The sequence below is a fragment of the Bacillus sp. FSL R5-0286 genome (genome assembly GCF_038593245.1).
Classification (GTDB): domain Bacteria; phylum Bacillota; class Bacilli; order Bacillales; family Bacillaceae; genus Bacillus; species Bacillus altitudinis.
Genome location: NZ_CP151977.1, coordinates 2,353,302 through 2,468,644 on the forward strand (window position 1 = coordinate 2,353,302; position 115,343 = coordinate 2,468,644).

122 protein-coding genes, 1 other RNA gene, 2 pseudogenes and 3 other annotated features (1 of these 128 only partly in view) are annotated in these 115,343 nt (G+C 40.9%); of the genes and pseudogenes, 28 read left to right on the forward strand and 97 right to left on the reverse strand.

The features are described from left to right. Window positions 1-187, forward strand: partial view of a late competence protein ComER gene (gene comER, locus NST24_RS12080; RefSeq protein WP_008342498.1) — the final stretch only. The gene continues 662 nt to the left of window position 1, outside the view; the window shows 187 of its 849 coding nt (coding positions 663-849); its start codon lies beyond the left edge, outside the window; it ends in the stop codon at window positions 185-187. Window positions 188-235: 48 nt separating this feature from the next. On the opposite strand, the gene NST24_RS12085 is transcribed toward comER, so the two are convergent. The 8 genes from NST24_RS12085 to NST24_RS12120 are packed head-to-tail and all read right to left on the reverse strand — an operon-like array spanning window position 236 to window position 5,253. Further along, window positions 236-979 (reverse strand): class I SAM-dependent methyltransferase, encoded by a 744-nt coding sequence (locus tag NST24_RS12085; RefSeq protein WP_342461814.1) that lies wholly within the window; start codon window positions 977-979, stop codon window positions 236-238. Beyond that, window positions 976-1,332 (reverse strand): ribosome silencing factor, encoded by a 357-nt coding sequence (gene rsfS, locus NST24_RS12090; RefSeq protein WP_008342502.1) that lies wholly within the window; start codon window positions 1,330-1,332, stop codon window positions 976-978. Before rsfS ends, NST24_RS12085 begins: the two co-directional genes overlap by 4 nt. 12 nt (window positions 1,333-1,344) lie before the next feature. Beyond that, window positions 1,345-1,908: a bis(5'-nucleosyl)-tetraphosphatase (symmetrical) YqeK gene (gene yqeK / locus NST24_RS12095; RefSeq protein WP_342461815.1), complete on the reverse strand. Its 564-nt coding sequence runs from the start codon at window positions 1,906-1,908 to the stop codon at window positions 1,345-1,347. Continuing rightward, window positions 1,898-2,467 carry a nicotinate-nucleotide adenylyltransferase gene (locus NST24_RS12100; protein ID WP_050827446.1) on the reverse strand — a complete coding sequence of 190 codons (570 nt, stop codon included), beginning with the start codon at window positions 2,465-2,467 and terminating at the stop codon, window positions 1,898-1,900. The genes yqeK and NST24_RS12100 overlap by 11 nt, the downstream gene beginning before the upstream one ends. A gap of 13 nt (window positions 2,468-2,480) precedes the next feature. After that, window positions 2,481-2,771, reverse strand: coding sequence for a ribosome assembly RNA-binding protein YhbY (gene yhbY, locus NST24_RS12105; protein ID WP_008342507.1), 291 nt, complete (start codon window positions 2,769-2,771; stop codon window positions 2,481-2,483). Then, on the reverse strand, window positions 2,765-3,607 hold the full coding sequence (aroE, locus tag NST24_RS12110; RefSeq protein WP_058336620.1) for a shikimate dehydrogenase: 843 nt from the start codon (window positions 3,605-3,607) through the stop codon (window positions 2,765-2,767). The genes yhbY and aroE overlap by 7 nt, the downstream gene beginning before the upstream one ends. 21 nt (window positions 3,608-3,628) lie before the next feature. After that, window positions 3,629-4,729: a ribosome biogenesis GTPase YqeH gene (gene yqeH / locus NST24_RS12115; protein ID WP_342461816.1), complete on the reverse strand. Its 1,101-nt coding sequence runs from the start codon at window positions 4,727-4,729 to the stop codon at window positions 3,629-3,631. Window positions 4,730-4,731: 2 nt separating this feature from the next. After that, the gene (locus tag NST24_RS12120; RefSeq protein WP_008356191.1) at window positions 4,732-5,253 is read right to left on the reverse strand and encodes a YqeG family HAD IIIA-type phosphatase; all 522 of its coding nucleotides are present in this window, start codon (window positions 5,251-5,253) and stop codon (window positions 4,732-4,734) included. Between the two features lie 362 nt (window positions 5,254-5,615). Between NST24_RS12120 and NST24_RS12125 the strand changes: the two genes are divergently transcribed. After that, entirely contained in the window at window positions 5,616-5,756 is a 141-nt protein-coding gene (locus NST24_RS12125; protein WP_003217327.1) for a sporulation histidine kinase inhibitor Sda, read from the forward strand. 136 nt (window positions 5,757-5,892) lie between these two features. On the opposite strand, the gene NST24_RS12130 is transcribed toward NST24_RS12125, so the two are convergent. The 4 genes from NST24_RS12130 to NST24_RS12145 form a co-directional block, all read right to left on the reverse strand. Continuing rightward, complete coding sequence (locus NST24_RS12130; protein ID WP_003217499.1) at window positions 5,893-6,042, reverse strand: hypothetical protein; 150 nt, start codon at window positions 6,040-6,042, stop codon at window positions 5,893-5,895. A 77-nt stretch (window positions 6,043-6,119) separates the two neighbouring features. After that, window positions 6,120-6,848, reverse strand: coding sequence for a GDSL-type esterase/lipase family protein (locus NST24_RS12135; protein ID WP_169476094.1), 729 nt, complete (start codon window positions 6,846-6,848; stop codon window positions 6,120-6,122). Between the two features lie 72 nt (window positions 6,849-6,920). Beyond that, window positions 6,921-7,661, reverse strand: a complete 741-nt coding sequence (locus NST24_RS12140; protein WP_342461817.1) for a polysaccharide deacetylase family protein — start codon at window positions 7,659-7,661, stop codon at window positions 6,921-6,923. Window positions 7,662-7,827: 166 nt separating this feature from the next. Continuing rightward, the gene (locus NST24_RS12145; protein WP_007501361.1) at window positions 7,828-8,949 is read right to left on the reverse strand and encodes a tetratricopeptide repeat protein; all 1,122 of its coding nucleotides are present in this window, start codon (window positions 8,947-8,949) and stop codon (window positions 7,828-7,830) included. A gap of 229 nt (window positions 8,950-9,178) precedes the next feature. Between NST24_RS12145 and sigK the strand changes: the two genes are divergently transcribed. After that, window positions 9,179-9,907 (forward strand): RNA polymerase sporulation sigma factor SigK, encoded by a 729-nt coding sequence (gene sigK / locus NST24_RS12150; protein ID WP_058014952.1) that lies wholly within the window; start codon window positions 9,179-9,181, stop codon window positions 9,905-9,907. 125 nt (window positions 9,908-10,032) lie between these two features. Here the strand turns inward: sigK and NST24_RS12155 are convergent, their stop codons facing one another. The 4 genes from NST24_RS12155 to NST24_RS12170 all read right to left on the reverse strand — a co-directional run bounded on the left by NST24_RS12155 (window position 10,033) and on the right by NST24_RS12170 (window position 13,606). Continuing rightward, complete coding sequence (locus NST24_RS12155; protein WP_342461818.1) at window positions 10,033-10,548, reverse strand: Imm6 family immunity protein; 516 nt, start codon at window positions 10,546-10,548, stop codon at window positions 10,033-10,035. A gap of 15 nt (window positions 10,549-10,563) precedes the next feature. After that, window positions 10,564-12,372, reverse strand: coding sequence for a T7SS effector LXG polymorphic toxin (locus NST24_RS12160; RefSeq protein WP_159160155.1), 1,809 nt, complete (start codon window positions 12,370-12,372; stop codon window positions 10,564-10,566). Window positions 12,373-12,728: 356 nt separating this feature from the next. Then, window positions 12,729-13,145 carry an Imm1 family immunity protein gene (locus tag NST24_RS12165; RefSeq protein ID WP_041090814.1) on the reverse strand — a complete coding sequence of 139 codons (417 nt, stop codon included), beginning with the start codon at window positions 13,143-13,145 and terminating at the stop codon, window positions 12,729-12,731. Between the two features lie 35 nt (window positions 13,146-13,180). Further along, window positions 13,181-13,606 carry an NUDIX hydrolase gene (locus tag NST24_RS12170; RefSeq protein ID WP_159159831.1) on the reverse strand — a complete coding sequence of 142 codons (426 nt, stop codon included), beginning with the start codon at window positions 13,604-13,606 and terminating at the stop codon, window positions 13,181-13,183. 135 nt (window positions 13,607-13,741) lie between these two features. On the opposite strand from NST24_RS12170, the gene NST24_RS12175 reads away from it, so the two are divergent. After that, window positions 13,742-13,873 (forward strand): hypothetical protein, encoded by a 132-nt coding sequence (locus tag NST24_RS12175; RefSeq protein ID WP_003217310.1) that lies wholly within the window; start codon window positions 13,742-13,744, stop codon window positions 13,871-13,873. Between the two features lie 47 nt (window positions 13,874-13,920). Here NST24_RS12175 and NST24_RS12180 read toward each other — a convergent pair whose 3' ends face one another. The 4 genes from NST24_RS12180 to NST24_RS12195 all read right to left on the reverse strand — a co-directional run bounded on the left by NST24_RS12180 (window position 13,921) and on the right by NST24_RS12195 (window position 16,838). Next, window positions 13,921-14,112 carry a hypothetical protein gene (locus tag NST24_RS12180; protein WP_041090818.1) on the reverse strand — a complete coding sequence of 64 codons (192 nt, stop codon included), beginning with the start codon at window positions 14,110-14,112 and terminating at the stop codon, window positions 13,921-13,923. 96 nt (window positions 14,113-14,208) lie between these two features. After that, window positions 14,209-15,621: a polysaccharide deacetylase family protein gene (locus tag NST24_RS12185; RefSeq protein WP_342461819.1), complete on the reverse strand. Its 1,413-nt coding sequence runs from the start codon at window positions 15,619-15,621 to the stop codon at window positions 14,209-14,211. Window positions 15,622-15,775: 154 nt separating this feature from the next. Continuing rightward, a complete protein-coding gene (locus NST24_RS12190) occupies window positions 15,776-16,330 on the reverse strand; it encodes a hypothetical protein (protein ID WP_039167187.1) in 555 nt (184 codons plus the stop codon). Continuing rightward, on the reverse strand, window positions 16,284-16,838 hold the full coding sequence (locus tag NST24_RS12195) for a GNAT family N-acetyltransferase (RefSeq protein ID WP_251185302.1): 555 nt from the start codon (window positions 16,836-16,838) through the stop codon (window positions 16,284-16,286). Before NST24_RS12195 ends, NST24_RS12190 begins: the two co-directional genes overlap by 47 nt. A gap of 335 nt (window positions 16,839-17,173) precedes the next feature. Between NST24_RS12195 and NST24_RS12200 the strand changes: the two genes are divergently transcribed. From NST24_RS12200 to NST24_RS12220, 5 genes are all read left to right on the forward strand, one after another. Continuing rightward, window positions 17,174-17,500, forward strand: coding sequence for an uberolysin/carnocyclin family circular bacteriocin (locus NST24_RS12200; protein ID WP_017358050.1), 327 nt, complete (start codon window positions 17,174-17,176; stop codon window positions 17,498-17,500). Between the two features lie 299 nt (window positions 17,501-17,799). Then, on the forward strand, window positions 17,800-19,338 hold the full coding sequence (locus NST24_RS12205) for a hypothetical protein (protein WP_342461820.1): 1,539 nt from the start codon (window positions 17,800-17,802) through the stop codon (window positions 19,336-19,338). A 1-nt stretch (window position 19,339) separates the two neighbouring features. Then, window positions 19,340-19,840 carry a stage II sporulation protein M gene (locus NST24_RS12210; protein ID WP_024718785.1) on the forward strand — a complete coding sequence of 167 codons (501 nt, stop codon included), beginning with the start codon at window positions 19,340-19,342 and terminating at the stop codon, window positions 19,838-19,840. 21 nt (window positions 19,841-19,861) lie between these two features. Beyond that, complete coding sequence (locus tag NST24_RS12215; RefSeq protein ID WP_045034088.1) at window positions 19,862-20,407, forward strand: hypothetical protein; 546 nt, start codon at window positions 19,862-19,864, stop codon at window positions 20,405-20,407. Next, window positions 20,400-21,062 carry an ABC transporter ATP-binding protein gene (locus NST24_RS12220; RefSeq protein WP_342461821.1) on the forward strand — a complete coding sequence of 221 codons (663 nt, stop codon included), beginning with the start codon at window positions 20,400-20,402 and terminating at the stop codon, window positions 21,060-21,062. The genes NST24_RS12215 and NST24_RS12220 overlap by 8 nt, the downstream gene beginning before the upstream one ends. Window positions 21,063-21,114: 52 nt before the next feature. Here NST24_RS12220 and NST24_RS12225 read toward each other — a convergent pair whose 3' ends face one another. Next, a complete protein-coding gene (locus NST24_RS12225) occupies window positions 21,115-21,408 on the reverse strand; it encodes a CotD family spore coat protein (protein WP_008342559.1) in 294 nt (97 codons plus the stop codon). Between the two features lie 184 nt (window positions 21,409-21,592). On the opposite strand from NST24_RS12225, the gene NST24_RS12230 reads away from it, so the two are divergent. Both NST24_RS12230 and NST24_RS12235 read left to right on the forward strand, forming a co-directional pair. After that, on the forward strand, window positions 21,593-21,910 hold the full coding sequence (locus NST24_RS12230) for a hypothetical protein (RefSeq protein ID WP_342461822.1): 318 nt from the start codon (window positions 21,593-21,595) through the stop codon (window positions 21,908-21,910). Between the two features lie 27 nt (window positions 21,911-21,937). Then, window positions 21,938-22,159, forward strand: a complete 222-nt coding sequence (locus NST24_RS12235) for a hypothetical protein (protein ID WP_224558471.1) — start codon at window positions 21,938-21,940, stop codon at window positions 22,157-22,159. Window positions 22,160-22,195: 36 nt separating this feature from the next. Here NST24_RS12235 and NST24_RS12240 read toward each other — a convergent pair whose 3' ends face one another. From NST24_RS12240 to NST24_RS12255, 4 genes are all read right to left on the reverse strand, one after another. Next, on the reverse strand, window positions 22,196-23,536 hold the full coding sequence (locus NST24_RS12240; RefSeq protein WP_007501378.1) for a sugar porter family MFS transporter: 1,341 nt from the start codon (window positions 23,534-23,536) through the stop codon (window positions 22,196-22,198). An 83-nt stretch (window positions 23,537-23,619) separates the two neighbouring features. Further along, window positions 23,620-25,041 carry an L-arabinose isomerase gene (araA, locus tag NST24_RS12245; RefSeq protein WP_342461823.1) on the reverse strand — a complete coding sequence of 474 codons (1,422 nt, stop codon included), beginning with the start codon at window positions 25,039-25,041 and terminating at the stop codon, window positions 23,620-23,622. A 17-nt stretch (window positions 25,042-25,058) separates the two neighbouring features. Further along, window positions 25,059-25,763 carry an L-ribulose-5-phosphate 4-epimerase gene (locus tag NST24_RS12250; protein WP_007501382.1) on the reverse strand — a complete coding sequence of 235 codons (705 nt, stop codon included), beginning with the start codon at window positions 25,761-25,763 and terminating at the stop codon, window positions 25,059-25,061. Continuing rightward, window positions 25,757-27,382 carry an FGGY-family carbohydrate kinase gene (locus tag NST24_RS12255; RefSeq protein WP_342461824.1) on the reverse strand — a complete coding sequence of 542 codons (1,626 nt, stop codon included), beginning with the start codon at window positions 27,380-27,382 and terminating at the stop codon, window positions 25,757-25,759. Before NST24_RS12255 ends, NST24_RS12250 begins: the two co-directional genes overlap by 7 nt. Before the next feature lie 272 nt (window positions 27,383-27,654). Between NST24_RS12255 and NST24_RS12260 the strand changes: the two genes are divergently transcribed. Then, a complete protein-coding gene (locus NST24_RS12260) occupies window positions 27,655-28,767 on the forward strand; it encodes a GntR family transcriptional regulator (RefSeq protein WP_039167175.1) in 1,113 nt (370 codons plus the stop codon). Between the two features lie 5 nt (window positions 28,768-28,772). On the opposite strand, the gene NST24_RS12265 is transcribed toward NST24_RS12260, so the two are convergent. The 20 genes and pseudogenes from NST24_RS12265 to NST24_RS12360 all read right to left on the reverse strand — a co-directional run bounded on the left by NST24_RS12265 (window position 28,773) and on the right by NST24_RS12360 (window position 47,959). Next, window positions 28,773-29,789 carry a serine hydrolase gene (locus NST24_RS12265; protein WP_342462634.1) on the reverse strand — a complete coding sequence of 339 codons (1,017 nt, stop codon included), beginning with the start codon at window positions 29,787-29,789 and terminating at the stop codon, window positions 28,773-28,775. A 10-nt stretch (window positions 29,790-29,799) separates the two neighbouring features. Beyond that, on the reverse strand, window positions 29,800-30,255 hold the full coding sequence (locus NST24_RS12270) for a MarR family transcriptional regulator (RefSeq protein WP_202394234.1): 456 nt from the start codon (window positions 30,253-30,255) through the stop codon (window positions 29,800-29,802). A 94-nt stretch (window positions 30,256-30,349) separates the two neighbouring features. Beyond that, window positions 30,350-31,075: a DsbA family oxidoreductase gene (locus NST24_RS12275; protein ID WP_342461825.1), complete on the reverse strand. Its 726-nt coding sequence runs from the start codon at window positions 31,073-31,075 to the stop codon at window positions 30,350-30,352. A gap of 148 nt (window positions 31,076-31,223) precedes the next feature. Next, the gene (gene hxlB, locus NST24_RS12280) at window positions 31,224-31,781 is read right to left on the reverse strand and encodes a 6-phospho-3-hexuloisomerase (protein ID WP_045034094.1); all 558 of its coding nucleotides are present in this window, start codon (window positions 31,779-31,781) and stop codon (window positions 31,224-31,226) included. Further along, on the reverse strand, window positions 31,778-32,410 hold the full coding sequence (hxlA, locus tag NST24_RS12285) for a 3-hexulose-6-phosphate synthase (RefSeq protein WP_045034095.1): 633 nt from the start codon (window positions 32,408-32,410) through the stop codon (window positions 31,778-31,780). Before hxlA ends, hxlB begins: the two co-directional genes overlap by 4 nt. A 398-nt stretch (window positions 32,411-32,808) precedes the next feature. Next, window positions 32,809-33,165 (reverse strand): winged helix-turn-helix transcriptional regulator, encoded by a 357-nt coding sequence (locus NST24_RS12290; protein WP_029708013.1) that lies wholly within the window; start codon window positions 33,163-33,165, stop codon window positions 32,809-32,811. Between the two features lie 71 nt (window positions 33,166-33,236). Continuing rightward, window positions 33,237-34,106 (reverse strand): alpha/beta hydrolase, encoded by an 870-nt coding sequence (locus tag NST24_RS12295; RefSeq protein ID WP_342461826.1) that lies wholly within the window; start codon window positions 34,104-34,106, stop codon window positions 33,237-33,239. A gap of 53 nt (window positions 34,107-34,159) precedes the next feature. Next, a complete protein-coding gene (locus NST24_RS12300) occupies window positions 34,160-34,537 on the reverse strand; it encodes a hypothetical protein (protein ID WP_342461827.1) in 378 nt (125 codons plus the stop codon). A gap of 21 nt (window positions 34,538-34,558) precedes the next feature. Continuing rightward, window positions 34,559-34,903, reverse strand: coding sequence for a YxiJ family protein (locus NST24_RS12305; protein ID WP_342461828.1), 345 nt, complete (start codon window positions 34,901-34,903; stop codon window positions 34,559-34,561). Between the two features lie 58 nt (window positions 34,904-34,961). Further along, a complete protein-coding gene (locus NST24_RS12310) occupies window positions 34,962-35,360 on the reverse strand; it encodes a hypothetical protein (RefSeq protein WP_163116333.1) in 399 nt (132 codons plus the stop codon). 1 nt (window position 35,361) lies between these two features. Continuing rightward, window positions 35,362-35,979, reverse strand: coding sequence for a hypothetical protein (locus NST24_RS12315; RefSeq protein ID WP_342461829.1), 618 nt, complete (start codon window positions 35,977-35,979; stop codon window positions 35,362-35,364). A gap of 71 nt (window positions 35,980-36,050) precedes the next feature. After that, window positions 36,051-36,665: a hypothetical protein gene (locus NST24_RS12320; RefSeq protein ID WP_047946475.1), complete on the reverse strand. Its 615-nt coding sequence runs from the start codon at window positions 36,663-36,665 to the stop codon at window positions 36,051-36,053. Window positions 36,666-36,689: 24 nt separating this feature from the next. Then, window positions 36,690-37,073, reverse strand: a complete 384-nt coding sequence (locus NST24_RS12325; RefSeq protein WP_342461830.1) for a DUF2750 domain-containing protein — start codon at window positions 37,071-37,073, stop codon at window positions 36,690-36,692. A 208-nt stretch (window positions 37,074-37,281) separates the two neighbouring features. Next, window positions 37,282-37,488: a hypothetical protein gene (locus NST24_RS12330; RefSeq protein ID WP_342461831.1), complete on the reverse strand. Its 207-nt coding sequence runs from the start codon at window positions 37,486-37,488 to the stop codon at window positions 37,282-37,284. 44 nt (window positions 37,489-37,532) lie between these two features. After that, a complete protein-coding gene (locus NST24_RS12335) occupies window positions 37,533-37,805 on the reverse strand; it encodes a hypothetical protein (RefSeq protein ID WP_342461832.1) in 273 nt (90 codons plus the stop codon). A gap of 61 nt (window positions 37,806-37,866) precedes the next feature. After that, window positions 37,867-38,043: pseudogene (locus tag NST24_RS12340) on the reverse strand (DNA-binding protein); the annotation flags it as partial. A 181-nt stretch (window positions 38,044-38,224) separates the two neighbouring features. Beyond that, window positions 38,225-38,716 carry a DUF2716 domain-containing protein gene (locus tag NST24_RS12345; protein WP_342461833.1) on the reverse strand — a complete coding sequence of 164 codons (492 nt, stop codon included), beginning with the start codon at window positions 38,714-38,716 and terminating at the stop codon, window positions 38,225-38,227. 4 nt (window positions 38,717-38,720) lie between these two features. After that, window positions 38,721-45,716: a DNRLRE domain-containing protein gene (locus NST24_RS12350; RefSeq protein ID WP_342461834.1), complete on the reverse strand. Its 6,996-nt coding sequence runs from the start codon at window positions 45,714-45,716 to the stop codon at window positions 38,721-38,723. A 169-nt stretch (window positions 45,717-45,885) separates the two neighbouring features. Further along, window positions 45,886-46,674, reverse strand: coding sequence for a BPU family class D beta-lactamase (gene blaBPU, locus NST24_RS12355; RefSeq protein WP_342461835.1), 789 nt, complete (start codon window positions 46,672-46,674; stop codon window positions 45,886-45,888). A gap of 115 nt (window positions 46,675-46,789) precedes the next feature. After that, the gene (locus NST24_RS12360) at window positions 46,790-47,959 is read right to left on the reverse strand and encodes an acyl-CoA dehydrogenase family protein (RefSeq protein ID WP_342461836.1); all 1,170 of its coding nucleotides are present in this window, start codon (window positions 47,957-47,959) and stop codon (window positions 46,790-46,792) included. Between the two features lie 120 nt (window positions 47,960-48,079). Here NST24_RS12360 and NST24_RS12365 point away from each other — a divergent pair, with 120 nt between their 5' ends. From NST24_RS12365 to NST24_RS12380, 4 genes are read left to right on the forward strand one after another with little or no spacing between them, the layout of a single operon-like run. Beyond that, window positions 48,080-48,868: an amino acid ABC transporter ATP-binding protein gene (locus NST24_RS12365; RefSeq protein ID WP_008342612.1), complete on the forward strand. Its 789-nt coding sequence runs from the start codon at window positions 48,080-48,082 to the stop codon at window positions 48,866-48,868. Next, a complete protein-coding gene (locus NST24_RS12370) occupies window positions 48,865-49,725 on the forward strand; it encodes an amino acid ABC transporter substrate-binding protein (RefSeq protein ID WP_342461837.1) in 861 nt (286 codons plus the stop codon). Before NST24_RS12365 ends, NST24_RS12370 begins: the two co-directional genes overlap by 4 nt. Beyond that, a complete protein-coding gene (locus NST24_RS12375) occupies window positions 49,722-50,420 on the forward strand; it encodes an amino acid ABC transporter permease (protein ID WP_008342617.1) in 699 nt (232 codons plus the stop codon). Before NST24_RS12370 ends, NST24_RS12375 begins: the two co-directional genes overlap by 4 nt. Before the next feature lie 12 nt (window positions 50,421-50,432). Then, window positions 50,433-51,146 carry an amino acid ABC transporter permease gene (locus tag NST24_RS12380; RefSeq protein WP_056705375.1) on the forward strand — a complete coding sequence of 238 codons (714 nt, stop codon included), beginning with the start codon at window positions 50,433-50,435 and terminating at the stop codon, window positions 51,144-51,146. Between the two features lie 40 nt (window positions 51,147-51,186). Here the strand turns inward: NST24_RS12380 and NST24_RS12385 are convergent, their stop codons facing one another. The 5 genes from NST24_RS12385 to NST24_RS12405 all read right to left on the reverse strand — a co-directional run bounded on the left by NST24_RS12385 (window position 51,187) and on the right by NST24_RS12405 (window position 57,468). Continuing rightward, window positions 51,187-52,227: a 2,3-butanediol dehydrogenase gene (locus NST24_RS12385; RefSeq protein ID WP_008342621.1), complete on the reverse strand. Its 1,041-nt coding sequence runs from the start codon at window positions 52,225-52,227 to the stop codon at window positions 51,187-51,189. Window positions 52,228-52,297: 70 nt separating this feature from the next. Beyond that, window positions 52,298-53,518: an MFS transporter gene (locus NST24_RS12390; protein WP_024718351.1), complete on the reverse strand. Its 1,221-nt coding sequence runs from the start codon at window positions 53,516-53,518 to the stop codon at window positions 52,298-52,300. A 53-nt stretch (window positions 53,519-53,571) separates the two neighbouring features. Further along, window positions 53,572-53,812: a binding site (T-box leader), on the reverse strand. A 77-nt stretch (window positions 53,813-53,889) separates the two neighbouring features. Beyond that, window positions 53,890-54,639 (reverse strand): glucose 1-dehydrogenase, encoded by a 750-nt coding sequence (locus NST24_RS12395; protein WP_025207689.1) that lies wholly within the window; start codon window positions 54,637-54,639, stop codon window positions 53,890-53,892. 232 nt (window positions 54,640-54,871) lie between these two features. Then, complete coding sequence (locus tag NST24_RS12400; RefSeq protein WP_039167138.1) at window positions 54,872-56,029, reverse strand: iron-containing alcohol dehydrogenase; 1,158 nt, start codon at window positions 56,027-56,029, stop codon at window positions 54,872-54,874. After that, window positions 56,026-57,468 (reverse strand): alanine/glycine:cation symporter family protein, encoded by a 1,443-nt coding sequence (locus NST24_RS12405; protein ID WP_284725505.1) that lies wholly within the window; start codon window positions 57,466-57,468, stop codon window positions 56,026-56,028. The genes NST24_RS12400 and NST24_RS12405 overlap by 4 nt, the downstream gene beginning before the upstream one ends. Window positions 57,469-57,598: 130 nt before the next feature. Here NST24_RS12405 and NST24_RS12410 point away from each other — a divergent pair, with 130 nt between their 5' ends. Beyond that, window positions 57,599-58,492, forward strand: a complete 894-nt coding sequence (locus tag NST24_RS12410; protein WP_342461838.1) for a LysR family transcriptional regulator — start codon at window positions 57,599-57,601, stop codon at window positions 58,490-58,492. A 97-nt stretch (window positions 58,493-58,589) separates the two neighbouring features. On the opposite strand, the gene fdhA is transcribed toward NST24_RS12410, so the two are convergent. Then, the gene (fdhA, locus tag NST24_RS12415) at window positions 58,590-59,804 is read right to left on the reverse strand and encodes a formaldehyde dehydrogenase, glutathione-independent (RefSeq protein WP_017367682.1); all 1,215 of its coding nucleotides are present in this window, start codon (window positions 59,802-59,804) and stop codon (window positions 58,590-58,592) included. 425 nt (window positions 59,805-60,229) lie between these two features. After that, entirely contained in the window at window positions 60,230-60,832 is a 603-nt protein-coding gene (locus NST24_RS12420) for a methyltransferase domain-containing protein (RefSeq protein WP_017367683.1), read from the reverse strand. A gap of 318 nt (window positions 60,833-61,150) precedes the next feature. On the opposite strand from NST24_RS12420, the pseudogene NST24_RS12425 reads away from it, so the two are divergent. Then, window positions 61,151-61,225: pseudogene (locus tag NST24_RS12425) on the forward strand (YjcZ family sporulation protein); the annotation flags it as partial. Between the two features lie 43 nt (window positions 61,226-61,268). Here NST24_RS12425 and NST24_RS12430 read toward each other — a convergent pair. From NST24_RS12430 to NST24_RS12460, 7 genes are all read right to left on the reverse strand, one after another. Further along, window positions 61,269-61,424 (reverse strand): hypothetical protein, encoded by a 156-nt coding sequence (locus tag NST24_RS12430; RefSeq protein WP_223255651.1) that lies wholly within the window; start codon window positions 61,422-61,424, stop codon window positions 61,269-61,271. A 165-nt stretch (window positions 61,425-61,589) separates the two neighbouring features. After that, window positions 61,590-61,724, reverse strand: coding sequence for a YrzI family small protein (locus tag NST24_RS12435; protein WP_008342648.1), 135 nt, complete (start codon window positions 61,722-61,724; stop codon window positions 61,590-61,592). Window positions 61,725-62,372: 648 nt separating this feature from the next. Further along, a complete protein-coding gene (locus NST24_RS12440; protein ID WP_017358091.1) occupies window positions 62,373-62,603 on the reverse strand; it encodes a YrhC family protein in 231 nt (76 codons plus the stop codon). Between the two features lie 72 nt (window positions 62,604-62,675). Beyond that, entirely contained in the window at window positions 62,676-63,824 is a 1,149-nt protein-coding gene (locus tag NST24_RS12445) for a bifunctional cystathionine gamma-lyase/homocysteine desulfhydrase (protein ID WP_327878395.1), read from the reverse strand. 1 nt (window position 63,825) lies between these two features. Beyond that, window positions 63,826-64,749, reverse strand: a complete 924-nt coding sequence (locus NST24_RS12450; RefSeq protein ID WP_024718360.1) for a cysteine synthase family protein — start codon at window positions 64,747-64,749, stop codon at window positions 63,826-63,828. Window positions 64,750-64,795: 46 nt separating this feature from the next. Beyond that, on the reverse strand, window positions 64,796-65,491 hold the full coding sequence (gene mtnN / locus NST24_RS12455; protein ID WP_039167112.1) for a 5'-methylthioadenosine/S-adenosylhomocysteine nucleosidase: 696 nt from the start codon (window positions 65,489-65,491) through the stop codon (window positions 64,796-64,798). A gap of 15 nt (window positions 65,492-65,506) precedes the next feature. Beyond that, window positions 65,507-66,148 (reverse strand): class I SAM-dependent methyltransferase, encoded by a 642-nt coding sequence (locus NST24_RS12460; protein WP_342461839.1) that lies wholly within the window; start codon window positions 66,146-66,148, stop codon window positions 65,507-65,509. Window positions 66,149-66,335: 187 nt separating this feature from the next. On the opposite strand from NST24_RS12460, the gene NST24_RS12465 reads away from it, so the two are divergent. After that, window positions 66,336-66,542, forward strand: coding sequence for a YrzA family protein (locus NST24_RS12465; protein WP_024718362.1), 207 nt, complete (start codon window positions 66,336-66,338; stop codon window positions 66,540-66,542). Between the two features lie 136 nt (window positions 66,543-66,678). Here the strand turns inward: NST24_RS12465 and NST24_RS12470 are convergent, their stop codons facing one another. The 11 genes from NST24_RS12470 to NST24_RS12520 form a co-directional block, all read right to left on the reverse strand. Next, the gene (locus NST24_RS12470) at window positions 66,679-67,341 is read right to left on the reverse strand and encodes a YrrS family protein (RefSeq protein ID WP_342461840.1); all 663 of its coding nucleotides are present in this window, start codon (window positions 67,339-67,341) and stop codon (window positions 66,679-66,681) included. A 67-nt stretch (window positions 67,342-67,408) separates the two neighbouring features. Then, complete coding sequence (locus NST24_RS12475) at window positions 67,409-69,151, reverse strand: penicillin-binding protein 2 (protein ID WP_342461841.1); 1,743 nt, start codon at window positions 69,149-69,151, stop codon at window positions 67,409-67,411. 50 nt (window positions 69,152-69,201) lie between these two features. Then, window positions 69,202-69,675, reverse strand: a complete 474-nt coding sequence (gene greA, locus NST24_RS12480; RefSeq protein WP_007501433.1) for a transcription elongation factor GreA — start codon at window positions 69,673-69,675, stop codon at window positions 69,202-69,204. Window positions 69,676-70,322: 647 nt separating this feature from the next. Then, complete coding sequence (gene udk / locus NST24_RS12485) at window positions 70,323-70,955, reverse strand: uridine kinase (protein ID WP_007501435.1); 633 nt, start codon at window positions 70,953-70,955, stop codon at window positions 70,323-70,325. A 7-nt stretch (window positions 70,956-70,962) separates the two neighbouring features. Then, window positions 70,963-72,231: a U32 family peptidase gene (locus tag NST24_RS12490; protein WP_342461842.1), complete on the reverse strand. Its 1,269-nt coding sequence runs from the start codon at window positions 72,229-72,231 to the stop codon at window positions 70,963-70,965. Window positions 72,232-72,251: 20 nt separating this feature from the next. Next, window positions 72,252-73,181, reverse strand: a complete 930-nt coding sequence (locus NST24_RS12495) for a peptidase U32 family protein (protein ID WP_342461843.1) — start codon at window positions 73,179-73,181, stop codon at window positions 72,252-72,254. Continuing rightward, window positions 73,178-73,843, reverse strand: coding sequence for an O-methyltransferase (locus NST24_RS12500; protein WP_008342672.1), 666 nt, complete (start codon window positions 73,841-73,843; stop codon window positions 73,178-73,180). The genes NST24_RS12495 and NST24_RS12500 overlap by 4 nt, the downstream gene beginning before the upstream one ends. 212 nt (window positions 73,844-74,055) lie before the next feature. Beyond that, window positions 74,056-75,138 (reverse strand): endolytic transglycosylase MltG, encoded by a 1,083-nt coding sequence (gene mltG, locus NST24_RS12505; RefSeq protein ID WP_024718365.1) that lies wholly within the window; start codon window positions 75,136-75,138, stop codon window positions 74,056-74,058. 73 nt (window positions 75,139-75,211) lie between these two features. Beyond that, a complete protein-coding gene (locus tag NST24_RS12510) occupies window positions 75,212-76,300 on the reverse strand; it encodes an acetyl-CoA C-acyltransferase (RefSeq protein ID WP_342461844.1) in 1,089 nt (362 codons plus the stop codon). Continuing rightward, window positions 76,288-77,745: an acyl-CoA synthetase gene (locus NST24_RS12515; RefSeq protein ID WP_342461845.1), complete on the reverse strand. Its 1,458-nt coding sequence runs from the start codon at window positions 77,743-77,745 to the stop codon at window positions 76,288-76,290. Before NST24_RS12515 ends, NST24_RS12510 begins: the two co-directional genes overlap by 13 nt. Then, window positions 77,745-78,311, reverse strand: a complete 567-nt coding sequence (locus NST24_RS12520) for a biotin transporter BioY (RefSeq protein ID WP_024718368.1) — start codon at window positions 78,309-78,311, stop codon at window positions 77,745-77,747. The genes NST24_RS12515 and NST24_RS12520 overlap by 1 nt, the downstream gene beginning before the upstream one ends. A gap of 302 nt (window positions 78,312-78,613) precedes the next feature. Between NST24_RS12520 and NST24_RS12525 the strand changes: the two genes are divergently transcribed. Then, on the forward strand, window positions 78,614-79,702 hold the full coding sequence (locus NST24_RS12525) for a hypothetical protein (protein ID WP_342461846.1): 1,089 nt from the start codon (window positions 78,614-78,616) through the stop codon (window positions 79,700-79,702). Window positions 79,703-79,764: 62 nt separating this feature from the next. Here NST24_RS12525 and NST24_RS12530 read toward each other — a convergent pair whose 3' ends face one another. The 5 genes from NST24_RS12530 to NST24_RS12550 all read right to left on the reverse strand — a co-directional run bounded on the left by NST24_RS12530 (window position 79,765) and on the right by NST24_RS12550 (window position 84,873). Then, window positions 79,765-80,049 (reverse strand): DUF1292 domain-containing protein, encoded by a 285-nt coding sequence (locus NST24_RS12530; protein ID WP_017358102.1) that lies wholly within the window; start codon window positions 80,047-80,049, stop codon window positions 79,765-79,767. A gap of 15 nt (window positions 80,050-80,064) precedes the next feature. Further along, entirely contained in the window at window positions 80,065-80,481 is a 417-nt protein-coding gene (gene ruvX, locus NST24_RS12535) for a Holliday junction resolvase RuvX (protein ID WP_003216519.1), read from the reverse strand. A 3-nt stretch (window positions 80,482-80,484) separates the two neighbouring features. Continuing rightward, window positions 80,485-80,751, reverse strand: a complete 267-nt coding sequence (locus tag NST24_RS12540; RefSeq protein WP_024718370.1) for an IreB family regulatory phosphoprotein — start codon at window positions 80,749-80,751, stop codon at window positions 80,485-80,487. Between the two features lie 90 nt (window positions 80,752-80,841). Next, window positions 80,842-83,478, reverse strand: a complete 2,637-nt coding sequence (gene alaS / locus NST24_RS12545) for an alanine--tRNA ligase (protein ID WP_342461847.1) — start codon at window positions 83,476-83,478, stop codon at window positions 80,842-80,844. A gap of 79 nt (window positions 83,479-83,557) precedes the next feature. Continuing rightward, window positions 83,558-83,765: a binding site (T-box leader), on the reverse strand. 43 nt (window positions 83,766-83,808) lie between these two features. Beyond that, window positions 83,809-84,873 (reverse strand): AI-2E family transporter, encoded by a 1,065-nt coding sequence (locus tag NST24_RS12550; RefSeq protein ID WP_212356728.1) that lies wholly within the window; start codon window positions 84,871-84,873, stop codon window positions 83,809-83,811. 224 nt (window positions 84,874-85,097) lie between these two features. Here NST24_RS12550 and NST24_RS12555 point away from each other — a divergent pair, with 224 nt between their 5' ends. The 4 genes from NST24_RS12555 (at window position 85,098) to NST24_RS12570 (ending at window position 88,050) form a co-directional block, all read left to right on the forward strand. Beyond that, window positions 85,098-85,826, forward strand: a complete 729-nt coding sequence (locus tag NST24_RS12555) for an amino acid ABC transporter ATP-binding protein (RefSeq protein WP_007501456.1) — start codon at window positions 85,098-85,100, stop codon at window positions 85,824-85,826. A 14-nt stretch (window positions 85,827-85,840) separates the two neighbouring features. Further along, entirely contained in the window at window positions 85,841-86,650 is an 810-nt protein-coding gene (locus tag NST24_RS12560; RefSeq protein ID WP_008342689.1) for a transporter substrate-binding domain-containing protein, read from the forward strand. A gap of 80 nt (window positions 86,651-86,730) precedes the next feature. After that, window positions 86,731-87,384 carry an amino acid ABC transporter permease gene (locus tag NST24_RS12565; RefSeq protein ID WP_342461848.1) on the forward strand — a complete coding sequence of 218 codons (654 nt, stop codon included), beginning with the start codon at window positions 86,731-86,733 and terminating at the stop codon, window positions 87,382-87,384. A 15-nt stretch (window positions 87,385-87,399) separates the two neighbouring features. After that, window positions 87,400-88,050 carry an amino acid ABC transporter permease gene (locus tag NST24_RS12570; protein ID WP_008342693.1) on the forward strand — a complete coding sequence of 217 codons (651 nt, stop codon included), beginning with the start codon at window positions 87,400-87,402 and terminating at the stop codon, window positions 88,048-88,050. A gap of 38 nt (window positions 88,051-88,088) precedes the next feature. On the opposite strand, the gene NST24_RS12575 is transcribed toward NST24_RS12570, so the two are convergent. The 8 genes from NST24_RS12575 to NST24_RS12610 all read right to left on the reverse strand — a co-directional run bounded on the left by NST24_RS12575 (window position 88,089) and on the right by NST24_RS12610 (window position 94,906). Further along, window positions 88,089-88,220 (reverse strand): YrzQ family protein, encoded by a 132-nt coding sequence (locus NST24_RS12575; protein ID WP_008342695.1) that lies wholly within the window; start codon window positions 88,218-88,220, stop codon window positions 88,089-88,091. A 20-nt stretch (window positions 88,221-88,240) separates the two neighbouring features. Next, the gene (locus NST24_RS12580; protein WP_003216308.1) at window positions 88,241-88,432 is read right to left on the reverse strand and encodes a hypothetical protein; all 192 of its coding nucleotides are present in this window, start codon (window positions 88,430-88,432) and stop codon (window positions 88,241-88,243) included. Between the two features lie 13 nt (window positions 88,433-88,445). Continuing rightward, window positions 88,446-88,904 carry a PRC-barrel domain-containing protein gene (locus tag NST24_RS12585; protein WP_327877836.1) on the reverse strand — a complete coding sequence of 153 codons (459 nt, stop codon included), beginning with the start codon at window positions 88,902-88,904 and terminating at the stop codon, window positions 88,446-88,448. A gap of 90 nt (window positions 88,905-88,994) precedes the next feature. Further along, window positions 88,995-91,379 (reverse strand): ATP-dependent RecD-like DNA helicase, encoded by a 2,385-nt coding sequence (locus NST24_RS12590; protein ID WP_342461849.1) that lies wholly within the window; start codon window positions 91,377-91,379, stop codon window positions 88,995-88,997. 19 nt (window positions 91,380-91,398) lie between these two features. Next, a complete protein-coding gene (locus NST24_RS12595) occupies window positions 91,399-92,052 on the reverse strand; it encodes a tetratricopeptide repeat protein (RefSeq protein ID WP_008342707.1) in 654 nt (217 codons plus the stop codon). 61 nt (window positions 92,053-92,113) lie between these two features. Continuing rightward, window positions 92,114-93,232, reverse strand: a complete 1,119-nt coding sequence (gene mnmA, locus NST24_RS12600; RefSeq protein WP_008342709.1) for a tRNA 2-thiouridine(34) synthase MnmA — start codon at window positions 93,230-93,232, stop codon at window positions 92,114-92,116. A 93-nt stretch (window positions 93,233-93,325) separates the two neighbouring features. Next, window positions 93,326-94,468, reverse strand: a complete 1,143-nt coding sequence (locus NST24_RS12605; protein WP_058336590.1) for a cysteine desulfurase family protein — start codon at window positions 94,466-94,468, stop codon at window positions 93,326-93,328. An 18-nt stretch (window positions 94,469-94,486) separates the two neighbouring features. Then, window positions 94,487-94,906 carry an Rrf2 family transcriptional regulator gene (locus NST24_RS12610; protein ID WP_008342713.1) on the reverse strand — a complete coding sequence of 140 codons (420 nt, stop codon included), beginning with the start codon at window positions 94,904-94,906 and terminating at the stop codon, window positions 94,487-94,489. A 207-nt stretch (window positions 94,907-95,113) separates the two neighbouring features. Here NST24_RS12610 and NST24_RS12615 point away from each other — a divergent pair, with 207 nt between their 5' ends. Then, window positions 95,114-96,379, forward strand: coding sequence for a replication-associated recombination protein A (locus NST24_RS12615; RefSeq protein WP_342461850.1), 1,266 nt, complete (start codon window positions 95,114-95,116; stop codon window positions 96,377-96,379). 32 nt (window positions 96,380-96,411) lie between these two features. On the opposite strand, the gene NST24_RS12620 is transcribed toward NST24_RS12615, so the two are convergent. From NST24_RS12620 to NST24_RS12640, 5 genes are all read right to left on the reverse strand, one after another. Beyond that, window positions 96,412-97,176 (reverse strand): tRNA threonylcarbamoyladenosine dehydratase, encoded by a 765-nt coding sequence (locus tag NST24_RS12620; RefSeq protein WP_008342718.1) that lies wholly within the window; start codon window positions 97,174-97,176, stop codon window positions 96,412-96,414. A 92-nt stretch (window positions 97,177-97,268) separates the two neighbouring features. Then, window positions 97,269-97,449, reverse strand: a non-coding RNA gene (gene ssrS, locus NST24_RS12625) — 6S RNA. Window positions 97,450-97,526: 77 nt separating this feature from the next. After that, on the reverse strand, window positions 97,527-99,305 hold the full coding sequence (gene aspS / locus NST24_RS12630; RefSeq protein ID WP_026050119.1) for an aspartate--tRNA ligase: 1,779 nt from the start codon (window positions 99,303-99,305) through the stop codon (window positions 97,527-97,529). Between the two features lie 18 nt (window positions 99,306-99,323). Beyond that, a complete protein-coding gene (gene hisS / locus NST24_RS12635) occupies window positions 99,324-100,598 on the reverse strand; it encodes a histidine--tRNA ligase (RefSeq protein WP_024718378.1) in 1,275 nt (424 codons plus the stop codon). 73 nt (window positions 100,599-100,671) lie between these two features. After that, window positions 100,672-100,911 (reverse strand) — a binding site (T-box leader). 58 nt (window positions 100,912-100,969) lie between these two features. Next, window positions 100,970-101,140, reverse strand: a complete 171-nt coding sequence (locus NST24_RS12640; protein ID WP_003216250.1) for a YrzK family protein — start codon at window positions 101,138-101,140, stop codon at window positions 100,970-100,972. Between the two features lie 137 nt (window positions 101,141-101,277). Between NST24_RS12640 and NST24_RS12645 the strand changes: the two genes are divergently transcribed. Continuing rightward, the gene (locus NST24_RS12645) at window positions 101,278-102,858 is read left to right on the forward strand and encodes an SH3 domain-containing protein (protein WP_007501478.1); all 1,581 of its coding nucleotides are present in this window, start codon (window positions 101,278-101,280) and stop codon (window positions 102,856-102,858) included. Between the two features lie 97 nt (window positions 102,859-102,955). Here NST24_RS12645 and dtd read toward each other — a convergent pair whose 3' ends face one another. The 8 genes from dtd to NST24_RS12685 all read right to left on the reverse strand — a co-directional run bounded on the left by dtd (window position 102,956) and on the right by NST24_RS12685 (window position 112,433). Then, complete coding sequence (dtd, locus tag NST24_RS12650) at window positions 102,956-103,399, reverse strand: D-aminoacyl-tRNA deacylase (RefSeq protein WP_342461851.1); 444 nt, start codon at window positions 103,397-103,399, stop codon at window positions 102,956-102,958. Between the two features lie 18 nt (window positions 103,400-103,417). Next, window positions 103,418-105,628 carry a bifunctional (p)ppGpp synthetase/guanosine-3',5'-bis(diphosphate) 3'-pyrophosphohydrolase gene (locus tag NST24_RS12655; RefSeq protein WP_008342726.1) on the reverse strand — a complete coding sequence of 737 codons (2,211 nt, stop codon included), beginning with the start codon at window positions 105,626-105,628 and terminating at the stop codon, window positions 103,418-103,420. Window positions 105,629-105,770: 142 nt separating this feature from the next. Beyond that, a complete protein-coding gene (locus tag NST24_RS12660) occupies window positions 105,771-106,283 on the reverse strand; it encodes an adenine phosphoribosyltransferase (RefSeq protein ID WP_008342729.1) in 513 nt (170 codons plus the stop codon). Between the two features lie 23 nt (window positions 106,284-106,306). Continuing rightward, a complete protein-coding gene (gene recJ, locus NST24_RS12665) occupies window positions 106,307-108,640 on the reverse strand; it encodes a single-stranded-DNA-specific exonuclease RecJ (RefSeq protein WP_039167070.1) in 2,334 nt (777 codons plus the stop codon). Between the two features lie 81 nt (window positions 108,641-108,721). Further along, window positions 108,722-109,078 (reverse strand): lipopolysaccharide assembly protein LapA domain-containing protein, encoded by a 357-nt coding sequence (locus tag NST24_RS12670; protein WP_024718382.1) that lies wholly within the window; start codon window positions 109,076-109,078, stop codon window positions 108,722-108,724. Between the two features lie 99 nt (window positions 109,079-109,177). After that, entirely contained in the window at window positions 109,178-109,666 is a 489-nt protein-coding gene (locus tag NST24_RS12675) for a cation:proton antiporter regulatory subunit (protein ID WP_342461852.1), read from the reverse strand. Between the two features lie 200 nt (window positions 109,667-109,866). Next, window positions 109,867-112,095, reverse strand: a complete 2,229-nt coding sequence (gene secDF / locus NST24_RS12680; RefSeq protein ID WP_342461853.1) for a protein translocase subunit SecDF — start codon at window positions 112,093-112,095, stop codon at window positions 109,867-109,869. A 41-nt stretch (window positions 112,096-112,136) separates the two neighbouring features. Then, the gene (locus NST24_RS12685) at window positions 112,137-112,433 is read right to left on the reverse strand and encodes a post-transcriptional regulator (protein ID WP_003216788.1); all 297 of its coding nucleotides are present in this window, start codon (window positions 112,431-112,433) and stop codon (window positions 112,137-112,139) included. 116 nt (window positions 112,434-112,549) lie between these two features. Here NST24_RS12685 and spoVB point away from each other — a divergent pair, with 116 nt between their 5' ends. After that, window positions 112,550-114,100: a stage V sporulation protein B gene (gene spoVB, locus NST24_RS12690; protein WP_019743030.1), complete on the forward strand. Its 1,551-nt coding sequence runs from the start codon at window positions 112,550-112,552 to the stop codon at window positions 114,098-114,100. Window position 114,101: 1 nt separating this feature from the next. On the opposite strand, the gene NST24_RS12695 is transcribed toward spoVB, so the two are convergent. Then, a complete protein-coding gene (locus tag NST24_RS12695; protein ID WP_024718383.1) occupies window positions 114,102-114,764 on the reverse strand; it encodes a DUF421 domain-containing protein in 663 nt (220 codons plus the stop codon). 165 nt (window positions 114,765-114,929) lie between these two features. On the opposite strand from NST24_RS12695, the gene NST24_RS12700 reads away from it, so the two are divergent. Further along, window positions 114,930-115,307 (forward strand): TIGR04086 family membrane protein, encoded by a 378-nt coding sequence (locus NST24_RS12700; protein ID WP_007501492.1) that lies wholly within the window; start codon window positions 114,930-114,932, stop codon window positions 115,305-115,307. The last annotated feature ends 36 nt before the right edge of the window (window positions 115,308-115,343 follow it).

Consider the following 115,343-nt stretch of genomic DNA (forward strand, 5'->3'; position numbering starts at 1 on the left):
TACACTGCAAGAGAAGGTGTGTGTAAAAGGCGGCGTCACCGGCGAGGGCATTAAAGCACTTGAAGCAGGTGTTCAAGATATGTTCCATCAGCTTTTCCAGAACACTCATGACAAGTTCGATGAGGATGTAGAAGCGGTTGCGCATCAATACCCACCGAGTGTGTTTACTGATGATCTCAGAAATTAAACATGTTCGCAACAAGCGAAAAAAGGGTTTTAAAAAAACCATCGTCCATTAAACGATGGTTTTTGGTTTCTTCGCTGAAATAAAATATCTTTCTGCACATTCTTGAGGTGCTTCATTTGTAAAATCAGCGGTCACTTCAATCTGTTCAAAGCCAGCGGACTCAAGGAACGCTGCATATGTCTCAAAAGGAAATGTACGTTGTTCGTGCGTTTCATCATAACGTTCATACACGTCTCCGTCTTTTACAAAGAAGCTTAAATCATGAATGATCGAATATGGATGATCTCCTTTATCACTCTGCCAAATGTAGCTGATTTCTTCATCTTGATCGGCATAAGTAGAGCCAGGAAATACCTCTTCCATTTTATAAGGGGTATGAACATCAAACAATAAAACCCCACCTGTCTCTAAAAGCTGAAACAGGTTTTTAAAGGTTTTTTTGACGTCATTTTCGTTTTTTAGATAATTCAAAGAATCACAACAAATAACCGCTGCTTGAAAAGTTTGTTCAAACCCCTCAAGCTCTCTCATATCTTGATGTAAAAATTGAATAGACTGCTTATGAGCCTGTGCTTTTTGCTGCGCAAATGCCAGCATCTCTTCACTTAGGTCAATTCCTGTGACCATGTGACCTTTTGCAGCTAACCGAAGAGAGATTTCTCCAGTTCCACAACCTACATCGATAATCGCACTATTCGGCTTGATATACCGCTGTATCCACTGAACCCATTCATCATAAGGGGCATGTGTCATGAGCTCATCATACACACCTGCAAACCCTTGATAAATCATGAGTTAATGCCAAGCGAAAGCGTTTCTCTCGGCGCATCTCCCCAAAGCTTCTCTAAGTTATAGTATCCTCTTTCCTCTTTGTGGAACACATGAGCAATGACATCTCCTAAATCAATCAAGACCCATCTTGCTTCGTCAAAGCCTTCCATCTTTTTAACTTCGATGCCGCCTTCTTCTGCAAGGTGTTTCACTTCTCTTGCAATGGCCTGTACTTGTTTGTCAGAATTCCCGTGACAAATGAGAAAATAATCTGCAACAAGTGAGATCCCTTGCATATTCAGGGCGATAATGTCCTCTGCCCGTTTATCATCGCACGCTCCTGCTGCGATGTTTAAAATTGATGATGCATCCATCAAAATTCCTCCTTAGTTGTTCTTTTGCACAAGTGAGTTATAAGTAGCAAGTGTATTTGGGAAAACTGGCTGATTCTTTTTCATTAAAAAGCTGACGGTGTTTTTTAAAGATTGAATCAAGGCAAGGTCCAAATCCTGCTCTGCTAACTCTCTTACTTCCTCTACACCAGGAAAATGGCGTCCTGGCTCTATATAGTCGGCGACATAAATAACTTTTTCAAGCAATGTCATGTTCGGTCTGCCGGATGTATGGAATTCAATGGCTGTTAAAATATCTTGGTCGTCAATTCCAACTTCTTTTTTGACCAAATAGGCACCAACTGGGGCATGCCAAAGCTCAGGTGAATATTTAAGCAATAGAGGGTTCATCTGTTCTTGCTGGATGATGCCCTTCATTTCTTCTTTCGGTCTAAATTTAGCATAATCGTGGAAAATAGCCGCGACCTCTGCTTTTTTCACATCTGCACCAAAACGTTCAGCTAATGAAATGGCCGTCTCCATTACCCCAATTGTATGTGTATATCTATGCTCTGTTAACTGCTGTTTGACACAGTTTAAAGCTTCTTCACGATTCATATAAATGATGCTCCTTTATATAACACTCAACCGCTTTCGGAATCAAATAATCAACAGGTTTCCCCTGCTTCATTCGCTGCCTAATCAATGTCGATGATACATCAAAAGCCGGAACATCTGCAAACAAAAGAGGATACGCCGTATTTCCTTCATAACCTGGTCTTTTCATCCCAATAAAGGTGATCATCTGAAGCAAATCATCGATTCTGTGCCATTTCGGCAAATACTCGACCATGTCCGCTCCAATCATAAAAAAGAACTCATCTTCAGGATGGCGCTTCTTTAACAGCTCAACCGTATCTACTGTATAAGATGGGCCCTCACGCTCCATTTCAATAAGCTCAACTCGAAAATGAGGATTTGTCTGAATCGCTTTTTCCACCATTTTTACGCGGTGATGACTCTCTGCTCGTTTTCGGCCCGTTTTATGAGGGGGCTTGTGATTTGGGATAAACCAAATTTCATCAAGCCCTACTTGGAAACGCACCTCACTTGCCATCAGCAAATGCCCATTATGCGGGGGATCAAACGTACCACCGAACAATCCTATTTTTTTCATATCATATCCACCTTTACGGCAGCTTAATTTGTTTATTTTCCTTTGATTCCTTATAAAGGACAATCACATTTCCGATCGTTTGAACGAGTTCAGCTTTTGCACCTTTTACAAGTGCTTTTGCAACCTCTGTTTTGTCCTCGTCGCAGTTTTGCAATACGCTGACTTTCAAAAGTTCTCTTGCTTCAAGCGCCTCGGAAATTTGCTTGACCATATTGTCATTTACCCCGCCTTTTCCAACTTGAAAAATAGGTGATAAATGATGTGCTTGCGCACGTAAAAAACGTTTTTGCTTACCTTTTAACATGGTGTTCCTCCTAATTTCTCTATGACAATTGACTTCATTTTTCGGGCGTCAGGTGTAATGCCCGTCCACAGTTCAAAGGCTCTTACCGCCTGACCAACAAACATGCCGACGCCATCGACTGTTTTCAAACCTAACCCGGCTGCTTCGCTTAGCAGCTTTGTTTCTATTGGATTATACACAATATCACAAACGACCGCTGTTTTTTTTGCGTTCGCTAAAGAAATGGGGGTTTCTTCAACATTCGGATACATACCAATTGAGGTCGTATGGATGATGACATCATATTCCCCAAGCCGCTCTTCTGCTGTATTTAATGCAATGGCATGAGATGTGATTTTTCCATCGGCACTTTCAATTAAAGCCTCAGCTTTTTCAATGGTGCGGTTGGCGATATCAAATTGTTTCGGTGCATACTCAGCAATTGTCGTGTAAATCGCTCTTGCTGCTCCACCAGCACCAAGCAGGAGAAATGACAGCTCTGATAACGGCTGATCCAACGCTTCAAGCAATGAATGAAGAAAACCCTCTCCATCTGTATTGTACCCAACGAGTTGACCATTTTCGAGGCGAACTGTATTGACGGCACGCAGACGTTCAGCTGTCACATCAATTTTGTCAAGGTACTGCATGATGTCTACCTTGTGCGGAACAGTGACGTTAAAGCCGCTGATTCCTAAGGCTTTCATACCGTTAATGGCATCTTTCAGGTCGTTTTCTTCTACTTGAAAGCCATGATAATGTCCATCAATTCCAGCATCCTTTAATGCTGCATTATGAATATCTGGAGACATTGAATGGCCAACAGGGTTACCGATTACTCCGTATAAAGGTTTCAAGGTCTCTCCCCCTCTGAACATTTAAATTAACGAACGTCTCATAAACACGTGCACACCTTTTGGCGCATACACTTTGATTTGTTTCCCAGCATCATTTGCCGTCACCCAGCCTAATCCTGAAAAGACAATGTCCATTTTTGGCTGATCGATGGTGAAAGTGTGCGGAACGAGCGGCGGGAAATCTTCCATTCCCTCTTTTGATGGCGGTGAAAGCAGTTCACCTGCATGCTTTTCATATAAGTCATCTGCATTCTCCATCTTTGTCCTGTGAATGTTGAGTTCATTTGGCATATAGCAGACAAAGGATGTTCTGCCGCCTTTTACATAATCAAATCGAGCCAGTCCGCCAAAGTAAAGCGTTTGAGCTTCATTTAACTGGAACGTTCTCGGTTTCAATTCTTTTTTCGGCGTTAAAATCTTTAAGTCATTTTTGCCGACATAGTGCGCCATTTGATGGCGGTTGATGATCCCCGGTGTATCGAATAAAGCAGACCCGTCATCAAGCGGGATTTCAATCGCATCAAGTGTTGTCCCTGGGTATTGGGATGTGGTGATCACATTCTCTTCTCCAGACACCTCTTTGATAATGCGGTTAATAAATGTTGATTTCCCAACATTTGTACAGCCGACAACATAGACATTTCTGCCCTCACGGTAATGATCAATGGCCTCCATAACCTCAGGCACACCTTGTCCTCTGCTCGCACTGATTAAAAACACATCAATCGGATTGAGCCCATTTTCTTTTGCTTCCCGCTTCATCCATTGAACAAGACGGTCTTTTTTCACGGATTTCGGTAAAATATCTACCTTGTTGCCGACAAGTAAAATGGGATTACCACCAACAATACGGCTCAGTCCATTAATCCAGCTTCCGTTAAAGTCAAAAATATCAACGACCTTGACGATCAGAGAATCAGTCTCGCCAATGCTGTGTAGAATATTTAAAAAGTCGTCTTCTGTTAAAGACACATCCTGAATTTCATTGTAGTTCTTTAACCTAAAACAGCGCTGACAGATCACATCTTCTTTCAATAGAGATGCTGCCGGCGCATATCCTATTTGATCTTTATCTTCCGTCTGAATGGCTACACCGCAGCCAATACAAACAACCTTTTCCATTATTACTCTTCCTCCCACTGAATGTGGCCCTTACGCTTTAAGGCTCCTAAAATTCTACGTTCAATCTGCCTGTTAAACTTCGTGAAAAATCCGTCCGATGCCGCAACAGGTACAACCAAAATGGTATGGAAGCCATGCCTGTTTCCGCCAAGCACATCTGTCATAAGCTGATCGCCAATGACAACCACATCTTCTTTCTTCAATTGCATATCAGCGACGGCCTTATTAAAGGCTCTTCCCATCGGTTTTCTCGCTTTATAAATAAACGGGATATGAACAGGCTCAGAAAAAAGCTTGACCCTTTTTTCATTATTGTTCGATACAATCGTCACCTGTATCCCGTGATCTTTCATCTCTTGAAACCATTCAATTAAACGCGGGGTCGCACTTGGACGATCCCATTCTACTAGTGTGTTATCTAAATCCGTAATAATTCCTTTTACATTTCGTTCTTTTAGTTTTTGCGGCGAAATGTGGAAAATACTTTTCACAAATTCATCCGGTAAGAAATACTTCTTTAGCACAATTTGCACCCTTTCTTCCATTGGTTTTTCAGCGATTGTGTCGAATCAAATCACAATTTGTCTGTCTATCGAATACAATGAAAAAGTTTTCGACATATGATGAGGACCTTCAACAGGTGTGGATAATTTTACACACATTATCCACCTATATTTCATCACGCTTTCATTCAATTATAAACACTCTACCCACAAGTTATCCACTTAACCATGTGGATAACAGAACGATTGTTCTTGTTTCCCATTCATGGTAGATTAAAGGTACTTCAAAGACATTCGATCAACCTATGATGATATGTCTTTTCCTCAAGTTTTATGCCAACTTTTTCAGGGGAGGTGTTTTTCCCATCATATGGGTTTCTAGTATGAAAAAGCTGTCAGATGATTTACTTATAGAATCGTATTATAAAGCAAATGAAATGAACTTAAATCGCGACTTCATTGAATTAATTGAGACAGAAATGAAAAGACGTTCGCTCGGGCATATGCTCTCTGTTTCCTCTTAATTCCATATATCCAGGAACCATGCCTCCCGAGCACTCTCCTTTTTTAAACTCAGGTGACTGATATTATATCACTTGCGCTATAGGCTTACTACTATTTTCCGTAAAAAACACCCCTTCTGATCAAAGAAGAGGTGTCTTATTTGCAAGGCTGTTCATTCCAAAACCATAACCCTCCACCTACGACCAAAATGACGACAAGGAACACAACAAGAAAAGCGTAACCGATTCCTGCTCCTTGAGCTGGATAAGGCGAACACGCAGGGTAAGGATAAGGACATCCCCACATATCAGTTACCTCCTTCTAGGAAGATATACTGTTAGAATATGCAAGATGGATCGTCTTGTTTAGGCAGATGCCTGCATTTAAAAATGTTTAATGACATCACGCTCTTTGATTTCGTTATAAATGATTCTTGCCCCTTTTGGTGTCATATGATTGCCAGAAGGGTCAATGAGGCCAGACTGAATCAAGGCGTTGTCACTATCTTCACCTGCTTCTCGGATGAACGCTTTCCAATTGTCGACAAGCGGCACTTGCTGTTTTTCAGCTACTTGTCTTGTGATGTCATTGTATGAGTTTTGCCAAGCTCTCGCCCCGCCTCTCTCAGCAAAATAAGATGACTTATATCTAGAATAATAATACAAGCCCTTTTTGCCTCCTTCCACCACAGGCACGCACGTCATGAGGATCGGGGTAATTCCCTCTTTCCTACTTTCAGAAATGAAGTAGGATAAGTTTTCTTTAAATCGTTTTTTGGTCACACGGGGATGTTTCCCGTCTAGAATCGCCGCATCATTTGTACCGAACATGATGAGGACGTAAGTTGGTTTTTGTTTTAAAATATCCTGCTCAAAGCGCAGCTTCGCATCTTCTGTTGTCTGCCCGCCAATTCCGGCATTCTGTACCTTGATTTGGCCGCGCTCGACGTTTTTCATGAGATTCACCCATTTTTCAGATGTTGGATAATCTCGAAAATCCCAGTTCGATCCTCTTGTGTTACTGTCACCAAATGCAATCACACTTTCCTGCACTGGTTTTGAGCACCCAGCAGCAACACATAACAGGATGAAAAGGAAAACAAATTTCTTCACAACATTCACCTCCAAAAGCCCTCTTCATATAGTAAACGACAAGACTTTTGGTTTCAATGAATGACTGTTTTCTTATTGTAATTGAACCGGCAGATAATCTCTGTTATGGTGCACCAGTTCGCTCACTTTCACAAACTCATAGCCCCTTTTCTTCAGTTCAGGTACGACTTGCTTCAGCGCTTCTACTGTCTGCTTACGATTTCCTCCGCCATCATGTAAAAGGATGATATCACCGCCCTGAATATTCTCAATAATACGGCTGGCAATTTTGTGTGCACCTGGCCTAGACCAGTCCTTCGGATCTTGCGTAAAGGACCACATCACGACATCATATCCTTGCTTAGAAAGAATGCGGAATGACTTCATCGTCAAGCGCCCGCCCGGGGGACGAAATAATAAGGGTCCGCCAGGCTGGAGTGAAGCGATATGAGCCGCTGATTCTTTTAATTCTTGCTTGATTTCTTTCGATGACAAAAGGTCAAAATACGTATGGTTCATCGTGTGATTGCCAAGCTCATTTCCTTCGCTCACAATCCGCTCTGCGAGCAGGGGATATGCATGAATACGGCTTCCGATGACAAAAAAGCTGGCATTCACTTCATGCTCTCTCAGTACATCTAGTATTTGATTTGTGTATACCGGATGAGGCCCATCATCAAAGGTTAACGCAATCTTTTTCCGTTCCTCTCTCATGTCCCAAAAGGCTCGTCCCGTTTTTTCTAGGTCGATTCTTTTTAATGTACGCGCCTCTATGTTATCAGGAACAAAAGCGCATAATACCCATATACATAGCAAGATATACAACCCTTTCATCAGACCGCCTCCACAGAACATCATTACACATTAAATTGCCCGCTTTCTGATGAATTCATTCAAGTTTCGTGATCGTCTACGCTTCTTTTTCACATAAAAAAAGCCGGCCCATCAGGCCCGCTTTTTGTCTCACGTTTGGTTTCTCTCTTCAACTGTCGAACGTTGCTTAGAATTCATACAGACACTCTCCTTCTTGGATTTGATTTTGAGCCCATAGCAATTTTTGATAATACTGGTTGGACTTCTGGTATTGTTGAGAGGTTTCTAAGGCTGTCGCAATTTCTAGTGAGATATCCTCTATATAAGAGTATAGGCTAAGTTTTTCCAAATAATCAATGGTTTTTTGCAGTTGTTCTTCATTGATTTCCTGAACATATAAAGCATCCAGATACTCAAACATATGACAGAACAGCTGGTCTTCATGCTTCTTTGCGGCCAATTTCCCATCCTCTAATATGCGCCTTGCTTCAGTCTGCTCATTTTGTCTAAAAAGCAGCTTGGCCAGTGTATAAAGTGTATGAGGCAGCGTGGGAAGCAGTTCTTTTTTGGCGAGGTCAGCCGATTCGGTTAAATATCGTTCTGCTTCTTCTCGATAACCTAACTCCCCATAACATTTCCCTAAATTATAGAGTGCTGAGCTATAAATGCGCGGGTGATCAATTTCGGATGCGAGTTGTTTCGCCTTTTTCAAGTGAGGTAGTGCTCGATCTTTACGTTTTAAATCTTGATAATTTCCCGAGATGACAAAGAGGCACTGAATAATGCGAATGGAATATGCATCATGCTGATCGTATATTTCAAGCGCTTTTAAAATATGGTGCATGGAGACATGCGTTTGTTTCATTATATAGTAGGCTTCTGCTACTTTAAAATGAAACTCGGCCTGCTCAATATCATCAAATACCATAGACAGCTGTTTTTCTGCCATGCGATAATATTTGACGGCCTCCAAATATTCTTTTTGACTAAACTCATGCATGCCACGAAAAAATGCATGGTAATAATGCAGCATATCAGATAACTCATGATTGGAATTTTCGATTTTATCGACAAGGTTAGATACTGAGAAAGGTTGATATTTTGAAGGGTGTATATAGTCGAGCATAATTTGGTGCCGAAAACACATGAGCTGATAATAAATCAGTAAATGCTGGTCCTCTTCCATACGTTCAATTTCCGCTTCTACTTCCGCTTTCAAGATTTCCGCATCTGGAACACTGAACTGCCGTATCATTCGATACCATTCATTAATTTTCATACCGACATGTGAAGAAAGAACCTTCCCCATGTTCCGAAAAAACCCCTTCCTTTTCGGTCTAATATTACATATTTTAGCACGCTTCTAGACCGCCAAGCACCGCAAAGAAACCGCAAACATATGAGAGGTGCAGCAAAAACATACGCATAAGCACGTTTCTTTCGAAAAAGATGATTTTTTCATCGTACAGACACAGACAATCCTTCCTTCACATACATTTGAGGATATAGGCAGTGGCCTAAACATGGTGGAGGTGAAAATCGTGGCAGGAGTATTTACAGCGATGGGATTGATGGTCAAAGAATTGGTGTTTTTAGTGTCCTATGTCAAAAACAATGCCTTTCCACAGCCCCTTTCGGGAGATGATGAGAAAAAATACTTAGCCCTTATGGCAGAGGGCGATGAACACGCAAGAAACATGCTGATTGAACATAACCTTCGGCTCGTCGCCCATATTGTCAAGAAATTTGAAAATACCGGGGAAGACGCTGAAGACCTCATCTCCATCGGGACGATCGGACTCATTAAAGCCATCGAAAGCTATTCCTCTGGAAAAGGAACAAAGCTGGCAACATATGCGGCGCGGTGTATTGAGAACGAAATCCTCATGCATTTACGCGCACTCAAAAAAACAAAAAAGGACGTCTCTCTGCATGACCCCATCGGTCAGGATAAAGAAGGCAACGAAATTTCATTAATTGACGTCTTAAAATCAGAAAATGAGGACGTGATTGATACCATTCAGCTCAACATGGAGCTTGAAAAAGTAAAAGAATATATCGACATTCTCGACGGCCGGGAAAAAGAAGTCATCGTCGGCCGGTTCGGTTTGGACTTAAAGAAAGAGAAAACGCAGCGGGAAATAGCCAAGGAGCTCGGAATATCGCGGAGCTATGTGTCCCGGATTGAGAAGCGAGCGCTGATGAAGATGTTTCATGAGTTTTACCGGGCGGAGAAGGAGAAACGGAAGCGGGAGAAGGGGAAGTGATTTGAATTTTGTAAAAGAACCCTTCATGTTAGTGGATAAAAAACAGACCATATGAGGTCTGTTTTTTATTTTATCTCTAAGCTAATGTCTTTCTGTATTACTTAATAAAAATAGTTGTATTCTATTTAATCGCCTAATGGGAGATCCTCTTTGTTGATTAAATGTAACTTGTTATCTTGATATTTGCTAGGATAATGATCAATTAGATACTTCGTTAGGGTTTTCAGTTCAGCTATATCAATCATTTTTGATTCTATAACATTTTCCCAAAGTGTATTCAATGTTTCATCATCTATTATCTCTAGCACTTGCGGAACAAATTTTTTATTTTCTCGTTTATACGCTTGATAAGCTGTATAAGAAACCGCATCTAATACTGAATACCAGCCATATTGTTTTTGTTCATCCTTTTCTTTATTTGCGAACTCGGCTACATCCATATAATCTTCACTATCTATGTAGTTACATAAATCATCTGAACTTAACTCTTTACCAGAAAGCCATTTCCAGCAATCTTCTAAAGCTTTTTCTCCTATGTGGTAACCATCATCTTCTTTATCTATGAATGCATACATTTTTTCGGCTATTGCTAAGCCTAGTGCAACTTTAGCTTCTTCACTAATGTCATTTATAAAATCCATTCTATAGCCTCTTTTCTATTTTTTTATTTTAACGACATTTTCTGTAACACCATTTTTAACATCAAAAGATAAAGTATCTCTTGGGTATGGGACACTTGGATCTCGTTCTGATGTTACTTTTATTTTCAATTCAGGATAGTGATCTGTCAGTTGCTTGAATATTCCTCTTTCCTCACTTGGAACTTGATCAAACAAACCTTTTGTACATTTATTACAAACTCCATTTGGATTAGATTGATGGATATTTAGTATACCTTTTATCTCTTCTGGTTTCAGTCCTGCCTTTTTGACTGCATCCTCAAATTCTGCTATCACACCTTCTTCTGCATGATCCATAAATTGAGCATGCCCTCTAACTGATCTTTTATATGGTGCCTTAATTTTCCGATCAGGATAAACTTCATCTAATGAAGGAAGACCTCCTTCTTTCCTAACTTTTGGTGACCCACCTTCGAAAACGCTACGTTCCAAACCTCTAACGTCTGTTTTACCTACAGCAACAGTTTGAGTTTCTGGAACATTCCACTTTTTCCTTAAACGATCTAAATCAGTCTTTCCTATACTTGCTTGATTAAGGTGGGTGCTTTTTTGATTGATTCCCATTTTGCCATTAAACCCTTTCGCACCAAATGGCAAAAGCATCCCCAGCGCCGCATTCATACTTGCTTCCTGCTGTTCTTTCGAGACTTTATTTCCAAACATGTCTCGACCCGTAATCGCTTCGCTGAAGCCGTTGGTCGCGGTGAGGCCATATAAGCCTTTTTGCGATGTTTTCAACGCATCAAAAGACTTTTGTGATGTCTTGTAAATGTCGACTGCTCTGACTGCGGCGGACGTGGCTTGAGTCGTTTTATAGACGGCTTTTCCGCCTTTGAAAATACGGCCCGCCCATCCGACGATCGGGATGTATCCTGCTGCTGCCATGCCGCCTGCGGCGACTCGCTGTCCTGCGGTGAGTTCTTCACCTGTGATCGGATCGACACCTGTTGCGGCACGTTTTGCATCGTTCACGCCTGTCAGTTCATTGACGATATTTCCTCCGTAATCAAGAGCTTTTTCATACCACGGACGGTTGGCGAGTGCTTCTTGTTCCTTTGCAATCTTGCGGGCTTCTTCTTGATCTTTTTTGATTTTTAGATATTCAGAAGTTTGCTTCTCAATATCGCTTTTTGCCTTGTAGATTTCGCTATTTTGATACGCTTTCTTGTCAAAATTCATAGGCGAAATGGACTTTCCGTCATTTGTGGCATTGATCATTTCTGCGTACAATGCCATTGTAGCCTGCTGCTCCGTCTCTGACAAAGCATATTCATCTTTTAGATTTTGATCAAGTTCTCTTAGGTCTTTCACTGTCTTTTTTCGCTCGTCTTCCGCATCTTCTATTTTTTCATCAAAAGTTTGGCTATCAAATACCTCTAGTGAAATGAGGTCATCTATATCTTGAAAAATGGTTTTGAGTGCCTTTTTTTGATCTTTTACAATGCTTTTGGCGTTTTTGATGCCCATATAAACGGCATTGTCTAAAAAGTGTTCTTCAACAAAGGTGTCGCCGCCAAAATTTGTATCATCAAGTGTCCCAGAAACACCTTCATGAAAGGCTTTTTGTTTATCAATGAAACTAATAAACATGTCCACATTTCCGGCGAGTTCTTTGTAGAAGCTTTTAATGTTATCGGCACCTTTTCCAGTGAAGTCGTCACCGAGATTGGCAACACCTTGAAGTGCCTTTTTTAAATCTATCATTTGTTCACGGAGTTCCTGATAGTGTTTTGCCCTCGTATCCATGGCACTGGTTAGTGCTTTTGCATCAAGTATCTTTCCCAGAAGAATTCACTCCTTCCTATTCATTGACAAGGTCAATTTTACCAACACAGGGTTTGCCATGAAATAGGAATAAAGATACAAAAAACAGCACTTAGATGATTCAGAGTTCTCGAAAATTTAAACTTGTAATAAAGTAAATTCTTCAATTATTACCCCTACATCATTCCACTTGTAATATTCTTTTAAGATGTTAATGCTCAACTATTTTATTCAAAGAAATTATCATTTTCCTATCTAAACTCTTAAAAAACACGCCTTCATAATCAAAACCATGTTCATCATACCCTACATGTAAATGCATAGTTTCATCTAAGTTATGTAACTTCTCATATGTACTCACTTTCATCTTGCTCCCTCTAACTTTTCTTATCATACTGAAAATCAATATCCCTCAACTCAACCCACTCAACAAGATCAGGCACCTTTTTTGTCGTCAAAAAATGGTGAACGATTTGATAAGCTTGATTCCGATCGACATAGCTACATGACGGCACATACAATGGGGCGCCTGCGACCAAATGCTCGATCGTTTCAATTTTTTCTTCCTTTTTAAAAGGGACCAAAAAATTTGGATATCTCATGATCAAGAATCCATACGGTTCCGTATAAAAGAAAACTAGACTTTCACTTTCCCAATCTTCTTCTATCTCAATAGAAGATTCTCCGTTACCTTGTTTCCAATACTCTTCACCCTCCTGAAAGAAAATTCTTTTCATGAATTCTTCTCCTGGATTTGCTACTGGAGCTCCCGTGGGGCCGTAGTATAAAAACATCTATGTCTCTCCTTCATGCCTATATCAATTTGGATTTAACCAATTGTTCTATTTCCCTCAAAATCATAAAAAGCTTGTGTTTGTTGGTTTAATTTTAACATGTGATATAGTTTTGGATTTAGCTTTTGAAAGGTTTGAGAGCTGACCCATTTTACTTCTTCAATATCATGATCAGGATCTAGAATGTTCATCTCTCCCCCGATAATTTCCGCAAAGAACGTAATGATAAGTGCATGATGCTTTTTGTCTTGAAAGAATGCTTCTCGAACCGAATGAATTTCATTTACTTTGCAAACATACCCTGTCTCTTCATTCACCTCGCGGATCACGGCTTGATGCAGGTGTTCGCCTTTTTCTACAGCGCCACCAGGCAGTTCCCAATATCCCTTTACATTTTTAACTGCTAAAATATTTTCTTCCGTATCGTAAATAATAGCTGATACTACATCTACTCGTTTCAAATGTATCTACCTCCATCGCTCTTTGTTTACATCAATTGTCGAATAAATAGCACGAACTGTTCATTTCAATACATTCATTATACGGTATCCTTGATACAAGCAAAAAGAAGCATTCAGAAGATTGGAGGCCACATTATGTGGATCATCATCATTTTACTGATTGTCCTCATTGGGTTTACTGGGAATATCGTTTCTTTATTAAGACAAATGAAAGAATCAAACGAGAAAATTATACAACTGTTAGAACATCAAAAACCGAAAAAATAAAAACCTCACTCTTTTAGAGAGAGGTTTCTTAGCGTACGCAAGTATTCTTACCGTTTCTCATGAAACAACATATTTCTGATTCGATGAATATAATGCAGCGCAATATGAACGAGACATAAAATAAGCCCGATCATCGCAAGTATATAGATGGGCAGCATCAAACCAGGTACATAGTTAACAATAAAACCCAAACAAAAAGCTGTCAGCATATATAGGCTAATCAACCTCATGACTACCATCCGAAGCCCTCCCTTTCTACACTCACTTTAACATGATTTCCCTTTATTTTCATAATATGCTTAAAAAATACGAATCTACTAAGATTCGCATAATCATTACGTATTCAATTCACCTTTCTTCTCACGCGCTTCCTTCCACTGCTCAAGCTCAGACACCGTCAATAATTGATATCCTTGTTTGGTGAGTTCTTTGATAATCGTGACGGCTGCGTTGGCTGAGGTGTCATAGATGTCGTGCATTAAGACCGTTTCACCGCTAGATGCATGAGTTAGAATGTAGTTCGCGACGTATTGGCTGTTTCGATATTTCCAGTCTTCAGGATCCACATCCCAAAGGGTCACTTTCATGTGAAGAGATTCGTTGATTTGCCCGTTTGTCCCGCCATATGGTGGTCTAAAATGAGTCGGTGTGAACCCGCTCGCTTTTTCAATGATTTGTTGCGTGTCTTCTACTTGTTTGATGGCTTGTTTTAAAGGGAGTCTTGTGAGTAAAGGGTGGTTATAAGTATGATTTCCGATTTCATTTCCACCTTTTCTAATTTCACCTAGCATATCGGGATAATATTGAACCCTGCTTCCTAATACGAAAAATGTTGCATGTCCTTTGTTTTCTTTTAAAGCTGTTAAGATCTTTGAGGTCGTTGATGGATTTGGTCCATCATCAAATGTAAGGGCAATGGCTTTTTGATTTGGGTTGAATACTCCCTGTTTTGGAGGTTTTACGATCTTTCTTTTGGCGATCGGTTCTTTTTTCTCGTTTTTGTTCTTTTCTTTATTGATGTATTCTGGCTTTAACATTCCTTTAAGCAGTGTTTTCTTAATCGCCAGCACTTGAGGGCCTTTATTGTCTGGTGCAATTTGCCCTGCTAGAAAGTAGAATTCAATAAAACGATCCTTGATGGCAAAATACTGATAGTTCTTCGCCGCAGGAGACGTTCCCTGTTTGAGCAGCGGCTGATTTTCAGCTAGCGTTCGATCTTTTTTTAATTCCTCAAAAGTCATATGAGATAATTTTTGAAGATTGTCCTTCTTTGATAGAAAGATATCGTTGATTGATAAAAATGTCTGTTTCTTGAAATCAAAGTTCATCACCTTCGTTTGATTGACGTCTTGCTTTCCGCCCTTCACTTCATATGTATTGAATTTGATTGCGACGGTTTGCTTGGCATAATGAATGATCTCATAATCGATGTTCAGTTCGTATCGTTTCTCTTCATTGACATCACTAGCTTGACTAAACGATGTTTTAAACTTTTCTAACGCGGTCTCTGCAAATCTTTTGATCTCCTGATCTAGTTTTTCTTGATGAAACAGCGGATAGTTGACAGCATATCTCATGAATTTCCCGTCATTCACAAGTGTGACAATTTCAACTTGTTTGTAGCTCGCATCTTGTTCTACTTTTTTTCTCTCTGTCCCGCTTGCCTGCTGGTTATGATAAAACGCAGCGATACCGATGACGATTGCAAGTCCACATAGGACGAGGCTGATCTTCCCTTTCGTTGACACAATGATTCTCCTCTCGTGATGCCGTCCTGTCTAAATGGCGTGTGTTTGTAGGATAGACTTTTCGCAGCTCCTTTTTAGTTTGCAAAAAACACATTTGTCACATTTTCGACATATTTTACGAGAGACATATAAAAAGGGCTTGATCGCTCAGCCCTTATTTTTGCATATACAGTTGAAATAACTTTGTTTCTTCATCAATAGAGCGTGCCTGGTCAAAAGCTGCTCTGACTGTTTTTGAGTTGTTCACCAGCTCATACAGCATGGTGAGAACAAAAATAAATGACGCATTTCCATCAATGTAGTCATCGGGCGCTGTATAGGATATCGCCCCTGTTTCTAAAAAAGCTTCTGCCACCTTTTTTTCGCCTAGTGTACAGCCTGTACATATAATGTGGACTCCATTTAACGAAGCATACCGCTTTATATCATCCGCACCAAAAGCAGCACCTCTCGGCTCACCCTCTTCGTATACATCTTCTCCTAACTCAGGCATGAGAAACGCTCCTTCTTCTCCGTGAAAGGATAAAAGAATGAAATCCGTCTCGCCTCTATTCCTCACGGATAATACATCAATCAGGTCATTCGGTCTGCCTATCCAATGCATATCGACTTTTGCACCAAAGTTTTCAAGTGCTGCACGTAGCGCAAAGGATTCTAGCTCACTATTTGGTCCGGCTGCCAATGTGATGCGCATGACTGGCTGGCTCATTTATATCCCCTCCAAACGATGATAAACATAGCACCATTTTTTCCTCATCTACATAAGCACCATTTATTTTTAGTGCTTTTTCCTCTACCGCATACGACTTAAATCCGACAGACCTGTAAAGATGTTTGGCTGAGTCATTTGTTGTGACCACTGTTAAATATATTTGTTCGATGTCTTTTTTTTCGCGTGCAAAAGAAAGAACTTTTGTCAGGAGTGCCTTCCCCATTCCTTTTCCGCGTCCATTAGCCGTTACATACATCGCTGCCACATTGGCACGGTGCTTTAATTTCTGCAAGGTTTCTTGTATGAGTGTAACCGAGCCGAGCAGCTGACCTTGATGAAAGGCACCGAATGTCCACATAGATTGTGTAGAGGCAAAACGAGCCTTATATTTATTCTTCGTATCTAGCTTCTCTTCCTCGTAACTCATAGCAAAACTCTCTGGATTTAATCGGAGTGCTTCTAATCTCAAGTTCGCATATTCTTGAGCATCTTCTGGTGTTAACAATCGAATATTCAGAAAATCGCCTCCATCAGAATGAATTGATACTTCCAATTTTATCTTGAAAGGCGCTTTTGATCAAAGAATATTGGTTCATTTACATATAACATATTTCTTATAGACTTTTAGGCTCTCTTTCGTTTTTGTGAAAACAAGGTCATTTTGATCATGTTCACTCGATATTTCCTATCCAAAACGATTCTTTTCTCACTTATCTTTTCACTTTTTTTATATTAACCTATAACTAATTCATAAAAAAAAGAAAAAAAAGGATTGATATGAACAAAAACATATCATAAGATAGAATAGTAATAAAAAGACAAAAAAGGGAGGAATTTGATATGACAGAAACAAGAAATGAAATCAAACTACATGTTCTTTTTGGTGCTTTAGCAGTAGGATTCCTTATGCTAGCTCTTTTTTCCTTCTCGCTACAAGTACTGCCAGTTGCTGATCTAGCAAAAGAATTTGGTATTCCAGGCAGTGTTGCCGCTGTAGTTCTTAATGTGGTTGAAGCGGGTGGAGCTGTCACTACAATTGTCTCCATTTTAACTGCTGTAGGTTCAGGCGGTCTTTCTCTTATTGCTGCGGCTGGTAAAGAGACAATTCGTCAATACCTTAAAAACGAAATTAAGAAAAAAGGCCGTAAAGCCGTTATCGCTTGGTAATTTATTTAACGACTCAATAGAAGGAGACTCTGTTCTCCTTCTATTTAAATTTTAGTGCAGGTGAGAAGATGTTATATCCATTATTATCACTACTTCTATCCATTAGACTGGAGCAACAGTATTCTAATATCGCTCAGTTCGTTATACGAAAAATTCCATTTCTCAAGTCGTTTTCTTCAAAACAGTACATATTTTTTTCTTGTATTCTTGATATCATATTCGGATGCATGATTGTATTCGTTATATCTTCATTTCTTTACTCCCCCGTCTATCAAATAGAATGGGAAAGTGCTTTTGTGATGTTTTTATTTCTATTTTCTATCGTCAAAGGAATTGAATCTTATAGAAGAACTCATCTTCTTCCTTTTAAAGAATTGATACAGCTAGCACCTGTTTCCTCTAGACAACTTTTTCAAACGCTTCTGTTTTCAGAATTGATTTGGCTTGTGTTTACGAGTTTGAGCACTTATTTGATCTATTTTTTGTTCCAATATGATATTGTTCAAACACACGATCTGGCATTCTGGTTAAAACATGTCAATGTGATGCTGACAAGTATCTTCCTATTTATCATCAGCAATAAGATATTCGGTGCTTATATCTATAACATCGTCGTGAAAAAAATCGGGGCTATTCGTGTCCTCTTTTTTGCAAGCATCGCTTTGCTTTTTTTCTTTTTCGGAAGGGTTCTCATATTAAACATCATTTTCCCTTTTTATCACACCTTCCGGCAACTATTTCAATCGATCTCATCGCTTGCAGAGGATTCGTTTTGGATCACTCTTTCAAACAAGCTGATCTCTTTATATCAACATGATCTTCAGCAAATGCATCATGCTTTATTTTCAGATGGCTCTGTTTTTCTACAATTTCAAGCTCTGTTCCATTCACCTATTACATTGATTGTTGTGCTATTAGGTAGTGCGCTTGTCATGAGAAGTCCTGTTCGATGGATTCCAACGGAAAAAGATCAAGACCAAAGCTCAAAGCATTTTCGGGATTTATTTTATTGGTACTTTCAAGTACTGCATAAAATTCAGGGTTCGCTGTTTAGACAAAATGTGTTGATCCAAAAAGACATCAAGCTGCTGAAAGAAAAAAGGTGGCTCTTATCTAAAGAATTTTTTAATTATATGTTCATGTCATATGAAGCCTTCTTTTATATTGGTGTTTTTACCGGATTGATCTCGATCATCGATCATCAAGCCTTGCAAATTCAGCTGCTATTCACACTCAATATTATGATACTAGCGAATCAATCTTATGAGATGAGAATGCTGACACCTTCTATTTTTGCTTTAAGTGCTGAAAAAAAGAACATTTGGCTTTACGAGCTTTCTCAAATATCTCTTTTGCAATTTTTCTTATCAAAAATCCAGTTATTTTATTGTTTATTTTCCATACCAGCGCTCTTGTTACTATTCATTAATCTATCTATTATGACTGTGTATCAACTGTTTCATGTTCAGATGCTCATTCAACTGGTGGTATTAGGGGTTGGCTTTTTCATTTTTCCTTTGATTCAGCTTTACTTGTTTCCATTCACAACGAAATTCAATTTTATTCATGAGCATGAAATAGGGACAACAAATGAGGAACTAGAGATCATCGATAAAGGTCAGGCATTTGCAAGAAACTTTCTTGTTCTGCCTTTTATGTACTATTTGATTTTGACCTCTTTTCTCCCTATATTGCAGCAATCCTCAGGGCTCGTAAACGTGCTGTTCGCTATATATTTTGTGATCGTTTCAGTGATTTGCTGGATATTATGCCGCAAGACCATTTATAAAGGAATTGAGTATGTTGAAAAAAATAAGATATTTTCTATCGGAGAATAGATTGATTCTACGCCTCGGCTATCTTTATGCCAGTGTATTTATTGTAGCTTTGCTCATTGGAAGTCTCCTTCCTTATGATCAGATTCCTTATTTAAAAAAGGATGAAGACATGTTTTTTCTCTCTATTTTTTCAAACAATTTACAGGTTGGGCTTGCCATTCTAGGTATCGGGGCTTTTACTGGCGGCATTATGTCTGCTGGCATTCTTTTTTATAATGGCTATATCATTGGAAAACTCATTCAGTTTTTGATAGCTCAGCATGAAGTGCAGCAGTTATTCACTGGCCTCATGCCACATGCTTTTGTTGAGGTTCTTGGTTTGATCCTATTTTCAATCGTCAGTGCTTTTCCATTTATTTATCTTTACCGGTTTATGAAAGGTAAGGCCATTGATGTAAGAAAGCTGACTCGGACTGTGATTCAGTTAATCTTTGCCGCTGTAGTGCTCTTGTTGATTGCCTCTCTTTTAGAGGAATATGTCAGCCATGTACATCTATCTTAGAAGAAAGGAGAATGTGGTTCTATGGAGCTACTTCTACGCCCTAAGCAATTTTTCAACCAACATCAATCGACCAAAACTGTTATAGGCTTGGTCTTACTATCTTTATTTGTTTCAACTGTTTTTTTAACATTTTTCATTATTGATTTGTTAGTAGAGGAACCATTATCTGCGGGAAAACAATTAGCCAGCATTGTGTTTATCTTTTTACTGACAATCCCACTTTATTTCATATTGAATTTTCTCGGTACTGTCGTGACTTCAATTTATATGTACTTTTTTCATAAAACGTTTATTTTGCGCAAAATGTATTTTGTCATCTTGCTTTATAATGCGTTTCTTCTATTAGTGAATAGCGCAGCAATCTATTGTGTGATGGTACTCGATTTAGATCATTATTTTATCTTCATCCAAGCGGTTTCGTTTTTGATCAACTTGTACCTTTTACGCATCCTATATGATGGGATCATTTATTATGCTAAAGGGTCAAAAAAAGCCGCCCTTGCGACCGTCATCTTGTATATGCTGGTGACCACTGTTTTTGTTATTGGAGGATTTATCAATGGCTAGTTTGCAAGTGTCTCAGCTATCTTTTCGTTATGAAACAACTGAAGAAAGCTCTCCCCTCCTTGATCAAGTATCCTTTCATCTGAAAGAAGGTGATCGTGCTTGTATTATCGGAAAAAACGGCAGCGGTAAATCGACACTTTTAAAGATCATCGCAGGTCTGCTTCCTTCAGTATCCGAAACGGTTTTACTCAATGAACAGCATCATCCTGGGTCAGCTCTTTATAAAGGGTTGGTCGCGTACATCCCAGATAAGCCTTTGGTTTATGATGCGCTGACTGGTATCGAGCATATGACTCTTATACAGTCGCTATGGAAAATGAATCAGTCAGAAAAAGAGGTATACAAAAAGACCTTTCTCTCGCTTTGTGATGCATTTGATTTAACTCTTGCACTTAAGATGCCTGTCAAACAATATTCACTAGGTATGAGATATAAGCTTTTCTTTAATTGTATGGCGGCCAGATCACCAGAGCTAATCATTCTTGATGAACCTTTTACATCTCTTGATGAGGCATCTCAAATGCAGTCTATTTCTTTATTAAAAGAAGAATTCTCTGATCAATGTGTTTTATTTACAAGCCATCAGCGCTACCTTTATTCAGAATTAGGAAATCGTTTTTTCGAGCTTGATCACGGACAACTAAATGAGCGTTAAACATACAAAAGGCATCCCATCACAGGATGCCTCACTTCTTTATACCATTATCTTACCATTTACAGCGTTTGACCGGGCGGCAGCAAGGATTCTTGATATCACTACCACAGTCATATTCTTCCACAATATACTCATTTCGAGTAGATTGCGTCACAGGGTAGTAGTTTTCAATTCTTTTGATGTTTTTATTGACGTTTGTGATATGAGTTGGATGAATTTTTCTAATCGTTTGTTCATTTGTTGTCGTGTTGACAATTTGACGTGTAGGGGATACAACCGTTTCAACTTCTCCATGATTCCCTCTGCGAGGCCCAAAGAAAAAATTGTCTAATCGATTCCGGCTCATTCTCAACACCCCTTCAAGTTGTCTTTCACTTACACTCTATCGTATGTCAGAGGCACGATTAGTGATTAGATGCTTGTCTATTTTTGAAAAAATCCGCTTGTGATCTAGTAGTCTCTTTCTTTACAATAGGACAATTTTAACATATTATACAAATGATCTCTTGTGAAGGAAAGGACATTCATTGATGAAGACAAGACATAAACTTTTTTCATTTTTCATCCTGCTCGTCGTAGTTATCACCCTTCCCTTGCTGTCGCCTATGGTATTTACAAATGCGACTGAAAGAGGAGCGATACGGCATGGCATTTATCAAGAAGGCTACCCTTACCAAAGCTATTTTGCTATTTTGCAAAAAAAGGACGATGTAGACCCTCAATATGGTCAGCTGTATGATGTGTATTGGCAGGCTTGGAAAAGCGAGACAGGAATGACACCTTCCGTCTGTTATTCAAAAAAGATAGAAGACCATGAATATAAGGTCAGCTGCGGAACTGCACCATAACATTTTTCAATAACTTTAAAATTAGAGGTGAACGATTTGATCAACACAACACAAACCATCGAACGAAACAAACTGGACATTGCACTTGAACTGACGCAATTGCATTTGAATCGATATGAAGCAAATCATCCTGATCAGCTGAGTGAAATTTATGCGAAATATTATGCGCTTCTTGAAGTGCTGGACGTATCCTCATCTGATCAATTAATGGATTTACTGCCAGATGAACTGAAACAAATACTTGATTAAAAAAGCCATCTATCCTGTGTGGATAGATGGTTTCCTTTAGACACGTGCAGCCATATCGGTTTCGATTTGTTCTAAGCTTCTTCCTTTTGTTTCAACTAATACAAAGCGCGTGAACAACAGGCCAATTAAGCAGATGACCCCAAATGAAGAGAAAATGACGCCAAAGCTGAATTGGTCAGCCAAGATTGGGAAAACAAGGCCAACTGCTAATGATCCCGTCCAGTTAAAGGCAGAGGAAATGCCCGCTCCAATACCCCTGACAGAAAGTGGGAAAATTTCACCAATGATAATCCATGTGATCGGTGCCCATGAGAAGGCATAGCACAAAATAAAGCAGCAAAGTGAAATCAATGTGACCCAGTTTAATATACCTTCACTCACTCCGAGCGCACCTAATGCCGCTGGTGCAAAGAAAGACAGGGCCATCCCCGTTCCCCCAACTGTGAGAATCGTTCGGCGGTCGAACCGGTCGACGAATTGTAAAAAGATTACGGTCGTCACAACAAATATGACACCAACAATGACGGTAAAACCTGCGGCAACTTGCGGAGCAAGACCTACATTTCTTGCGATACTCGTTGCATAATACACAATGGAGTTCGCCCCCTGTATTTGCTGGAGTGTCGCCATTCCGACCCCAATAAAGAGAGCCATTCGGAATTTCTTTTGAAATAATTCACGAATGCCTGAGCGTTCTTCTTTTGCCACTTCTAAAATTTCTTGCATTTCTGCTTCAATCTCTTCACGTGAGGAACGAAGTGATCCTAATACTTCACGTGCCTTATGAGCCATTCCGTGTTTAATTAAATATCTTGGAGATTCAGGAAGTTTCAGCATGCCAATATAAAGCACGATCGCAAATAAAGCAGCACTTCCCAGCATCCAGCGCCAGCTGTCTGGAATTGGTTCAAACACAAATGCGACGATATAGCTAAGCAATAATCCACTCACAATCATCAGCTGATTCAGGCCGGACAATTTCCCGCGAATTTTGGCTGGAGCGATTTCAGACATGTAAGCAGGCACGAGCGATGAGGCTGTCCCTACAGCTGTTCCTAAGAAAATCCGGGCAATGGTTAATGAGATTTCTTCTGGTGCAATGGCTGAGCCAAGCGCACCGACAAAAAAGATAATCGATGACACCAAAATGAGCTTTCTGCGGCCAAACTTATCCCCCATCAGACCGCTTAAAATGGAACCAATGATCGCCCCGCCCATTAATGAAGAAACGACGATGCCAAGCCATAACGGGCTGAGCTGAAATTCTTCCTGAATGTGCCCTTCCGCCCCTGCGATAATGCCAATATCATATCCAAATAAGATACCTGCAAAGGACCCGAAAAAGAAGATAAATTTACTTGATACTTTTTTCTCCAAGTGGATGACCCCCTCACTTAATAAACCGCTTTCATTTCTCCCTGACATTCTACCGTTCACAGTAGAATGCATTTCACCCTTCTTTATAAAACCACATATTCTGCATTCACAAGCTTTGCAAAATGAACAATTTGATCAACCGTTAAATTGAGAGATACGACTGTATGATGACCTCCGCCGTGCTTAATCCATGCTTTGACGCCATCTTGAAAGTTCGGTTTGATTTTCCAGAGGACTCGTGCCACCGGTAAATGTGGTGCTGCTTCCTGCGGCTCAAAGGCTTCCACTTCTTGAATCAGCCATTTGAAATGTGTTCCAAAATCAGCAATGGAGACAACAACGCCCTCGCCTGCTTTTCCATCAAACACAAGACGTGCTGGGTCTTCCCGGTTTCCAATGCCTAGCGGAGACACGACAATGACAGGTTTTGTATGTGCAAGCGCTGGATCTACTTCTAACATATGAGATTGCAGCACTGCTTCCTGACCAGCAGTCATTTCATATGTGTAATCTTCCATAAAACCTGTGGATTGATGATGGCTCATCACCTTTAATAAACGATCCAGTGCGGCGGTTTTCCAATCCCCTTCACCCGCAAAGCCATATCCCTTTGCCATCAGCCGCTGAACGGCTAAACCCGGAAGCTGCTTCATGCCATGTAGATCTTCAAAGTTTGTCGTAAAGGCATTGTAGCCGCCTTCATCTAAGAAACGTTTGATGGCAATTTCATATCGTGCTTGCACTCTTACACTTTGTTCCCATTCTTCCGCCGAATAACTCCCATAATCCACGTCATATAACGTTAAGTACTCAGCAAACAGAGCATCAACTTCTGCTTCTTCCACAGCATTTACATAGTTCACAAGATCGCCAATTCCAAAGTAATCAACGGTCCATCCCAGCTGGATCTGCGCTTCAATTTTATCTCCTTCTGTCACAGCAACGTGGCGCATATTGTCACCAAACCGAGCCACTTTAATGTGGAAGCTCTCATGATAGGCAGCCGCAACGTCCATCCAATCAGCGATTTGCTGCTTCACCTCCTGCTTCGACCAATGACCTGCAACGATTTGGTTTTGCTTATTTAAACGTGCATTGATATAGCCGTACTCTCTGTCTCCATGTGCCGATTGATGGAGATTCATATAGTCCATATCAATCGTGTCCCATGGAATGTTTTCATAGTATTGCGTGACGAGATGCAAAAGAGGCTTTTGCAAAAGAGACGTACCACGTATCCACATTTTTGCTGGAGAAAACGTATGCATCCAAGTCATCACACCGATGACCTCATCACGATAGTTGACCTCTTTCATCAGCTGTGTGATTTGATCCGCACTGACCGCCAGTTCCTGCAGAATAATTGGATAAGGCAGCAAACCGCTCTCATTTAAGGCATCTGTTATCTTTTGCGCATCTGCCTTCACTTGCTTCAGTGCCTCGTCCCCATATAAGTGCTGTGACCCGACGACAAACCAACATTCTTTCTTCTGACTTGTTAACATAGAAATCCCTCTTTTCTTTATCTTGAAGGTTTTTGTCCGTAATACGCATGTGTTCCATGTTTTCTTAAATAATGTTTATCTAAAATCACCTGCGGAAGAGGCTCTGCATATTCGTTCAATTGCTTTGCAAACAGGTTCATTTTCGCTACTTCATCTAAAATGACACTGTTCGTTACCGCACTTTTTGCATCTTTTCCCCACGTAAAGGGACCATGACCTTGCAGCAAAATACCAGGAACCGCCATGACATCTATCTGTCTTTTCTCAAACGTTTCAATGATCAGGTGTCCTGTTTCCACCTCATACCCGCGATTCACCTCTTCTTCTGTGAGAAATCGAGCGCACGGAACAGGTCCGTAAAATGTATCGGCATGTGTTGTGCCCATTGCTGGTAAATCAAGTCCAGCTTGCGCCCATACCGTTGCCCACATCGAATGACTATGTGAAATGCCGCCAATTTCCTCAAAGTGTTTGTAAAGAACAGCATGTGTGGCAGTATCGGAAGAAGGATTAAATTCTCCCTCGACCACTTGACCGTCAAAATCGACCACGACCATGTCTTTTGCTGATAATTTGTCATACGCTATGCCGCTTGGCTTAATGACAAACAGTCCACTGTCACGATCGCACGCACTGACATTGCCCCATGTAAATTTCACAAGTCCGTACTTTGGCAGATCTAGATTCGCTTGAAACACTTCTTCTTTTAACCGCTCTAACATACAGGTGCCGCTCCTTTCTGTGGCGTGAGATGTTCTACTGCCGTCTTTTCTATCGGGAGTCCTTCTTGATAGCGCTTTATAAATTCCTCAAAACCTTTAACATCCAGTGGATCAGGATCAATAAGCTCTTCTAATGTATGGGCAAACACTTGATGCTTGAGAAAATGGCTCAGTGTTTGCTGCTGGTGATTGAGCATATATGAAGCAAGGACCGCCATCCCAAACGCACCGCCTTCTCCCGCAGTTGATACGACGGATACAGGTGTCCCGAGTGCAGCAGCGACCATTTTTTGCCCAACTATCGGTGTTTTAAATAAACCGCCATGTCCTAGTAAGCGATCAATCTTGACTTGTTCATGTGCTTTTAAACGATCCATCCCAATTTTCATTGCGCCAAATGCAGAGAAGAGATGCGTCCGAATGAAATTAGCAAGGGTAAACCGGCTTTGAGGAGATCTAACAAAAAGAGGTCTTCCTTCTTTTAGTCTCGTAATATTTTCACCAGAATAATAGCCATAGCTTAAAAGCCCGCCCCCATCATGATCTGCTTCTAAAGCTTGATTTAATAGAGTTTCGTACAATCTTTCTGTTTCAACTGGCTGACCCATTGCTTCAAACGCTTCTCTGAATAGATTCATCCAAGCGTTGAGGTCACTTGTACAATTGTTGGCATGAACCATCGCGACTGGCAGGCCATCTGGTGTCGTGACAAGATCCACTTCTGGGTACACACCTTTTAGATGATGCTCTAACACAATCATGGCAAATACAGATGTCCCAACTGAAATATTCCCAGTTCTCTTTTCCACACTGTTTGTTGCGACCATTCCTGTTCCTGCATCACCCTCTGGTGGGCAAAAAGGGATACCTGGCTGCAACTGTTTGCCTTGGTCTAAAATCGCTGCTCCAGCTGCTGTTAACACACCAGCTTCTTCGCCTGCTAAATAGACGCGCGGCAAAAGATGACGAAGCTTCCACGGATAGCCTTTTTCTGCAATCAATGCTTCAAATTGATGAAGCATCACTTCGTTGTAATCCTTCGTTTTTTCATCAATGGGGAACATTCCCGACGCATCGCCAATTCCGATGGCCTGCTTCCCTGTTAGCAGCCAGTGAATGTAGCCGGACAAAGTGGTCACATACTCTAACCGGGACAGATGTTTTTCCTCTCCTAATATCGCTTGATATAAGTGAGCGATGCTCCATCTTTCTGGAATATGAAATTGGAATACATCTGTCAGCTTTTGACTCGCCTCGGTCGTTGTTCCATTCCGCCACGTTCGAAACGGGACGAGGACTTCTCCTGTATGATGACAGGCGACATAGCCATGCATCATCGCAGATATCCCGATGGAGCCAATGGTTTGAATCGTCACCCCATACAATTGTGCAGCCTGTTCTTTCATCTGACGGTACGCCACTTGAAGACCTGTAATGATCTCAATTAAATTGTACGTCCATATTCCTTCTTGAAGAGAACTTTCCCATTCAAATGCACCTTGCGCAATTGGCTGAAACTCTTCATCTATTAAAATTGCTTTAATTCGTGTCGAACCAAATTCAATGCCCAAAGATGTCCGTCCTTCTCTAATGGCTTTGGCCGTCTCTTCACAATTCATTTTGTTCACCCCCATGATGATAGCGGTTTCAAATATCTATTTCGTTTGATCCATCTTTACCTGTGCACAAAAACAATATAATATTTGTACGTACATATGTCAATAATAAATATAGTTGTGCATACACAATCAGACAAAATCTTTCATATTCTCTAAGGATTAGACGGTAGACACTGCAAGCGCCTGTTTTTGATTGAGCAACCATGTTAAAATATGTCCATACAAGTTCTTCTCAATCCGAGTAGAGGATCAACTGTGAAAGAAGTGAAACGATGAAAAAGAAGTACCAGATCATTATGGATGATATAAAAAGCAAAATACTGACAGGGGATTACCGGATCGGGGAGCGTATTCCAACCGAATCAAGCTTACAAGAGATGTATCAAGTAAGCCGGCATACGGTGCGAAAAGCCATCTTAGAATTATCGAGTGAAGGTTTTTTACGAAGCGAAAAAGGCTCGGGCACATTTGTCACCAATCAATATCAAACAAAACCTGCTGGACATGCTCATATGAAAACGATTGGCGTCATCACCACATACATATCCGATTACATTTTCCCATCGATCATTCGGGGCATCGAAAGCCGATTAAATGAAGAGAACTATTCTTTGTTACTGGCGAGTACAAATAACGATGTGGAGCAGGAGAAAAAAGCGCTTGAAATGATGCTGTCCTTTGGTGTGGACGGATTAATTGTCGAACCGACAAAAAGCAATTTATATAATCCAAACATTTCGTACTACCTATCCTTTAAAGAGCAGGATGTCCCGCTTATAATGATCAATGCCTACTATGAGCAGTTAGAGGTTCCCTTCCTTTGTTTGGATGATGTAAAGTCCAGCTATTTAGCGACAAAGGAGCTGATCACCTCTGGACATCAGCACATTGGACTGATTTCAAAAACAGATGATTTACAAGGAAAATATCGAATGAAAGGCTATATTCAGGCACTCGGTGAAGCGAAGCTCAATTTCCTGCCAGAGCATGTCCTTTTTTTCGATACAGAATCGAAGCAGTATTTGGGGGATCATATCAAAACCTTTTTACAAGCACACCAGCATGAGCTGACCGCCCTTGTTTGCTATAACGATGAAGTCGGGTTAGAAGTAGCAAACGTATGTAGTGAAATGGGTTTATCTATTCCAGATGATCTTTCCATTATCGGACAGGATAACTCGTATATTGCCCAAAAAAATGCCCATGTGAAACTGACAACGCTGACACACCCTCAAGAGCAAATGGGACGAGATGCGGCAGACTGGATGATTAAAAAAGTACAAGGGAAAAAGAATCTTCCTGATCAAACATTTTATGAGCCTGAACTCGTTCCTGGTGAAACGATTAAAGCGCTGAACGCAAGAAAAAATGAGCCCTCTTCATAGGAGGCTCATTTGGCTTTAGGCTCTTGTTCTAGCATATTCATCACGTCATAAGCAATTCGGTCGGGAGAATCTTGCGTGATACGATTGTGATAGTTAGACAAGACCACCACTCCTGTTTTTGAATGCGGGCGGAAACCCATGAAGCTGGAGAAACCAGAAGTTGCACCATTATGGCAAATCAATCCCGTATCATCTATGACCCACCCGAGTCCCATTGACATGTTTTTCCCTATCTTCACCTTTGGCTCGTGGGTCATTTTCCATGGAGAAGCGACGTCTGCACTCATATGTGCAGAGAGAAATGAAAGCAAATCCGTGATCGTCGAACGAATCGCACCAGCCCCTTGATAGTCATGCATCTGAAGCGGAGGAACCTCTTTTCCATTCTCTTGATGACCGAGGATCATCTTCTCTTGGACGTCCTCCTTGATCGTAATCAAGGTGTTCGATAGTTTCAGCTCATTCACGATATATTCAGTCAGCAACTCTTCATATGTTTTGTGAAGAGACCATCCCATGATCAACCCGAGGAGCCCCATCCCTACATTGGAGTAACGAGATGGGTATTCCTTTCGCTCATTCCATTTTTTCGAGTGTAACAGTTTCATTAATTCATCAAGGGAGTATTGACAGTACATATCTCTTCTCACTTTTGGAAGGAACCTTAGTTGTAAATCTCTGAGAAAACGATGTGAAGGAAGTCCAGACGTATGGGTTGCCAGCTGTTCCAATTGGATGGGGTGATTCTTTCTTATTTCGGGACAATACAGTGAAATGGAATCGTCTAGCTTCATCTGCCCTTTTTGAATCATGCTTGCCAATATACTTGTCGTAAAGACTTTTGAAATAGAGCCGATTTCAAAAATGACCTCCTCAGGCTGCACGCGCTGCTGTATGGGGTGATCTCCGAAATGAAAAACGTGTCTTTCTCCTTGATGAATCAGGCCGATCACGAGCAGTGCCTGTTTCTTTTTTTCCGTATAAGAAGAGGCAATTCGCTGTACTTCTTGTTTGAGCATCATCAATGGATCATCATCCTTCCCCTTCATTTTGATCTACAATCAATTGATCAAGCTTTGTATAAATGGATGTCAATGTGTTGATCTCTTCGAGGCTTAATTTTGAATAGTATTTTTCAATGATCGCAAGTTCTATCTTTCTCATATTCTCCAAGTACGTCTTTGCCTTTTCAGAAAGTTCAACGTGCAATTCCCGACGATTTTGCGGGTTGATGCTGCGGCGAACCCATTCTTTTTTTTCAAGTGTGTTTAACAACTGGCTCACAGCACTTTGGGTGATGCCTAGTTGCTGAGCAATTTGAATAGGTGAGCTTCCCCCTTTTCGCTCTACGAAATCAAGGACAATATGCTGTTTATCAGTTAACTCATCTACAAATAACTCTTCAAACTCTAATCGGAGCTTTTGATGGATGCGCGCTTCGATTTGGTTTAATTCTTGGATCATCGTTGTTTTGGATGTCACTGTCATCACCTTTATAATTAAGATAACTTAAGTATAAAGGTATATTAATTATTAATCAACAAAAATCCCTATCTTTTATCAAAGATAGGGAAAATGCCGATTATACTTCTTCTTTAGGTGAAGGTACTGCACATACGCCATCTGCACATGCTTCTTCAAATGAAGCATCAGCCGCTTTCTCCGTTTGCACTGCCTCTTCTGTCCAAGCCGTTTCAAGGGCACGAAGGAACGTATCTGCTGGCTGTGCACCAGCAACCGAATATTTGTCATTGATCAAGAAAAAAGGCACAGCAGAAATCCCGAGCTGTCTTGCTTCTTTTTCGTCTTCTCGCACATCTTCTGCAAATTCTTGCCCGTCTAGAACCTTCTGTACTTCGTTCTGATCAAGACCTGCTTTTTCTGCGATATCTAAAAGGGTTTGACGATCACCAACATGCTTTCCATCTGTAAAATACGCTTGAAACAGCTCACCCATGACGAGATCGCCTTTTCCCATTTTTCCAGCATATTGTGCAAGCTGGTGGGCATCAAAGGTGTTTGTCAAAACGAGTGGATCGAATTGAAAATCGATTCCTTTCTCCTTGCCCGCCTGTTTCACCTGTTCATTCATTGCGATGGCCCGGCTACGGCTCATGCCATATTTTTTGACAAGCATATCATGCACATCATAATCCACTGCAACAGGTGCATTCGGATCAAGCTCAAAGCTTTTAAACTCTACTTCTACCTGTTCTTTATGAGGGAATTGCTCAAGCGCTGTTTCCAACTGTTTTTTTCCTATATAACAAAAAGGACAGGCGATATCTGACCAAATTTGTACTTTCATCTTCATCTTCCTTCCGTTGCTTACGTTTTTTCTTTCGAGATGTAACTATTATAGTTACATCTTATCGTTTATGTCAAGTGATCCTTCTTTTTAAGTACCATGTATTAAAAAAACCTTTCCTTCAAAAAAGGAAAGGTTTTCATCACGGCTATTCTAAATTCGCATGGTGACCGTACATTTTATGAGTGTCGAGCTTCTTCATTTCCATCAATCTCAAGATGACCGCATCGTACATAAGAAGCAAAGTTTGCTCAAATAATGAGCCCATCGGCTGAATCGTATGATGGTTTCCTTCATGTTGATCCTTTGGCGCACCTGACAGTAAGATGACTTCATCCGATAGATCAGCTATGGGTGACTCAGCTGAAAGTGTGAACGACGCCACGCTTCCGCCAATCGCCCTTGCCTTTTTCGCGAGCACAAGCAGCGTCTCTGTTCGGCCAGAACCGCTCCCGACAATCAATAAATCCTCAGATGTAAAAGCAGGCGTATTCGTTTCACCGATCACATAAGCTTCGACACCAATATGCGTGAGTCTCATCGCAAACGATTTCCCCATCAAACCAGACCTGCCAGCCCCTGCGACGAAGACCTTTCGAGCCGCTAAAATGCTTTTGACAAGCTGCTCTGCTTGTTCGTCTTGAATCGCGGGCGAGTGCTCAGAAAGCTCGCTTAGAATCGCTCTCACATAGTCACTTGTTTTCATGATTGTGCAATCAACTGCTTCATTTGCGCAGCCACTTCTGCTTTATTGTCTTGGCTCGCAATGCCGCCGCCGACAATAATCAAATCAGGGTTTAATTTGACGACTTCAGGTAACGTATCAAGTTTAATACCGCCTGCAATCGCTGTTTTCGCCTGTTTGACCACTTGTTTAATGGTCATGAGGTCATCAAATGAGTTTTGACCAACCGCTTGCAGGTCATAGCCTGTGTGCACACAAATATAATCTACCCCAAGCTCATCAAGCTCTTTCGCGCGGCCGGCGATATCTTTGATCCCAATCATATCGACTAAAATTTGTTTCCCTCTTGCTTTTGCTTCTTTCACCGCTCCTTGGATAGACATATCTTCCGCTGCCGCAAGAATGGTGACGATATCCGCTCCAGCTTCAGATGCCTGCTGCACTTCATAACCGGCAGCATCCATAATTTTGAGATCCGCCAGCACACGTAAATTCGGAAATGCCTGTTTAACTTCTTTTACAGCACGAAGCCCTTCGTTGATCACAACAGGTGTCCCAATTTCCACCACATCAATAGACGCTTCTACTTCTTTGATCAGCTCGATCGCTTCTGGTATATTCACTAAATCTAACGCTAATTGTAATTTCATCTACATTCACTCCTGTTTCATCATGTCATCTTCAAGAGCTCCGCGGATGATGCATCTTGAATCTTTCTTGCATGAAACGAGTATAACAACAGGAATGGCGCAATCCTAGTACGCACTTTTTTTTTACATACTATACTTTTTCGCATATGGGCACAAAAAAGATACTGTCTTTCGACCAGTATCTCAGCGTGTAGACAAACCCTCGCATTCGGTATCAGTCCTGCGTGCTGGTGCTCACGAATGTGACATTCGCTCCGCGCCAGTACTCGTCCTTCCTAGGGCTGCAAAGGTTTTCTATCACGCTGAAAGGAAGACAAAGGGCTAAAATCAATTCATTTTAGCCCTTTGTCAACAATCTGAGATACTGTCTTTCGTTCAGTATCTATTTGTAGGTATTTCTATTTATCGTCCTTTAAAAAATTGCTGTCGAGATATTGTTTGCCCCAATCATACATCGCCTCTAAAATTGGCATTAAGCTTTCTCCGAGTTCTGTGAGAGAATACTCAACCTTTGGCGGAACGACAGGATAAACCTCCCGGTGCACAATGTGATCTTCCTCTAATTCTCTTAGCTGATTGACAAGCATTCTTTGCGTAATCCCAGGCATTAACGACTTTAACTCACCAAACCGTTTTGTCCCTTCTCTGCCAAGGTGCCATAAGATCAACATTTTCCACTTCCCGCCGATAATATTCAGCGTCAGCTCTTTTTCGCAATTGAACACTTTATTTTCCATACGTGATGACAACAACATACACTCCTTTAATCTCAAACCACTTTATCATATACTGCGGCAAAATGGATTGCCCTAGCATACAGTCTTTGTTATTGATTTTGTTTTTTGACGAAAGCCATCACAGCCTTTGTCATCTCTTGCGCTTCTTTTGGCGCTCTGTCAGATCCAAACCATTTATTTAAATCACTGTGGCTCAGCGAATGAACCCGAAACACAAACCGTGAGCCTTTCTCATGATTCAGTTTTTCTGCAAATCGGTACACCTCAGGATTTTCCCAGCCTGTGACCAAATAAACAGGCGGTACATTCGTTTGATTCATATAAGTGACCGGTGATGCCTTTGTCCAGTTTTTCTCCTGTTTGCCAAACACTTTTTTATACGATGGAATGGCTTGTATAAATTGATTGATGTTTAACGGTCCATCTAAAATCACGATAGAATTGATCGTTTTTGGCGACAGCCCCACACGTTTTAAGTAAGTCGAATCTGTAGCAACCAATGCCGTCAAATGACCGCCCGCTGAGTGTCCCATGACATTGATTTTTGACGAATCGATTTGATATTCATCTGCATGATCCTTGACCCACTTAATAGCATTCGCCGTATCATCCGCCATCTGCTCATAGGTGGCATCAGGGTGAAGCCTGTAATTCATTGAAACAAACACATAACCTTGACCCGTAAAATAATCAGCCTTTGAAGCGACTCTATTCTTATCGCCGCCTGTCCAGCCGCCGCCATGGAGATAAATCATAACTGGATGCTTCTTCTTTTTGTCTTCATCTTTTCCCTTTGGCATATACATATCGAGTGTTTGCTGTTTGTTTTGTGTGTCTGCGTAATGGATGTTCGTCGTCGGCTTAGGCTGGTTGAAACGGAACACAAAGAATGCGCACACCAATAAGCCAGCGATGACCGCCGCAAATAAGAGCCATTTCATGATTCGATTCAATGTCATTGCACCTTTCTATGTTGGGATGGGGAAGCATGATTCGCATATATGTAGAGAGACTAGCCCGATTCATTTGATACGACTTGTATGACTTGAACCGTTTGACAGTAAAAAGAAAAATACTGTTCTTCATAATCTTCGACAAAGTAATTCAAATATTCCCAGCCTCTATCCAAAAGTTGAATGTTCAAAAAAAGAGAGGAATCGTTTGTTAACTCCAAATCTTTGATTTGAACAGAAGAGACATTGGTAAATTTCAGATGAATGTCTGCTTGCAGATTCGGGGAATCATATGGGATGTGCATTACAATACAGTTGATCAAGTCGTAATGTTCATTATACTCTTTAAAGTAGTGAAATTCATTGATTTGCTTTAGATGCTTGATATTGAAATCAGGGATTTGTTTCTGGATTTTTTCATCTAAAAACCATGTCATCGTTTGTCCTCCAGAAGGTTATTAAATAAGTGCAATGATTCGTTTTCTTGTTTCTTCATGGTATTGAACATAGGAATGCAATAAAGGATAACAATCAAGGATATGTTGATATGTTTTGATTTGAGGATATTGCTCTTCAAATGACTGACGCAGCACGTTTAACTGTTTTTTCGGTATTCGTTTATGATCGATCACAAGACTCGAGCTCCCCGCAACAAGTGAAAAAAACATATAAAAATCATCTGAGGATACCCCAGTTTCTTCTTCAAAAGAGATGATATCATCTGGATAAGCAGAATCTAATAAGTATTGATAACGTTGTTTTACATCATCGAATAAACCTTGTTTATCACGGCTGAATCTCATGGATTTTCTCCAATCTCTCATTGTTTTTAATTCTTATTTAGACGCTAATGAGATCTTCCTATACACTGCAAATAAATTCTTGTGAATCGAAACATACGTTTTTCGATTCTATTGCGAGTAACATCCCATTGATGTTAAATAGAAAATTTGCATTTGAATCAAATTCTTCAAGAAGTACATTTTTAAGGTTCCCTATCCCATTAGGATGGTAACTGCATTCAAAAATTTGCCAATTCATCTCTTCTTGTATCAATTCTTCAAATCTATCATTACCTTCACCCCCATTATAATAAAGACTCGCCACATTCATAAATCGCAATTCATGATACCGAGCATCATTTATTTCACTTATACTAATGTTTATGACTAGTTCTTTACGAAAAAAATCAAATGAGAATGCCAGTACCTCACAGACACCATCTAAATAATCGATCCATTTCTCAATACTGCTAAACATCTCATTCACTCCCCCCAAAATTAGTATAATTTCGAATCAGTTCTTTTTTAAAATCATCAGGAAGTTTTTGATTCGGAAATACAACTGAAATCCAGCCTAATACAATCTCATCTAAAATTCTCCACGTTTTTAACAATTGTTTATTCATTTGTTCTAATTGAAGAATCGCTAGTACTCCTATCTCATAACCTCTTTCGCCATAAATGATCCATTTCGCAGAAGGGGAAACCCATATCACACGTGAAGCAATACCCATTATGCTATCATTTACACTCTCTATCGGATAATCCGTTAAGAGATCGAGGTAATCACTTGGTGTGAGGTTTAACGGTACTTTCACCCAAGGATAATAACCAAAATCATGATAATAATCATCCATGCTCTTCTGCTCATCTAATACAGCCATGAGTATATAGTCATCATGATGATTCAAAGCTAAACCTTTTAACATTTCCCAGCCATCATCTGATAACAACCAATGGAATTCTTCGAATAAATAATGAGGGGTTTTCGTTTTCAACACTTGATCAGGGAATGTCTTCGTACTGTGAATGAGCGAATGAACAAACGATAGAACATGTTCAAATTCTTTTGGATCGGATATAAACAAATGTTTCACTTTATGCTCCTTTCATATCTTCGGGTAAGGCTATTATCAGTCATTGATTCTCAATTCCACCGCTTGGAACATTATGCATAACTAGAAAGCATTTGAGTGAAATAGTCATCGAATGTTTTTTGATCCTTTAATAATAGTTGTAGCCATTTTGCTAAAACAGGGTGATCCAGTGGCTTCCATCCTTCTTCTAATAACATATTTTTTGCAGAATCTTTTGTTGATACCATCCCTATGATACAAATTTCCATATCTCTATCTGCCCAAATCGCCCACTGCAAAGAATGAGATAACCAGACAACTATATTCGAATTCGTGATTATATTATCCGCTATGGAACCTTTTGGGTGCATCCATAGTGCATTTACATAATCCTCACCTGAAATGTTCACACTCGCTTTCAGCCAATGATAATAACCAAATTCCTTCAAATAATATGCGGTTGGATCTGGTTGAAGGACTGCAGTCAAAAATTCTCTATCTTGTGTAACAGTTGATAACTCTTTTATGGTTGGTAAAATATCATCACTCAATGCCCAATCAAACTCTTGAAACAAAAAACAATCAAATGTCTTACGAAAGACTTGTTGTGGCAGCTCTTTACTTGTTTCAAACACATGGTCTACTAAATTCTGATAGAATTTGAATTCTTTTTCTGAACGAATAAATAAGTCTTCAAGCCGTTTCAAACAACTACCTCCACTCTTGTCGAACTAGTAGTTTTTTAATTCTTCCTCTATATCTTCTTTTAATGTTTGAATTTCAATTGAAACCGAATCATTTCGATTATAGAAAATGGACGGATTGATTCCATCTGCTATCATTCCCGGCAGCCACTCTTCTATAAAATCATCTATATCAATCATTTCGGGCACTGTTTTTTCCCATTGATCGATCGCACAATAAGCGGCATGATCCTCTGTCGGCCAAAAATGAAGCTGCGGTACACCATATTCATCCTCTGACACCACCCATCCCTTCTCGCTTCTTAATGACCAAACCTCTTCAAAATCAACGATCTTTTTGATGAAATAGGCATAACGCTTTTTCGCAGGTAATTGGATGGTGGTTTCTAACTCTTTCGGATGTATGGACATTGCGTCACTCCTTATCTATTGATCTACTGTAACGACTTGATTTAGACATTACTAATTGAAGACGGCGACTCCATACGGATTGTAAAACAAATCATCTTCGGGATAAAAATCGCATTCAATAAGATCTAACTTTATCTGCTGACCTTCATCATAGATAACCTTTTCTTTTAAAGCTTCTCTTTTTTCTTGAATAGATTTGTTTATCAGTTTAAAAGTACCGCTCTGTCTCTTCAGCATGAAACCCTTCAAACATCATTTCAGGCTCTCCAAATTGTTGAAATCCACTGTTGACATACACAACATCACTCTCTTGAACAATAGAAGTCATATATTGATAAGGATTGAAGTCTTCTATTAAACTTTGCCATGTCTTCTTCATAAAAGAACGGCCTGATGATTCAATTTTTATCGCCATGCCATCAATCTTTAGTAAAGATGTAGTCAATTGTACAAGAGCGTTTAGTTCTTTTCTTCTAAGGATTCAGTTATTCCAATGATATACAAGCATGTTTGATGTGTATCTATTTGTTTAAGTTCTTCTGAATTGAATTGTTCATTTGGAGGGAAAGTCTCGCTTAATTGATCAATATGATCAACTACTTCAAGATCGTAATAAGTTCCAGTTCGTTTATGCATGATTCGATCATTCACGAATATATAATCATTCAATTCGTCGAGTTCTTTTAAATCATGTGACCAAAATCCTGGAATTGCGATGACTGTTTCAGGCATAACATTCACTCCTTTTAATAGATGGAGACTTAAAAGAATATAGTAAGCTGATATATAGGAGCTATTGGTACTTTTCTAACCAATCATTCAAATCATCTACACAATGCAAGTAAGAATTAAGTGAATCTTTCAAATCAATTCCACTCAAAAGAATCAGCATATCCTAAACTTGATTATCGTCTATTTCTGGATCGTCTGCAGAAACGTAAGTTTCAGCCCAATCAGATACTTTTTCTCTTCTTAAACTTATAGATGTTCATCAACTTGTTGTTTATTTAACCGAAAAACAAAATGTGCCTTATAGTACATACTACAAAGCACATTTCCAATACCACTATCAAATCATTTAAATTTCTTCAAATTGAAAATTTATATTTCACATAGTATTTTTGCATTTAAAATAATTCTGTTTTAACAATCTAAAAAAAACTATTTTTACGATCTTTTAAAATTTTGGGTTTGCTTTTTTCAATTTCTAACAACAAACTTTCACCATAAATAATAATTTGATGTTGAACTGGATCCCCCAGTACCCCCCATTCCAAATCCGCTTTAAAGAAAAAACGATAATCTCCATCAGGATAAGGCGGAATAAGCCAGTCTCCGAAATCATCTAATTCAATCGGCAAATGTGGTGAAAAAGAATAACCGGAGTGTTGCCATTCCAAAGCGTATATTCGTTCATTAAAATCAGTGCATTTTTTAAAAAAAGTTAAAATATCACATTCGAATTCCTCTAGTTCATTTAAATTATACTTTGTATTTCTATCACTCATTTTAATATAAAACCTTTTGTATGGTTTTGGAGGTTTTATTTTTACTAATTTACTACCAGGATTCCATTTAATTTTTTTATGAACAATATTCCATAACTCTTCATTTTTTTTATCGGTTAAGATATCCCAGTTCATTTCTTCACCTTATTCTTTTAAATGACTTATAATGATTTTTAGTATAATACATCTTCCCATTACTTCCATACACAATTCTCTCATTACCTCTATTTATACCTTTAATCTTTGGTTTTACATCATATTCTCTATATGTTGTGTTTCTAGGTAGCTTCCAATGTCTTTTTTTCTTAGGTTTGTTGTGATATGTGCGACCACCTTTATATCCTTTCGGTGCTGCTCCTCCTTTAGAGGAAATATGTTTTGCTACTTTTTTAACATGCGCCGGTGCCTTATGCACTCTCTTAAGACGATACGCCTTATAAGCTATTTTTGCACCTTTAACCACAGCGCTTCCGACTAAACCTATTGCTGCAGCTTTAGCTACACCCCGCCAGCCTTTACCTGATTTATAAGCTTTGTATCCATCATATACCGCAAATCCTGCATTCACAACATACCATACCCAATGACCATCCGGGTCCACATTCATGACTGGATTGTTGTTTCCATAGGTATATCCGTTTTGATCTAGTGAATCTCCATCGCTTCCTGGGTCTGGGTCAAGTGATAGGAATACGCCATTTTTCGGTTCATAGTAGCGTGCAATTAAATAGTAAAGTCCTGTTTCTTCGTCGAAGCGGTAACCAGCATAGCGATATGGGTTTCCTTTTACTTCTTCATCTTCTTTTACTTTTGTTGGAACGCCCCATGTATCGTATTCGTACTCAGCAACGATTTTTCCTGCACTATTTGTGATGGCTATGACATCACCGTGTGCATTGTAGTGATAGAAATATTTGTTTCCATTTTGCGTGAATGCAAGGAGTTGTCCACTCTCACCGTATGTGTATGTTTTTGTGACTTCGTTGTCTCCATCTGTTTCGTATAAAACATTCAGACTATCGCCGTCATAAAAGTAATTTGTTACTTTTCCATTCACTGTTTTTTGAATTCTGTATCCACGCTCATCATATTTGTAAGTGACAAATGGGTTGTCTTCCCCTTTTTTCGTAATGGCCGTTATGTTATCTTCTGCATCCCATTCATAAAGGAATTGTCCGTCAGACGTTCGGTTGCCATTTTTGTCATAAGTTAAAGTCTCATCATTTACCTTTGTCAGTTGGTTCATGATGTTGAATGATGCGTTGATTGTTTTTTTAGTGCCATTTTGTTCAGTCGTGACGGTTTTTCTGTTTCCAAACCCGTCATATGTGTACTCAATGACCGTGCCATCTGGATGAGTTTCTTTGATCAATTGATCTAATTTTCCATATTCATAACGAATCTTCCCGTTGCTTCCTTGATCAACCGTTATTCTGTTTCCATTTTGATCATATTCGTAAGCTTCGTTTAAGATCGTCGTGCCTTGGCTTGTTCCAATGTGCAAATCATTGATTAAGTTGCGCTCATCATAAGCAAAGCTAGCACCACTGCCGTTACCTGTAATAAAGGACTGAACATTTCCATTTTCATCATAATCAAACGAATACGTAGAATTTGAATCCTTCATCTGCGTCATTTGATCAAGCTTATTGTAACTGAATTGGTTCGTCCCTTTTTGATTTCCGTGTGTCCACTCAAAGGATTTCAGTTTGTCTGAATCGGCTGGATACGTCCAAGTTTGGCTGCTGCCTCGCTCCGTTAATTTTGTAATACGGTTTTGTTGGTCAAACGTTCGATTTTTGGTTGTATTTTGTTCTTTGTTGACAACCGTTGTTTCGTTTCCGTTTTTATCATAGCTAAAGTTATATTTTTCTGTTCCATTGTATGATTTTGATTTCACTCGGTCTGTTCCATCATACGTGAGAGACACTTCATGTCCATTAGCAGAAATCGTTTTGATTAAGTTGCTATTCGCATCATATTCACTTTTCAACACATTCCCTAATGGATCAATGGTTTTTGTCAATTTGCCCATTAGGTCGTATTCGAATTGATACGTCTGATCTGACTCTGCACGAATGGTTTTCGACTGTTCATTGCCCTCTTTATCATACGTTCTCACAATGGATGTCCCATTAGATAAAGTGATTTTCTTCAGCTGATCAGCCTGGTCATATTCAAATGTTGTTTTTTCGCCTTTCGCATCTGTTTCAGAAAGTTTTTTGCCTGTTTCGTCGAAAGCAGATTGAGATGAGTAACCAAGCTCATCCTCTTCTTTAACTGCATAGTTCCCTTTTTCGTCGTAAGTGGTTCTCGTTAAAAGACTACCTTCTACTAGACGGATATCGTCAAACCAAACCATTCCAGTCGCGCTTTTTTGGAAAACAATCTGAACGTCGACTTTTTTCAATGGTTTTGTTTTTGGTATGACAACCGCCGCTCGGTTCCACTCCTGTGAACCGGTTGGGAATTTCGCATTAAATGTTCCTGTTGTGCCATCTGTATACGTGACGGACGCTTGAAGTGAGTAATCATTTTCATTTGAGGCTTTGACATTTTCAGCCTTAGACATCCCAGTCAATGTGACATACACAGATTGATCATTTGCACTTTGTTCAATTGGTACAGATTGTTTATAGATGACATTCGCTTGAGATGAAGTGGTTCTGGTCATTTTTAACGAAACGTCATCGTTAAAGCCTTCTTCATTATCTAATGAACCACCTGTTCCGCTCCAGCTTGTTGTTTTATCCGTAAAGGAATTATTTTTGACTGGATTATAACTTGATGAAACTTCGCCTTTTTCTAGCTGAATCTCATCGAACCAGGCTTTTCCTTTTCCAGCCTTATCTCGATGATCCACTTCCATATAGATCACAGCTTTGCCTGCATGAGATGGCGTCGTAAACGTGACTTGGCGTTTTGTCCAATCGTTTTTGCCTGATAATGTACTGTAACCGTTACTGATCCATTGAATTCGTTTGTTGTTTGTATCTCTTAAATCGATGTTAAAAAATGCTCTTGCTTTCGTTAGCTCTGTCTTTATTTTCCCACTAAGTGTATACGTCGTATTTGGCTCTAGTGTCACTTCTTGAGTAGCAGAAGAATAGCCAAGTTCTGTTCCTTCAGTTGTCGACTGTGAACTGACCTCTAATACTCTGCCGCCAGATAACGGACCACTTTTTTCAGCTGTTTGCGCTAATTTCCCATCATCCTTAGATGCTGTAAGCTTCCAGCCAGTTAGCGTATCTTCAAAACTGCCATTTTTCAATATACTCGCACCTGCAGCAAGTTCTTTACTCGTTTGTACCAAATTCCCGTACGAATCATAAATACTTGCTGAAGACATATTTCCACTTTGATCCGTTTCAGATACAGCATCTAATCCATCGTAGGCGATATCTGTAATATCTCCTTCTGTATCTTTCACTTTAGTAACATCATTGTTTTTGTTATACTCGTAGGTTTCCGTCCCATAAGCATCTTTCGCCTGAATGACGTTGCCATTTTTGTCATACGAATAGCTTTCTGTAGCTTTTCCTTTTTCTACATCATTGGGATCAGTTTCTTCTACGATTTGGTTGCCTTCATATTTCGTTTTAGTAGTAATTTTAAGCCCTTCCGCATCATCTACAACTTGAATCGGGTTGGCCGCTTCATTATACGTATACTGTATTTTCCGGCCGTTTGGCTGCGTCAGCATGAGTGTCTTTTTAGACATATCATATGCATACTCAAAGGTTTCTTTTTTTGCATTGATCGCTTTGACTAAACGGTGATTTTCATATTGGTATTCTGTAAAAACAGGCTGATCTTCTGTGCTGTTTTGAGAGAATTGTTTAATCAATTTTCCTTCTTTGTCATATTCATATGAGATACTCGTTCCATCAGAATCAATGACTTTTCTTAGGAAGCCTGCATCATACTCATATGAAAGCTTTTTTCCTTTTGGTCCTTGGACCGAGATGATATGACCATCTTCATCATATTCCATTGTTATTTTTCGTCCAGATGCATCTTCCATTGAAGTGAGCTGATTGTTTTCGTTATATTTGTATGTCGTTGTATTTTTATGTCCATCTACAATCTTGGTGATTTTCCCACCATTTTTACTAAAGTGTGCAAAGGTTTGATCCTTCGTTTTTAACATGTATTCATCTTTTGATTCCGTTAATTCAAGGAAAATACCTGTTGGTGGTTGATACGTACCATCTGCTTTTTTTGTAAAAATATGAGTTGTAGCATCCTCATCAAGATAGATGGCACCTTCTTTTGTTGGCGTGATACTAGTTTCTACATCTGCGTACCACCCTTGTCCAAACAGGTGGTCAGCTGCATCTAAACTGTTGTAAGTTCGACCAATTCCAAGTCCTGGTCCTCTTCCATCAATCGACATTTCTTCTTCACTGACAATCACATTACCAGTTGCACCATTCAGCTGGCCGTCTGGTATATCAATAATCGACCAGTAATCCTCTGTCCCAAGGAATTCGGCACCTTCATGGAATGTCGGGTTAAAGGCTGGTGTCGGAATGGTTTCTCCATTTGCATCGTAAGCAGAAAGGGTAAAGGTGTAGTTCTTGCGTCCTTTATAATTTCCATTCGCATTTTCATAAACTGGTGATGGGTCTAGCGCTAATTCCCCGCCTTTACCATCTGTATGAAGCACATATTTCCCACTTTTAACTTCAGTAGGAGTCGGCCAAATATTCTTATTTTGTGTTGTCCAATGATCGACATCACCAACATCAAATGATTGATATGCCTTACCATTATAGATGTTAATTTTATATCCTTTTGCATTTTTTACTTTGTCCCAATGTAAATTGATATAACCTGTTTGGCTCTCTTTCGTATTCGTATAAGCATACCCAGATAAAGCTTTCGGTCTAGATAGATCAGGTAAAGTAGGTCCAGATGGCGGTGAAGCAATAGCTTCTCCATCTTTATTGTAGGCAATCACTCTGAAGGAATAATGTTTTTGAGCCGCATCTCCTCCAGCATTTTTATAAGTCGCACCAGGATGAATTGGAAGCTCAGCCCCTTTTCCATCTTGGAGGTGCAATGCAAATTTACCTGCTTTAATCTCAGCAGCTGTTGGCCATACTTTTTTTCCTTTTGTTGACCATGATGTTTGATTCCCAAGATCCAATGTCTCATAGCTTTTCCCATTAAACATTTGTATTTTATAACCGGTCGCACCGGAAACTGAAGTCCAAGAAAGATCAAAGTAACCTGTTGCGTTATTATTATTGAATCCTTTTGTACTAGGTGCTTTCGCTCTAGCCACATTCGGCACGACAGGTTTTACTTTTGCTGACATTGCGCCTTCACCTTGGTCAAAAATCGCACTTACAGCTACCCAATAATTTTTGCTTGTCGCATAATTACCACCTGAGTTTTTGTAAACCGGGGAAGGATCAACTGCTAATTCTGTCCCCCCTTTTCCATCTAAATGAAGTTTATATTTCTTAGCTGCAATCTCGCTTGCTGTCGGCCAAATATTCTTTCCTTTTGTACTCCATGATGCCACATTCCCAACTGAAATGGCTTCATATTCTTTTCCGTTATATAGCCACACTTTATAACCTTTTGCGCCAGACACCTTTTTCCAACTTAAGTTTAAGTAACCTGTCCCATTTCCATTACTAAAACCTTTTACAGTTGGTGCATTTGCCTGTGGAATCGTATACGTGACTTCAATGACTGGTTTTTTGGTTGAGTTTGTTGATGAGATTATTTTTTTCCAATGATCTTGTCCATTTCCATTAGCATGTAATTTAAAGCCATAGTTAGCTGTTCCGCTATTCCAAGCTTTGATGGTCGATGTCACATCATAACTCGCCCATTGTCCTTTATATACGTTGGCCTTACCGATGTTTTTAGAACTTGGTTTATTGTTCCATGTTAGCTTTGTATGATCATAGTTGGCATTCACTGTATCAAGCCAAAGACCAGTTGCTTTCGTCCCGTAATATGAATGAGCAACATACGTTTTGAGTGTCGCTTTTGTTACATTCATATTTTGAATCGGTTTGAATGAATTAAACTTCATGAACGCGTAGTTTGTACCAGTTGTTTTATCATAATAACCGGTTTTCAGGACATAACTTTTCAGATTAGCATCCCATTTTTGCGTAGATGTTGAATAGTTTGTTGTTGGGTATGCACTCATAATGAATGTGTCTGATGAAACAGATAAAGAAGTCGATGGATCGATAGACACAGGATAAACTCGTTCAGGATCCTTGAGCCATTTCTCATCAGCAGTTACACGAAGTAAATAGCCATCATCTTCTTTTTGCAATTCAAAGCTCACATCTTCTGATCTAGCCACTTCGCCTGACTTTTCATCTAGATTTGAATCGGTCATAAACGGTTTTGGAACTTGAAAAATGGTCTGTTTTTTCTGATCAAAAAATCTAATAGAACCATCTTCCTCAATTTCTCCAGTTAGATCTGTCTTTATTTTAAATGTAAAAGAATTGTAGCCATCATATCGTTTGAGTACAATATCTTCTTTGATATTTTCATTAAAAGTAAATGATCGCAAATCAATATGTGGAAATACCTCTTCGTATGTAAGTTCGTTGGTGTTCTCTTTAAATTGTGCAGAGGCATCTTTGGAACGAATTTCTGATTTGTTTGTTCCTGAAGCTTTTAAAATTGAAAATTCAATTTGATGCTTCTTGTGTTCGAATGTAGCATAGAGCCCTTTCTTCATTTGTTTTTGAAAGGTTGAATCTAACCTTGCATTTTCCGTTTCTATTTCTTTTTTCGAAGTTGCTTTTAACTCTGGAGAGATGTCCTCCCACTCAGCATCTGGTGACTCTTTTATATGAATGGGGTCAGGATATACTTCTTGCGTAAATACTCCCTCTCCTTCATAGAAAAGTTTGCTATTGGCTGTTCTTTCCGAAAGAACTTCTCCGTCTTTTCCAATTTCAGCTTCATCAATCCCTGCTATTTCAAGGGTTTTTGAATCGTCTGTTTCTGGCATGTTGTTATGACTTGATTTTGTATTTTCTACATGTTCTTCTGCAAAAATGTCAGAAGGTAACATTGATATAAGCATCACAAAGGCTAGAAGCGCTGCAATATTTCTTTTCCAATTGACTTTTCTTTTTAGATTCATATTAATCTCCTTATCATATATTTGTAACATTTGTAACAATACGTCATATATCATAATATATTTGAGATAACGTTTCAATATTTTTCTAAAAATATATCATTCTTTCAAACTAACCCAAGTATCATCTTTTTATCAATATATCCCCAAATTCACTCATAAAAAAAGCATCCTAAACGGATGCTTCTACCAAATGATATTTTTTCAAAATACGATAGGTGATTTCTTTTGCTTCTAGTCCGGTGCCTTCTATATTTGCGGTGAAGATGTAGGTTTTGTTTTCATATTTAATGAAGCCTGCGTACCAGCCGATTCCTGATCCGGAGCCTGTTTTTCCGTATAGCGTGGCGTGTTTCTCTTCTTCTTGTATCATCATTCGCTTGACGGTTCTCATAACAGATAGGTCAAATGGGAGACTTTCTTCATATAGCTGTTTAAGGAAATGGACTTGTTCTACTGGTGAAATGCGCAACGTACTGCTTAGCCAAAATTGATCGATTCCGCCAGATATGTCTTGATTCCCATAATGAATGGCTTTTATCCAATGGCTCATGCGTTCTTCCCCGATATCACGTGCCATGGCTTGATAATACCAGACGACTGAATCTCTCATGCCAGAGCCCAGTGTATGGTCCTTATTCCAGTTATCAATCTCTCTTTTTACCCCGTCCCAATATTTAATGTCATATTCATCTTTAACTGCGCCAGTTTGAAGTCCGATTAAGGCATTTGCTATTTTAAACGTTGATTGTGGTGCAAAGCGCTTGTTCGCTCTTTTTTTGTTATACACCCATGGTGATTTTTCTTTTACTTCTTGAATCACAAATGTGCCTTCCCGCTCTTTCATGAATTCATCGACGGACCATTTTGGAGATGTTCCTTCACTTGATGCAGGCTTGCTCATACAAAGTACTGCAAGCATCACGCCAGCAATCAGCCATTTCATCTTCTTTTTTTGCAAACAATCACCCTCTTTGCTCATGATTGCAATCGATTGTAGCATGCTGACTGATCAGAAATAAGAGCCGCTCGTCCTCTTTTTCAATAAAAAAAGCCGGTTTTATCCGGCTTTCTGTTTATTGTACGTTCAATTTTTTCTCTTCAATCGCTTGCTTTGCAATTTTCGAAATCGTCATATCGTCCATTGGTGGGTTATGAAGCCCAGCACGAATGTCTCGATAGTAACGTTGAAGCGGGCAGCTAAGGCTTAAGCTTTTTGCACCGACTAAACGCATGGCTTTATCGACCACTTGCAGACTATCATTAACGACTGTATGCTTCACAGCACCGAATTCATTGATTAACAGCTCTCTTTTCTCTGGCTGCTCATATAATGTTGTCGTTGAATAGATGACATGGCGTGCTTGCTTTAGTAGTAAATCAATTTCGCCAATCAGTGTTTGGATATTTGGCAGTTCGCTAATCGTTCCGCTAATACTGTTCGGTGAATGGGTGATGGCATACTGAACAGCATAGTCTCTTGCCGCTTGTGCAATCCCTAAATAGCAGGAAGGAATATGTGCGATCCAAGGGTTTAACGTACCGCCCCGAGGTCCTTTTTGCACTTCAACCAACATGTCATCTGGAACTTCCACATGATCTAGAATTAAATCATGGCTCTCTGTTCCTCTCATGCCAACAACATCCCACGTTTCTTCTATAGAAACACCTTTTGTATTACGGTGAATTAAGAAGAAGCCCATCGCTTCTTTTTCTTCGATCCATACACCGACGAGAAAATATGTGAGTGCTGGTGACATCGTTGTGAATGTTTTCCTGCCACTGATCACCCATTGATCTCCTGATCTCGTTGCAGTTGTTCCAGGTTTGCCTCCTCTTGTTGGACTCCCTGTTTGCGCTTCACTGACGGCCCGGTTCACAAGAGCCCCATTTTTGATTTCTTCAGCAAAAAATTGCAGCTGCTTCTCATTCCATAGTTTCTTTTCATAAATTTCACCAACAACTCCTTGGTGCCAGCCGATCGATAAGGCAGTTGCTCCATCCATACTTCCTAGTGTTTCTTGAAAAAGGACCATATCCTTTACAGATTGACCCCCGCCCCCGTACTCAACAGGCAGAGACAACGTTGTATAGCCCAGTTCTACTAATGATTCGATATTCTGTTTAGGAAAATAGGCACCCTCATCATGTTCTTTTGCAGATTGTTCGATCGTTTCACGAAGGGATTCTAGTTGATTTAGCCAATTTTTTTGAAAATCTGTATCGACAAATAATGCTTTAGACAAAACGTATCCAACTCCTCTGTTTCTCGCAATCTATCATATCCGATTTATCCAATAGGTATTATTAAAACACACTTTACTTATAGGATTTAATGTGTTAAATTTTATCAATATTAAGTACATATGTCAAAGGAACGTGATGCTTTTATGATTTCTGCTACTAATCTACATAAATCCTATGGGTCAACTCATGTGTTAAAAGGAATTGATTTCACCGTACAAGAAGGTGAAGTGGTCGCCATTATTGGACCGAGCGGATCAGGAAAAACAACCCTTCTCCGCAGTTTAAACAGCCTTGATATCCCAGACAAAGGAACGCTGACAGTTGGAGAAGCCACGATTCAATTTGAACAATATCGAAAAAAAGATCTTCTAAAACTCAGACAGCAATCGTCTATGGTGTTTCAGCATTATCACTTGTTTCAAAATAAACGAGCACTTGAAAACATCACAGAAGGATTGATTGTGTCTCAAAACATGTCTAAAAAAGAGGCGGAAAAAATCGGAGAGCAATTGTTAACGCGAATTGGGCTGCTTCATAAAAAAGATGCGTTTCCAAGTGAATTATCCGGCGGTCAACAGCAGCGGATTGGGATTGCCCGTGCTCTTGCCATGAATCCTGCGGTGCTTTTGTTTGATGAACCAACGTCCGCACTAGACCCAGAGATGGTCGGAGAAATCCTTGAAATGATGAAAGATATTGCGAGCCAAGGCATGACGATGGTCATTGTGACGCATGAAATCTCGTTTGCAAAAGATGTAGCGGATACAGTGATCTTTATGGCAGATGGGGAAATCGTTGAAAAAGGCTCACCAGAAGACGTCCTGATGAAGCCTCAGCATGAACGGACGAAACAATTTTTATCAAGAATTCATCGCGGGATGTGGCAAGGATTGGAGGAAGACAGATGAAGCGCAAGACTTTATTCACCGCCGCTAGTATCCTTCTGTTTCTCCTCTCTCTCATTGGCTGCAGCAGTGTGAAAACGACAACAGATGATGGCAGACAAATTGTCAAAGTCGCACTAAGCGCAGAAGTCAATCCGCCTTTTTTAGCCACAAATGACCGCAACGAGCCGATTGGCTATAACATCGATTATTTAAATGAAGTCGAGAAACGTTTGCCACACATTCATTTTGATTATATCTTTGGCGAGGAAGAATCCAATTTAATTGGGATCGGCGCTGGGAAATTTGAAATGGCGGCTAATTGGTTTTTTAGTAATCCTGAACGTGAAAAACGCTTTCTTTATCCTAAGGTTCCATACGGCTATTCGATGACAGGTTTAATTGTAAATGAATCAGAGCAAGATATTGAATCTCTAGACGATATGACATCAAAAAAGCTCGCTCCCGTCAGTCCTAGCGGCGGCCTTCGTTCCATATTAAATCAATATAATGAAGAAAATGATCGGAAAATTCCGCTCACGACCATTGAAAGCCCTTCAAACGAACTCAATTTAAAACGAGTCGAAAGTGGACGGTCCGATGCGGCTTTTATGAATATTTCGACCTTTGATACGATTCAAAAACATCTTCACCTGAAAGTCAAAGTGGGCGGCATTGTCTCAAAGGAACCTATTTATCTTGTCTTACAGCCTAGTCAAAAGAAACTAGCATCACAATTGGACCGAGTGACACAAGAGATGATAGAAGACGGAACATTACCTGACCTTGCGAAGAAATGGTTTGGCGTTGATTTCTTTCAAGATATTGACTATATATCAGAGCAAGGCTATCAATATGAAGAAAGGAAGGAAGCGCCATGACGTTTACAGCTGGAGATTGGTTAAGAATCTTTTTACAGGTGGTTGATCGCCTGCCACTCACATTTCTGATGATTGTGGTGTCATTGTTTTTTGCCATCATCATCGGATTGCTGTTTGCTTGCATTCGAATCAAACAAATTCCAGTGCTGAAACAATTGGCGGTCATTTATTTGTCATTTACACGAAGTACACCGCTCATTGTTCAGTTATTCCTCATTTATTTTGGCCTGCCTCAGCTTTTACTCATGGCGGGAATTCAAATCAATCATTGGGATCGTGTGTTATTTGTGATGATCACATTCTCGTTACATACGGGCGCTTATTTATCTGAAGTCTTTCGCAGTGCATATTCCTCTGTTGGGAAAGATCAGCTTGAAGCAGCTTACATTGTTGGGATGACAGATACGCAGGCATTAATGAGGATCATTATTCCGCAAGCCTTTCTCATTGCACTTCCGAACCTCGGAAATTACACCATTGATCTCGTGAAAGATACCGCCATTGCATTTACAATCGGACTCATTGATATGATGGGACAGGTCAAAATCATACTAGGTAATAACTACGGGATAGGGATGTTTGAAGTGTACGTCATCATTGCAATTGTGTATTGGCTGATTTGCATCAGTATTGAACTGATCACGATGCTACTGGAAAGAAAATTTGTGAAAGGCCGCACCAGCCTGTCACGCTAAGGAGGCGATTTGATGCAAACCATTGATATATCATTTGCGATTGACCAAATACCACATATTCTAAAAGGCGTTCCCTTTACCTTATTGATTGCACTTGTTTCTATGGCTGTGAGCCTTTTGATTGGATCTATTTTTGCTTTCATTCGCCTCTTTCGTATCCCTGTGCTCCGCCAGCTGGTCACGCTCTATGTCTCATTTTTTAGAGGAACACCTCTCATTGTTCAGTTGTTTGCTTTCTTTTATGGCATTCCATTTGTTCTGACCAAAATGAATAGCACTTTTGGGTTGACCTTTCACCCGGATATGGTCTCCCCGCTTACCGTTGCCCTTATCACCTTCAGCCTGCATTCAGCCGCACATTTAACAGAAGTGGTCCGCAGCGCACTCCTTGCGGTAGACAGAGGGCAGCTTGAAGCGGCGAAAATCGTTGGCATGACCACCAGACAGGCGATGATGCGCATTATTTTACCGCAAGCGTTTGTGGTTGCCCTGCCAAACCTAGGGAATCAGCTCATTCAGCTGTTAAAAGCCACATCCCTTTCGTTTACAATTGGTGTACTGGAAATCATGGGGATCTCTCGCATCATTGCAAATGACGGCTACAAATTTTTAGAAACGTATCTTGTCTCTGCTTTGATCTATTGGATGCTTAGTATTTTCTTTGAACTCGCTTTTGCTTTGTTAGAGAAACGAGTCAGCGTGTACGGAAAATCTCTTGGACGTTAAAAAAAGAGAACGGCATCTGCCATTCTCTTTATCGTCCTACTTATTCAGCACTGACTAAAATTTTCACTTGATCTTTTTCATTGATTAATGCATGGAAGCCATCTTCGATCACATCGTCCAGCTTGATTTTCTTCGTGACGAGTGTATCTGCAGAGAAATAGCCTTTTCTCATTAAGTTTAATACAGATGGGAAAACATCTCTGTAGCCGATGATTCCTTTGACTGTACGTTCTTTAATGACAATGTCATTCGGCATAATTTCTGCGCCTTTTTCCCAAATGCTTACAATGACTGTCTCACCTGAAATTCTAGTTGATTGGATTGCTTGCTTCAATACAACAGGTACACCTGTCACTTCAAAAGAAACATCGACTCCACCATTTGTACGGCGTGCGATTTCTTGAACAACATCTTCATACTGAGAAGGATCTACAATGATCGCTCCAAGTTCTTTTGCTTTTTCTTGGCGCTCTTTTGATAATTCCACTGCATAAATGTCAGTAGCACCAGCTGCTTTTAATGCTTCAATGACAAGTAAACCGATTGGTCCACAGCCAAACACAGCTGCTGTATCCCCAGCTTGCACTTTACTAGAACGAACCGCATATAAAGCAACTGCAGAAGGTTCAACAAGTGCACCTTGCTCATATGAAATTTCGTCTGGTAACAAATGAAGTAATTCTTCATCGACAGATACATATTCAGAGAATCCTCCGCCGCCACCAGCAAGTCCTAAGAAGCCCATGTTTTCATCTAAGTTGTAAGCACCTTGGTGCCCGTGAGTTGCAAAAATAGGTTCAACAACCACTCGATCGCCTACTTTGTAATTACTCACGCCTTCTCCAACTTCTACAATTTCACCAGAGAACTCGTGTCCCAGTGTAATGGGTGCTTTTTCTTTTGTAAGTGGATGAGGTTCATTCACAGGAATGAAGATCGGTCCGCCTAAATATTCATGTAAATCACTACCACAAATGCCGCACCATTTTACTTTCAGTTTCACTTTTCCTGGAGCAACTGTTGGTTCGTCAATTTCCTCTAGTCGAATGTCCTTTTGATCGTGCCAGCGTAGTGCTTTCATTTGTAAGACTCCTTTTCTCATCAATTTAATTAACTTACTTAAATAATGATAACATAATTTTTTTAATTTTCTAAGTAAGATGCACTATTTTTTTGACAGTCAATGGACGAAAAATGACAAAACATAGCAACAGACAAATAAGAAGCATACATAGGCAGCCAATCATGACAGAAGTACGTATCGATAAAACATGCGCCAATGCGCCGCATATTCCTGTCATCATCATCGTCAGAACAGCTTCACATAACGCATAAAAACTTGCCACTCTCCCCATAACCTCTACCGGGATATTCGTTTGATAAAAAGTCATAAAACCGGTGTTTGCAAATGCTAAAAAGAAAGCGAGAACAAAGAAGCCAGCTGCTGCGACAGTCAATGTGCTTGAAAAAGCATAGATCAAGTATCCAAAAGCCACAAACAAACTCCCCGCACCAAGCATCACTGAAATAGGCAGCCTTTCGACAATGACCGTATTGAGACATGCCCCTGCGATAATCCCTGCTCCAGCTACACTGACAAGAAACCCATATTCGGTATTGGTCAACATCAGCACTTCCTTTGCAAAAGCTGCTTCAAGTGAGTCAATGGCAGTCGGCAGCACTGTGATGGCGGCACTAAATAATAAATACACGGCCATCACTTGCCTGGATGTGAGACTGAAACGAAATACAAGTTTTGCATCTTCCTTTAATACCGAGAGAGAAAAGCCCTTTTGTGCCCCGGCTGCTTTTGACAAAATCGGTAAACACATCGTCAAAACAGCAGATATCAAAAGGCAGATTGCATTTACATAAATTGAAAGGACTGGTGTACCAATGAGAAAAAGCAACCCTGCTACGGCGGGTCCGAGTAAAAATCCACCAGACTGAAGCAAAGATCGAATGGCATTAAACCGTTTTCGTTTATCCGCCGGGATTAGTGCTGTCATATACACCATCGAAGCTGGATGAAACATGGCTTGTGCCATATGAATGAGAAATAGCATCACATATACGATCAATAAGTGGCCTGAAAATAAGGCAAAGGGTAAACAAGCAATCAGAATGGCCCGGCATAGATCTAGACTGATCATGACATTCCGCTGATTCAGTCTATCTATTAAACTACCAGACCAGCTATTTGTTAAAAGAGCCGAGACAGGTCTTAACATATAGACGGCTGTTACAGCAAGAACGGAGCCCGTTTCCTGAAAAATCAGCAGATGGAGAGCAATTATATAAATCCATTCTCCTATGTTCGCAATACCAATCGCTCCAAGTAACATGCTCATATCCCGCCAATGTTTTTTCATCGTGGTGCCCTCCTTTTTGTCATAAAAAAATCCCGCCCCCAAGACATTTCTGTCTTGAGGACGGGATTGACTCCGCGTTGCCACCTCAGTTCATTCACCTGTTACCAGATGAACCTTAGCAGGTTATCGCTAACCCTTCTCTATAACGGGAGAATGCCGCTGCACCACCATCACAATGAATCCGGTGCAGAGCTAAGAGGCTTGGTTCTGTAACGCTTCCCAGCTCCTTCTCAGCTTCACGGAGTTCTCTGTGTGAGGCAGCCATTACATACTCTTCTCTATTTGCGCTTTATCTTTTTTTCATCACGATCTTCAGCTGAATTGTTCTATATTGTACTGCGCCTCCGTCAAGACGTCAATGTTTTTTCATGTTAATCCGCATAAATCATTTTTCTAGTCATGCCGCCATCAACAACCAAATCGGTTCCAGTCACAAATTGATTGTCTTCATCCGTTAAATAAAAACAAGCTTTGACAATATCCTTTGGCGTTCCTACTCGATTGGAAAGGTGCTGCTGATGGTCAATTTCTCGCAGGCTTTTCTCATCCTTCGTTTCAATCCATCCAGGGGAAATGCTGTTTACTGTTATGTGATCCTGACTAAAAGAAGCAGCCAGCGCATGAGTAAGTGCTGATATCCCGCCTTTTGATGCAGCATACGCTTCTGTATGAGGCTCTGACATGGTCGCACGGGTAGATGAAATATTCACAATGGAACCGCCGTTTGGATTCTCTTTGATATAACGTGCCGCTTCCCTTGCACATAAAAAAGCACCTCGTAGGTTTGTATGTAGCACATGATCAAACTCATCAACCGTTAGCTCATAAGGCGATTTTGTACACATAACCCCTGCATTATTGATGAGAATATCGATCGTTTGATAACGAGCCACAGCAGCCGACATGATGTCTTGAATATCCTTCTCTTGTTTCACATCCGTCTTTTTAAAAAAAGCCTCAAAGGACTCCTTTTTCAGCTGATCTTCCAAGCGCTTGCCCTTCTCTTCGTCAATATCCGCAAGCACAACACGCGCCCCTTCTTTCGCATAGCCATACGCGATCGACTCACCAATTCCATTGGCTGCGCCAGTGATGACAACTGTTTTATTGTGAAAGTTCATCGTTTATCCTATCCTTTCTCTCATGAGATGTTGTCGTCTATCATACCACTCATGTATACATGTTACCTAGTCAAATGGGACATAGAAAAACCACCACCTAAATCATACATTAGGAGGGTGGTATATTTGTAATTCTCCATATTGACGACATAGTCGTTTGCTTCTTGTGTAAAGTCTGGGAAAGTTTGTGTTTATCATTCAGTCATTCTATTCGGCTCTTTTTCTGTATGACTTAAAAAGCAGCCTTTAGTATATCTAAGTAGTCCGCTTTCGTAACGGCACGAACATTGCTTTTTGTAGAGTTGTTTTGTTCTGCTAGTTCAGCCATTTTTTCAAAATCTTCTACTTTTACATAAGATAATTCTTTTAGTGATGGAATACCTAAATTCTTTGTGAATGTATACATACCATCCATTAATTTTTGAATCGCCACATCATCTGCATCCGTTTTATCTGCAAAGCCCATGATGTTTGCAAGCTCTATGTGCAATGATTTGTTTTCAGCTGCATTAAATTGTATGACATAAGGTAAAAACACAGCATTTGCGATACCATGAGGCGTATCATAAAGACTGCCGAGCGCTTCGGCTAAACAATGCACGGCTGCTACATCAGCGGAACCGAAGCATAAGCCAGCGAGTAAACTGCCTTCCTGCATTTTGTATCTTGCTTCTAAATCAGACCCGTCTTCATACGCCTTCGGTAAATAGGTCACAATGGTTTTCATTGCGCTTGCCCCCATCGCCTTAGAAATAGGGTTTGTTTCTTTACATGTATAGCCTTCAATCGCATGGACCAGTGCATCAACACCTGTTGCCGCTGTTATACTTTTTGGCACCGTAGAAGTAAGAGCAGGATCCAAAATCGCAATAGTTGGTCGAAGCAAGGCATGTTTTAAGGTGATTTTTTTATGTGAAGCAGCTAACGTAATCACAGATGAACGGGTCACCTCAGAGCCAGTTCCAGCCGTGGTTGGAATACAAATTAAGGGTGATACATTTGTATACGCCTTCTTCCCTGCTATATACTCTTCAGGATTACCGCCATTTGGACCTAATAAAGCAATGGCTTTTGCCGTATCCATTGGGCTGCCTCCGCCAATCGCAATAACCGCTGATGCTTGTACTTTTCTAAAGAGCTCTGCACCCGTTAGACATTCATGATCTCTTGGGTTTGGAGATACTTGATCAAAGACGACAACGGAATAACCAGCTTCTTGCAAATATGCTTCAATAGGCGTCACCAATCCTGCGCTTTTTACACCAGGGTCAGTCACAATCATAATTGTAGCACTAGGCAAAACAATGTCCTCTACAATAGAGGCAATATCTTTAGATTTTCCAGTCCCCATGATCATTTTCGTATGACAATCATATTCAAAATTTATCATTGATTTTCTACCCCTTCATTTGTTGATTTAATCGCTTGTTTTTCTGCTCCCCACCATTCTATTCCTTTTAAACCTGGAATGGTAGAAGCGTAAAAAACAGGGTTCTTTCCTACCTTTCTTTGTCCCATGTAATCATTTAGAGCCGCAAAAGCAAATTTGCCTAAAATCGCAATAGCAACCAAGTTAACAATAGCCATAATCGCCATCGACAAGTCCGCTAACGTCCAAACGATTTGTAAGTTGGCGAGAGCACCAAACATGATCATCATTAAAACAGTGATTCGATACACGAATAGCGCGGTTACACTGTGATGAATAAAACCGATATTGGCTTCACCGTAATAGTAGCCACCTACAATGGAGCTAAATGCAAAAGTAAAGATCGCAAATGCTAAGAAAATACTAGCCCAAGAACCAAAATGTTGCGCCATTGCAGCTTGAGTAATTTCAATACCTGACAAATCACCTGCTGTTTCTACTGTTGATAGCATAATAATAAATGCTGTACAACTACAAACAACTAATGTATCAAAAAATACACCTAATAATTGAACAAACCCTTGTTTTACTGGGTGTGAAACATGGGCAGCAGCTGCTGCATTTGGCGCACTTCCCATTCCTGCTTCATTGGAAAATAAACCGCGTTTGACACCGTTCATTATTGCAGCGCCGATTCCGCCTCCAACCATTTGCTCTAATCCAAACGCACTTTTCATAATACTTGCTAATGCTGCGGGTACATCAGCGATATTTGTCACTATCACATAAAGTGCTAAGATAATATAAAACGAGGACATGATTGGCACAATGATTTGGGTAAAGCGGGCAATTCTCTTTACACCACCAAAAATGATGAAAGCCGTAAGAATGGTTACGAATACCCCCATACCAATTGGACTGATACCAAATGAATATCGAAAGGCATTTGTGATGGTGTTCGTTTGTACTGCATTAAAAATTAAGCCAAAACTAAGAATAACAGAAAAGGCAAAGATCCTACTTGGCCATTTCAGTCCAAATTGCTTTTGTATATAATAGCCTGGCCCCCCTTTAAAACCATCACTTGTTCTCACTTTATATATTTGAGCGAGTGTGCTTTCGACAAATGCAGAAGCTCCCCCTAAAACTGCTGCAAACCACATCCAGAAAATAGCTCCAGGACCACCAACTGTGATAGCAATAGCAACACCTGCCATATTTCCAGTTCCAATCCTCGTCGCTGCTCCGATAAAGAAAGCTTGCATTGAAGAAATGTCTTGACTCCCTTTTATTTTTGGGGCTTTTTCAAAAATAGAACGGAAGATCTCTTTTAGTAAGACAATTTGCATAAACTTCATTCTCACCGTAAAGTAGATTCCAATCCCTATTAACATAACGACTAAAATATATGTCCATAAAAAGTCATTTATTGAATTGACAATCGTTTCAAACAAAGCCATCCCCCCTATAAAATCTGAACATTCTAAATAATGAAAGCGCCTACTTTTATCATAGTAAAAATGTTATGATCTATCTATAGAAGTTTTCTGATTGCATCAATCGGCTCACCCGATTTAGGAGGAATTGACGTTGGAAATAAAGCAACTGATGATGTTCCAAACAGCATCAAAAGTATTAAACTTTACAAAAACAGCACAAATACTTGGCTATGCTCAATCTAGTATCACGGCAAATATCGCTGCATTAGAAGAAGAGTTAGGAACCCCTCTTTTTGAAAGGCTTGGAAAAAGGGTGATTTTAACAGAAGCTGGTATGAAGTTTCAAGATTATACGGATAAGATTTTAGGTTTAACAGGAGAAGCATTAGAGGCTGTTGGCGGGATGAGTGAGCCAAGCGGCATTTTGAGAATATGTGCATCTGAAACACAATGTACCTATCGACTTCCTCATATTTTAACGGACTTTCAAACAACGTATCCTAAAGTAGAACTGATTTTCCGTCCCGGAATAGCTGAAAAGGATGTTTTAACTCTATTACTAGAAGGACAAATTGATGTCGCCCTATTATCGATGAATCCTGTCGTATCCTCACATTTAATTGTAAAAGAATTAAAAGATGAACCGATGGCCATTGTATGCTGTCCAACAAATCCATTGAGCAAAAAACAAAAAGTACATCCTATCGATTTAGACGAGCAAAGATTGTTGTTAACTGAAGACTGCGATTATCGTTATGCCTTCGAACACTCTTTGACACAGGCAGGAGCAAAACCGAGAAGTAAACTAGAACTAGCAGATGTAGAAGCCATTAAAAAATGTGTAATGGCTGGTCTAGGAATTGCTGTACTTCCCGAAATTTCTATAAAAAGAGAAATAACAGAAGGCCATATGATTAAAATCAATTGGATGGGACCCTGTCTCACAACGAAAATCCAACTATTCTGGCATAAAAATAAATGGATGTCTCCTGCTTTGAAGGCGTTTGTTGATTTAACAGAGGAATATATACTCAGGCACGGCTAACAATTGACATGGAATGTAGCAGAAAAGCTTCATCTTTTTATATGTAACAAACAAAAAACTTACAGGAAAAATCCTGTAAGTTTTTTTCGATGGATCATTATTTAGAAATCATGCCATGCGGGTCAATCACAAATTTCTTCGCCACACCCGAATCAAAATCGCTATATCCTTTAGGGGCTTGATCAAGGGAAATGACGGTCGCATTAACGGCTTTGGCGATTTGTGCTCTTCCGCTTAAAATAGATTTCATCAAGCTGCGGTGATATTGCATGACAGGGGTTTGGCCTGTCACAAAGGTATGGGCTTTGGCCCAGCCAAGTCCAATTCGCACTTTCAGAGATCCAACTTTTGCATCTTCATCCACAGCACCTGGATCTTCTGTGACGTAAAGTCCTGGAATTCCAAGCTTACCGCCAACTTTGGTAATATCCATAATTGTATTTAAAACGGTGGCTGGTGCTTCTCCTTGATCTCCATGACCTGATGCTTCAAAGCCGACACAATCGACCGCACAGTCGACTTCTGGCTCTCCAAGGATGTTTGTCATTTGTTCACCGATTCGATCATGTTTTCGTAAGTTAATCGTTTCGCAGCCAAAGCTTCTCGCCTGCTCGAGCCTTTGTTCATTGAGATCGCCGACGATGACAGCAGAAGCGCCAAGGAGCTGAGCGGAATGCGCTGCTGCAAGACCTACTGGCCCTGCACCAGCAATATAGACAGTAGAGCCTGGTTTTACGCCAGCCGAATACGCACCATGAAAACCTGTCGGGAAAATATCGGAAAGCATTGTCAAATCAAGTATTTTCTCCATCGCCTGATCTTTGTCCGGAAATTTAAGCAGCTGGAAATCAGCATATGGCACCATGACGTACTCCGATTGGCCGCCAACCCATCCGCCCATATCTACATAACCATAAGCTGATCCAGGTCGATCGGGGTTCACATTTAAACACACATGGGTTTTTTGTTCTTTACACATGACGCAGCGACCACAGGCAATATTAAATGGAACTGATACGAGATCACCCTTTTGGATAAACTCTACATCTCGTCCAACTTCAACGACTTCACCAGTAATTTCATGACCAAGGACAAGTCCTTCAGGCGCAGTTGTACGCCCTCTTACCATGTGCTGGTCGCTCCCGCAAATGTTTGTTGTCACCACTTTTAAAATGACGCCATGCTCACACTTACGTCCAACATTGGCTTTAGGTACACCAGGGCCATCCCTTAAAACCAAATCAGGGTATCCAATATCCTCAACTGCTACATTTCCTGCTCCTTTGTAAACGACACCTTTGTTTCCCGACATGTTTTCATTCCTCCCTTTTTGTTTAAAAATGAAGTCTCTCCAAAATTCTCTCTTTCTCGGGCTTTTTCCTTCTTTTAACCGCACATTGACTCAAAAAATAAGTGACAAATGTCTATCTAGGAGAGAAAAATGTATTTTCCAGTCAAATAAAAAAGAAAATATTGAAAAAAAAGCTAAACATTTGCAGAACATTGTCGATATAAGGAATAAGCCAGACAGGTATCCTTAATCGACAAACAAATTCCTTATATATACTATCATTCCTTACACACCTGGCTGGCCCCTACATATGAAATGAATGCAAAAGACTCTTCTTGTGAAGAGTCTTTTTTATTGATGAATGATCAATTCCCACATGCAAAAAAGGCCCTTCTGACGAAGAGCCTTTTTTTGAGTGCTTGTTCATTACCTGGGAAATATTTTCATCATTTTAAGGCTTTGATACAGATGTATGTATCATAATGGTAAACAGAGACGTCTCTAAAGTGATACGCTGAAAAAAGACAGCTGATGTCTTCTTCACTGTACGTTGAAAGAGACTGTGAGCGTTTTTGTTCCTTCATTAGTTCCTGCTTTTGAAAAGATAAGAATACTTCTCCATCCACTTGAAGAACACGATATACCTCTTTCATGACTTGTTCGATATCTGGCAAGTAATAGATGGTCTGCACTGTGAACAATTTATTGAATGATCTGTCTTCAAAAGGTAATTGCTCAGCTTTTCCAAGTGTGATAACGGCTTTTTCCTGCTCGACAAGTCTCTTATGTTTTCTTTTCGCGTATTTTACCATATGACGCGAAGCATCGATTCCATATACTTTTCCTCGGTCAAGTTTTTCCGCTACTTTAGATAATGTCATACCTCTTCCAGTACCAATTTCTAAAATCCGGTCGTTTTCTTGTATATTTAAGAGTTGAATCGTCCATTGATTGATATTATGATGATTTTTTTCCATATAGCGGGCAACCCATTTTGAGAACAAGCCCTTTGGTTCCCTCATTTGTTTTCCAATCCAGCTTTGAATCAATGTCAACACCTGCTTTGCACCAGTAAATAAAACTATTTACGAATTTTCTTACTTTTCATATCGGCTCTCGCCTAACAAAAGTTAAGACCTAGTCCTAATTTCTTTGTCTTTTATTAGACGGCACCTTTTCTGAAAATGTTTCGCACGTAATGAAAAATATTTAAACAAATAGGCATTTTCATTAATTGTGCTCAGATTGATTTCGTTTTCTGCATGAGCTGCATATTTTATGAATGTATCTTGATTAGATAAAGGTGGTGCTAGATTATGGGCTTTGGCGGTTATTCTGGAGGCTACTGCGGTGGCTACGGTGGCGGTTTTGCAGGCGGATTCGCATTGCTTGTTGTACTGTTCATTTTGTTAATCATCATCGGTGCAAGCTGGATTTGCTAATGTAAAAGGAGCAGGAAACGATAACGTTTCCTGCTCCTTTTCTTTAATACCAATAAGTTGGATAATTGTACATATAGCGTCTGAGCATTTCTTCTTGCTCTCTTTGCATTCTGTATGGATTGCCGTATCCGTGCTTTAAAGAATGCGGAATAGACGCATACCCGTGCCCCACTGACGGAAACCTCATATATGGTGACATCGACATTCATTGATCACCTCACAATCTCCTTTTACGGTTATCATATGTGCAGGTGATCAATGTGGAGCGTGTCTAAACCTGGTCCTTCTCCCTTGTATAACAATCAAGCATTGCAAGCATCATAAACATGTCAATCTCCTCCTTTTCATGTTTTTATTGTCCTTTTTAGTTCATGTACTTTAGTTGTTTCTGCTTCATTTCTTCATAAAACGTTTCGACTTGTTGTTCATAAAGAACGGTTTCAATGTCCTTGTATTTACGTTGGATCGTCAAAGTAATAAAAAATAAATGGATTGTCATATACGCTCACCTCCCTTCAGTTCGCAGCACGCGAAATAGCCCGCAGATCTTCTTTATCAGTTGACCTGCGGGCACACAAAAATGCAGATCAAAAGACAGTGTCTTCTAACCTGCGATGGATGATACGTGAAATCCTCGTTTACTTAAACAGTTTTGTAGCGTGAACCGTAAAAGGTAAAGGAAGGACACGAGCTCTTCCACAGGCTGATGACATGATGAAATTGGTTGTTGAATTGATCACAAGTAGATACGAATAACATATTCTTCAGCCTCCTTTACGTTTTTAATTACTTTGTAAGTATATCCAGCAAGCACCATTTTGTAAACCTGTTTTTAGTAAATTAGATGATTTTTGTGTGTTTGACTAAATTTCTACAGTGATTCTTGTCCGATTATCCAGTGCAATTAAAAAAAGTTTCCTCATCACATGAGGAAACTTCAGACTGTTGACAAAGGGCTAAAATGAACTTGATTTTAGCCCTTTGTCTTCTTTTCAGCGTGATAGAAAACCTTCGAATTCTAGGAAGGACGAGTACCGGCGCGGAGCGAATTTGAAATTCGTGAGCACCGGCACGCAGGACTGACAAAGAATGCGAGGGTTTGTCTACACGCTGAAAGTCTCCTCATCATATGAGGAGACTTTTCGACTTAATCTTCATCTAGTTCTTGTAGCTTTTTTTGAAAAAAGATCGCACGTTTCACGCAAAGAAAAGCAGCCAATAGGAAAACACAATCAACTGCCAGCATCAGCATTTTTGGTGATGCTTCTATGTGCTGATTCGGTAAAATCGTACCAATATATAAAAAGGTGCTGACAGCAAGCAAAATAAAAGCGTATTGCTTGTAATCTGTCACTAAACCATCCCACTTTTTCTTCACTTGTTTCACCTTCCCGTTATCAATGTCTATTGATAGCTTACCATAGTGAGAGAAAGCGAGGGGCATGTAAATCTATCCATTCGTTACTGCGTCGAGCCCTTGTTCAATATCATGTAATAAGTCATCAATATCCTCAATACCGACAGAAATACGGATTAAACCATCTGTGATGCCAAGCTCTTCTCTGCGCTCTTTTGGAATCGATGCATGGGTCATGCGAGCAGGAACAGAGATTAAACTTTCAACCGCCCCTAGGCTTTCTGCGATTGTAAACAATTTCAATTGGCTTAAAAACACGTCGACATTTTCTTCTTTTCCAATATCAAAAGAAATCATACCGCCAAAGCCTGTTGCTTGAGTTTTTGCAAGCTCATGACCTGGGTGAGCGGTTAAACCTGGGTAATAGACACGTGTAATCGCAGGATGCTGTTCTAAAAACTCAGCGATTTTCTGTGCGTTTTGTTGATGTGCTTCCATTCTTAGTCCGAGCGTTTTCATCCCTCGCATTAGAAGCCACGCATCTTGCGGTCCAAGAATACCGCCTGTAGAGTTTTGAACAAAGTGCAGTTCTTCACCAAGCTCTTCAGTAGCTGTCACGACAAGTCCGCCCACCACATCACTATGGCCGCCTAAATATTTTGTGGCACTGTGCAAGACAATGTCAGCCCCATATGAAATCGGCTTTTGAAAATATGGGGTAAAAAACGTATTATCGACAATCATCAAGATGCCAGCTTCTTTTGTGATCCGGCTTATGGCTTGTAGATCGGTCATTTTCAACAATGGATTGGTTGGTGATTCAATATAGACAGCTTTTGTTTCTGGTAAAATTGCTTTTTTCACCGCTTCAGGATCACTTGTGTCTACAAATGTGGCTTTAATGCCAATTCGGTTGAGCACCTTTGTCATCACACGATAGGTTCCGCCGTACACGTCGTCAGTCAGTACGATATGATCTCCGCTGTTAAACAGCATCATCACAGCTGTAATTGCAGCCATCCCTGAACCGAATGCATAGCCGTTTGCCCCGCCTTCAAGATCACGAATGACTGTTTCCAGTGCTGTTCTTGTTGGATTCGCAGTTCTGGAATATTCATATCCAGTGTGCTCGCCTGCTTTAGGCTGCTTATAGGTGCTGACTTGGTAAATAGGAACCGACACCGCTCCTGTTTTTTCATCACCAGTGATTCCACTATGAATCATCATTGTTTTTGGCTTCATTTTATTTTCCTCCCTCATAAATACCTTTACTTAGATAACGTTCACTGCTATCAGGAAAAATGGTCACGATCACTGTCCCAGGTGATGCCTTTTTCGCTTCCTCTAAAGCGGCAAATAGAGCGGCTCCAGACGAGCTTCCGAGCAGAACACCTTCCTTTTCAGCTGCTTCTTTCACCATTCGGAAAGCATCATCGTCACTGACGGTATAAATCTCGTCAAATAAAGTCGATTCCATATAATCTGGAATAAATTCAAGGCCAATTCCTTCCGTTCTATGCGGTCCCGGCTTTCCGCCATTTAAAATAGATCCTTCTGGTTCCACGATCACTGTTTTTAGCGCTTCTTTTTGCTCTTTTAAATAGGCAGCACAGCCTTGAAACGTTCCGCCAGAGCCCGCTCCTGCTACAAACACGTCTATGTTCCCCTGGAGGTCAGACCATATTTCTGGCCCGAGCGTTTTATAGTAAGTCAATGGATTTACTTGGTTTTTAAATTGTAAGACACAATACGCATTGTCAAGGCTTGCCTCTAGTTCAAGGGCTCGATCAATCGCACCCTTCATCCCATCTTTTCTTGGTGTATGAATAATCTCTGCACCAAGCGCCTTCATGAGCTGTTGTTTCTCTTGACTAAAATGTTCTGGTACACAGAAGATCGGATGCAATTGATGTTTTCTTGCACTTAGCGCAAGCCCGATGCCTGTGTTTCCTGCAGTTGCTTCAATAATGGTTCCGCCTGGGCGCAGTTTGCCCGATGCCAGCGCTTCTTTAATCAGCATATCACCTAAGCGATCCTTAATACTTCCGCCTGGGTTCATCATTTCAAGTTTTGCATAAACATCAACACCTGCCGGCACACCCATCCCTGACAGTTTTAAAAGCGGTGTGTGGCCGATTAATTCCGTAATATCATGTATGACAGCCATATAAATCCCTTCCTTTGTATGGAAAAGAAGGGGGAAACCCCTTCTTTTATTGTGTTTGCTTTATCATACGCAGGACAAGGTCTGTTGAGTGAATCGCTGCTTGCTCTAGAAATTGATCAAAAGAGATATTGGATTCTTTCCCAGCAATATCTGACAACGCTCGAACGACCACAAATGGCGTTTCAAATAGATGGCAAACTTGCGCAACTGCTGCTGCCTCCATTTCCACTGCATACAGCTCTGGAAATTTCTCTCTCACAAACGCGACACGACTAGGATCATCCATAAATGAATCTCCTGTTGCAATCGTTCCTTTTGCCACTTGAATATGATCGATTTCTGAAGCAGATTCCTCTGCCAGCTTCACAAGCTGATCATCTGCGATGAAAGCAGCTGGTAATCCTGGCACTTGTCCATATTCGTAATTAAAGATCGTCACGTCCACATCATGATGTCTAACATCTGTAGAGATGACAATATCACCTACATTTAATGAGTGATGGAAACCGCCAGCTGATCCTGTATTGATCACATAATCTGGCTGAAAGCGGTCAAGCAGAAGTGTTGTGCTGACCGCTGCATTCACTTTTCCAATCCCTGATTTTAATAAAATCACTTCTTTATCTTCATAAACACCTGTTGTAAATTCACACCCAGCGATGTTTTCTTGTGTGGCATTCTTTAGTTGGTCTCTTAAAATCGTCACTTCTTCTTCCATTGCACCTATCACTGCGATTTTCAAATCAAAAACATCCTTTCATTCCCTTTTCTTCGCTTCTACGATCCACACAAAATCATTCATTTGATGAAAAGATGTGCTAAAACCTTCTTCTTCAAAGATTTGCTTTAACACACCTATGGATGGATAATATTCCGTTTCTAAATCCTCTGCAAGCTGATCGAACCCAGCGGCTTTCGCTTTGTTCGTTTCAGCTTGATGTGCTGCTTGATTTTGAAACATTGTATCAGCAAAGACTATTTTACCACCTGAGGGAAGGATGTTGCCATAGGTGTAGATGGCTTGTTTTTTTTCGTCGTCCGTTAAATGATGGAAAGCATATGAACTGACGATCGTATCTGGCTCAAAAGGTGGAGATGGAAACGATAAAAAATCCCCGTCATGAAATACATTTGGTATTCCTTTTTGAAGAGCCGCTTTCTTCATGGCCTCTGAAGGTTCAATGCCAAACACTTTCTTATCTGCTTGAAGCAGTGCCGCTGTTAGGTTTCCTGTGCCGCTTCCAAACTCAATGACATGTTGACCTGCACGGCGAGTAATCTCTTTTAGAATGGCCGGATACCGGCGAAACACTTCTTTATACTGCTCGTCATGACCACTTACAGTGTCATCATAAGATTCAGCCCAATGATCAAATAAAGAAAGAAACTCACGTCCCATTTTTCTTTCCCTCCACTTTATCTATTTATTCCTATCCGTATAGTATGTTTTATTCCGTCGAACAGTTCCTATCCTACCACATCTTCTGATTCTTTCCTACTAAAAAATACTGAGTGGGGTAGAAAAATATTTGCCCTTTTAAATGGGAGAGATTATGATGAATCTAGAGCATGGAGGGATGAATGAAATGGATTTTCAACTGGATTTTTTAAAGGACAAAATTGAATTTTTTGAAGCAACGTCTTTAAAAGAACTTGAACAAAAGATCCAAAAACAAATTGAACATAATCAGGCGATCTTGCTGACTGTTCATTCTGTGAGTCATCAAACGACTGTCATTGATGATAAGATTTTGTATACAGCAGTTGTTCATTTTAAAGCGAATGTCTCATAAAAAAAGATCAGCGTGTAGGCAGTCAGGTCTGTGCGCCGGTGCTAGTCCTTCCTAGACTGCAAAGGTTTTCTATCACGCTGAAAAGAAGAAAAAGGCTAAAATGAAGTTCATTTTAGCCTTTTTGCATGCATCTTTTTTATTTTAATTTTTCAACCTTCACAGGTTTCCAGCCTTTTTCGTCCACCCACGTAATTTCTACACGGTAGCGTTCACCTGTTGATTTATCACGGATGGTTCCTTTTGCATCTTGAGGTCCTCCATTATTTCCTAACCAAATAACAGTCATTTGATCTTCTGAGATCCCTGTCGCATAGGACATGGCTTTGATCATTTCTTTCCAGTCTTTTGAGTTAGCATCATAGGTTGCTGTATGTGATCCCGATTGCTCTGTTCCTACAGGCTCCCAGTTATCGTTTTCATATGTTTTGTCTACGTCACTTGTTTTATCGCCATCTGTTTCTGTGGCATCTTTTAACGCATCTTTGTTTGGCTCTTCTTCATCATCTGTTTTCTTTGTATCGTCTTTTTGATCAGATGAATCATCTTTTTTTGCATCCGCATCATCGGATGTATCTTTCTTTTGATCTTTCACATCTTCTTCTGAGTTTTGTTTATTTTCACTCGATGCAGGTGCTGTTTTGGATGGTTCGTTGGCTACATCTTTCGGTGGTCTATTAAAAATTAACAAACTCGATGCGACAACCAAAATAAGCACCACAACGATACCAATTAATATGTTAAGCACCATATTCGCCTTTCTGCGCTTATCACGATGTTCAAATCGAGAATTTCTACTCAAAATCTCTGCACTCCTTTGCCTCTGTTCCCTAAGTCGTTACTATTCTAACATGACATGAAGGGATGTTCTATGTCTGTTTCTTTTCAATTTGATTGACCTTTTTTACAATATCATAAAACGCTTCATTTGTCTTAGCCCGGCCACTTGCCTCATCAAGGTGAACAACGACGAGAGCGTATTTTGGTTTTTCTGCCGGAAAGTATCCGGCAAACCACTTGTGATAAAGTGGATTCCCCTGTTTGTCTTTGCTGCCGGTTTGGGCAGTGCCTGATTTCCCTGCTATATGGAACGGTAGGTCTTGAAATCTTCTTCCTGTTCCTTTGTCAGACGTCACCACCTGCCTTAAGTACTTTTGCAAGGTTTGAGCTGTATAGCGGTCAATACTGTCACCATCAGGTCGTTTGTTTTGAAAGGATAGCATCGTTGTTCCGTTTTGATACATCACTTTATCTGCAATCCTCACTTCTTTTCGTTCTCCGCCCCTTGCAATCGTTGCCATCATATTGGCAATTTGTAAGGGGGTTGTTTTGACATTTTTTTGACCAATCGCCGTTTGCGCAATGGCTTTTTTGACATGCTTGTCTCTTTTATCTCCCCACACACTGCCTGTTTCTTCACGATCAAACTGTTTGAATTGTTGCTTATGGTATACATCCCCTTCCCAGCCGGCTCGATCCACAAGCCCAAGCTTTGAAGCTGTCTTTTCAAGGATTTGATCATCTGTTTGGATGAGCTGCTCAGCGAGTGTCGCAAATGTATAATTACAGCTTTGCGCAAAGCTTTCAGACAGATTCAGTACTTCCTGCTTTCCTTCTGGCTCTCCATATAAATTCTTTCGACAATCATACATCGTTTGTGGCTGGTTCAAGTTTTTTTCAATCGCTGCGGCAAGTACGACCGTTTTAAATACAGAACCGGGAGCCATTGCGGTCAGCATGTAATTTCTTGCCTCATGCCGGTTTTTGCTGGTCACATTTGGAACACTCGCCATCGCCAGCACACTGCTATTTTGAATGTCGAGCAAAACCGCTCCGCCTTTTTCAACACCTTGTGCTTTGAGAACATTCTCCATTTCCCTCTGCATGTCTTCGTCCATGGTTGTCTGCACTTGCAGCGGATAAAACGAATGAGCTTCTGCTGTATATTTGACGTCCATCCCAAACAAAGGGTTTCCCCTTCCGTCCACATGATATAACAATTTTGTGTCTTGCTCTGGTAATAGAAATTCGTCAAATGTACTTTCCAAACCGAATGTACCGATCTCAGTGCGGATTGAAAGCTCTTTTTTGTCCGGATAACGTTTTCTCAAGAGTTCTGGATTCTCGCTTGTGAAACCTAATGTGTGGAGGGCAAGTCTTTTTTTGTCCTTCTCTTTCATATATACGCCGTAAACACCTGAATATTTCATATCATTGATGTCTTTTAGCTTTTTTTTCGTGACATCATCTTTTAAAATGAGTGGTTTCTTCGTTTCTGTCAGCTGGCTCTTCAATTCATCTTCTTCCATCTCAAGTATAGAAGCGGTTTGCTTTAAGTGAGGGAGGTCATATTGCAGGAAAGGAAATATGATGACCGCAGGCTCTTCTTTTGTGAGAAGTGCCTCGCCGTTTCGATCTAAAAATTCGCCGCGTCCGTCTGAAATGACTACTTCTTCTGTCCGCTGCCTGACACTTTCTTGGATCAAATTAATATCAAGCTTTGAAAAAGATTCTGTGAAAAACAACTGAATTTCCGCTAGTCTAAATAGGAGACCGAGCAATAAGATAAAAATAATGACACCTGTCCATTGGATTCTTCTTGTTTTCAGCATAAAAACACCTCGTCCCTATTGTGGACGAGGTGTTTATCGTATAAACGTAATTATGAAATTTTTACAATTTGGACGAACATTTCTCCGCCAGGTGTTTGAACCGTGACTTTGTCGTCTACTTGTTTGCCTAAAAGGCTTTTTGCAATTGGTGAATCGTTTGAAATTTTGCCTTCAAACGGATCAGCTTCTGCACTTCCTACAATCGTATAAGACTCTTCTTCACCGTCCGGTAATTCAACGAATGTCACCGTTTTACCGAGTGAAACAATATTTGAGTTACCTTCATCTTCAATAATTTTGGCATTACGAATCATATTATCAAGCGTTGTAATACGACCTTCTACAAACGCTTGCTCTTCTTTAGCAGAATCATATTCCGAGTTTTCAGAGAGGTCTCCAAAACTTCTAGCGATTTTAATACGCTCTACAACCTCTTTACGTTTAACCGTTTTCAAATATTCAAGCTCTTCTTCTAATTTGCGCTTTCCTTCTTCTGTCATTGGAAATACTTTCTCTTGTGCCATGAATCATTCACTCCTTCTATTAATCCTCATCATACAAGCTTTCTGCATGTGAGTGACGACTGAAATATACAAGAATGAGGACATATTCCGGCCCTCATTCCTTCTGTCCCATATTCGTAAAAGTCCATCTTACATGGCGTCCCTTTTAGATGCAACTATTATGCCTTTTTATTAGGCAGGAACAGCAGCGGTCTCATGATGATATATTATCTTCATCGCACAAACTGTGGAAAGGCACAGGAAGCTCCTGTACCTCGTTCGGCCATTTCGATCATATGTAGAAGAATAGCTTATCCATTCTCCATCTTCCAATACATAATATGGTCAGTGTACGATATGTCTATGCTATATTATTACAAAATTGCATTTTGATCAAGAATTGTTTGAAAATTTGTGATGATTTGTTTGTCGTTTTTTTAATATACTTTTACAAAGCAGGAATAACTGAAACTTTCAGCATCCCATCGTGATTTTCCTGTCTCCATTTCGCAGCATTGTTTTCCTATCATATCAAATCTTTTACTCAGGGACTGCTTCTTACAATGCTCACCGATGATTTCGGACTAGCCATTACTAAAGTATTAACTACAAGAGCAGGATGTTGAAAAGACCTTTACGTCGTAAAGGTCTTTGTTCTTCTCCACCATTTACTCTCCGCGGTTTTGAAGAATCGTTTGAATTTTTGTCACCATGAGGTCAATGGCCACATGATTTTGACCGCCTTCTGGGATGATGATATCCGCGTATCGTTTTGACGGTTCAATGAATTGATTGTGCATCGGTCTGACGACAGATACATATTGTTCAATCACGGAATCAATCGATCTGCCTCTTTCTTTCGTATCACGTAAAATACGGCGAATGATCCGAAGATCTGCATCTGTATCCACATACAGTTTAATATCCATTAAGTTTCTTAGACGTTCGTTTTCAAGAGCAAAGATTCCTTCAACGATGATGACATCCTTTGGTTCAACATGTACCGTCTCTTCTGAACGTGTGTTTAGTTTAAAATCATAAATTGGTTTTTCAATGGACTCGTACTTTAGCAGCGCTTCTACATGCTCAATCATCAGGTCATTGTCAAATGCAAGCGGATGATCATAGTTTGTCAGCAGGCGCTCTTCAAATGGCATATGACTTTGATTTTTATAATATAAATCTTGCTGAAGCATGAGGATTGAATGTCCTTTAAATTTTTCGTAAATGGAATTGGTGACGCTCGTTTTACCTGAACCCGAGCCGCCAGCGATTCCAATCACCACTGGTTTTTTCCCCATGTGCCGGTTACTTCCCCTTTCTCATCATGTTGCTAGGGTATACTTTTTGATCAAGCTTAAATTTCACAATTTGCAGTGGATGACGAGCGGCATCGAGTTCGTTCCCTTTTTCGTCCCAAATTGTCTCAATCTTGCATGTGAAATTTTCGATTTCTGGACCGAAAAATTCAACTTCGTCGCCAGCTTTAAAGAAATTACGCTGCTGTAATGTGACAATTTGTTCTTGTTCATCATAATGAAGTACAAGACCGACGAAATCAAAGGTCGTTTTCTTTCCGTGAATGCCAAACATTTGTTCATCCGTTCCTGGTACACCTTCAAAAAAGGCAGGAGCCGTGTCACGGTTGGCACATTTGTCTAATTCATCGAGCCATTCTTGTTGAATGACGAAATTGTCTGGATCCGCACAGTAAGCATCAATGACTTTACGATAGACACTGACAACTGTTGCTACATAATGAATGGACTTCATTCGTCCTTCGATCTTTAAGCTATCAATTCCCATTTCGATCATTTGCGGTATGGATTCGATGAGTTTTAAATCTTTTGGACTCATCGCAAATGGTGCGTCTTCTTCACTGAATAAAGGCGCTTCCTCAGAGCCTTCTTGTTTATAAAGATCATAATCCCAGCGGCAAGATTGGCAGCAGCCTCCGCGGTTTGAATCTCTCGCTGTCATATGGTTACTGAGCACGCAGCGGCCAGAATAAGCAATACACATCGCCCCGTGAATGAACGTTTCAATTTCAATATCCACTTTTTCTTTCATTTCTTTAATCTCTAGGGCGCTTGTTTCACGTGCAAGGACCACACGCTCAAGCCCCTCTTCCTTCCAAAACTGCACCGCTTTCCAATTTGAAAGTGACTGCTGTGTGCTCAAGTGAACTTCAAGCTTTGGAGCTACTCGTTTGCATGTTTCAATGATGAGTGGATCAGCGACAATAATTCCCGCTACACCCGCTCCTTCAATCCCTTGAAGATATTCTTCCAGCCCGTCCATGTTTTCGTTGTGGGCGAAAATATTCGTTGTCACATAAATACGAGCACCGTATTTGTTCGCAAATGCGACACCTTCTGCCATTTCTTCGATTGAAAAGTTATCTGCATTTGAACGAAGTCCAAATTCTTTCCCGCCAATAAAAACAGCGTCCGCTCCATAATGCACAGCAATTTTTAGTTTTTCTAAGTTTCCTGCTGGCGCTAGCAGTTCTGGTTTTTTTGTAATGACACGTTTTCCATCGATCATTTCAGAAATTCCATCTTTTAAAAGTGCCATTTCCTCTGCCTCCTTTTATCTTAATAAACCGTTTCTTTAAAGAAGAACCCTGTATCGATTGAACGGTTGACAGGCTGGATCTCTTCAATACGCTCCACCCATTCATCTTTCTGATCTTCATAGGCTTCCTTATCAGTCACTAGTAAATCAATGGCTTTTCGATAGAGGGATGTCACCTCTGTCATATAAGAAAGTGACTTTAAAATTCCGTCAATTTTAAATGAGTCAATGCCCGCGTCGACAAATTTTTCCAATTCATCAATCATACATACATCATTTGGACTCATAATGTGTGTGCCATTTTCATCCTCAAAAATAGGATATTTGTTTTGACGCTCCTGGTCGTGAAGGAATAGACCTTCTTCCATATTTCTGCCTTCCACGTCCATTTGTTTGCCTTGATACTCAAAATAGTTGCCAACAAGTGTCCGTTTGGATTGGAACATACAGGTCATGCCGTGGACTTGAATTTCAATCTCCACTTCGGCGTTTTCTTTGATATCAATCACGCTATCCATATTGAGTTCTTTGGCAAGAACAGCACGTGTTGCGCCTTTTCTGCCCCAGTAGTTACAAGTGTAATAGTTTGTCCCAGTTGTTTCTGTACTCCAGTGCAGATTCAAGTTGACACCTGTTTCTTTTGCGGCCATGATCACTGCCGGATCTCCAAAAACGACACCATCCACGTTTAACCCATCGAGAAAGGTTAAATAATCTCCAAGCAGTGCCACACGGTCATTATGAAAAATCGCATTCATGGCGACATATACTTTTTTGTGATGTGCATGTGCGAGTTGAACCGTTTGTTTCACATCTTCTCTTGAAAACTCACCTGCAAGACGGATTCCATATGTTTGTTCACCTATTAAAAATGCGTCAGCACCCGCTTCAATGAGCGGCAGTACATCCGACACCTTGCTTGGCGTCACAAGCAATTCTGGTTTTTTCATGATTGGTCACCTCTTTTTGTACTAATAGCGATCCCATCTCCAACCGGAATGATACACGTTTGGTAGTCAGGATTTGACATCAGCCATTGATTGTATCGATCAATTTTGCCTATTAATTGTTTTTTTCGTTTATCTTCAATTTCTTCTTCATAATTTGTCGCAACTAAGCCTTTAAATAATACGTTGTCTGTAATAATCATTCCGTCATCGGACAGCATCGGTTCAAACAGCTCAAAAAAGCGTTGATACTGGCCTTTTGCCGCATCAATGAAGATCACATCATAGGGCGCCATCGTCTGAACCGTTTTAGCTGATTCGATCGCATCGCCAAAAAACACGTGAATTCTATCTTTGAAATGTAATTCTTCAATATTTCGTGTCGCTTCCTCATAACGTTTCGCATTTCGCTCAATCGTATAGATTTCAGCATCTGGCAGAGCTTCTGCCATTCGAATCGCTGAATAGCCAATCGCTGTCCCAACCTCAAGAATTTTCTTCGGTTTTTTCAAAGAAAGCAGCTGCAATAACAGTTCAATGCTCACCTTTTCCATGATTGGCACATGATGCTCTTTCGCATACTCCTCTAATTGAGCGATGGCATCAGGACTCGGCTCAATTAAATCTTCAATATAATCATTTATTTGATCATCTTCGATTGTCATTATATGTCTAGCTCCTTCATGACCTGAAAAAGAAGAGTCCTGCCTGCTGCAGCTCTCTTTCTCGTCAATCTTTCGTTCATCTAAGTAAAAACAACCCGATATATTTTACCACAAAGATGTGGTAATTGCGAATCTATAAAATGGATATAACAACGAAAAAAACTGCAGGCAATTTCACCATTGTCTACAGTCTTTTTCCTCTCACATGAGCGCTAGTTGCTGCCTGTGATGTATTTCGCTTTCGCTTTGTTGTGCTCATTTAACGTTTTCGTAAAGACGACTTCCCCATTTTTCTTTGCTAGGAAGTAAACAAAATCTGTTTTCTCTGGATGGAGTGCTGCTTTCCAAGAAGATTCTCCAGCATTGGCAATAGGTCCAGGCGGCAGTCCTTTGTTTGTATACGTATTATAAGGTGATTTCACTTTTAAATCTTTGTAATAAACACGGGACTTATGCTCGCCAAGCGCATAAAGAACGGTTGGATCTGTTTGAAGCGGCATGTCCTTTTTCAACCGGTTATAAAACACACTTGAGATTTTTGACCGGTCTGTTTTTTCGGTTGCTTCCATTTCTATCAGGGATGCCATCGTTAGGACATCATGGATGGACATCTTTCTCTTTTTCATGTCCTTTTCATACGTTTTCACATATTGATCTGTTTGTTTAATCATCGTGTCAATGATGGTTTCAAGTGATTCATCCTCACGATAAAACGGATACGTCGCCGGGAATAAATATCCCTCTAACGGATGCTTGACCTGTTTCCCGTTCACTTGTGATGTCACCGTTTTCGGGTATTTTTTCATCAATTTTTTAATAAAGGCTGGATCATCCAGCTTCGCTTCAACTTCCTTCGCTGAAAAATTCGTCTGGTTTGCGATAATAGTTGCAATATCAGACAACTGTTTCCCTTCAGGTATCACAAGCTGAAATGCGTAATCTGTCCCGCCAGATGTCAGCTTTTGAATTAGCTGATCCGCATCCATTGTTTGTTTGAGATGAAAATAGCCCGCTTTAAAGCCTGACGCTTTTTTGTACTTTGCATAGTAAGTGAAAATCGTGTCATTTGAAATCAGCTCATTTTCTTTTAAAATGCTCGCAATTCCGCTGACAGATGTCCCATTTGGAATATGAATATTAATGGTTTGTTTGCTTTTTTGATCGACCGGCCCGAGTGCTGATTTTACATATAAAAAACCTGATAATGCTGCAATGATGATCACAGCAAGTACAGATAACAGGACGATCCCCATTTTTCGTTTAAAAAATGGTCGTTTCTTTTGTTCTGAAAACATGCATGGCCCTCCTCACATCTAGCTTTTATAGTACATGATTCGACGGAGTTCGGCAATTACTTGCTCATGCATGTCATGACAGAACTTGCCATAGTGTGGCTAAACCGACACCGCCTCCACTGCCAATTGCAGCCATGACATAACTTCCATTCGGTAAGGCGCGGGCTTCGTAAAACAGTCTCACCATCATAGCAGCTCCCGAGGCGCTATATGGATGACCAAGACAAAGCGCACCGCCTCTTTTATTGATACGGTCATAAGGAATACCTAGTGTCCGGGCAATGAGCACTACTTTGAGCGCAAACGCTTCATTGATTTCAAAAAGTGCAACATCTTCTATCTTCACTTGTTCTTTATGTAAAAGTTTCTTGATTGCATCAATTGGTGAAGCAGCAGGATAATGCGGGTCCATAGCGGTCACGGCACTCCCGATATACCGCAGCATAGGGCTGAAGCCTTTTGCCTCCGCTTCTGCTCTTTCCATCACAACGACGGCAGCTGCACCATCTGCTTCTTTACAGCTATTGGTCACAGTCACAGTACCTTTGCCTGGTAAAAAGACAGGTTTTGCCCGCTTTATCAAGCTTGCAATCGGTCTTATTTTAGCTGCCGCTTCATCTGTACTCATCCCGCTAATCGGAACAATTTCTTCTGAATACGTTCCTTGCTTGAATACGGTTATACTTCGTTCCCAGCTTAAAAGTGCATAGTCATCTTGCTCTTGTCTCGCAACTGAAAATCTCGACGCCGTCAGCTCTGCCGCTTCCCCCATATGAGGGTCCCCTATCCACTCTGGAGAAAAGCGGGCCCTTTCTTTCATTGGTGACCGAGAAATGCTTTCCGTTCCACCAGCGATATACATTGATCCCTCCCCCGACTGAATCTTGATGCACGCCGTTCTAATGGCTTCAAGACCGGAAGCACACTGCCTATCAATGGTCATACCCGGAATATGTAATGAAAGCCCTGCTTCTAACGAGGACAGACGGGCAATGTTGCCACCACCCCCGACGACATTGCCTAAAATGATGTCATCTGGCTTGGTCACGTTTGAAAAATGCTGGATCAAGGGCGCAGCTAGATGCTCTGGACGGTAATCCTTCAACATTCCATTTTTCTCACCGAAGGGCGTCCGCTTCGCTTGTACGATCACGGCTTGCATGATAATTGTTCCTCCGCCCACTTTTTCATACTGGCACGAGCGATTTTCCCTCCTGATGTTTCGATCATTTTGTCCGTGACGAGCCATTTTTTTGGTACTTTGTATGCCGCTAATGTTTCTTTTACAGCTTGCCGAATGGTTTTTGTTTGCTGTACATTCTCAATAATGGCAACAGGGATTTCGCCCCAATATGGATCAGGAAGTCCAATCACGATTGACCGATTCACCTCTGGCTGTTCATTCAGCACACGCTCAATTTCCTCTGGAAAAATATTCAGTCCCCCATAGACAATCATGCCATTCTCGCGGCCGCTCATATACAAGTAACCATCTTCGTCGAGCCACCCCATGTCATATACGGTCAGCCACTCTTCGGGCGGCTTTTCATCTTGTAAATAGCCTGAAAAAGACATTGGGCTTTTCACATAAATTCTCCCTATTTCATTTGGCTTGCAAACGGTTTGATCTGCCCTCCTGACTTCAACCTGAATAGAAGGAAAAGGCTTTCCGACAGAAGTAGGCTTTTGCAAAAAGTCATCTGAAGATAAATAGGAGACAAAACTCAATTCTGATGTTCCATAAAAATCAAAAAATGTGATGTGAGGATAGCGGTTGACGAGCTGTTTTTTTGAAGAGTTTCCCCAATCTGCACCAGACGACAGGACAAGAAGCGGATTCTTCCCGAAAGCATCCATTTGCAGCAACGATTCTGTCATGGTCGGAACCGTATAAATAGCCGTGATGTCTCCTTTCTCTAAGGTTTTCTTTGCTTTCTCTGGCACAAATTTTTCTAACAATGTCACAGTGCCACCGAAATAAAGTGTGCTGATCGCACCGTATAAAAAATGAGAGGATAAAAGTGTGCCCAAAATCAGTACATGATCTTTATGTGTGATCCCAAAGACGGATGTTGTCATTTGAAAGCTCTCGATCCATGACTGTTGGCGTCTTATAAAGGCTTTGGGCGATCCCGTTGATCCTGAAGTAAAACCCATATAAAAAGCAGGATCTTCCTCCGGTTCACTTTTGTTCGATTGAACGTTTATGCTGAGGCTGATTCTTTCTTTCCATTCAGATAAAGAGAGCACTGGCATATCCAGCTTGTACTTTTCAATTCTTTTGATATATCGATTTTCCACAATGACAAGGTCTGCCTCGCTTAATAAGAGCTTTTCCGCGCATTCCTTATCACTCCACCGCGGATCAAGAGGCACCGCTGTCCATCCTGCAGAAGCTGCGCCAGCAAATAGTTGGAGAAACGGAACACCATTTGATACTAAAAAAGCGACTCTTTTTTGCTGATGAGGCGTTTCTTTTAACCATTGTGCAGATGACTTCACACGCTCATGCCATTCTTCATAAGTGATCTGCTCTTTTTCATCTATGATCGCCATCTGACCTGGCTCCACTTTTGCATGAGCTGCATAGTTTTCCGTTATTCTCATCAAACTGCTCGCCTCCCTCTATGTAAGTCCCTTTTTCGATATGACATCGCTTGAATGATTTTCACCGTGAAGACGGCACATATCCCTGCTTTGATCAGATCACCCGGTAAATAAATGACGCTGAACAGAGCTGCTTGCGTGATCTTTATATGCATCATCATGGCTTGAAAGGGAATTCCGCCTATATATAATATCCCGATACTGCATACCGCATAGATTAAAAATAGGCGTAAGGCCGTCACTTTCTTCAGCCGGTTCAGCCACAGACTGATCATAAAGGCAGCCACTGGATAAGCAAGTAAAAAACCACCGCTTGGCCCAAAAAAGACCCCTATTCCGCCTCTCCCTCCAGATAAAAGAGGTGCGCCTGCTGCCACTATTAGAAGAAACAGAAGTAAACTAATCAGGGCTTGCTTTGGTTTTAACAGCCCTCCAGCAAGCAAAAGACCTGCGGTTTGTAAGGTGATTGGTACAGGTGTAAACGCAAGAAAAATAGGCGGAATCAATCCTAACATCCCAATAACTGCTGTCATGAATGCCATTTGCATCATATCGTGAATTTTCAATTTTCATACCCCTCACTCGATTCATTGTTAAAAATAGAGTAAAAGGTACAGTCTATTATGTCAACTTAAAATATTTTAAAGTTGACATAATGGATGTAAAAAAGAATTAACTTAATATAAAACTTTAATTCCTCTAGGCTTGAAGTTGAATGTCGGCGTTAACATCATGTCTTTAAATTAAACTTAAATTAACTGTAGATCTATTTATTTCCTGTTTAACTAAATGCTATTATTTTCTTGATAAGGATATATTTCATTAATACCTATATCTTAGTGAAAGTACATACTGGAGGAAACACATTTTGCGTAAAATCTTTTATATTTTAATGATACTAATTGGTTCAGTAACTCTTTTATATCTAGGCGGATGTAGTCAAAAAAAGACCGTTTCAGAAGATCATAAAATAGAGTTTAAAATTGAGGACAAAGAATTTGGTCATACAACTATGCTCAACTATCTTGTGACAAACTCTGTTTCAGCCGTTGGAGATCATTTATTTTTAAGTGTAGATGACCATAGTCCTTCAAAGATGGCAAATAAAGTAGTTGAATTTAATAGAAAGACACTGAAAAGCAACATACTATTTACAACAACTTTCGAGCGTTCTTCCATTCAAGGTTTAAAAGCTAATAAAGACTGGGTCGTTTGGATTGACAGTGATGAATTAGGCGGACAGATGAATTATTACGTCATGAATTTGAGCACACAAGAGATAGAGTCGATTAAAAAGAATAACACTTCGGAGACATTAAGTGACACTCTTGAATTAACAGGTCATCGTGCAGTGTGGATATCTCACGATGAAGAAAAGGATGCTACTCATATTTATATGAAAGATCTCAAAAAAAAGCAGACAAAAAAGCTCTTTAAACTAGACTCAATGAATAACGCCCATCTCTCTGTTCACAATGATAAGCTTCTCTTTTTTAATAAAGACAATGGAAAGCAGCAAGCATACACTTACAATCTTACTACTGAGTCACTTAAAAAAATTACATTGAATCAAAGTTTAATCAATAATGGTCAACTTATTAACGACCATCAATTTGTTTACGAGAAGGCTTTTACTGACTCGGAAGGAACAATCAATAAAAGCCAATTAATCTTTTATGACATAAACACAAAACAATCTAAACTAATTAAGAACACTGACTCGGGTATCGGATCAATCGTGATTGATGATCATAATCGATTTTTCGTCGAAACAGATGAACCTAAAAAGAGTGGTTACACGATACTTAAAAAGAAGAACGATTCCATCAAAAAAATTGGTTCCCTAAAGAAAGAAAATTATTTTCATTTAACATTTGATCATGGTCTTTATTTACTTAACTTTCAAAATGCACAACGAAATAATCAAAAGTTAACCATCACTTCAAAGCTTCCATAAATAATAAAAGGCCTGTGATCATGCAGATAACTCTCATCTGCTTCACAGGCCTTTTATTCGTTCTATTCTTCTTCGTCTTCTTGATCTAAGAACGTATTTAACGTTTCTTCAATCATATCCCACTCTTCATCCGTTTCAATTGGCTCTAATTCGCCATCTTCACCGTCTTCGTTTGGTGTGAAGCTTGATGCATGAATTTCAATTTCTTCGTTATCTTGTTCAGAAATTGGGTAGTAAAGAACATATGATTTGTTAAAATGGTCGCTTTCAAAAGTAAATAGTACTTCGCAAAGCTGCTCATTTCCATTATCATCAACGATTGTAATTTGCTTTTCTCCGTGTTCCATTTGATTCACCTCATTTTAATTTAAGCTGTCTAAGTACCCTTGAAGGATCATAACAGCCGCCATTTTATCAATGACTTTTTTACGCTTTTGTCTGCTCACATCTGCAGAGATGAGCATTTTTTCTGCTGCCATCGTTGACAGACGCTCGTCCCAAAGCACAACAGGAACATTGTACGTGTTTTCTAACACTTTCGCAAATGATTGGCTGGCCTCGCCTCTTGGACCGACCGTACCGTTCATATTTTTTGGAAAACCAAGTACAATTTTATCCGTTCCATATTGCGAGACGATCTCAGACAGGCGGCTGAGACCAAAGTCTCCGCCTGCTTCATCAATTTTAATGGTTTCAATCCCTTGAGCTGTCCATCCCATTTCATCACTGATTGCCACACCAAGGGTTTTCGTGCCTAAATCTAAGCCTAAAATTCTCATGTTTTACGCCTCTTTATGTGTCTCTAAGTACGATTTAACCAATTCCTCAATTAATTCGTCTCGTTCTAGTTTACGAATTAGGTTGCGTGCATCCTGATGTCTTGGAATATAAGCAGGGTCGCCTGACAGCAAGTATCCGACAATTTGATTGATCGGGTTGTATCCTTTTTCTTGGAGTGCGTCATAAACTGTTATGAGCACTTCATTCACATTGGTTTCAGCTGAATCATCAGAGAAGTTAAACTTCATTGTCTTATCAAATGAACTCACTGCTTCTTGCACCTCTCTTCCAACATTCTACTAGCAAGCTTTTTTTCTAACCGCTCATCTAATACCATTATTCTACACTACATTGACTGATTATAAAACGGATTTGACAGATTCTTCGACAGTTGCCAGTGCTTCTTCAAGCTTTTCTGGCTGTTTCCCGCCTGCTTGTGCCATATCTGGGCGTCCGCCTCCGCCTCCGCCGCAAATTTCAGCTGCCTGCTTCACAAGTTTTCCTGCATGAAGACCTTTTTCAATGACGTCTTTTGTCACACCAGCTGAAATGTTGACTTTTCCATTTTGAACGGCACCAAGTACGATGACAGCTGAACCTAATTTCGCTTTTAAGTCATCAACCATCGTTCTTAAATGGTTCATATCTTTGGCGTTTACTTTTTCAGTTAACACGTTCACTCCGCCAACTTCGATGACTTTTTCTAAAATAGAGCCAGCTTCTGCTTGACTTAATTTCGCAAGAAGTGATTCGTTTTCTCTTTGAACTTCTTTTAAATCAGCCTGCAAGGAAGCGATGCGTTTTGGTACATCTTTTGTATTTGATTTCAGTTCATTAGCTGCCTTTTCTAAAATCGCAAGCTGATCATTTAATTCTTCATAAGCACCTTTACCTGTTACAGCCTCAATACGGCGTGTTCCAGCACCAATACCCGATTCAGATGCAATTTTAAACAATCCGATCTCCGCAGTGTTTTGAACGTGACAGCCTCCGCATAACTCGATGCTGTAATCACCCACTTGCACCACACGGACAATATCGCCATACTTCTCGCCAAACAGCGCCATTGCGCCCATTTCTTTTGCTTCAGCAATTGGTTTCAGGTCAATGGCAACCGAAATGCCTTCCCAAATCTTTTCGTTGACGATTTTTTCAATTTGTGACAATTCTTCTTTTGTTACTTGTCCAAAGTGAGAAAAGTCAAAGCGAAGTCTGTTTTCATTCACAAGTGAACCCGCTTGGTTAACGTGGCTGCCCAATACATCTTTTAGCGCTTGGTGCAAAAGATGTGTCGCTGTGTGATTTTTCACAATGCCTTTTCGAAGCGCTGATTCGACTTCTGCAGTGACTTCAATGCCTTTTTGAACCGTACCACTTACGACGACTCCTTCGTGGACATGCTGGCCGTTTGGCGCCTTTTTCACATCTTTGATATCAATGATCGCTTCGGCACTTTTTAACGTTCCTTTATCCGCCACTTGTCCGCCGCTTTCCGCATAGAAAGGTGTTTCATCTAATAAAATTTGCACCGTTTCCCCTTCGTGAGCTTCTGTGACAATTTCACCGTTTTGAAGCAATTCGATAATACGAGCATCTGCAGTTAAATTTTCGTAGCCAACAAACGTACTTTCCGCTTTAATATCGCCTAAAGCCCCGCCTTGAACCTGCATACTACCTACATCTTGTCTGGCATTTCTTGCACGTTCACGCTGCTTCTCCATTTCTAGCTGGAAGCCTTCACGATCGACTGTCATGTTCTCATCTTCTGCATATTCTTCTGTGAGTTCGACCGGGAATCCATATGTGTCATAAAGCTTAAACACATCTTTACCAGAAATTTTTGAGCTGCCATTGTCTCGTTCTTTTTTGATCACTTCTGATAAAATGGCTAACCCTTCATTCAGTGTCTCATGGAAACGCTCTTCTTCATTTTTGATCACTTTTGCAATAAATTCTTCTTTTGCTTGAACATCTGGATAGAAATCCTTCATGATCTCCGCAACAACTGGAACTAGGTCATACATAAATGGACGGTGGATATGGATCGTTTTTGCATAACGCACAGCACGGCGCAGCAAACGTCTTAACACATAACCTCGGCCTTCATTAGAAGGAAGTGCTCCGTCACTGACGGCAAAGGCAACAGTACGAATATGGTCAGCAATGACTTTAAATGCTGTGTCTTTTTCTTTTGACTCCCCATAGCTTTCTCCAGAAATCGTTTCTACTGCACGAATAATCGGCATGAACAGGTCTGTATCAAAGTTCGTCGGTACGTTTTGAATCACAGAGACCATACGCTCAAGACCCATTCCTGTATCAATGTTTTTCTTCGGAAGCGGTGTGTATGTACCATCTGGATTATGGTTAAATTCAGAAAAAACAAGATTCCATACTTCTAGATAACGTTCATTTTCTCCGCCTGGATATAATTCAGGGTCGTTCATGTCGTTGCCATATGCTTCGCCGCGATCATAGAAAATTTCTGTATTCGGACCACTTGGCCCCTCGCCAATATCCCAGAAGTTGCCCTCTAGACGAATAATTCGTTCCTCAGGGACACCAATTTTATCTCTCCAAAGAACATACGCTTCTTCATCCTCTGGATGTACCGTTACAGATAACAGATTCGGATCAAAGCCAATCCACTCGTCACTTGTGAGGAATTCCCAAGCCCATTCGATTGCCTCTTCTTTGAAATAGTCTCCGATAGAGAAGTTGCCCAGCATTTCAAAAAACGTATGATGGCGTGCTGTTTTCCCTACATTTTCAATGTCATTTGTACGAATTGATTTTTGTGCGTTGCAAATACGCGGATTCTCAGGCACGACGCGGCCATCGAAGTATTTCTTTAATGTTGCCACCCCGCTGTTAATCCATAAAAGTGTTGGATCGTCATGCGGTACGAGGGACGCACTCGGTTCGACAGCATGTCCTTTTTCTTTAAAAAAATCTAAAAACATTTGACGTACTTGAGCTGAAGTTAAAGTTTTCATCATAAATCCTCCTTTTTTATTCCTCAATCTTCACACAAACGAAAAAACATCCCGCCCTATGCAAGCAAAAAACTACTTACACAGGGACGAGATGCTCTCGCGGTACCACCCTGATTATAGACATATGCGTCTATCACCTTCACATCCGATAACGCCGGAAGAGAGCGGCAGTGTTTATCTGCACTCGGGACTAGCTTCCGTTAAAGGTCTGATAAGGCTTTTCTCAGCAAACAAAGCCTCTCTCTGCAACAGCTTTTTAACGTACTCGGGTCCGTCATTGAATTCAATATGTATGAATCGAAATTATTATAGACAACTCGGCTCGTCTTGTCAATGAACGCTTCGTCTCATGTGAATATATTGCACAATAATGACCCTCATAATAGCTGCGAACGGCACGGCTAAAATCATTCCAATCAAGCCAAACAGCTCACCTCCAGCGAGTAACACCAGCATGATTACGACAGGATGCATATGCAGGCTTCTCCCGACAATGATCGGACTCAGTACATTGCTTTCTAAAAATTGAAGCACGGCTACTGTAATTAGCACAATGATCACTGACTTCACTGAGATGGTAAAAGCGATAAAGACAGCTGGGATCGCTCCAATAATCGGGCCAAAATACGGAATGACATTCGTTGCACCGATTAACATACCTAGTACAAGCGGATATGGAATATGGAACAGCCAAAGAACAATGGCGGCAGCACCTCCAATTAAAGAACAGACAAGCAATTGCCCTCTAATATAATCCCCAAGTGAGTCATCCACTGCTTTCACAAAGGCATGTCCCCTTTTTCGGAAGCTTGGCGGGGTTAAATACCATGCTGCCCGCTTCATCGTGTTCATATCTTTCACCATATAAAAGACAAGAAAAGGAATAAGTGCAGCAACTAAGGCGTAATCAAGCAGTACTTTACAGCTAAGAATCATCCGCTCTGCCCCATTTGCGGCATACGTCTCAGATTGGACAATAAAACGATCCAGCCGTTCATGCAGTCCATCAGGCCAGTGGCTTGTATGACGATGAACATGTGATAAAGCACCATTATACGTTTCGGCAAGCATGGGAATTTGCTCCGACAATTCATTTAACTGAGCGATTAAAACCGGTGCCCCTTTATACACAGCCAAACCAATGCCGCCAAAAAACAGCACATATATCAATAAGAGACTGACCGTCCTTGGCAAACCTCGCTTATGTAGTCTTTCAACAATTGGATAAAGAAGATAAGAAATAAAAATAGCGATAAGAAGCGGGATCAAAACCGCTTTGAGCAATAAAAAAATAGGCATCCATAACTCGTCGAGCTGAACCAAAATGAGTAAAGACGCAAGGACAAGCAGTACACCTGCAGCATATATTAGAAACTCGATCGGACGTTTCTTCACCTTTTTCACCTCTCTTCTTATTGTTTAACCAACTTCTGCAATTATCCATGTAAATAAAATTTGTCCTAACTTTGTTAAAAATGAATACACATGAAACATACGGCTCCATCCAAAGTCACTGTTTGCTGTAAAATCTCGTTAGAAAACATTCCATTATTTTCTTATTTTTGCATCATTTAAGCTAGAATCCACTTTAGCTCAATCATTAGAAGAGGAGGTTCTTCATGATCACATTCGAAGAAGTCAACAAGCATTACGGCCAGTTCCATGTACTTAAGGACATTAACCTACATATTCAAAAAGGTGAGGTTGTTGTGATCATCGGTCCTTCAGGGTCTGGAAAAAGCACGATGCTCAGATGTATCAATCGTCTTGAAAGCATTGATGAAGGAAAAGTCCTTGTCAATCAAGTGTCTGTTCAGCATCCGAAAACCAACATCAATCTCATCAGGCAAAATATCGGGATGGTGTTTCAGCACTTCCATCTTTATCCGCATAAGACGGTGCTTGAAAACATTATGCTTGCGCCGATGAAGGTTAAAAAAGTGAGCAAAGAAGAAGCAAAGGAAACAGCTGAATTTTATTTAAATAAAGTTGGCATTCCTGAAAAAGCAGACACCTACCCTTCTAGACTCTCAGGAGGACAGCAGCAGCGTGTGGCAATCGCAAGGGGACTTGCAATGAAACCTGAGGTCATGCTTTTCGATGAACCAACATCAGCTCTTGATCCAGAGATGATCGGAGAGGTACTAGATGTGATGAAACAGCTGGCAAGGGAAGGAATGACAATGGTCGTTGTCACGCACGAGATGGGGTTTGCCCGTGAAGTCGCAGACCGTATTGTGTTTATTGATGAAGGAAGAATTCTTGAAGAATCTACACCAGCTGCCTTTTATGAAAAACCGCGCGAGAAACGCGCTCAGCTCTTTTTAAGCCGTATTTTAAATCACTAGGGGGAATGAATTTGATGAAAAAAATGAAACGCTTTGGCCTATTACTGTTGATGACTTGCTGTATGATCGCTCTCGCTGCTTGTGGATCTGCCGAGAAAGGCTCAACTGATGCAAAACAAGGCAGCTCATTAGAAGCCATTAAGAAAGACAAAAAAATCGTTTTCGGTGTGAAAAACGATACTCGTTTATTCGGACTAAAAAATCCTAGTAGCGGGGATATTGAAGGGTTTGATATTGATATCGCAAAAGCGATCACTAAAGAAATGCTCGGTGATGAAGGAAAAGCAGAATTCAAAGAAGTGACATCTAAAACAAGGATTCCTTTACTGCAAAAAGGAGATATTCATGCCATTGTTGCCACAATGACGATCACAGAAGAGCGTAAAAAAGAGGTCAATTTCTCAGATGTTTACTTTGAAGCAGGACAATCACTGCTTGTGAAAAAAGGCAGCGACATTCAATCGATTGATGATCTTAAAAAAGGTACGAAGGTGCTTGCAGTGAAAGGGTCGACTTCTTCTCAAAACATTCGCGAAAAAGCACCAGAAGCATCCGTTTTAGAATTTGAAAATTACCAAGAAGCCTTTACAGCCTTAAAATCAAATCAAGGGCAAGTTCTGACAACTGATAATGCAATTTTATTTGGCATGGCAGACGAAGATTCAAATTATGAAGTCGTTGGCGGAACATTTACCGATGAGCCTTATGGCATCGCTGTGAAAAAAGGCGATGAAGAATTGACAGAAGCCATTAATAAAGCGTTAAAGGCATTAAAAGATAATGGAGAGTATGACAAGATTCATAAAAAATGGATCAAAGAATAATCAATTGACTCGATCAATCTCAACACCCTCAGGAGAGCCGCTTGCCGGCTCCTCTGTTGATTAGGAAGGAAGTGAACTGATTGCTGCGGTTTTCCATTTTAACTGAGAACTTCCATCTTTATTTAGAAGGGTTTAAATATACGATTGGTGCAAGTGTCATTGCGTTGATTGGAAGCTTTTTCATCGGTACACTCATTGCCATTATGAGAATTGCGCCACTAAGGCCGATCAACTGGTTAGGGACGGCTTACGTGGAATTTATTCGGAATATTCCGTTATTATTGATCACCTTTGTGTTCTTTTTTGGTTTACCGGTACTTGGCATTGTGGCAGATGGCTTTACAGCAGGAACCATTGCCCTCTCCATTTATACGTCTGCTTTTATCGCTGAAGCCATTCGTGCAGGTATACAAGCTGTACCGCTTGGACAAATGGAAGCAGCTAGAGCTTCTGGTCTGTCATATGGCGGAACGATGCGATATATTATTCTGCCGCAGGCAATCAAAATTGTCATTCCACCACTTGGGAATCAATTTATCAATCTTGTGAAAAACTCGTCTATTTTAGGTGTCATTGCAGGGTTTGATCTGATGTATCAAGGAGACCTTATCGCTTCGAGAACGTTTGTGACATTTGATGTATACATCTTTGTTGCCATGTTCTATCTTCTATTGACCATTCCGCTTAGTCTAGGCGTTGGTTATTTAGAAAAAAGATTAGCCCGAAGCCACTAGAAAGGAGGAAACACAATGGATTTTATAGGTGCCTACCAGCCCGATCATCTCGCCTTTTTACTTGAAGGATTTGCTGTCACCTTAAAAGTGGCTTTTATCTCCATCATTTTAAGCTTTATCATCGGATTAGTCGTTGGCACATTGAGGTTCGCACAAATCCCTATTTTATCAAAGGTGCTTGCGGTCATTGTGGAAACCGTTCGGAATCTGCCGCTTTTGCTGATCATCTTTTTTACGTATTTCGCCCTGCCTGAAATCGGCATTAAGCTGAGCATTACAGCCTCTGCCATTGCGGCTTTAACCGTGTTTGAATCTGCCATGCTGTCAGAAATTATTCGCAGTGGATTAAAATCAATTGATAAAGGACAAATCGAAGCGGCCAGATCCTCTGGTTTAACCTATATTCAAACGTTAAAAATGATTATCATGCCACAGGCGTTACGCCGAATGGTCCCGCCGATTGTCAGTCAATTTATTTCTCTTTTAAAAGATACATCGCTTGCCGTTGTGATTGCCCTTCCAGAGTTATTGCATCACGCGCAGATTTTAAATGGTCAAAGCCAATCTTATTTACTTCCTATTTTCCTCTTGGCGGCCATGATGTATTTTGTTGTGAACTTCAGCTTGTCTATACTTGCACGGAGATTAGAGTACAGGCAGGCATAAAAAAAGGACATCCACTCATGGTGGATGTCCCTTTCTGTTTAAAGCATTCGCATAACTCGTTTTCTCATCTTTTTCATATCCCGCTTAGATGGCATATCATATCGACTTGCAAAGTGATATGCGAGTGCACCTGCACCAAGCGTTAATAGTGAAGAAGTCATTTTACCCATTCGAAATTCCCCCTTAACACTTATAGTTGAATTGAACGTTCATCGTCACTAAACAGGTCGTCTAAACTGCTTAGTGTACCGTCTTCCTCCACTTGGTGAGTAGATATTTTGCCTTTTGACAGTGTCAATTCAATAAAACAGCCCCAGCAATAATATTGATTGACCCCAATTTTTCCGATGTCTTTACATTTGCAATTTGGGCAAATGAGCATACTCAGCACCTCTTTACGTTCGGTTTAGAACAAGTGCTTCCTTTTGAACATCCATCAAGGTTCCGGCAGCATGCAGCTGCTTTCGAATCCCTGATAGCTCTGTAAAGAAGCCGTCCGAGAGTTCATATGCTACGATTGTGCCCGAATTTGTACAAAAGTATACATCTTCCAAAACACCTAATGTTTCACCATCTGGCGTATGGATCATTTTCTTTTTTAATTTCGAAAAGAAGAAGGATGGGGCGGAGGTATCTATCTCGATGCCCTTCTGGTAGCTCACATATAGACCTTTGTCTGTCAGTTTGTCGCCAGCTGAGAATGGAATGAAAGCACAGTCTTTCTTTTTCCCATCTAAAACATATCCCCCGCAGCTGCCGCCGGCTAAAAAGCAAATATCTTTGATCGCCCCAAGTGAATGAGACAGCTCGTCTGTATAAATCGTCTGTCCTTCAAGCTCTCGACATGTTCTCAAAATGTGATCAACCACCTTTTCGGAACAGTCTTATCGTGTGCGTTTCCTCTATGACTCATACGAAGAAATGGCTTCCATGAAGGAAGCCATTTACTCTTGCATAAAATCAAACGGGGTGATTCCCTCCATGCCAATATTGGCATCGTATACGCTGAAAGGAAGTTCTTTTTGGAGAGCTGCTAGCTCAGCGTCCATGATTTCTTCCGTTTCAGTAAGACGCATGGTTAAAGACGTTTGTCTGAGGGAGTCTTCATTATTTTTCACGCCCCACTCTAATGCTGATTCCTCACCGCACAAAATTAAAAACTTTTTACTTCGTGTAATGGCCGTGTAAAGCAAATTTCTTCGAAGCATTCGATAATAACTTCTCACGACTGGCAGCACCACGATTGGGAATTCACTGCCCTGGGATTTATGAATCGAGCAACAATAAGCGTGCGTAAATTGATGAAAATCTTTTTTCGTAAACGTGATTTCGTTTCCATCAAAGGAGATGACCGCCATATCTTCTTTTTCCGTGTTTTCTTTCGCATAAAAGATCGAGACAATTTCGCCAATATCTCCATTAAAAATGTTATTCTCCGGCTGATTGACAAGCTGAAGTACCTTATCACCTGTCCGGTAGACGACATCACCAAAAGGAATTTCTCTTCCTTTTGGCTTTTTAGGATTCAAAATTTGCTGGAGCATTTTATTCAGTTCATTAATGCCTGCTTTTCCTTTATACATCGGGGCAAGCACTTGAATGTCCTTTGCTGAATACCCCTTTTGCGCAGCATTGCTGACCACTTTCTCGATGACTTCTTTCATTTGGTCACTAGAGCATTGAATAAAGGATCGATCCTTCGAGCGTGCAGTAATATCCTTTGGCAATACACCATTTTTCATATCATGCGCAAGCTCAACAATTGTGGAACCGTCTGCCTGCCGGTAAATATCAGTTAGTGTCACTGCCGGTATAGCTTGTGACGCAAGCAGGTCTCTTAACACTTGACCAGGTCCGACAGATGGAAGTTGATGTTCGTCTCCAACCATAATGACTTGAATATGATCTGGGATCGCCTTAAACAAATGGTTCGCCAGCCAAATATCCAGCATACTCGATTCATCAATGATGACAAGTTTTCCTTCAATCGGCTGGTCTTCATCATGTGAGAAGCCTTCTGATCCATTCCAGCCTAGCAACCGGTGAATGGTCACAGCAGGAAGTCCAGTGGATTCTGTCATTCGTTTCGCAGCACGTCCAGTTGGTGCGGCAAGCACGAACGGAAATGCTTCATCTTTTTTATAATCACCCGGGTCAAGAGATACGCCGTGAAGATCGCTGTAAAGCTCGACAATCCCTTTAATGACCGTCGTTTTCCCTGTACCCGGTCCGCCTGTTAAAAGCAGCATTGGAGACATGAGTGCCTTTTGAATGGCTTCTTTTTGGGTTGGTGCATACTGGACACCAAGCCGTTCCTCCAGTTCACCAAGTGCAAGCAGAAATTCTGATTCAGGAAATTGATCTGCATATTCCGTTTGAGCGACAATTTTTTGAATGCGTTTTGCCACACTTTGCTCCGCATAAAAGAGCGACGGATGATAACAGCGCTCATCTTCAATAATCATGTCTTTCCCTTCACCAAGTGCAATGATCTGATTGGCAACGTCCATTTCAGTCACTTTGTAGTCATTGCCGGTTTGATTCAGCAGTTTACGGGTCTCGACAATCAGATCTTTCGTTTGTATGTACGTATGACCGTCCTGCAGGCTTGCTGTCTCAACGGTATACAAAAGGGCTGCACGAATGCGGTCTGGATCATTTCCAGATATCCCTGTTCTAGCGCCGAGTTCATCTGCTTTAATAAATCCAATCCCCTCGACGTCTTTGACGAGCTGATAAGGGTTTTCTTCAATTTTTTGCAACGTTTCACTCTCGTATACTTGGTAAATCTTCATGCTAAGCTGAGGACCAAAACCATATTGATTCAGGCTAATCATGATTTGCTCAAGTCCTTGATGCTCTTGAAGTGCGGCAGCCAGCTTATCTGCCTTCTTTTTTGACAGGCGAGGGACGTCATATAACACAGACGGATCACGCATAATTTGATGAAGTGTCTGATTGCCAAGCTTGCCGACGATTTCTTCCGCCGTCTTTTTCCCAATCCCTTCAAACAAGTCACTAGAGAGATAATGAATGATGCCTTGCTTTGTTGTAGGGACTTCCTTTTGAAAATGAGTGGCTTGAAACTGCTCGCCAAACTTCGGATGACTTGTGACCTTGCCATAGAAGGTGTAGGTTTCATCCTCATGAAGTGCTGGGAAGTACCCTGTGACAGATGCTGTCTTTTCCTCTAAATTCTCTGATGTTTCAATGACTTTTACTTTTAACACAGAGTATAAATTACTTTCGTTATGGAAAATAACGGCTTGAACCGTCCCTTTTAAAAACGGTTCATCTTCAAGCTTCATTTGATCTGGATGTTCCTGCACAGGTCTTCCCTCCTTCCGGTTATTCTGCCTCTTGAATCAGCTTTTGCGCATGCAATGCAAGCATATGATCAGGCTGCACGTCAATGGCTTTTCCTAGCATTTCAAGCGCTTCGTCCTTTTTCTCTAAATACGCATACGCAACGCCTGCATTATAAAAGGCGTCTGCATGCTGCGGATCTCGCGTAATCACTTCAGTAAAGACTGCGACCGCTTCCTCCAGCAGATGTTCATTCGCTAAGCACATGCCAAATTGAAATCTTGCTTCGTTGTCTTCTTCGTTTAGCTCAACTGCACGCTGAAGATAAGGCATCGCAAGCTTCGGCTGCTCTAATTTCATCAGTGTCTGCCCTAACATATAAAACAAATCACTGTTTTCCATTCCAGCTTGTAGCGCTTGCTCAAAATAGTCTTTCGCTTTCATAAAGTCTTCTTTCATCGTGTAAACATTTCCTGCTCCGTAATAGGCTGCAGCTGCTGTATGATCAAGTTCAATGGCTTTTTGAAAGAAGTTCAAAGCACGTTCAAATTCATGAACACTTGAAAGTAAGTTCGCAAAGTTGATATATGGAACCGGGTCCTTTGGGCTTTCTTCAATGGCTTTCGTAAAAGCTTCAGCTGCCTGTTCTATGTTCCCTTGATTTAAAGCTTCAATACCGATTTCGTTATGATTCATTCGCTCTCTTCATCCTTTCATTAAAAAACCTCAACAGCGACGTTGAGGTTTTTAACACATGTTACACATACGACAGCTTTTGGCCATCTTTAAAGACATCGTCAATGGTCCCGCCGCCAAGACATTCTTCGCCGTCATAAAAAACAACAGCTTGTCCTGGAGTGACAGCACGAACGGGTTCATCAAAGATCACCATTGCTTCCTGCTCACCTGTCATTTTGACTTTTACATGATGGTCTTCTTGACGGTATCGGAATTTCGCTGTGCATGTGAGTTCACCGTTTTCGCCGACAATATGAGGACGAGTCCAGCTGATGTTAACAGCTGAAATACTTTCAGAGTATAAAAGCGGATTGTGGAAGCCTTGTTCAACAAATAAGATATTTTTCTCTAAATCCTTCCCAACAACAAACCACGGATCACCGCTTCCGCCAATGCCAAGTCCTTGGCGTTGACCGATCGTGTAATACATGAGTCCATCATGTTCACCTTTTACTTCTCCGTCCATTGTCTGCATCACACCGGGCTGTGCAGGCAAATATTGGCTAAGGAACGTTTTAAAGTTTCTTTCCCCAATAAAGCAGATGCCCGTAGAATCTTTTTTCGTTGCTGTTGCGAGCTCTGCTTCTTTCGCTAATTCACGCACTCTTTTTTTCTCTAAATCGCCGATTGGGAACAACACTTTATCAAGTTGTTCTTGAGTCAGCTGATTCAAGAAATAAGTTTGGTCTTTGTTTGTATCAAGACCTCTTAGCATTTTCACTTCATCGCCGGTTCTGTCGACACGGGCATAGTGGCCTGTTGCCAAATAATCCGCTCCAAGCGACAATGCATGCTCAAGAAATGCTTTGAACTTAATTTCTTTATTACACATGACATCTGGATTCGGCGTTCTGCCTGCTTTATATTCATCAAGAAAATATTGAAACACTTTGTCCCAATACTGTTTCTCGAAATTCACTGCATAATATGGGATTCCAATCTGGTTACAAACACGAATGACATCCTCATAGTCCTCCGTTGCTGTACATACACCATTTTCATCTGTGTCATCCCAGTTTTTCATAAATATGCCGATCACATCATAGCCTTGCTCCTTTAGCATGAGCGCAGCAACTGATGAATCGACGCCTCCGGACATACCGACCACAACTCTTGTGTCTTCAGGTCTTTTTGTCATCTTCATCAACTCCAATTTCAATGAAACAACGTGCGCGTTTCGTTCTTCAGGTGCCTAGCTGTTTCATTTTTCACACAGAACAAAAGGGAGCATTTATTTGGCTAGGCGTTTCACGACAGCCGCTATCTTATGCGCCGCCTGCTTCACATGTTCCTCTTCATTTCCAAGACCGAAGCTTATTCTGACTGAGGATGTCAGCTCTTTTGCTTCTTCACCATACATGGCGCTTAATACGTGCGAAGGAAGGACAGATCCAGCCGTACATGCTGACCCGCTCGAAACAGCAATCCCTTCCATATCTAAGTTCACAAGTAACGATTCAATAGAAACGCCCGGGAAGTGGACATTTAAAATGTGCGGCAATGTCTCTTTCGGATGTCCATTGATAGAGAAATTGAGTGATTCCTCTTCGAATACTTGCAGCATCGCTTCTTTGAGCTTACCATAATGCACTGCTTTTTCTCTTCTATTTTGCTTTGTTAATTGAACTGCTTCTGCAAGTCCAATGATTCCCGCCACATTTTCAGTGCCAGCACGGCGTTTTCTCTCTTGTTCTCCTCCGAATAGCTGCGGAGAAAGTTTTACACGCTCATTCACGTATAAAAAGCCTGTTCCCATCGGGCCATTTAGTTTATGACCGGACGCAGATAAGAGGTCGATATGAAGTTCTGTGACATCAATTGATATTGTCCCAAATGCCTGTACAGCGTCTGTATGAAAATAAGCAGTGTGTTCGTGTAAAAGTTGACCAATTTCTTTAATTGGCTGAATCACACCCGTTTCATTATTGCCGTACATGATGGTCACAAGAATTGTATCGTCTCTTAGTGCTTGTTTTAATTGATCAAGATGAATCAATCCAGTGTGATCCACATCTAAATACGTCACATCAAAACCAAGCTTCTCTAAGCGTTCGCATGTATGCAGCACTGCATGATGCTCAGTTTTTGTTGTGATGATATGTTTTCCTTCATGCTGCCTTGCCATTGCCACACCTGTAATGGCCAAGTTGTCTGCCTCTGTTCCTCCGCTTGTGAGGATGATCTCCTGCGGCTTACAGTGTAATTCTCCTGCAATGACTTCCCTTGCTTCATCGAGCCATTTTCTTGCCTCGCGCCCATATGAATGAATACTAGAGGGATTGCCAAATATCTCTGTAAAGTAAGGCATCATCTTGTCCACAATCCGTTGATCCATCGGCGTTGTGGCTGCATGATCTAAATAGATACGTTCCATTTCCGGTACACCTCTGATCTAAATATAGAACATATACGCCTCTTGATCCTCGTCATCTTTATAGCTTGCCAAGTCTTCAAGAGTTGTATTGTCCAGTACGTCTTTTACTGCATCACGAATACGAATCCAAAGTGCACGCTTTGCTGGTTCTTCGTTTTCAATCACTTCAACAGGACTAATAGGTCCTTCTAATACACGAATAATATCACCGGCTGTAATCTCGTTTGGCTCATGGGCAAGCACATAGCCGCCATACGCTCCGCGGATACTTTTCACAAGACGTGCATTGCGAAGTGGTGATACAAGCTGCTCTAAATAATGCTCAGACAAATCATTGTTTTGAGCGATTGATTTTAATGATGTAGGGCCTTCGCCATGTTTTTTGGCTAATTCGATCATGATCGTCAGACCATATCTGCCTTTAGTAGAAATTTTCAAGTTAAACACCTCTGCGTTTTCTATTTCTATGTCATCAATTATTTTTCTGATTTCATATACGCTTATATAGACCAAAAGCAATTATATCATACTTTTAGCCAACTTTCATTTGCGGGTTCTGAGCTCAAAACGAGGACGCATCCCTTTTCTATTTGAAGAAATTTCGGTACTCTATACAAACAAGACATTGCTTTAGGAGAGATAATCATGAAACCTTTAGCGTATCGGATGCGCCCAAGTCATATTGGAGACATTATTGGGCAGGAGCATCTCGTTGGGGAAGGTCAAATTATTAGACGAATGGTCGAGGCGAAACATTTGTCCTCGATGATTTTATACGGACCGCCGGGAATCGGAAAAACATCCATTGCAACTGCAATCGCTGGCAGTACAAGCATTGCCTTCCGTACATTGAATGCGGTGATTCATAACAAAAAAGATATGGAAGCTGTCGCCGCTGAAGCGAAAATGAGTGGTCAAGTCATCTTGATTTTAGACGAAGTCCACAGACTCGATAAAGGGAAGCAGGATTTCCTTCTTCCGTATTTAGAAAATGGCATGATCATTTTAATTGGCGCGACAACAGCTAATCCGTATCATGCGATTAACCCAGCCATCCGCAGCCGGACACAAATATTTGAGCTGAAGCCGCTGGAAACAGAGCAAATTAAAGCTGCATTATCTCGAGCTTTAAAGGATGAACATCGCGGGCTTGGCGGTTATTCGGTCAAAGTTGATGAGGAGGCAATGAATCATTTTGCAAATGGATGCGGAGGAGATGTGCGTTCCGCTTTAAATGCACTTGAACTAGCCGTCTTATCGACAAAAGCGGATGAATCTGGACTGATCACGATCACTCTAGCTGCAGCAGAAGAATGTTTACAAAAAAAGAGCTTCTCGCATGATAAAAACGGTGATGCCCATTATGATGTCCTCTCGGCTTTTCAAAAATCCATTAGAGGATCTGACGCAGATGCGGCACTGCATTACCTTGCAAGACTCATTGAAGCGGGAGACCTTGAAAGCATTTCGAGACGATTACTTGTGATGGCTTATGAAGATATTGGCCTAGCCAGTCCGCAGGCAGGGCCACGTGTGTTAAGCGCTGTTCAAACAGCTGAGAGAGTTGGTTTTCCAGAAGCACGAATTCCACTCGCTAATGCCGTGATTGAACTGTGTCTTTCTCCAAAGTCAAACTCCGCTTACCAAGCGATTGATGCGGCACTGCATGATATTCGCACGGGGAAAATTGGTGAAGTTCCCGTTCATTTAAAAGATGCCCACTATAAAGGAGCAGCAGCACTTGGAAGAGGCGCCGATTACTTATATCCGCACGATTATGAAAATGGCTGGGTGAAGCAGCAATATTTACCTGACCCGCTGAAAAACAAGCAATATTATGAACCAAAGCAAACTGGAAAATTTGAAGGTGCACTAAAGCAAGTGTATGAAAATTTAAGACGGCAAAAATAAAAACAGCCCCCTGCTCTAAGCAGGCGGGCTGTTTATTTATCTTTCACACGTGTAATCGGAATGTCTTTTAACAGTTTCATAATGACATGACCACCCATGATCAGTCCAGCCACAGATGGAACAAACGCATTGGATGATGGCGGCATTTGTGCCTTACGAATTTTCGCTTCATCATTTCCAACTTCTTTTCTCACATCTTCACGAATGACAATCGGACTTTCATCAGAAAAAATAACTTCAATTCCCTTACGAATGCCTTCCTTCCGCAGGCGTGTTCTGACGACTTTCGCAATTGGGTCTGTATGTGTTTTCGAGATGTCATCAATTTTAAAGCGTGTCGGATCTGTTTTATTTGCAGCACCCATACTCGAAATAATGTTCACATCGCGTTTCAGGCACTCTTTCATTAAATGAATTTTATAATGAATTGTATCTGATGCATCAATGACATAATCAAGTGGATACTCAAAGAATTGTTCATATGTTTCTTCTGTATAGAACATTTTGAGCGCAACAACCTCACATTCTGGGTTGATGTCAGCAATTCTTGCCTGCATTAAGTCAACTTTAGGCTGCCCAACCGTTGATAGCAAAGCTGGCAGCTGCCTATTTACATTTGTAATATCAATATCATCTTTATCAACAAGAACAATACGGCCAACACCTGAACGAGCAAGGGCTTCTACTGCAAAAGAACCTACGCCGCCTACTCCAAGCACTGCAACTGTACTGTTTTTTAATATATTTAAGCCTTCCTTGCCAATGGCAAGCTCGTTTCTTGAAAACTGATGTAACAAGTGCCTCACTCCACCTTTATTTAAAATGAATCGAAAGAATCATATCATATTCAGAGTTCTCCGTCATCCTTCTCAAATAGAAAAAAACACAAAAAAGTCCCGATCACGCCGCCAGCTTTTCCTTCGTTTTGAACCCCGCACCATGCAGGTGGGTGCTTTCTTCCTCACTTTATAAGTCCTCAGAAGAGGCATTTATGCAGAAAGGAAAGGCAAGCTCCCGTAGAAAAAAATGTTCGGTCAAAACTAGGTAACCACCGTACGTATCAGGACTTTATTTATTGGTTGATGAAAGCATATCATAGGCATGTCCCTTTTTCAAGCGTTTACATGCCTATAAACATGCGCCTATTTTACTGTTTTACTTTTGTTTTAATAGCCAAACTCAGTTCATCTAGCTGCGCTGCGCTTACAGTGCCAGGAGCATCTGTGAGAACACAACTTGCACTTGCCGTTTTCGGGAACGCAATGGTATCTCTTAGGTTAGATCGGCCGGCAAGCAGCATCACTAAGCGGTCAAGTCCAAGCGCAATTCCGCCGTGCGGAGGCACACCATGCTCAAATGCATCAAGAAGGAAGCCGAACTGATCGTACGCTTCTTCTTTAGAAAAGCCAAGTAAACCAAACATTTTCTCTTGAATGTCCTTTTCAAAAATACGAATAGAACCTCCGCCAAGCTCATAGCCGTTCAGCACAAGATCATACGCTTGAGCTTTCATATCTTCTGGACTTGTTTCAATTAATTCAAGATCATCCCGAACTGGCATTGTGAAAGGATGGTGGGCAGCATAGAAGCGGCCTTCTTCTTCATCTTTTTCAAGGAGCGGCCAGTCGACTACCCATAAGAAATTGAAGACAGACTCATCGATGAGTTTAAGCTCTTTGCCAAGTTTTAAACGAAGTGCGCCAAGCGCATCATGGACAACAGACGTTTTGTCAGCGACAAAAAGTAAAAGGTCTCCCTCTTCAACTTGAAGCTGTTCTTTTAATTCTGCTTGTTTTGACTCATCAAAGAATTTAGCGATTGGTCCTTTTAACTCTGTCCCTTCAGCTTTTAGCCAAGCAAGACCTTTTGCACCATAGTTCGCTGCAAATGCACCAAGTGCATCGATGTCTTTTCTTGAGTAGTTTGCTGCAGCCCCTTTGACATTAATCGCTTTGACAGCTCCGCCATTGTTTACAGCACCGCTGAAGACTTTGAAATCTGAGTCTTTTACCGTGTCTGAAATGTTGACAAGCTTCATGTCAAATCGGGTATCTGGCTTGTCAGAACCATAGGAATTCATCGCTTCATCGTACGTCATACGAGGTAATGGCAATGTCAGGTCAACACCTTTGACATCTTTCATCACCTTTGCCATCATCTCTTCAGCAAGCGTCATGATGTCTTCTTGGCTCATAAAGGACATTTCAATATCGACTTGTGTAAATTCCGGCTGACGGTCAGCACGCAAGTCTTCATCTCTAAAGCAACGAGCGATTTGATAGTAGCGGTCCATCCCAGACACCATGAGCAATTGCTTAAATAATTGCGGAGACTGCGGCAACGCATAGAATTCTCCTTCGTGTACACGGCTTGGCACAAGATAGTCACGCGCACCTTCTGGCGTACTTTTTGTTAAAATTGGCGTTTCAATGTCTAGAAAGCCGTGATCATCTAAGAAATGGCGGAATGCTTTTGTGACTTCATGTCGCATTTTCATCGTTTCAAACATCGCAGGACGGCGAAGATCTAGGTAGCGGTATTTTAAGCGCACATCTTCTGATACCTCATCTGCTTGATCAGAAATCACAAATGGAGGCGTCTTGGCTTCATTTAAAACAGTGACTGTGTCGACTTGAATTTCAATTTTGCCTGTTTTTAAATTTGGGTTGATCGTGGCTTCTTCTCTTGCGACCACTGTCCCTTTAATATCAAGGACATATTCATTCCGAATCGATTCTGCTGTCTCAAGAGCCTCTTTTGATTGGTCTGGATGAAAGACAACTTGCACAATGCCTGTGCGATCACGCAGGTCAATAAAGATTAATCCGCCAAGGTCACGACGTTTTTGTACCCATCCTTTTAATACAACTGTTTGACCGATTTGGTCTTCTGTTACTTCTCCACAATAAAAAGTTCTACCAAACACAAACATTCCACTCCTTCTTTACGCTTTCTGGTGGGCTTTCATCATTTGAATCAGCTCATCAAGCTTCACTTCAATTTGTTCACCCGTTGTCGTATCTTTTACGTTTACAATTTGCTGCGCCAGCTCATCTTCACCAAGAACTGCAATAAACTTGGCTTTCAAGCGGTCTGCCGCTTTAAATTGTGCTTTTAGCTTTTTCGCTGTATAGTCCATTTCACTTGAAATGCCTTCTTTTCTTAGGCGATTCAATAAGCCAACAGCATAATCTTTTGCTTGATCTCCTAATGCCGCAATATATAAATCAATGCCGTCTTGAACAGGAAGCTCAATCTTCTCTGCATCAATCGCTGATAGGAAACGTTCAATACTCATCGCAAAGCCGATACCTGGTGATTCAGGACCGCCAATTCCTTCAACAAGTCCATCATAACGGCCGCCACCGGCTAATGTTGTGATCGCGCCAAAGCCTTCTGCATTACTCATAATCTCAAAGGCAGTGTGATTGTAATAATCAAGACCGCGCACTAAGTTCGGATCGACGACATATTCAATGCCTAGATCGGTTAAGTATTGTTTTACTTTTTCAAAATAAGTCCGTGATTCTTCATTTAAGTAATCTTGAATGGATGGTGCCGTTGCCATCAGTTCGTGATCGCGGTCCTTTTTACAATCAAGAATACGTAATGGATTTTGATGTAAACGAATTTGGCAGTCGTGACAGAATTCATCAATTCTTGGTTCAAAATGCTCGACAAGTGCTTGACGGTAATCTGCACGGCTTTCTTTGTCACCAAGGCTGTTAATGACGAGTTTTAAGTTGGAAAGACCTGCTTTCTCATACACACTCATCGCTAATGAAATGACCTCTGCATCAATGGCAGGATCTTTTGAACCGATCGCTTCAATTCCGAATTGATAAAATTGACGATATCTTCCCGTTTGTGGACGCTCATAGCGGAACATTGGTCCAATGTAGTACAGCTTTGTAGGCTGTGCAGGCTGTGCAAACAGTTTATTTTCAACATAAGAACGGACAGTCGAAGCTGTTCCTTCTGGGCGAAGTGTGATGCTACGTCCTTTTTTGTCTTCAAATGTGTACATCTCTTTTTGAACGATATCTGTTGACTCGCCTACTCCTCGTGCAAATAGTTCCGTATGCTCAAAAATCGGTGTGCGGATTTCTTTGTATTGAAAGGCTGCACATGTATCTCTCGCAATTTGTTCAACATACTGCCAGCGTTCTGATTCTCCCGGTAAAATATCCTGTGTGCCTCTTGGAATATTAAAACTCATTTTTCGTCCTCCTACGACCATCATTCATTTTTTATGTGGACATATAAAAAACCCCCGCCTCTACTATGTGTATAGTAGGGACGAGAGTTATACCCGTGGTGCCACCCTAGTTGGAACATGATCTAGCCATGTTCCCGCTCAAATCCTTAACGCAGATTCACGTTCTCCGCCTAATGACTCATTTTTTGAGTGTTCAGCAGGAAACCTACAGAGTGTTCTTTCGTGATAAATGCCATGCGGATTCGCTTTCAGCCTAAGGCGATTCCTCTCTGCTCACGCAATTTACCCTACTATTCTCTATCATCAGTTCCACATTTTAAATTTTCAAGTGTGTTGATTTATATTATAATAAGGTCGGTGCTGCCACTCTGTCAACCCTTGCCGTGTCTCTTTTTCTTTTCCAGCTCTTCTTTTGACGTGCATCCGTATTCAGATGCCGTTTCTTCAAGGAAGCCTGGTTGATCCATTTCGTCGTGCTGCCAGCGGTCGATATCACGATGTCCATTATATTGCACTCGTCCTAATTTTCTGCTTAATCTCATGTTTGTACATCCTTTTATCACATTTTTATCTAGTATAAACAGATTGATTCAATTTTATTAGGGAAACTGCAAGGAATTCATCCATTACATAACGAATTTACATTCATCGGTTTTACAAGGGAGGGGAAAACACCGTTTTGAATCTGAAAACACACCATCACATGATGTTGCTGCTCACCTGTTTTGTCCTCATTGCCAGCACTTGGCCAATGACACATGCGACGGCTCAAACAGATCAAGCTGTCGTTGCAACAGATGAAATCAATGTGCGAACCGGACCTGGTTTAAGCTACGGGATCGCAGCAGTTGTGAAACGAGGAGAAAGCTACCCGATTCTCACTGAACAAGGAGAATGGGTACAGATCGGGCTATCGAACGGACAAAAAGGCTGGGTCGTCTCATGGCTGATTACCAAGTCATCTGATGCACAAAAGCCTGCTAAGCAAAAGACGCAAGGTCAAAGTACGCAAGGAAGCAGTTCAATTACGTCAACAGCCTCTGACCTTCGCATTCGGACAGGCCCAGGGACTTCCTATCAAGTCATCGGCACTTTCCCGCAGGGCGCTTCCGCTAAAAAGCTGGACACAAGCGGCGAATGGACAAAAATATCGTACAAACAAGCGGAAGGCTGGGTCCACTCTGATTATATTTCTGGCGGACAAAACGCTTCTTCATCCAGTTCAGCTGAGCCCGCTCGTTCTAAACAGTCCGGCACAGTTGGCGTATCAAGCTTGAATGTTCGAAAATCGGCGGCACCAAACGCACAAGTGGCCGCTTCACTTTCCCGCAACACTCAAGTCACCATTTTACGGGAGCAAAATGGCTGGTATGAAATCGAAGCAAAAGGCGTTAAAGGCTGGGTTGCAAGTTATTATATTGTCTCAAACCAAGGAACAAGTGCAGCACCTGAAAAGAATTCATCCTCTTCGTCATCTCATCAGAAAGCGTACATCGTTTATGATGGAACGAATATTAGAAAAAGCGCTTCTACCTCTGCTGGAATTGCAGAAAGAGCAACAAAAGGAGCTGCTTATCAAATTGTTCGTACGCAAGGTGACTGGTACGAGGTGACATTATCAAACGGCGGAACAGGCTACGTGGCGAGCTGGGTCGTTCAAACAAAGAAAAATAGCAGCGAAGCACCAAGACCTCAGCAGGATTCATCGTCTGGCACTGGATCTTTAAAAGGCAAAACAATTGTTCTTGATCCTGGGCATGGCGGAAAAGACAGCGGCACGATCGGCGCAGACGGTGCATTTGAAAAGAATATCACGATCAAAACCGCTCATTTGCTGGCGGGTAAGTTAAGAGCTTCTGGAGCAAATGTCTATTTAACAAGAAGTGATGATACATTCATCAGCCTTCAATCGAGGGTTGCCACTTCACATTACCGAAATGCAGATGCATTTATTAGTCTTCATTATGATAGTTTTATGGACCCAAGTATCAGAGGGAGCACCGCATATTATTATCAGGCATCCAAAGATCAACGTCTGGCGACAAGCGTTCATACGGAAGTCGCAAAACGATCACAGATCCCTGATAAAGGAGTCAAATTTGGAGATTATTTTGTTTTAAGAGAAAACAAGCGCCCTTCCCTTTTATATGAACTCGGCTATTTAAGCAATCCTCAAGAAGAAGCGATCATTTATAGCGCCTCTTACCAAGAACGAGTGACAGAAGGAATGACAGAAGGATTAAAACAATATTTCCGATAGAAAAAAGAGGCCGCTGCGCCTCTTTTTTGTTTGATCGCAAAAGAAAAAGACTCTAAACAAACTCTCAGCAAGAGTTTATCTACAGTCTAAAGTGAATCTATTCTTTGCTATCCATCCAGATGGTGACGGGTCCTGAGTTGGTCAATGAGACATCCATCATCGCACCAAAGCGGCCAGTTTCTACATGAATGCCTTTGTCTCTAAGGGCTTTATTGAAACATTCGTAAAGGGCGTTCGCAGCATCTGGCTTGGCAGCTTTCATAAAGTTCGGCCGTCTGCCTTTTCTTGTATCACCATAAAGGGTAAATTGAGACACAGACAGTACACTTCCTTTTACATCTAACAAAGAATGATTCATTTTCCCGTTTTCATCTTCAAAAATACGCAAGTGTGCGAGCTTTTCAGCTAAGTAATGCACATCTCCTTCTGTGTCTTCATGTGTAACCCCAACGAGCACCATATAGCCTTCATTGATGGCACCTGTGATCTCTTCTTCTACTTTCACAGATGCACTCGTCACACGCTGAACAACAAGCCTCATAGACGATATACTTCCTTTCTAATTCATGAATCGGCGAACAGAGTAAATGTCTTTGATTTGTTTAATGCGTTCTACCACTTTGTGCAAATGGTTAATATTTTGGATAAAGATCGCCATATGGATCGTCGCCACTTTGTTACGATCAGACTTACCAGAAACCGATGAGATGTTCGTTTTGGTTTCGTTGACTGCTTGAAGCACCTCATTAAGTAAGCCGCGTCTGTCATATCCTAATATTTCAATTTCCACATTGTATTCTTTACGGTTTCGAGCAGGCTGTTCATGCTCCCACTCAACCGGGATTAACCGTTCCTGCGCTTCTCCTGTCTTCACGTTCGGACAGTCATCACGGTGAACAGATACGCCACGGCCTTTTGTAATAAAGCCAACAATGCTATCACCAGGAACAGGATTACAACACTTAGATAAACGGACAAGCAAGTTATCAATGCCTTTCACTCGCACGCCAGCTTCCCGTTTTTTCCCGTGATATGGTTTTGACTCTACAGACACTTCTTGAACGGTTTTCTCTTGTTCTTCCTGATCTCTTTGTTTTCTTTCTTTTTCCGTTAAACGATTCGCCACTTGGAGTGCCGTAATTCCGTTATAACCGACAGCTGCATACATGTCCTCTTCATTTGAGAAATTAAATTTATCGGCCACTTTTTGCAGATTTTCAGCGGTCAAAATGTCTTTGACATCGAACTCAAGGTTTTTGATTTCTTTCTCCACAAGTTCTCGGCCTTTTTCGACATTTTCTTCACGGCGCTGTTTCTTGAAAAACTGTCTGATCTTGTGCTTCGCTTGGGAGGTTTGGGCAAGTTTGACCCAATCCTGGCTTGGTCCATAGCTATGCTTAGATGTCAGAATTTCAATAATGTCACCTGTTTTTAGCTTATGATCAAGTGTGACCATTTTACCGTTGACTTTGGCTCCGATTGTTTTATTCCCAATTTCCGAATGAATCCGGTATGAGAAATCAATTGGTACGGAACCAGACGGTAGCTCGATGACGTCTCCTTTTGGTGTAAATACAAACACCATATCAGAGAAGAGATCGATTTTTAACGATTCCATAAATTCTTCCGCATCTGTAGATTCATTTTGGAATTCAAGGATTTCTCTAAACCAAGACAGCTTCTTCTGGAAAACGGCTTCTTCCGTCGATTCTGCTGACTCTTTGCCTTCTTTATACGCCCAGTGTGCCGCAATTCCGTATTCCGCAATTTCGTGCATTTCCACTGTACGAATCTGAACTTCAAGCGGGTCCCCTTTTGGACCAATCACCGTTGTATGAAGAGACTGATACATGTTCGGCTTTGGCATCGCAATATAATCCTTAAATCTGCCTGGCATCGGCTTCCAGCATGTATGAATAATACCAAGTACCGCATAGCAGTCTTTAATGCTGTCAACCAAAATACGTACAGCCAGCAAATCATATATTTCATTAAATTGCTTATTTTGCATGACCATTTTTCGATAAATACTATAAATATGTTTCGGTCTGCCGGAGAATTCAGCCTTAATGTTCACCTCAGACACGCGGTCTTTTACTTCATTGACAACCTCGTCCAAGTATTCCTCACGTTCCGCTCGTTTGCGCTTCATGAGATTCACAATCCGGTAGTATTGCTGCGGATTTAAATAGCGGAGGGCTGTATCTTCAAGCTCCCACTTAATCTTTGAAATCCCTAATCTGTGCGCAAGCGGTGCAAAGATCTCAAGGGTTTCATTTGAAATTCTTCGCTGCTTTTCCTGCGGAAGGTGTTTGAGTGTTCTCATATTGTGAAGACGGTCTGCCAGCTTAATTAAGATGACGCGAATATCCTGCGCCATTGCAACAAACATTTTACGATGGTTTTCAGCCTGTTGTTCTTCTTGTGATTTATATTTAATCTTTCCGAGCTTTGTCACACCATCAACAAGCATTGCTACTTCTTCGTTAAAATGCTCTTTTAAATCTTCTAATGTCACATCCGTGTCTTCGACAACATCATGCAAGAAGCCGCCAGCAATGGTCGAAGGGTCCATTTCAAGATCAACAAGAATTCCCGCCACTTGAATAGGATGGATAATATAGGGCTCACCGGATTTCCGGTATTGCTCCTTGTGAGCATTTTCAGCATATTCGTATGCACGCTCTATAAATTGAATATGTTCAGCGGACAGGTATTCTCTTGCCTTATCAATGACCTGCTGCGCCGTTAAAACTTGTTCGTTCGCCATGGAATCACCTTTTTAAATGAAAACTGTATTGTAGTTTATTATCAAGAAAAATTCGATAGATGTAAAGAGAAGAAGTCCGCTAAAAGATTTTTGATAGGAAAAAAGCACCCTTCTTACTGAGTGCTTTTTGCGTAAAACTCCATTAGTATTGCATTAACGTCAAGATGTCGTAACCGTCAAGCTTCTTTCTGCCATCAAGATACGTCAGCTCAATTAAAAATGCAATCCCTGCCACAACGCCGCCTAATTCCTCAACCAGCTTGATGGATGCTTCAATCGTTCCACCTGTCGCAAGCAAATCATCTGTGATCAGTACACGCTGACCAGGACGAATTGCATCTTTATGAATCGTTAATACATCTTTACCGTATTCCAAACCGTAATCGACTTTGATGACTTCACGAGGAAGCTTTCCTTCTTTACGAACTGGGGCAAAACCTACACCAAGTGCGTATGCTACAGGGCAGCCAATAATGAATCCACGCGCTTCAGGTCCAACAATGAGATCAATGTCTCTTTCCTTCGCGTATTCAACGATTTGATCCGTTGCATAACGGTACACTTCGCCTTTATCCATTAACGTTGTAATATCTTTAAATTGTACACCTTCCTTTGGGTAGTCAGGTACAACTGTCACATATTGTTTTAAATCCATCTTTTCCTTTTCCTCCTCGTACGTCAAAGCACAGGTGAGACTTCGCTCATCATGCTATTCAGCCATTCCTTCAGCTCTTTGGCTGAGGAATATGTTAGTGTTTGATCGAGTTCCATCAATCGTTGTTTTGCTGTATAAGACGATGATGCGGTTAAATCTTTTTTAGGGGCATCACGCACTATTGACAGCACACCATTCTCTATTTTAACAAAACCGAGTTCAAAAAACACCTTTGTCATAAAAATGATTGTATCTTTTGTCCAACCTCTATGTTTGGCAAGCTCCATGCCTTGTTCTTTAATAGGAAAACTTCCCCGTTTGAACAAGAACCCATAAAACCATTTGAATTGATCACGGCTCGGGAATGAGGACATAAAGTGATCTTCTTTCCGCTGAAACACCGTATAAATTCTTGCTGGTTGTTGATTTTCTAAAAGCAGCTTGAGCAAGTGTTCATCGGCAGGAACATCGGCAAAGATCACATACTTTTCCTGCACATCAAACGTGGATACATTTTCTGCATCAATAAGGTGAATCGGAATATCCACCAGCTCCGATTGCTTTTTTGTTTCTTCGTCAAAACAGAAGACCATTGTTTTTGCTGGATCAAGTGTTGATACTTTCTTTTCCCAATCTTTTTTCCCGCGTAAATCAAACAGCTGCCATTCATCGACTCTAGCGTCTTTTAGCATGAGCTGAGGTTTCTTTCGGTTATTCCATTCATTAATCGAGACCTCGCCAACGACAGAGATTTGACTCCCTGGGACAAGTTCTTCTTTTAGTTTGCCTTGGTGAAAACCGACACAGTCGAGCAGCTTGTCTTCGTCTTTTAGTGACATTTTAATGTGATTTTGATTGGCCCCGATCGTTCGGATGTCTTCAAGCTGGGCGTCTTCAATCATAATGAACGGCTTAGGATTCTGCATGCCAAACGGGGACAGCAGTCCCACTTCTTCAATGGCTTGCACCGTCATTTCGTCCACTTTACATACTGCATCGACCCGTTGAATTGGAATAAAATCTTCTTCAGTCAACGTTTCATTTGCATATTGATTCAATCTTTCCCTAAGTAAAGGAACATCATCCGCTTGAAGTGTCATTCCTGCTGCCATCGGGTGTCCACCGAAATGCGGCAGGATGTCACGGCACTTGCTCAAATGGAAAAATAAATCAAAGCCAGGAATACTTCGGGCTGACCCTTTCGCCATCTGCGTTTCTTCATCTATTCCAAGCACAATCGCCGGACGAGAAAATGTATCCGTCAATTTTGAGGCAACAATGCCGACAACGCCTGGATTCCAGCCAGCTTTTGCTACGACGATAGCTGACTGGTCAGCGCCTGTCTCTTCGACCATTTGAATGGCTTCTTCCGTGATCGTACTCACAATTTTCTGCCGTTCTTTGTTCAATTCTTGTACAAAACGAGCGAGTTCTTCTGCTTCATCCATATCCTCAGTCATGAGAAGATGAACAGCCGGATCTGCCTGCTCAATTCGTCCAACAGCATTCAGCCTTGGCGCAATTTGAAAGCCGACCGTTTCCTCATTTGCTTCTTCAAGAGTGGCGCCTGCTTCTTTTAATAACGCTTTTAACCCAGGCCGTCTAGATTGACGAAGCTGCATCAGGCCTTTTTTTGCAAGCCATCTATTTTCATCATGCAGCGGGACAAGATCCGCAATTGTACCGATTGCAGCAAGATCTAATAATTCTACTGGGAGTTTACCGAGGAGTGCATGTGCCACTTTAAACGCAACACCGACACCCGCAAGCTCTTTAAACGGATACTCACACCCAGGCTGCTTAGGATGTACAATTGCAAGTGCCTCAGGCAGTTCCTCGCTTGGTTCATGGTGATCTGTGATGATCAGGTCTAATCCTATTTCTTTTGCAATACGTGCTTCATTTACAGCAGCGATCCCTGTATCCACAGTGATGACAAGCGATGCTCCTTGCTCTTTGATATATCGGAAAGCCTGTTCGTTTGGCCCATATCCTTCTTTAAATCGATCTGGAATATAAAAGTCCACCTTCGCAGATCGTTCTTTAAGTGTATGTAAAAGTACAGACGTACTTGTCACACCATCTGCATCATAATCTCCGAAGATCACAATCGATTCCTGCTCTTCGATCGCTTTGTTGATGCGCTCTACTGCTTCTTTCATTCCTTTTAATAAGAATGGATCATGAAATTCGGCTTTTTGATCAAATAAAAAAGACCTCGCTTCTTCTACTTCTTCGAGTCCTCTTTGTACAAGAAGTGATGCAGTCAGCGCTGAAATATTCAGATTTTCAGAGAGTGATTTCACTTTTTCTTCGCTAGGATGTTCATATTCCCAACGCATTTTGGATAATAACATAAATTCACCCCTCAACCACACTATTATACTAGAGTGGACTGAGGGGTTTCAATTTTTATTTTATGAAATTGTACTGGAAGATTATTTTTCCTTCCGGTCAAAAGACGCTGGCTGTTCTTTTAAAGGTGTGACATTCGTTTTCTTTTGAACGTCTTTGTCTACCTTTTTTGGAGAAGCAGTAGGGGCAGTCACAGCGGCTGCACGCTCAGCTTTTAATGCTTTTAATTCACGTTTTAGTTTCACAATTTGGAAAATCCCCGCAAAAGCCACAATGAGTCCTCCCATAAGAACAGAACCGATAATGACAAGGATCAGCGGCCATTCAGCCGTTCCAAATAAGTAGTCTACCTGTACAGGCCGCACGTTAATAACAGCAAATACTGAGACAATTAATACGAAAATAAATGCGAGTATGATGGTCCATTGTTGTTTATTCATCTACAAATCCCCCAAGCTTTTTCTTTTATTCTTCCCTCTTTCTTGTCCTTTTTAAACACCGAAAGAACATGGCGGAAGGTTTTCTATCAGCATGGGCGTTTAGCTGCTGAGTTTTTCTTTAATGAGGCTCTTTAATTCTTTTCTTTCTCCAGAGATGACAAGGGTGTCTCCTTCTTCAATCACCGTATCTGGTCCTGGATTTAAAATTTTCTCATGTGATTTTCTCACAATGGCGATGACTGTCACTTGATAGTTTTGGCGAACACTCAGGTCTCCGATCGTCTGGTTAACAGCCGGTGCGTTCTTTTCAATCTTAAACCATTCAATGATGAGTTCATCAATGGCCACCTCCACTGTCTCAAGCGCTTTTGGTTTATAGACCATGCCGCCTAAAATAGCCGAGATTTGTCTTGCTTCTTCATCGCTAAGCAAGATACCAGAAATACATTCTTCGGGATCATCTTCTTGAAAATGATACATCTCTCTTCTGCCGTCATCATGTGTGATAATGGCAAGCTTCTCATTATTTCTTGTGATCATTTCGGCTTTGTGACCGATACCTGGCAGTTCAGTTTCCCGAACCTTCATAACAGCCCCTCCAATGAATAAAAGCGAAATGCCCCAAACGGACACTTGCTTTCTATACTGATCTAAACGTATGTCATTATAGCAAAAGACCATTTCAAGATCAATGAAACCCGAAATGTTTTTACATATCATCTTATTGTTGTGACGATGACAAGTATGATGCATGAAAAAAAGACTGCCAAGCTGGCAGTCTTTCTTGTTTAAATATCTTGTTCTGTGTCGATTTTAGCCGGCTTTTTCAACTCACGACCTTTCCATATCAGCCAAATTTGTGCCGCAATGTAAAGGGATGAATACACCCCTGTTAATAGGCCGACAAGTAAGGCGATGGAGAAGTTTGTAATAGATGCTGAACCGAAAATGAGAAGTGCAATCACCACTACAAGTACGGTAAGCACGGTGTTCACAGAACGCGTAAAGGTTTGCTGTAAACTTAAATTCACAATGTACGATAAATCTTCGATCGTTTTCGGTTTGCGTTTCTTCATTTGCTCACGCACCCTGTCGAAGGTGACAATCGTGTCATTGATCGAGTACCCAATGACCGTGAGTATCGCTGCAATGAAGGTGACATCCACCTCTAAGCGCGTAATACTAAAGAAGGCAACGATAAAAAATGCGTCGTATAGCAGAGAGACAATCGCTGCAATCGCCATTTTATACTCAAATCGGACGGATACATATAAGATAATCCCGATCGAAGCAATGATGATAGCGTATAATGCGTTACGTGCCAGCTCTTTTCCGACCGTCGGAGACACTGTACTTACGTTAGGCTCCGTTCCGTATTTATCTTTGAAATAATCTTTCACTTCAGCAATTTTTTCTTTATTCGGAACACCGACAAATCGAGCTGCTGCTTGATTTTCTTTTTGCCCCGATAACACAACACTGTCTGTTTCAAGGTCTAGCTTTTTAAAATCTTGCTCCACCTGTTCTGTTGACAGTTTATGGTCACTTTGAATATCAACTCTAGTACCACTTGCAAAGTCAATACCTGCATTGAGCTTGAAGATCGACAGCACAATGATTCCAGCAATGGTAATGGCTGCTGAGAAAATCATAAAGCCCTTACGTTTGCTGACGAAATCCCATTTATCAAATGGTGTTTTCGGTTCAGTATTTTCAGTTGTTTCATGAATATCAATGATGTCTTTCTGACGAACACCAAACCAGCCTTTTCTGCGATCGAGATAGCGGCTTTCTACAAGTAAGCCAAGAAGGAATCTTGATAGGAAGACAGCCGTGATAAAGCTTGTCAAAATTGATAGGATAAGCATCGTTGCAAACCCTTTGACAGAGCTTGTTCCAAAGAAGAATAGAACCCCGCCGGCAATAATACTTGTTAAGTTTGCATCAAAGATCGTGGCAAACGATCTGCGGTTACCCGATCTGAAAGCAGAACGGACAGATTTACCGAGCTTGAGCTCTTCTTTAATCCGCTCATACGTAATAATGTTGGCATCGACAGCCATCCCTACCCCAAGAATCAATGCAGCGATTCCAGGCAGTGTCATGACCGCACCCATCCAGTCAAAGACTTGCAGTGTGATATAGATATAAGCTGACAGTGTAATGACAGCAACAAGACCTGGTAATCGGTAATAAAACAGCATGAATAAGAAGATAAATGCTATTCCTACAATTCCTGCGAAGACTGTTTCGTTTAGTGCTTGCTCACCAAACTGTGCACTCACAGATGTTGAATATTTTTCGGTTAATTTTACTGGCAATGCGCCGGCATTTAAAATGCTCGCAAGGTCTTTTGCCTCTTGAACCGTAAAGTTTCCTTCGATTTGTACGTCACTGCTGTTAATTTCTTGGTTTACATTCGGCGCAGATACATACTTATGATTTGATTTAGAGACTTCTTTTTTGAAGGAATCTCCCTTATGATAATCAAGCCAAATGACAAGCTGATTGTTTGGTGCCATCGCCGCTACTTTTTTTGTCACGTCACCAAACTTTTTCGCATCCTTTAGTTTGACCGTCACGATCGGCTCATTCGTTTGATTGAATGTTTGTTTTGCACCATTTTCAACAAGATCAGATCCGTTTAGAAGCTCTTTGTCATTCGTATCTCTGAAGGAAAGCTGTGCTTCAGTCGATAGAATCTCCCGTGCTCTGTTTTGATCTTTTACACCCGCAAGCTGTACGCGGATACGGTTGTTTCCTTCAATCGAAATGTTCGGCTCACTGACTCCAAGCACGTTGGCTCTTCGGTTTAAAGCCTCTACTGTACTGACGAGAACACCATTTGTGATCTTGTCTTCTTTTTTCACTGGGTGTACATCATACAGAACCTCAAATCCACCCTGTAAGTCCAGCCCTAGCGTCATATCTTTCGCAACGGGCTTCGTTAATAAGCCCACACCAGTTCCGATTAACAGAACCACTAAGAAAAACGCAAGTATGCGCCCTTTTTTCATTATGTATTTCCTCCTTAAACACCTGAATCCATTTAGATGGCTTATTTCAACAGTTCGTCCAGCATATTCTTGCCATCTTCACTGTCCAAAAAAGCAGACGTTTTAAACGACTGAACGGTTGCATAGTTCATAAATTCGCCAATTTTCACAGATAAAATATCTGCAACCATTTCATGAATCGGATACTCTTGTTTTTTCTTCCACTTCTTATTCTCTAAGTATGACCATAATTCCTCTAAATCTACATCTTTATAGCCCAAAACGATGAATTCTTCAAGCTTACTGAACAGAAAAGGCTTTAGATGGTCTTTGTATATAGCAGCCGGATGTTGTGTCATTGTGAGGCTCCCCCTTTTCAGTTTTTTATCGAGAGACTTGTCATGCTTGGACGATATACACGCATATCTTATTGTATATGATTCTATGTCGTTTGAGAAGGCAGGTGATCTGTGATTTGACGAAGCAAACGTTTTTAAAAGGGACGATTATTTTAATTTTAGCAGGTTTTATTACAAGAATATTGGGTTTTGTCAATCGAATTGTGATTGCAAGGTTCATTGGTGAAGAAGGCGTAGGGCTTTATATGATGGCAGCGCCTACCTTTTTTCTCGCCGTGACGCTGACACAATTCGGACTTCCTGTTGCGATTAGTAAGCTAGTTGCAGAAGCAGAAGCCCGTGGTGACAAACAGAAAACAAAACGCATTCTAGTGATGTCCCTTGCGATAACAGGAACACTCAGCCTGATTTTCACGCCGCTCTTTTTATGGTTTGCCCCTATTATGGCGGAAAATATGCTGACAGATCCTAGAACGGTCTATCCTCTGCTTGCCATTACACCCGTCGTACCCGTTATTGCGATCTCTAGTGTGTTAAGGGGCTATTTCCAAGGAAGACAGCAAATGAGCCCGCTTGCGATGTCGCAAGTACTAGAACAGGTCGCAAGAATTTCACTCGTGGCAGTATGTACAACAGCGTTCCTGCCTTATGGAATTGAATACGCAGCAGCAGGCGCCATGATTTCATCTGTCATCGGCGAAATGATTTCACTTGCTTACTTACTGATTGCCTTTCGTTATAAAAAGACCATCCGTATCCGAAAACGTTTTTTCAAGGCAATTCATGATGGGAAGGACACGTTTAAGCAGCTCATGAGTATTGCCCTGCCAACGACAGGCAGCCGTTTCATCGGCAATATCTCTTGGTTTTTAGAACCGATTGTAGTCGCGCAAAGCCTTGCGATTGCCGGTTATGCAGCTGTGGAAGCAACAAGGCAGTATGGAGAATTAACGGGACTTGCGCTCACCCTTTTGACACTTCCTAGTTTTATCACGTATTCTCTCTCCACCGCACTGGTTCCAGCGATTAGTGAAGGGATGGAACAGAACAAACGCAAAACGGTCGAATACCGGCTCAAGCAGGCGATGCGCCTTTGTTTATTAAGCGGGGGCATTTCATGTATTATCCTTTTCGTGTATGCAGAAAATTTAACCCTCTTCATGTATGGTTCATCTCATGCCGCTGTCTATGTAAAATTCATGGCGCCCTTCTTTTTGCTCTATTACTTTCAAGGGCCGCTGCAGGCTGTCCTTCAAGCATTAAATTTAGCGGGGGCAGCGATGACCAACAGTTTGATAGGAGCTGTTGTGAAAACAGGCATGATCTTTGTTCTTGCTTCACAGCCTAGCTTTGGCATTATGGGCGCAGCGCTTGCGATCCTCATCGGCATCGTTCTTGTCACGTTGCTCCATGCGGCAACTGTCGGTAAAGTGCTGCCTATTCATTTACCATTAAAAGAATATGGACTTTGCGTCCTTGTGATCATCGGCACTGGGGCGGTCAGCTTATGGATGAAACATCAAGCGAGCGGACTCTTTTCCGCACCTTTAGAGCTTGTCATGATGATCTTTTTGACGTGCGTGCTGTATGTCATTCTATTAATCTGTCTTGGGCTAGTGAAACGAGAAGAGCTGCGCCGCATCCCGTTTATTGGGAAGCTGCTGTAGCTCATCTTTTCTTTATAATTTCATCTTTCAAATCAATATAAAAATTCTTCTGATTAAAGCTGCAGTAAGAGATTTGCTCGATATCATGATAGCCTCTTTTGGCAAGCTCCTTTATCAGCCACTGTTCATCATGGTTGATCTGCTTGAGATGATCATGTTGAACCACACCGTCTGCAATAAGCGGGAGCTCAAGCGCTGCATGTTTGCGCTTGTTTTCTTTTTCAACAACGGCGAGCTTTCCTGAAGGCTCTAAGATGGCATATGAGACGTCCTGGATACTATCGATGTTATTTTCTCTTAATTGAATCAGCAAATCATCAAAATTGTATCGCTGTTTTCTCATCGCACCCTCGTCTATTTTTCCGTTGATGATGAGCAGGGCCGGCTTACCGTCGAGAAAACGACGGACACCTTGGAATTTTAATGACAAATAGGCAAGGGTGATTTGAATGAAGGTTAACAGCAGGATCGGCCATACTGTATGTAACATGTGATCCTCTACTTCTTCTATGGCGAGCACCGCAATTTCAGCGATCATCATAAAAATAACAAGATCTAAAATACTCAGTTCCCCAATCTCCCTTTTGCCCATTAAACGAAAGATAAACCAAATGAGAAAATATAAAATGATTGTTCTCATGGAGATAATTAAGATGTCCTGCATATGATGTAAACCCTCCTTCTCCACCATAGCTTGTGTCAAAACACTTTATTTATGTAGAAAAGAAAGCCTCGGTTTTTATCACGAGAAACATGTCTATTTTTTCTTCTCCGTGAATACATTTTAGTAAAAGACAAGCTTCGGTCAATTGGAGAGGAGACGAATCACATGCAGGAAACGAAACAAATAGGAAAAGGCATTTTATCTGGCTTAATTGCTATTTTTGTCGTGATGATTGTCACAAGCTTACTTGTATCACTGATGCTTACCTTCACAAGTATGCAGGAATCATCGTTTAAATGGATGATCATGATCTTGTCCTTTGCGGCACTTTTTCTAGGAGGAATGATTTCTGGAGGGAAAGCAAAGGAACGGGGCTGGCTCATTGGCGCCATGACCTCTTTTATCTTTTCACTCACTGTTTTTTTATTTCAATATTTAGGGTTTGGAGAAACCTTTTCACCAGAACAATTCATCTATCATGCAGCCTTTTTGGGAATTTGTATGCTAGGGGGAATGATTGGCGTTAATCTTCGGGGCAAATAAAAAAAGAGCGAATGATATCGCTCTTTTTTTATCGCT

Excerpts from the sequence above, each read along its gene's own strand:
- mnmA (WP_008342709.1), bottom strand. The coding sequence starts at position 93,232 with ATGACAAAAAGACCTGAAGACACAAGAGTTGTGGTCGGTATGTCCGGA.
- NST24_RS12615 (WP_342461850.1), top strand. The coding sequence starts at position 95,114 with ATGAAACCTTTAGCGTATCGGATGCGCCCAAGTCATATTGGAGACATT.
- NST24_RS12205 (WP_342461820.1), top strand. The coding sequence starts at position 17,800 with ATGTTTTTATTTCTATTTTCTATCGTCAAAGGAATTGAATCTTATAGA.
- NST24_RS12575 (WP_008342695.1), bottom strand. The coding sequence starts at position 88,220 with ATGGGTAAAATGACTTCTTCACTATTAACGCTTGGTGCAGGTGCACTC.
- rsfS (WP_008342502.1), bottom strand. The coding sequence starts at position 1,332 with ATGGATGCATCATCAATTTTAAACATCGCAGCAGGAGCGTGCGATGAT.
- NST24_RS12305 (WP_342461828.1), bottom strand. The coding sequence starts at position 34,903 with ATGAGATTCAGCCGTGATAAACAAGGTTTATTCGATGATGTAAAACAA.
- NST24_RS12670 (WP_024718382.1), bottom strand. The coding sequence starts at position 109,078 with ATGAATAAACAACAATGGACCATCATACTCGCATTTATTTTCGTATTA.
- NST24_RS12250 (WP_007501382.1), bottom strand. The coding sequence starts at position 25,763 with ATGTTAGAGCGGTTAAAAGAAGAAGTGTTTCAAGCGAATCTAGATCTG.
- NST24_RS12365 (WP_008342612.1), top strand. The coding sequence starts at position 48,080 with ATGTCAAAGGAACGTGATGCTTTTATGATTTCTGCTACTAATCTACAT.
- NST24_RS12595 (WP_008342707.1), bottom strand. The coding sequence starts at position 92,052 with ATGAATCATAACGAAATCGGTATTGAAGCTTTAAATCAAGGGAACATA.
- NST24_RS12405 (WP_284725505.1), bottom strand. The coding sequence starts at position 57,468 with ATGGCTTTGTTTGAAACGATTGTCAATTCAATAAATGACTTTTTATGG.
- NST24_RS12335 (WP_342461832.1), bottom strand. The coding sequence starts at position 37,805 with ATGCCTGAAACAGTCATCGCAATTCCAGGATTTTGGTCACATGATTTA.
- alaS (WP_342461847.1), bottom strand. The coding sequence starts at position 83,478 with ATGAAAACTTTAACTTCAGCTCAAGTACGTCAAATGTTTTTAGATTTT.
- NST24_RS12325 (WP_342461830.1), bottom strand. The coding sequence starts at position 37,073 with ATGTCCATACATCCGAAAGAGTTAGAAACCACCATCCAATTACCTGCG.
- yhbY (WP_008342507.1), bottom strand. The coding sequence starts at position 2,771 with ATGTTAAAAGGTAAGCAAAAACGTTTTTTACGTGCGCAAGCACATCAT.
- NST24_RS12560 (WP_008342689.1), top strand. The coding sequence starts at position 85,841 with ATGAAAAAAATGAAACGCTTTGGCCTATTACTGTTGATGACTTGCTGT.
- NST24_RS12270 (WP_202394234.1), bottom strand. The coding sequence starts at position 30,255 with ATGACAGTGACATCCAAAACAACGATGATCCAAGAATTAAACCAAATC.
- NST24_RS12475 (WP_342461841.1), bottom strand. The coding sequence starts at position 69,151 with ATGCTGAAAACAAGAAGAATCCAATGGACAGGTGTCATTATTTTTATC.
- NST24_RS12660 (WP_008342729.1), bottom strand. The coding sequence starts at position 106,283 with ATGGATTTAAAACAATATGTGACAGTTGTACCTGACTACCCAAAGGAA.
- NST24_RS12500 (WP_008342672.1), bottom strand. The coding sequence starts at position 73,843 with ATGACAATCGAAGATGATCAAATAAATGATTATATTGAAGATTTAATT.
- hxlA (WP_045034095.1), bottom strand. The coding sequence starts at position 32,410 with ATGAAATTACAATTAGCGTTAGATTTAGTGAATATACCAGAAGCGATC.
- NST24_RS12640 (WP_003216250.1), bottom strand. The coding sequence starts at position 101,140 with ATGAGATTAAGCAGAAAATTAGGACGAGTGCAATATAATGGACATCGT.
- NST24_RS12495 (WP_342461843.1), bottom strand. The coding sequence starts at position 73,181 with ATGAAAAAACCAGAATTGCTTGTGACGCCAAGCAAGGTGTCGGATGTA.
- NST24_RS12435 (WP_008342648.1), bottom strand. The coding sequence starts at position 61,724 with ATGACAATCCATTTATTTTTTATTACTTTGACGATCCAACGTAAATAC.
- NST24_RS12465 (WP_024718362.1), top strand. The coding sequence starts at position 66,336 with ATGGATTTTCAACTGGATTTTTTAAAGGACAAAATTGAATTTTTTGAA.
- NST24_RS12375 (WP_008342617.1), top strand. The coding sequence starts at position 49,722 with ATGACGTTTACAGCTGGAGATTGGTTAAGAATCTTTTTACAGGTGGTT.
- NST24_RS12450 (WP_024718360.1), bottom strand. The coding sequence starts at position 64,749 with ATGGCTGTCATACATGATATTACGGAATTAATCGGCCACACACCGCTT.
- yqeK (WP_342461815.1), bottom strand. The coding sequence starts at position 1,908 with ATGAATCGTGAAGAAGCTTTAAACTGTGTCAAACAGCAGTTAACAGAG.
- NST24_RS12385 (WP_008342621.1), bottom strand. The coding sequence starts at position 52,227 with ATGAAAGCACTACGCTGGCACGATCAAAAGGACATTCGACTAGAGGAA.
- yqeH (WP_342461816.1), bottom strand. The coding sequence starts at position 4,729 with ATGGAAAAGGTTGTTTGTATTGGCTGCGGTGTAGCCATTCAGACGGAA.
- NST24_RS12460 (WP_342461839.1), bottom strand. The coding sequence starts at position 66,148 with ATGGGACGTGAGTTTCTTTCTTTATTTGATCATTGGGCTGAATCTTAT.
- NST24_RS12390 (WP_024718351.1), bottom strand. The coding sequence starts at position 53,518 with ATGAAAAAACATTGGCGGGATATGAGCATGTTACTTGGAGCGATTGGT.
- NST24_RS12175 (WP_003217310.1), top strand. The coding sequence starts at position 13,742 with ATGTGGATCATCATCATTTTACTGATTGTCCTCATTGGGTTTACTGGG.
- fdhA (WP_017367682.1), bottom strand. The coding sequence starts at position 59,804 with ATGTCGGGAAACAAAGGTGTCGTTTACAAAGGAGCAGGAAATGTAGCA.
- NST24_RS12085 (WP_342461814.1), bottom strand. The coding sequence starts at position 979 with ATGATTTATCAAGGGTTTGCAGGTGTGTATGATGAGCTCATGACACAT.
- NST24_RS12295 (WP_342461826.1), bottom strand. The coding sequence starts at position 34,106 with ATGACATTGAATCGAATCATGAAATGGCTCTTATTTGCGGCGGTCATC.
- mltG (WP_024718365.1), bottom strand. The coding sequence starts at position 75,138 with ATGTTTTCAGAACAAAAGAAACGACCATTTTTTAAACGAAAAATGGGG.
- NST24_RS12605 (WP_058336590.1), bottom strand. The coding sequence starts at position 94,468 with ATGGAACGTATCTATTTAGATCATGCAGCCACAACGCCGATGGATCAA.
- NST24_RS12290 (WP_029708013.1), bottom strand. The coding sequence starts at position 33,165 with ATGTTGTTGTCATCACGTATGGAAAATAAAGTGTTCAATTGCGAAAAA.
- NST24_RS12350 (WP_342461834.1), bottom strand. The coding sequence starts at position 45,716 with ATGAATCTAAAAAGAAAAGTCAATTGGAAAAGAAATATTGCAGCGCTT.
- NST24_RS12180 (WP_041090818.1), bottom strand. The coding sequence starts at position 14,112 with ATGGTAGTCATGAGGTTGATTAGCCTATATATGCTGACAGCTTTTTGT.
- NST24_RS12445 (WP_327878395.1), bottom strand. The coding sequence starts at position 63,824 with ATGAAGCCAAAAACAATGATGATTCATAGTGGAATCACTGGTGATGAA.
- NST24_RS12700 (WP_007501492.1), top strand. The coding sequence starts at position 114,930 with ATGCAGGAAACGAAACAAATAGGAAAAGGCATTTTATCTGGCTTAATT.
- NST24_RS12260 (WP_039167175.1), top strand. The coding sequence starts at position 27,655 with ATGAAAAAGAAGTACCAGATCATTATGGATGATATAAAAAGCAAAATA.
- udk (WP_007501435.1), bottom strand. The coding sequence starts at position 70,955 with ATGGGGAAAAAACCAGTGGTGATTGGAATCGCTGGCGGCTCGGGTTCA.
- dtd (WP_342461851.1), bottom strand. The coding sequence starts at position 103,399 with ATGAGGCTTGTTGTTCAGCGTGTGACGAGTGCATCTGTGAAAGTAGAA.
- NST24_RS12370 (WP_342461837.1), top strand. The coding sequence starts at position 48,865 with ATGAAGCGCAAGACTTTATTCACCGCCGCTAGTATCCTTCTGTTTCTC.
- NST24_RS12395 (WP_025207689.1), bottom strand. The coding sequence starts at position 54,639 with ATGAACTTTCACAATAAAACAGTTGTCATCACTGGCGCAGCCAATGGA.
- greA (WP_007501433.1), bottom strand. The coding sequence starts at position 69,675 with ATGGCACAAGAGAAAGTATTTCCAATGACAGAAGAAGGAAAGCGCAAA.
- NST24_RS12215 (WP_045034088.1), top strand. The coding sequence starts at position 19,862 with ATGGAGCTACTTCTACGCCCTAAGCAATTTTTCAACCAACATCAATCG.
- NST24_RS12125 (WP_003217327.1), top strand. The coding sequence starts at position 5,616 with ATGAAAAAGCTGTCAGATGATTTACTTATAGAATCGTATTATAAAGCA.
- NST24_RS12400 (WP_039167138.1), bottom strand. The coding sequence starts at position 56,029 with ATGATAAATTTTGAATATGATTGTCATACGAAAATGATCATGGGGACT.
- NST24_RS12515 (WP_342461845.1), bottom strand. The coding sequence starts at position 77,745 with ATGAGAATAACGGAAAACTATGCAGCTCATGCAAAAGTGGAGCCAGGT.
- NST24_RS12345 (WP_342461833.1), bottom strand. The coding sequence starts at position 38,716 with ATGAACTGGGATATCTTAACCGATAAAAAAAATGAAGAGTTATGGAAT.
- NST24_RS12570 (WP_008342693.1), top strand. The coding sequence starts at position 87,400 with ATGGATTTTATAGGTGCCTACCAGCCCGATCATCTCGCCTTTTTACTT.
- NST24_RS12165 (WP_041090814.1), bottom strand. The coding sequence starts at position 13,145 with ATGTTTTTATACTACGGCCCCACGGGAGCTCCAGTAGCAAATCCAGGA.
- NST24_RS12655 (WP_008342726.1), bottom strand. The coding sequence starts at position 105,628 with ATGGCGAACGAACAAGTTTTAACGGCGCAGCAGGTCATTGATAAGGCA.
- NST24_RS12155 (WP_342461818.1), bottom strand. The coding sequence starts at position 10,548 with ATGGATTTTATAAATGACATTAGTGAAGAAGCTAAAGTTGCACTAGGC.
- NST24_RS12275 (WP_342461825.1), bottom strand. The coding sequence starts at position 31,075 with ATGAAAGTACAAATTTGGTCAGATATCGCCTGTCCTTTTTGTTATATA.
- NST24_RS12430 (WP_223255651.1), bottom strand. The coding sequence starts at position 61,424 with ATGTCACCATATATGAGGTTTCCGTCAGTGGGGCACGGGTATGCGTCT.
- ruvX (WP_003216519.1), bottom strand. The coding sequence starts at position 80,481 with ATGAGAATTTTAGGCTTAGATTTAGGCACGAAAACCCTTGGTGTGGCA.
- NST24_RS12530 (WP_017358102.1), bottom strand. The coding sequence starts at position 80,049 with ATGGAACACGGAGAAAAGCAAATTACAATCGTTGATGATAATGGAAAT.
- NST24_RS12225 (WP_008342559.1), bottom strand. The coding sequence starts at position 21,408 with ATGAGCCGGAATCGATTAGACAATTTTTTCTTTGGGCCTCGCAGAGGG.
- NST24_RS12580 (WP_003216308.1), bottom strand. The coding sequence starts at position 88,432 with ATGCTCATTTGCCCAAATTGCAAATGTAAAGACATCGGAAAAATTGGG.
- NST24_RS12380 (WP_056705375.1), top strand. The coding sequence starts at position 50,433 with ATGCAAACCATTGATATATCATTTGCGATTGACCAAATACCACATATT.
- recJ (WP_039167070.1), bottom strand. The coding sequence starts at position 108,640 with ATGTTATTATCCAAAATGCGTTGGGAATATGAACATCCTAGCGAAGAA.
- NST24_RS12300 (WP_342461827.1), bottom strand. The coding sequence starts at position 34,537 with ATGACATGGTTTTTAGATGAAAAAATCCAGAAACAAATCCCTGATTTC.
- secDF (WP_342461853.1), bottom strand. The coding sequence starts at position 112,095 with ATGAAAAAAGGGCGCATACTTGCGTTTTTCTTAGTGGTTCTGTTAATC.
- NST24_RS12675 (WP_342461852.1), bottom strand. The coding sequence starts at position 109,666 with ATGAAGGTTCGGGAAACTGAACTGCCAGGTATCGGTCACAAAGCCGAA.
- NST24_RS12310 (WP_163116333.1), bottom strand. The coding sequence starts at position 35,360 with ATGTTTAGCAGTATTGAGAAATGGATCGATTATTTAGATGGTGTCTGT.
- NST24_RS12140 (WP_342461817.1), bottom strand. The coding sequence starts at position 7,661 with ATGAAAGGGTTGTATATCTTGCTATGTATATGGGTATTATGCGCTTTT.
- NST24_RS12330 (WP_342461831.1), bottom strand. The coding sequence starts at position 37,488 with ATGGCGATAAAAATTGAATCATCAGGCCGTTCTTTTATGAAGAAGACA.
- NST24_RS12255 (WP_342461824.1), bottom strand. The coding sequence starts at position 27,382 with ATGAATTGTGAAGAGACGGCCAAAGCCATTAGAGAAGGACGGACATCT.
- NST24_RS12230 (WP_342461822.1), top strand. The coding sequence starts at position 21,593 with ATGAAGACAAGACATAAACTTTTTTCATTTTTCATCCTGCTCGTCGTA.
- NST24_RS12200 (WP_017358050.1), top strand. The coding sequence starts at position 17,174 with ATGACAGAAACAAGAAATGAAATCAAACTACATGTTCTTTTTGGTGCT.
- NST24_RS12265 (WP_342462634.1), bottom strand. The coding sequence starts at position 29,789 with ATGATGCTCAAACAAGAAGTACAGCGAATTGCCTCTTCTTATACGGAA.
- NST24_RS12100 (WP_050827446.1), bottom strand. The coding sequence starts at position 2,467 with ATGAAAAAAATAGGATTGTTCGGTGGTACGTTTGATCCCCCGCATAAT.
- araA (WP_342461823.1), bottom strand. The coding sequence starts at position 25,041 with ATGTTAACAAGTCAGAAGAAAGAATGTTGGTTTGTCGTCGGGTCACAG.
- NST24_RS12510 (WP_342461844.1), bottom strand. The coding sequence starts at position 76,300 with ATGCAAGCCGTGATCGTACAAGCGAAGCGGACGCCCTTCGGTGAGAAA.
- NST24_RS12490 (WP_342461842.1), bottom strand. The coding sequence starts at position 72,231 with ATGGCACTTTTAAAAGATGGAATTTCTGAAATGATCGATGGAAAACGT.
- NST24_RS12220 (WP_342461821.1), top strand. The coding sequence starts at position 20,400 with ATGGCTAGTTTGCAAGTGTCTCAGCTATCTTTTCGTTATGAAACAACT.
- NST24_RS12555 (WP_007501456.1), top strand. The coding sequence starts at position 85,098 with ATGATCACATTCGAAGAAGTCAACAAGCATTACGGCCAGTTCCATGTA.
- NST24_RS12190 (WP_039167187.1), bottom strand. The coding sequence starts at position 16,330 with ATGAGCCAGCCAGTCATGCGCATCACATTGGCAGCCGGACCAAATAGT.
- hxlB (WP_045034094.1), bottom strand. The coding sequence starts at position 31,781 with ATGAAAACAAGTGACTATGTGAGAGCGATTCTAAGCGAGCTTTCTGAG.
- NST24_RS12685 (WP_003216788.1), bottom strand. The coding sequence starts at position 112,433 with ATGACACAACATCCGGCTGCTATATACAAAGACCATCTAAAGCCTTTT.
- hisS (WP_024718378.1), bottom strand. The coding sequence starts at position 100,598 with ATGAGTTTTAATATTCCAAGAGGCACACAGGATATTTTACCGGGAGAA.
- NST24_RS12130 (WP_003217499.1), bottom strand. The coding sequence starts at position 6,042 with ATGTGGGGATGTCCTTATCCTTACCCTGCGTGTTCGCCTTATCCAGCT.
- NST24_RS12695 (WP_024718383.1), bottom strand. The coding sequence starts at position 114,764 with ATGCAGGACATCTTAATTATCTCCATGAGAACAATCATTTTATATTTT.
- NST24_RS12145 (WP_007501361.1), bottom strand. The coding sequence starts at position 8,949 with ATGGGGAAGGTTCTTTCTTCACATGTCGGTATGAAAATTAATGAATGG.